Here is a 115343-nt window from a genome sequence, read left to right as displayed (position 1 = left end):
GGCTGTCGCTTCGGGCCGCGCTGCAGTCATTCGGCCAAACCCTGCGAATTACCCCAGAGCATCGAAAATGCCGGCGCCAGGGAAGTGCGCTGCAATCGCTGGGGACAACTCGAACTCGGGAGTGTCGGAGCATGATTGGAGGCATTTCTTCCGGACAGGCGGCACTCAAGGTCGACAACCTGCATGTCAGTTTCGGCAATGCGCGACGCGGCTCGCTGATCCGTGCCGTCGACGGCGTCAGTTTCAGCGTGCGCAAAGGCGAGATTTTCGGCGTGATCGGGGAGTCCGGCTCAGGCAAGTCGACGCTCGGACGCTGTCTCGTCGGACTGCTGAGCCCCAGCGACGGCGGCGTGCTGCACGGTGACATCGACCCGTTCAAGTTTTCCCGCCGTGAAATGAACCGCCATCGGCGCAAGTACCAGATCGTCTCGCAGGATCCGAATGCGGCCTTCGATCCGCGCATGACCATTCTTCAGAGCGTCTGCGAACCGCTCAACATCGCGGGCGAGGGGACGCGGGCGGAGCGGCGCGAAAAGGCTTTCGCGATGCTCGACCGGGTGTCGCTTTCGCCGGAAATGGCCAACCGCTATCCGCACGAGATTTCCGGTGGCCAGAAACAGCGCGCCAACATCGCCCGCGCGCTGATGCTCGATCCGACCGTGATCGTCTGCGACGAGGTGGTCGCGGCGCTCGACGTCTCGATCCAGGCGGATATGCTCAACCTGTTTTCGCGGCTGCAGGAACAGCTCGGCCTGACCTACGTCTTCATCAGCCACGACCTGAGGGTGGTCAGCCATATCAGCGACCGGGTGGCGGTGATGTATTTCGGCAAGATCGTTGAGGTCGGCCCGGCCCATGCCGTCATGGAAACGCCGCTGCATCCCTATACGGAGGCGCTGCGGTCCGCGGAACCGGAAATCACCCCGGCGGCGAACGATGCCAAGCAGAGGATTATCCTGCAGGGTGAGATACCCAGTGCGCTTTCGCCGCCGAGCGGCTGCCGTTTCCATACCCGCTGTCCGCGGGTGCGGGATATGTGCCGCACGGAAGAGCCGAAACAGCGCGAACTGCTGCCCGGGCGGCATGTCGCATGCCATTTCGCCGAAGAGATGCTCGCGCAGAGCGAAGGCAGGGGCGCCGGCCATGCAGGGCGCGGCACCGCCGATCGGGGCGCATCCGGCACGGAGGCGCTGACGTAAAGCAGTTCTTGCCGGAGCTTCAACTTGGGGAAGGGAATAGGGCGGTTCGGCAAGACGGGAAAAGCAGAGTTTGTAGCGGCCGGGCACGGCCGGTCATGATCATGGAGGAGAAGACATGGCCCGAAATCTATTTGGAAATACGCCGGACATCACCCGTCGTTCGCTGCTGGCCGGCACGGTCGCTGCAGGCGGCATGGCGCTTTTACCGGCGAAGGCGCGCGCTCAGGCCCCGCAGCCGAGATCGGGCGGCACGCTGAGGGCCGTGATGCCCTTCAATCCGGCTGCGCTCGACCCTCTGACGGGTCGCAACAATCCCGATTTCAACGTGCTTTTCATGCTGTTCGATGCGCTGATCGGCTTTGATCCGGCAACGCTCGAACTCCAGCCGATGCTGGCGACCTCCTGGAAATTCACCGATCCGAAGACGCTGGTTCTCGAACTGCGCCAGGGGGTCGAGTTCCACGACGGTACGCCGTTCAATGCCGAAGCGGTGGTCTTCCATCTGCAGCGCTCCATGACCTACGAGCGTTCGAACATCAAGTCGGACCTCGCAGTCATCGACAAGACCGAGGCGACCGGCCCGTACCAGGTCTCGATCAAGCTGAAATATCCGGACGCGACACTGCCGGCGGTCCTCAGCGACCGTGCCGGCTGCATCGTATCGCCCGCCTCGGTCAAGGCGGCCGCAGGCGGCAATGTCGATCGCGCACCGGTCGGGACCGGCCCATTCAAATTCGTCGAATGGCAGGACAATACCGTCATCAAGCTGGTGAAGAACGCCAACTACTGGGGCGACAAGCCTTATCTCGACGGCATCGAAATGCGCATCGTCAACGAGTTCAACACGGCCGTCCGCACGGTGACCGCCGGCGAAGCCGATATCGTCCTCAACATGAGCGCCCAGCAGATGGCGGTCGCCAGGCGCGATCCGAAGGTGGCGGCGGAAGCTTCACCGTCGATGATCTACTATACCTCGTTCCTGAACTACGGCGACGGTCCGCTGAAGGATGTTCGTGTTCGTCAGGCGATGAACTGGGCGCTCGACCGGCCGGTGCTCAACCAGGTTCTCTGGGGTGGTCTCGGCGGGGGGCATTGCAGCATGTTCCCCACCGGCTTCTGGGCCAACGATCCGACGACCGAAAATTTCTACACGAAAGATCTCGACAAGGCGAAGGCGCTGCTCAAGGAGGCCGGCCTGGCGAATGGTGTCGAAATCCAGACATTCACCTGGGCGGACCAGGCAGCGGTGCAGCGCCAGGAGGTGGTGAGCGCCCAGCTCGCCGAGGCCGGCATCCGGCTGAAGGTAACCCCGGCCCAGCCGGCACAGACGATGCAATACTTCCTGACCGAAAAGAAGGGCCATATGCTGCTGACGCCGACGGGCGGTCTGCCTGATCCGGCAACAACCTATGACCGGCAGTTCTCCGCGACGGCCTATCGCAACGCCGCCAAGATCGAGCTGCCGGGTTATCGCGAGTTGATGGACGCATCCATGAACGAGTTCGACAACGCCAAACGTAAGGCGGTGCTCTACAAGATGCAGCGTTTCGTGCTCGAAAACGCGCTGCACCTGCCGCAGTTCACATCCGCCGGCATCATCGTACGCTCGCCGAAGGTGCAGAGCTTCGCCTTCGGCCTGCTGCAGCGCCCGCGTTTCCACAAGGTGTGGATGCAGGCTTAAAGCCAAGACGATGCGGTGCCGCGGGGCGATGATCGCTCCGGGCGCGCCCGGAATTGATGCGGGGCGGGCTCGTCTGCCCTGCATCCACTGGCATCAATTGTGGATCGACGGAGTATTGATGATGTACGGCGTCCCCGGGATGGTTGCGCGAAGGCTCATGCAACTTTTGCCCGTGATGATCGTGGCCACGTTCGTAGTGTTTTCCCTTGTCTATCTGATGCCGGGCGACCCGGCGCTGATGATCGCGGGTGACTATGCGACGCCGGAACGCATTGCGGAAATCCGTCAGATCTATGGTTTCGACCGGCCGATGCTGGTGCAGTATTTCGCTTGGCTCGCCAATGTGCTGCGGGGCGATCTCGGCCGTTCGCTGTTTTCCAACGAGGCGGTTCTCACGCTGATCCTGGCGCGTTTGCCGCATACGATCTTGTTGGTGCTCTATTCGCTGTTGCTCGGCGCGATGATCGGCGTGCCGCTCGGCATTCTTGCCGCGACCCGCCAGGGCACCCGGCTCGACAAGTTCATCACCAGCGTCGCCTCGCTCGGCGTCGCCATTCCGAGTTTCTGGCTCGGCATCATCCTCGTGACGCTGTTCTCGCTCGGTTATCGCTGGTTCCCGGCCACCGGCGCGGTATCCATGTTCGAAAATCCCTTCGAGGCGGTCTATTACGCCACGCTTCCGGCAGTCGCACTCGCCACCAGCGTCGTTGCGGTGCTGGCAAGACAGGTGCGCAGCGCACTGCTCGAAGTGCTCGGCTCGCAATATATCCGCACGCTGCGCGCAAAGGGACTGAGCTCCCGCGCCATCCTCTGGAAGCACGGGCTCCGCAACGTCTCGGCGACGATGCTGACCATTGCCGGCCTGCAGATCAACCGTCTGTTCTCCAGCGCCGTCATCATCGAGGCGGTCTTCGCCGTGCCGGGCGTCGGCAACCTCATCAGCTATTCGGCGCTCAACAAGGATTTCCCGGTGGTGCAGGGCGTAGCGCTCGTCCTCGTGCTGGTGGTGATCTTCACCAACCTCCTGGTCGACGTGCTCAACGCGACCTTCGATCCCAGAGTGGCAGCTTCGACATGACCGATACGACGAACATGACCTCCGTGACCGAAAGCCCTGTCAAGCCAGCTCAGCGGCCGGCTCTGCCGGCGCCGGCGCGCTTCCGTTTCTGGGCATGGCTCTGGTCCGACAAGCGGGCGCTGATCAGCCTCGCCTATCTTGCCATCCTGGTTCTGGCGGCGGTTTTCGCACCGGTATTGGCGCCCTATCCGCCGAACCAGCAGAATCTGATGGATCTGCTGATGCCGCCGAGCGCGCAGCACTGGCTCGGGACGGACGATCTCGGCCGCGACACGCTGAGCCGGCTGATGTACGGTTCCTACAACGCGCTTTACGCAGCAAGCCTGGCCGTGGGCATCGGCATCGTGATCGGCGTGCCGCTCGGCGTGTTCATCGGTTTCGTCGGGGGCTGGATCGATGAAGTCGGCAGCCGTATCATCGACGGCGTGCTGGCCTTTCCGCCGATCGTGCTCGCCGTTGCGGTCACGGGCGCGCTCGGCATCGGTCTCACCAATGCGATGATCGCCGTCGGTTTTGCTTTCGCGCCGGTGCTCGCGCGAACGATGCGGGCGCAGACGCTGGTGGTAAAGAATGCGCTCTATGTGGAGGCGGCGACGGGTTTCGGCGCCTCCCGCCTGCATCTGATCCTGCGCCATATCCTGCCGAATGCGATCCAGCCGGTGATCGTCGAAGTGACGTTGATGCTGGCCGTAGCACTTCTCGCCGAAGCCGGGCTGAGCTTCCTGTCGCTCGGTGTCCAGCCGCCCGAGTCGAGCTGGGGCGGCATGCTGGCGCGCGCCTACCACTATGTCGAGGTGGCGCCGGAACAAATGTATGCGCCGGGCTTCGCCATCATGCTGACGGCGCTCGCGTTCAATACATTGGGCGAATCGATCCGCGTGCTCCTCGATCCGACGATCAAGCGCGGGTAAGAGGGCTTCCCCTATCCAGAAGAAAACAGCCCGACCAAGGCCGGGCTGTTCCGCTATCGTCTGTCCGCCTTGCTCAAGCCTTCTGGTCGAGCCAGACGCGGTGGAAACGCGGCGAGTGCAGGCGGTCGTAGTGCCAGTCCTTGACCTTCTTGTTGCGGATCGACATGGCGGCGGAGGTGACCAGCGGCAGATGGAGCGCCTGTTCCACGACGAAGCGCTGAAGGGCTGCGAAGGCCTTCTTGCGCTCTCCCGCGTCGGCGGAGGTGCCGGTCGCGTCGAGCAGTTTTCGGAATTGCGGATCTTCCACCTTGCCGGCATTAAACTGGCCGGTCGCGCCGAACAGCCGCTCGTAGGTCTGGCTCGGATCCAGCCAGCCGCCCTGCGGGTTGAGGATCATCGATCCCTTGCCTTCGATATAGAAGAACTGGTTGACCGTTTGCGGCGGGGAGGGCGTGACCTTCAATTTGATGCCGACCTTCGACAATTGGTCGGCGACCACTTCGAGGCGCTGGATCGAGGTCTGGTCCGGCCAGCTCCAGGTCTCGACCTCAAGGCCATTCGCGTATCCGGCCTCCTTCAGCAGCGCGCGCGCCTTATCCGGATTGTGCTGGTAGAACTGCGCCGTTCCGGCATCGACCGCCCAGAAATCCTTCGGGAACATGGTCGAGGTCGGCTCGCCGAGGCCCAGCATGATGATCTTGTTCAGTTCGTCGCGGTTGATGGCATAGTTCATCGCCTGCCGGACCCTGATGTCGTTCAGCGGCGGCTTGGCGAAATTCATCATCAGCGTGAAGAAGATCATCGAGGGATTGGCCTCGGCTGTCAGGTCCGCCATGCGACGCGCAGTGGCGATCTGCTGCGCAGCCATGTTGAGCGCGAGATCGGTCTCGCCGGCGGTTACCGTCCGGGCCGCGGTGTTCAGCTCGTTGATGATCCGGAAATCGATGCCGTCGAGATAGGGCAAGCCGGCCTGCCAGTAGTCCGGGTTCCGGGCGACCTTGATCAGCGCGTTGTCCTGCCATTCCACGAATTTGAAGGGGCCGGTACCGACCGGCTTGCGGTCGACATTGCCGTCGGCAGCCGCCTTGATCGAGGCTGGCGAAACGATGCAGCCGACGCGGCCGGTGAGGATGGTCGGCAGCGAATAGTTCGGCTGCTTCAACTTGATCGTCACTTGGCTCGGGCCGGTGACCGCCACGGATGCCACCGAAACCAGATCCGACTTCACGTTGGAGCGCGGGTCATTCATCGATCGGTCGAAATTGAACTTCACGGCCTCGGCGTTGAACGGCGTGCCGTCATGGAATTTCACGCCGCCGACGAGGTTCAGCACCAGTGTCGTGGGGTCGGAGTAGTTCCAATCCTTGGCCAGCATCGGCTTCAGTTCGAGCGTTGCCGGGTCGAAGGCGATCAATGCGTCGAACAGCGCATAAAGCGCATTGAAGTCCGGCACGTTACGCCCGGTTATCGGGTCGAGTGCAGCCGGATTGAATGGCATGGCAATGCGCAGTGTGCCGCCCGGCACGGGTTTGGTCGCCTGGGTAAGACCGTGCCGGGGAAACAGCATTGTTCCGCCGAGCATTGCCGCGGACGCGAGAAGCGTCCTCCGGTCGATCCTGCTGCTGATGATGGATAGTTTGCCGTTCTGCTTTTCGCTCATCCTCTGGGCTCCTCCCCGATGAAACAGATTGCTGAAACAAATTCATGTCAGACAGGCAGGAGTGCATACATGAGTGTCCGCAACACCGGTCCTCCTCCCGAGCCGCAGGCCTCCCGCCGAACCAAAACCTACAACAGGAGTGTTGCCGTGTATACTTTTACCTTCAAAAAGCCTTTCTTCGAAGCACCGCCTATGCCATGATCATCTGGGAGGCTGCGATCGTATGACCATCGCATCTTGCAGGTTTTCCGTGCTGGGTACGGCCCGGGAATCGCAAGATGCGCATGTGCCGGTTGCGGGAAGTGGAGGAGTGAAGCATGGGTGCGTTCGAGCGTTCCCGGACCTATGATTATATCATCGTGGGCGGCGGCACGGCAGGTTGCGTTCTCGCCAATCGGCTGTCGACCGATCCGGCGGTCGAGGTGCTGATGATCGAAGGCGGCGGGGAGGGCCGCGGCTTCTATGTCGACATGCCGCTCGGCCTCGCCTTCCTGATCGGCCGGCCGCAATATGACTGGCTCTACAAGAGCGATCCCGAACCCTATCTCAACGGCCGCCAGATGCCATTGCCGCGCGGAAAAATGCTCGGCGGCAGTTCGGCGATCAACGGGCTCATCTACGTGCGCGGCCATGCCTATGACTACGACCACTGGGCGCAGCTTGGGAACCGTGGTTGGTCCTGGGAAAGCGTGCTACCCTATTTCAAGCGTTCGGAGGCTTTCCAGGGCTTGCCTCTTGAGGCGCATGGCAGGGAAGGCGAATGGGCGGTTTGCGATCCCAACGTGCGCTGGGAGGCTCTGGTCGCCTATCGGCAGGCGGCAATCGAGCAGGGAATTCCCGCCGCGGAAGACTATAATTCGGGCGACAACGAAGGCGTGGCCTTCTTCGTCGCCACCATCAAGAACGGCGTGCGGCACTCCACCGCCAAGGCGTTTCTCGAACCGGTCCGCAACCGCAGCAACCTGACCGTCGTCACCGGCGCGCTGGTCGACCGGGTCACCTTCGATGGCAAGCGGGCGAGTGGCGTCCTCTTCAGTCTGGATGGCCAGGTCCAGGAGGCCAGGGCCGGGCGGGAGGTCATCCTGTCGGCGGGGGCATATAGTTCACCGGCCATCCTCGAACGGTCGGGTATCGGCGCGCCCGAGGTGCTTGCCAAGGCAGGGATCGAGGTGCGGCACGACTTGCCGGGGGTCGGCGAAAACCTGCACGACCATTGGCATATCCGGGTCCAGCATCGTCTCTCCAACACCCATACGCTGAATACGCGCGGCGGTACGCGGCTCGGTCGGATGCTGCTCGGCGCGCAGTACCTTGCGACGAAGAAAGGGCCGCTCGGCGGCTCCCCGACGCTGCTCGGCGCCTTCCTCAAGGCCAATCCGGATGCACCGGCTCCGGAAATCCAGATCCATGTCTCCGGCTCCACCTCGCCGAGCTTCGGCGGTGCGATGCATCCGTTCCCGGGCATCACCTCGTCGGCCTGCATCCTGAGGCCGGAGAGCCGCGGTTATTGCCATGTGGCGGGTAGGGACCCTTCGGTTCAGCCGCACATCGTCCATAACTTCCTCAAGGAGGATGCGGATCGGGAAATCCTGATCGGCTCGATCGAGGCCGTGAGGCGCATTGCGGCAAGTTCCGCCATGGCCCGCTTCCAGCCGGAGGAGATCGCCCCGACCTCGGCGGTTCGGACGCGTGACGAGATGCTCGATTATGCGCGCCAGACATTGAATACCACCTTCCATCCGGTCGGTACCTGCAAGATGGGCCGCGACCATATGGCGGTGGTGGATGACCGGCTGAAGGTCCATGGCCTTTCCGGCCTGCGGGTCGTCGATGCCTCGATCATGCCGGTCATCACCTCCGGCAATACCCAGGCCCCGACGGTGATGATCGCCGAAAAGGCAGCGGATTTCATTCGGGAAGAAAAAGCGGAGGCGCAGGCGGCGTGAGGCCGGCCACGCGAGTGCAGCATATGTCAACAGTGAGCGAGACGCATACGAAGATGCCTAGATACGAAATCGCCGGAGCGATCGATTGCGACGTCCACCCGCCGACACCTCGCCGGGCTGATCTGCTTCCTTATCTTGACGACTACTGGCAGGAGATCGTCACCTCGCGCGAAATCGACGTGCTGGAACTGATGGGGTATCCGGAGCGGAGCCGCCCCTATATGCGGCCCGGCTGGGAATGGGGCGGCGATCCTCTGGAGCAGATGCAGAAGAACCTGCTCGATCCGCTCAGCCTCGAATGCGCCATCCTCAACGTGGTTTCGGGCGTCCATGCGCTGTTCGATCCCTATCTGGCGGCAGCCGTTTGCCGCGCTACCAATGACTGGCTGGCCGACAAGTGGCTCGATCGCGACAGCCGGCTCAGGGCGTCCATGCTGGTGCCGTTCCAGAATGTCGACGCGGCGGTGGAAGAGATCGAGCGCCGGGCCGACGACAAGCGTTTCGTGCAGATCCTGACACTCGCCATGACCGAACTGCCGCTCGGCCGGCGCACCTACTGGCCGATCTACGAGGCGGCCGAAAAGCATGGCCTGCCGATCGGCATCCATGCGGGGTCGAACTTCCGCCACGCGCCGAGCCATAGCGGCTTCCATTCGTTCCTGATCGAGGACCATGTGGTGCAGCCGCAGGGCTTTTCGACCCAGGTGGCGAGCATGATCGCCGAGGGCGTTTTCGTCAAATATCCGAACCTCAAGGTGGTGCTGATCGAATCCGGAGTCACCTGGGTGCCCGCCCTGATGTGGCGGATGGGCAAGGACTGGCGCGGCACGCGCATCGAGGTGCCTTGGGTGAAGGACGCGCCGGGCGACATCATCCGCAGGCATGTGCGCATGACCTCCCAGCCGTTCGATGGGCCGGAGGATATCGCGGATGTCGCCAAGACGCTCGACCATCTGCTCAGCGATGATATGCTGCTCTTCTCCTCGGATTATCCGCACTGGCATTTCGAGGGACTGGACGTGCTGCCGGAAGGGCTGCCGGAGGCGAAGCTGAACAAGATCCTTCGCGACAACGTTCTTGCTACATATCCGAGACTTGGAGGCTGATTATGGAAACTCCCGTACTCGAACGCACCGAAGACAAGGCCCAGATGCAGGGCGTCGTGGATTGCGACGTACATCCGGCTTTTTCGAAGCCGGACCAACTCAGCGACTATCTGCCTGAACGCTGGAAGGCCCATGTGCGGGATTATGCCGTCCGTTCGGCGAACCCGCTGTTCGGCACGCTGCCTTACCCGCGCATGACGCCGGGCAACGGCATGCGGCGCGATTCCTGGCCGCCGAACGGCGGTCCGCCGGCATCCGATCTTGCCTTCCTGCAGAAGCAGTTGCTCGACGAATGCAATATCGACTATGGCATCCTGCAGCCGCTCGCGGCCGGCAGCATGGCGTTCAACCAAGAGCTTGGCGCGGCACTCTGCGCGGCCCTCAACGACTGGCAGATCGACAAATTCGCAGGGCCCGAGCCGCGCCTCAAGGCCTCGATCTGCATCGCCCAGGAAGATGCGAAGGAAGCTGTCGGCGAAATCGACCGCCGCGTCACCGACCGCCGTTTCGTGCAGGTCGCCATGCCGCCGCGCACATTGGAACCCTGCGGCCGCCGCCGCTACTGGCCGATCTATGAGGCGGCGGAACATTACGGCCTGCCGATCGGGCTACATACCAGTGCCTTCGGTTACCGGCCCAACACCCCGTCAGGCTGGACATCCTTCTATCTGGAGGAGCATTATGCGGCCTCCAACAGCCTTCAGACAGTGCTGACCAGCATGATCCTGGAAGGTGTGTTCGAGCAGTTCCCGAAGCTGAAGATCGTGCTCGTCGAAGGCGGATTCTCCTGGTTGCCGTCGCTTGTCTGGCGTCTCGACCGGGAATGGAGGCGCATGAAGAGCGAAGTTCCGCACGTGAAGCGCAAGCCGTCCGAATACGTGCGCGAGAACTTCTGGTACACGACGCAGCCGATCGAGGAGCCGGAGAACAACCGGCATCTCCTCGATATCCTGCGGTGGATCGGCGTCGACCGGCTGATGTTCTCGACCGACTATCCGCACTGGGACTTCGACGATCCGCGTTACGCGTTCAAGGTGCCGCTGACCCCGGCAGAACGATCCGCCATCTTCCGCGACAATGCGGTCCAGCTGTTCGGCCTGAAATAAACAGGACACTGACGCATGGGCAACGCACCGACGTGCGCCATACGGCGCGCGCTGAAAATATTGCTCTGACGCATCCAAACTCGTCTATGCCTAAGGCGACATCGCCTATACGCGCTTTGTCCGCGCCCGCATGATTTGACAGATCTCACCTAAATTCGTGGCTGCAACATGTGATACGCAATCTATGAGATCTCCGCGGCAAGCGACGAAGCCCTCAGTCTTTCGTCTTGTCAGCCAGATTTCGTGGCCCTCCCGATCAACATCAGATGTGCTGCCGACGGACGCCGTTATCGATTTATCTGTCTGGTGGAACCGGACGCGGATCGGCTGGTTCGGTTCGTCAGCACCAATTGATGAGAAAGCCACGATGATTAAGTTTGTAGCCGCAACCCTGATCGTTACTCTTGCCGCCGTAAGCAGCGCGGCAGCTCAATCAGTTCCGAGCCCCGGCAACGCCGCCGGCGGCGCAACGGGAGCAAGCGAAGGACCGGGAAATGTTGACGGCGCTGGAGGCCCAACCGCCGGTACCGGCGGCCGGCTCGACCGGAATACCACAGGCAGCACGAGTGGACAGACAAGCCAGCCGCCGAACAAATGCGACCCCGCGCAGGCGGCCAAAGACAATTCTTCGACAAATCAGAACAATGCGTCGGCGGGTTGCATGAAGTGACTGCAAAAGATTGATGCGGCATAGTCGAGAGCGGAGCGGGCTGGAGGGCCTAGCTGCTCTCACAAATGGAGAGCGAAAAGTTCGCGTGCCGCTGAAACCCGGGTGCTGCCTTAATCGTTAAGCTGCGACCAAACTCACAGCGAGGCACTTCGATGACCGGAAATCCAAAAAAAGCGCCGGATATCGGCTTCGAGAGTGGTCCCGCCGGGGGATGGGGATCGGCCAAATCCGTCGGCGAGATTCTCGTCCGTGAACACGTTCCCCTGTCCGGCCCGTCTCTCCTGAGGCAGCAGAACAAGCCGGAAGGCTATATGTGCGTCAGTTGCGCATGGGCGAAGCCCGCAAAGACCCATCCTCTGGAGTTTTGTGAGAACGGTGCCAAGGCTACGGCGTGGGAGACGACCAGCCGCCGGGCCGACAGATCTTTCTTCGACGCCCATACGTTGACAGAGCTTGAGAGCTGGCCTGATCACGATCTCGAAGAACAGGGGCGCCTGACGCATCCCATGCGCTGGGATCCGGTCGAAGACAAATACGTGCCGGTGGCCTGGGAGGCGGCGTTCGAGGAAATCGGCCGCGAATTGCGTTCCGCGCAGCCGGAGAAGGTGGAGTTCTACACCTCAGGTCGCGCCTCGCTCGAAACGTCCTACATGTACCAGCTTTTCGCGCGGATCTTCGGCAGCAACAATCTGCCGGATTCCTCCAACATGTGCCACGAGAGTTCGTCGGTCGCTCTGCCGGAAAGCATAGGCGCCTCGGTCGGCACGGCGATCCTCTCCGACTTCCAGAACTGCGATTGCATCTTCTATATCGCCCAGAATGTCGGGACATCGTCGCCGCGCCTGCTTCACGATCTGCAGGATGCAGTCGATCGCGGCGTCAGGATCGTGACGTTCAACCTTCTTCGCGAGCCGGGGCTCGAGCGGTTCGTCAATCCCCAGGCCATCGGCCAGATGCTGACAGGTAAGGAAACGCCGATCTCCTCGAATTATTATCAGGTCAGGAACGGTGGAGACATTGCCGCCTTGTTCGGGATCTGCAAGGCGCTCATTCAAGCCGACGATGCCCTTCACGACGCTCATGTCACCAAGGTTTCAGGCTCGGACGGAGAGCCTGCCGATCCCTCGGACGCCGCAACGGTTGCCTTTGCGGCATCGGTCGCCGCAGCGGACAAGAAACATATCCTCGACCACGATTTCATCGCCGCACACACATCCGGTTTCGAGGAATTCGCGGCGGCGGCCCGAAATTACCAATGGGAAGAGATCGAGCGTGTCTCGGGCCTGAGCCGCCAGCAGATGGTCGAGGCCGCCCGTATCTACGCAGCCTCCGACGCCGTGCTGACGGTATATGGCATGGGGCTGACGCAGCACATCATGGGTGTGCAGAACGTTCAGATGGTGGTCAACCTCGCTCTCCTGCGCGGCAATATCGGCAAGCCCGGCGGCAATATCTGTGCGGTGAGGGGGCATTCGAACGTGCAGGGCCAGCGAACCGTCGGTATCACCGAAAAGCCCGGCCTGGTACCATTGGACAAGCTCGCGGAACTCTATCACTTCGATCCTCCGCGTTGGCAGGGGCACACGACGGTCGAGTCCTGTCGATCCATCCTTGATGGAGAAACCCAGGCCTTCATCAGCCTCGGAGGCAATTTCCTGCGGGCGGCCCCGGAGACCGTCGCGATGGAGGCTGCCTGGCGCAAGCTGCGACTGACGGTGCAGATCGCCACCAAACTCAACCGAAGCCATGTCATTCATGGAGAAATCGCCTACCTGCTTCCCTGTCTCGGACGCATCGAAATCGACGAGCAGGCAAGTGGTCCGCAGGCTGTTTCGATGGAGAGTTCCGTGGCGCATTTCCACGGTTCCCGTGGCAAGGCGAAACCCGCAAGCTTGGAACTTCTTTCCGAACCGGCGATCATCGCCGGAATAGCCAAGGCAACGCTGACGAGGGGCGACGTGCCCTGGGACCGCTGGGTGGACGATTATGCGGAAATCCGCGACGCAATCGAACGGACCTACCCGGAAACGTTCAAGGACTTCAACAAACGCCTCTTCCAGCCCGGAGGCATTCCGCGCCCACTGCCGGCGAGGGAGCGAAAATGGGTCACCAGAAACGGCAAGGCGAATTTCATCACGCCCGATCGGCTCTTCCCCGAACTTCCGGCGGAAGCAATGGCCGAGGATGTTCTCCATCTCGCCACCCTGCGCTCAAACGACCAGTTCAATACGACGATCTATGGCTATAGCGATCGCTTTCGCGGCGTGAACGGGACCCGCCAGGTCTTGTTCATGAATACCGAGGACATCTCCCGGTTCGGCTTCAAAGACGGAGAGATGGTGGATCTTGTCACCGCAATCGATCCGCAAACGCGGCGAGCCGTTTCCGGTTTCAGGATCGTTGCCTACGATATCCCCAAGGGTTGCTGCGGGGCCTATTATCCTGAAACCAATCCATTGTTCCCATTGAGCTATCACAGCCGGCAATCGAAGACGCCGTCCTACAAGCTTCTGCCCGTGCGGATCCGTCGGTCGGACCAAATGCATGTCGTTTGAGGAGTGTCAGCTGGGAGGTGAGGATGTTGCCGGCTGTCTCAAACAAGAGCTTTGGCTTGTTTTTCAGTGCCGGGTTTTTGTTGGCAGCGCTCACGGGAGCGATCGGCCTGGGCTGGCTGCGGGAGCCGCGGCAATATCGGACCGATCCTCCGATATCAGCCGCGCTCGAGGGCTTCCGGTTGATGCCGAACGCGATCGGCGGCGCTCCCCCCGAAGTCTATTTCGCGCTCGGCAAACCCTATGAGGGCACGGCATACGACCTCAGCCAAGGCAAGCGCCTTTATTCCTGGTTCGGTTGCGCATCGTGCCACGGCGAAGGAGAGGGCGGGGCAGGACCAGCCTTCCTCGATGGATGGTGGCTCTACGGACCATCCATGGTCTCGATCGTCGCCTCCATCCGGGATGGCCGTCCGCATGACATGCCGGCATTTCGCGACAAGATGACGATCGATCAGATCTGGCAACTCGCCGGATACGTCAAAAGCATAGGTGCCTATTCTGCCAAGCTGACTGCTCCCAGCCGCAACGACGCTCCGCAAACCCGACCGGCGGAAAATCGTGCTCCGGCGGCGATCCTCTTCAACGAGGGGTCGGCCTCCGTCCACCCCGACCAGGGGCCATCGCCTTGAAAGCCGCCCGGGCCGCCCTTCCAATTTCCATGCTTCTTTCGGGATGTGGCGGCATTCAGTCGGCGCTCGATCCTCAAGGTCACTCGGCGATCCTTCTCAGGGACCTGATCCTTGTCATCGTCGCGATCTGTTCGCTGGTGTGGCTCGCGGTGATGATCGTATTGGTCTGGGCGCTTTTACGCCGCCGCGACCGGGAGCCCGGCGATGGCCAGGGCTCCGATCGTGGCATGAGGATCTGGGTATCGGGAGCCGTTGCGGCGACCGTGCTGATCATCAGCGGCCTGACGATCGGCAGCTTCTATACGACGCGTGGTCTCAATGGGGCGAAGAACCCCGACGTGACGATCCGTGTCCGCGCCCAGCAGTGGTGGTGGCAATTCATCTACGAAGATACCGACCCGGCGCGCAATTTCCAGACAGCCAACGAACTCCATATTCCTGTCGGAAAAGAGGTCCGCGTGCGGCTCGAAAGCGTCGATGTCATTCATTCCTTCTGGGTGCCCAGTCTGGCCGGCAAGTTGGATCTTATTCCCGGGCGGGAGAATGTCTTGACCTTTCGGGCCGAGCGCTCGGGTGTCTACCGCGGTCAATGCGCGGAGTTCTGCGGGTTGCAGCACAGCCACATGGCTTTCTTCATCATTGCGGAGAGCGAGGAAAGCTATCGGCAATGGGCCGGCGCCCAGCGGCAGAGCGGCGCGGAGCCGGTTGAAGCCGAAACGAGCGCCGGCAAGGCGGTATTCGCGGCAAGGCAATGTGCGGCCTGCCACACGATCCGGGGAACCGCCGCCGCCGGTACGACAGGTCCGGATCTCACCCATATCGGCAGCCGCCGCACCATTGCGGCAGGGTTGCTCGAGAATACGCGGGGCTCTCTCGCCGCATGGATTGCCGATCCGCAGACGCTCAAGCCCGGAAACAACATGCCGATCGTCCCGCTTTCCAGTGATGAGTTGCGGCAGCTTTCCGCCTATATGGAAAGCCTCAAATGACGATCGAACCGGGGAGATCAGCGGCGACGGACGCCGGTCCCAACGAGGCCGAACTCGAGAGGCGGCTTACACAGACATGGTCCTCGCAACGGGGCTTTTGGGGCGCCGTCGCGTCAGTGGACCATAAAGTCATCGCGCGACGCTACATTGTGACCGCACTCGTGTTTCTCGCTCTCGGCGGTCTGCTGGCTCTGGCGATGCGCATTCAACTGGCGCGGCCGGAAGCCCGCTTCATCGATGCGGACCGCTACAACCAGATCTTCACCATGCACGGCTCGAACATGATGTTCCTGTTCGCCGTGCCGGTGATGGAGGCCATGGCGGTCTACCTCGTGCCTTTGATGGTCGGCACGCGCAACATCGCTTTCCCGCGGCTCAACGCTTTTTCCTATTGGATATTCCTCGCCGGCGGGTTGCTGCTGTGGATCTCCTTTGCGCTTGACACCGCGCCGGATGTCGGATGGTTCGCCTATGCGCCACTCTCCGGCCCGGAATACGGGGCCGGCAAGCGCGCCGACATCTGGGCGCAGATGATCACGTTCACGGAGTTGTCGGCACTCGCTATCGCGGTCGAAATCGTCGTCACGGTGCTGAAGCAGCGCGCGCCAGGCATGTCGCTCGACCGAATACCCTTGCTGGTCTGGTCCATGCTCGTCATGGCATCCCTCGTCATCATGGCGATGCCAGCGATCATGTTTGCAAGCTCGACCCTTATCATGGATCGGCTCGTCGGAACGCAGTTCTACAACCCCGCGGAAGGGGGCGATGCGCTGCTCTGGCAGCATCTGTTCTGGTTTTTCGGCCATCCCGAGGTCTATATCATCTTCCTACCTGCCGTCGGCATGGTTTCCACCATCCTGCCGACTTTCGTCCGGCGCCCCATTTTCGGTTATCTCCCCTTGGTGATGGCGCTGATAGCAACCGGCGTCCTGGCGTTCGGGCTGTGGGTGCATCATATGTTCGTGGTCGGCTTGCCTCGGCTTGGCGAGAGCTTTTTCACGGCGTCGAGCATGGCCATCGCCATTCCGGCAGGCATCCAGATCTTCTGCTGGCTGGCCACCTTGTGGGCGGGGCGCCCGGTCTTCAAGGTGCCACTGCTCTTCCTGATCGGCTTCATCGTCACGTTCGTGATCGGTGGCCTGACGGGCGTAATGGTTGCATCGGTGCCGTTCGACAGCCAGGTCCACGACACGTATTTCGTCGTGGCGCATTTCCACTACGTGCTGATCGGCGGCGCCGTTTTTCCGTTGATCGCCGCGATCTACTACTGGTTTCCCAAGATGACCGGCCGAATGATGAGCGAAAGGCTGGGACGATGGGCGTTCTGGTTGATCTTCATCGGCTTCCACGTCACCTTTTTCCCGATGCATATTCTCGGCCTGCAGGGCATGCCGCGTCGCATTTATACCTATCAGCCGGACCTGCCGTGGGGGACGCTGAACCTGTTCGTCAGCCTCAGCTCCGTCGTCCTGTCTTTGGGCTTTCTCATCTTCTTCATCGATATCATCCGAAGCTGGTCGTCCGGCAGACCAGCGGGCGAAAATCCATGGAATGCATCGACGCTCGAATGGGCAACGGGATCGCCGCCACCGCCCTACAATTTTCGCGCAATTCCGGTCGTCGACACGCGCGACCCCCTCTGGTCGCAACCGGATGAACTGCCGGTGACATCCGGCCTCAGAAGCGATCGCCGCGAACTTTTGATCAGCAGCGTCGTTGAAGCCCTGCCGGAGGCACGCGAGTCGTCGCCGCAGGATTCGGTGTGGCCCTTTTGGGCGGCGATCGCCACATCGATCATGCTGATCTGGTCGATCTTCTCGCCCTGGGCCATTGTCTGGGGTTCGGTCCCGATCGCCGTCACGCTGATCGGATGGTTTTGGCCGAAGGGTGCCGCGGAGGACGAGTCATGAAGGAGCGGATGATCCTGGACGTTTCGAGATTGCCATTGCACGCTACGGGAACCGCAAGCCCGACATGGTGGGGCACCTGCGCTTTCATGCTCATCGAAGGCTCGGGTTTCGGTCTGGTGATCGCGATCTATCTTTACCTGATGAGCCTGGCACCACATTGGCCGATCGACGCTCCTCCGGCCGACCTGTGGGCGGGGACATCGCTAACGGCGATGCTCCTTGCCAGCGTCGTGCCGAACATATGGGTATCTCGCTGGGCGCAGCAACGAAACCTGAAGAAGGTTCGGCTCGGGCTCGTCCTGATGTCGTTCTGCGGGATGGCGCCCCTCGTATTTCGTGCGTTCGAGTTTCCGGCTCTGCATGTGCGCTGGGATGACAGCGCCTATGGCTCCATCACCTGGACGATACTTGGCCTTCATACCGTGCATATCCTCACCGACCTCGTCGATACGCTGGTGCTGGCCTGCCTGATGTTCTCCCGACATGGCGACAATGCCCGCCGGTACGGAGACGTCGAAGACAATGCACTCTATTGGCACTTCGTCGTCATTACCTGGCTTCCTCTTTATGCCTGCATCTATTGGGTGCCACGACTATGAACCTTGAAACAGTGAAATATGGCGGACGGGGCGCCGGCCGTCTGGGCGGTCAACATGCAGCTCGGCCAGATGCTTCCCTATGTGGATTGCAGACGCGAGACGTCCTGGACGCTCACTGCAACATTTGCAGCAGCTTTCCTGGCCGCCGCCGGCGCGCTGAGCTCCTCCTGCGGTCACGCCGTCACCGTATCGCGGATGATGCTGTTCATCAGCAGACTGAGCGCACTTGTCGGCTTTGCATTCGCCTTCCCGCTTCTTCTGCAGGGGGCAGCGACTTTGCTGCTGAGCGCATGCGAACGCTGATCGCGATCATGCTGTTTCCGGTGTTGACCAGCTTGGCAGAAGCTCACGACGGCGCACCCCACGGTTCGACACTCCCATGGACCTTCGACCCATGGATCGTCACTCCGATCGCTCTTGCCGGCGTTCTTTACGCCCTAGGCTCGGTCAGGCTGCTGCGGCGGTCGAACAGCCGGTGCTTTTCTGCCCGCTCCCGCATCGCCTATGGATGCGGATGGATGACGCTTGTGGCGGCACTGGTCTCCCCCTTGCATTTTCTCGGGGAACATCTCTTCACCTTCCATATGATCGAGCATGAACTCATCATTGCGGTTTCGGCGCCGCTTCTCGTTCTTGCCCGGCCGATCGGCCCGTTGCTCTGGGGGCTGCCGAGAGCGATCCGGCATGGAATACGGATGGTCATGAAGACGAGTTTCGTCGAAAGGGCCTGGCGTGCGACCAGTTCAGGAGCGGCCGCAACCATCCTGCACGGCCTCGCCATCTGGGTCTGGCATGCGCCGGTCCTTTTCGATGCAACCGTGACCAACATCCTGCTTCATCGGCTGCAGCACCTGAGCTTCTTTCTGGCGGCGGTGATTTTCTGGTGGTCCATGATCTGGCGAAGCGACCGGGGCATGGCGTCCTGGCACCTGTTCCTCACCATGCTGCATACCAGCGTTCTCGGTGCCTTGATCGCCCTTTCTCCCCGACTCGCCTACGTGTCGCAGACAAGGAGTGCCACTGATTGGGGCCTCACGCCGCTGGAGGATCAGCAGCTCGCGGGTGTTCTCATGTGGGTGCCGGGCGGTATCATCTATGCCGGCGCTGCGCTGGCGATGCTGGCGCTGTGGATTGCCGGCTCAAGCAGGGGAGGCCTTCATGCAAGCCGCTTCCACTCGTCCTGAGTTCCGCTTTGTCCAGCTGGGGGCGGTCGTCCTGGCTCTGCTGCTGGCGGGGATCGGGGCCAATCTTGTCAAGGACAGGGAGCAGCGTCGCGCCGTGGCAGTTGCGATGACAGGCGGCAATCCGTCGCTGGCTCCGGTTATTTTCCGCAGATACGGATGCGGCGGCTGCCATACTATTCCCGGAATTTCCGGCGCGGAGGGAAAGGTCGCCGGGCCGCTCGTCGATCTGCGGCAGAGGATCTATGTCGGCGGCGGCGTCAACAATACGCCTGAGAACCTTGTCCGGTGGATCGTTTCGCCGCAACGCTTTTCGCCCGGGACGGCGATGCCGAGAAGCGGCATTTCTGAAGCCGAGGCGAGGCATCTGGCTGCTTATCTTTACGCGCAATGATGGTTTCCGGCCAGCAGCGGGCATGTTGCCCAAAAACGTCCGGCCTCCTGATATGTCGCTCTTCGCTCCCAAATAAGCCGCTGCCGCAAGCACCAGACGACGGTTGCCGCGCCTGCGGCGGCCATCAGATCGGTCGGCGATCGAAACAAGATCATGTGAGACGGCAGCAAATCAGTGGGGGAACACCGCGGTCGCATCTGTGCTACCATTTATCACTGTTCGAAGCGGAAAGTTCCAATGCCCCTCCAGCGTGTCAGCTTCTATGTGCTCCTCATCCTCGTCACTGTCGGATTCGTTGCCGTCGTCCTGCCCTTCTATTCCGCGATTTTCTGGGCCGTCGTCCTCGCGATCATCTTCTTTCCCGTTCACGCTCGCATGGAGTTCTGGCTGGGCGACCGGCCGAATACCGCTGCGGCACTTTCCGTCCTGATCTGCCTTTGCGTCGTCATCATTCCCGGGCTGATTGTCCTCAGTTCGCTCGTTCAGCAGGGCAATCTTGTCTATGAACGCATCGATAACGGTGAAATCGACGTGCGGCGGTTTCTCCACCAATTGCAGGAGGCCCTGCCCACCTTCGTCCGGGACAGAATTCAGGCGCTCGAACTGAACGGCTTCGACACGTTGCGGGATCGCATTTCCTCGGCACTGATGCAGGGCGGCGGTTTCTTCGCCGGCCGGGCTCTGAGCCTGGGCCAGAATACCCTACAATTTTTCGTCACGTTCGGGGTAATGCTCTATCTTTTGTTCTTCATGTTCCGGGATGGGCGTCTCCTGGCCCGGAACATTCGCACGGCGCTGCCCCTGAGTGACGCCCATACCCTCCGCTTCACCACCAAATTCACTTCGGTCGTCCATGCGACGGTCAGAGGCAATATCATCATTGCGATCATCCAGGGCTCGATCGGAGGGGTCGCATTCTGGGCTCTCGGCGTGGAGCCGGCTTTGCTGTGGGGTGTGCTGATGAGCTTCCTGTCGCTATTGCCTGCGGTAGGAGCGGCTTTGATCTGGGTGCCGACGGCGGTTTACCTCATACTTGTCGGATCATGGGCGAAGGCGATTGTGCTGATTGCCGTCGGCGTGCTTGTCATCGGTCTTGTGGACAATCTGCTGCGGCCGCCCTTGGTGGGAAAGGAAACCAAACTTCCCGACTATGTCGTGTTGGTCTCGACCATCGGCGGCATTTCGCTTTTCGGGATAAACGGCTTCGTGATCGGTCCATTGATTGCTGCTCTCTTCATCTCCGCCTGGGGAATATTTGCGGAGGAGCAGGGCAGATCCAAGGCCGGAGAAGGATAGGCAAGGCGCCCCGATGCTATTCCTGCAAGCGTGCCGCCACCCGTCCGCCGGGGCTTCACGAGGGATTGCCGGTAAATGCAGGACGGCAGAGACGCCGTCATCGGGGCAGCCGCGCCTCCATCTCGCCCGTCTTCGCCGTGCCGCTTCTGTTTGGTTATAGGAGCGACAGGGAAGCAGGGATCACAGGCTGTGTCCCGTCCTATGGTCGTTTTCGATACGTGTGACGCAGCCGACAACCTTTGCCATCAGGAGATCGAAGTCGACCGGCTTGGTGAGATAAGCCTCGGCACCGCCCTGGAGACCCGACAGCATGTTTTCCCGGTCGGCAAGCGCTGTCAGCATTATGAATGGCGTCCGCGCAAACTCGGGATAGTTTACCTGGATTTCAGCCAGAAGCTCATGGCCGTTCATGACGGGCATGGAGATATCGCAGATGACGAGATCAGGCCATTTCGCGATGAGCATATCGAGACCTTCCCTCCCGTTCGAAGCCTGGAACGTCTTGAAGCCGGCGTCCTCCAGTTCTTCCACCAGGATCTGCCGAAGTTCCGTCTCGTCGTCGATGCAGAGGATACTGATCATTGCTTCACTAAGCCGATTGCTTCATTTCGTCGAGCGGCAACTCGACCGTGAACGTCGTACCCTTTCCCAGCACGCTTCGGACCGAAACGGACCCTCCATGCAATTCGACGATTTCCTTCACGATATTGAGACCGATCCCCGTTCCGGCGATTCCGGTGGCGCTACGCGCGCGAAAATAGGGCTCGAACAGCTTTGGCAGGTCGTCTCCATCCATGCCGATGCCGGAGTCGGCAACGCTGACCAGAACCCGTCTGCCCTCCTTCCATCCGCTGACATGGATGTTCGAACTGAAGGGCGAATACTTTACCGCATTGGACAACAGATTGGAGAAGACCCGTTCTATCGCGGTTCCATCAATCATCTGCAGTGCCGGAAGTGCGTCGAGATCGTGGCTGATCGTGTGGCTCTTGCTGATTTCCGCCCGGCTTTCGATGCATTGGCGAAGAATCGCACCTAGCGAAACGGCTTCCTTGTTGATCGCAATGGTTCCCGTTTCCAACCGTCCGGCGGCGAGGATACTTTCCATCAGCTCGACCATCCGGGCGACGGCGCCCTTGATCTGCAGAGCCTTGTCCTCCAGGAACTGCGGTGTGACGGCCGCCTTTGTCCGGGTGAGCCGCTGAGCCGCTCCATCGATCACGGCCAAAGGCGTCCTGAACTCGTGCGAGATCATCGCCACGAAGCGGCGCTGCAGCGCGTTGATTCCCCGTTCATGCTGGAGAAGGCGATCCAGCTCGACATTCTTTTCCTGAACTTCCGCTGTCCTGGCCTGCACGACCTTTTCCAGTTCGTCCCGATGCTGGCGCAGTCTACGTTCGCTGGACTGAAGCGCTTTGAGGGCAAGCTCGCGGTCGTGGACGTCCTCAAGGAGGCCATACCAGCGGACGACCTCGCCGTTCGCGTCGAGCCGAGGTGCCGCGCGGTTCCGATACCACCGGTAGCGTCCTTTCGTCGTCCCGATCCTGTAGATCATGTCGAACGAAGCGCCGGTCTTAACCGCGGACTCCCATTTCGCAACCACCTCAGGCAGGTCCATCGGATGCAAAGTCTTCTCCCATCCGCGCCCCAGCGCTTCGCCGATCCCTCGTCCGGAAGCGTTCTGCCAGCCCGGACCAACTTCGACGACGTTTCCTTTCGCGTCGGCGACCCACGGTGTTTGGGGATGCAGCTCGACGAGGGAGCGATAGTGTTCCTCACTTGCCCGCAGAACCTCCTCGGCGTGACGAAGTTCGGTGATGTCGGAAATGACGACAATGAGGACTGGCTTTTTTCCTTCAGGCACCGGTACGAAGGACCGTCGCTTGTGGGTGAGAAGCGTCCGGGTCGAACCATCCGGCCCGGTGACCTGCTCCTCGAATAGCCGTTCCTCGCCGGTCGTCAGCACTTCCGCGTCCACCTTCTGGATTCGTTCGGCTTCGCAGGCCGGCAGGAAGTCGTGATCGGTGCGGCCAAGCACGTCCTCAATATTGAGGTTGAACATCTCGCACGCCTTGCTGTTGAGGAACAGGAAACGCGATGTGGCGTCCTTGATGATCGTGGGTCTTGGCGCCCCCTCGAACAGGTCTCCCAAAAGTTCGCGGTGAGATGTCGGCAGAACAGGTCCGATGGCAGGGTCACGGTTCATTTCGCAGGCGTCCATTTGCACTCGCGCAATTTGATGGTTGCCTAATATACAATCCGAGCGTTACCGAATGCTGAACCGCCGTACCGGAGCAGCGTCTTCTCAGGGCAGGAGCGGCGCGGCAGGGCTCCGGCCTGGCGCCGCCGCACTCAAGATATGTGCCGTCCACGGATCATGTCGGACGCCTTCTCGGCGATCATGATGGTCGGCACGTTGGTATTTCCGCCTGGCTCCTCCGGCATCACCGATGCATCGACCACGCGCAGGCCTTCCATACCGTGCACCCGCAGTTCCGGATCGACGACACTGCCCGGATTCACGCCCATTGTGCAGGTGCCAAGCGCATGTTGTCGGACCAGCGCCGAGGAGCGGATAACCGTTTCCAGATCGGCATCGGTCTTTACACCCTTGCCAGGAAATATCTCATCTTCGATCAGGTCCTTTTGCCTGCCTGCATTATAAATCTCCCGCGTCAGCCGCATCGCCTTGATCATGTCGTCCATGTCGGAGCGTTCGGTGAAGAGGTTGAACTGGATGCGGGGCGGGGCGTCAGGGTCGGCGGAGCCCAGTTTTACCCAGCCGCGCGAGCGAGGGTAAAGCGTTCCCACGCGTGCGGTGAACGAGTGGACGGCCGGGGGCGTGAGCGCCGGAAACCAGAGCTTGGCGTCGTTTGCAACCGACGAGCAGACGAGCTGGACGTCCGGCCGGTCGAGATACTGTTCGGTCTTGGCGAAGATCACGGCCGCCGCACCGTTGTTGGTGAACGGCCCGTTGCGGAACAGATGCCAGCGTGCACCGGAGGCGACGGCGCGGTCGAGCCGCAATTGTTCAAGGAAAGTGCCTTTGTTCCTGGCCTTGAAGATCGCCAGCATGTTCGGATGCTCGGACAGGTTCTGTCCGACACCCGGCAGATCATGCGCCACATCGATGCCGAATTCCCGCAGATGGTCCGCAGGGCCTATGCCGGACAGCATAAGCATCTGCGGCGATTTGTAAGGTCCGGCAGACAGAATGACTTCGCTGTCCGCATGCGCTTTGTGAAGCTGGCCGTCCCTTCTGTATTCGACGCCGGTTGCCCGGCCGCTTTCAATCAGGATCCGGCGCAAGACGGCGCCGGTTTCGACGACAAGATTGGGGCGCGCAAGGGCCGGGCCGAGATAGGCTCGTGCGGTGCTTTGGCGCACGCCATCGCCGACGGCCAATTCGATCCTGCTCACGCCCTCGGTGTCGGCACCATTATAATCGTCCCGATCGGACAGGCCGCAAGCAAGCGCACCGTCCCGGAGCGCGTCGTAGAGCATCTGCGCATGGCGGGTCTGCGAGACCTTGACTGGACCCTCGCTGCCGTGAAATTCGCTCTCGCCGCGCCAGCTGTTTTCCAGGCGTTTGAAATAGGGCAGCACATCCCGATAGCTCCAGCCGTCCAGGCCGCGCTGGCGCCAGGTATCGTAGTCGCGCGGATTGCCTCGCGCGAAAATCATGCCGTTGATCATCGACGTGCCGCCCAACGCGCGGCCGCGGCGCAAGAGGATGCGCCGGCCGTTCAACCCGGGTTCCGGCTCCGTATGGAACTGCCATGTATAGCGCTTTCTGAAGGACATCATGTAGAAAGCGATCGGCATTTCGAGCCATGGATGACGAGCGCGATGTCCGGCTTCGAGAAGCAGCACCCGCGTCGTTCCGTCTTCCGTCAGCCGGTTGGCAAGCACGCAGCCTGCCGAGCCCGCACCGACGATGATGTAGTCATAGGTGGAGGTCATGCCGCCTCTCTGAAAAAATAGGCTCCCGCCCCGTGACGAGAGCCCAAATCGGGGAATGATCAGCCGGCCGGCGGGATGTTGGCGATCCGGATGAATTCACGCCAGTCGTCGATCGCCTTGATCAGCATCTGCTGCGTGGTTTCCGGCGTGTTCGCCCATGGATCCCCGCCGGAATCATTGAGGAACTTCACCGTGCTATCCTGCTTCAGCGCGATGTTGAACCAGCCATTGATCTTGTCGACGATCGGTTTCGGCGTGCCCGCCGGAACGGCGGCGGAGAACCAAGTGGTTACATCGATCGGGAGCCCAAGTTCCTTGAGCGTCGGGATGTCGGGGATGGACGCCAAGCGTTGCGCGCTGGCGACGGCAAGCACGCGCAGGCGTCCTTCACGCTGTTGGGCCAGTGAGAAAACCGGATCAAGCGTTCCGAAAAGCAGACGGCCGGACAGGAGATCATTCAAGGACGCCGGCGCGGATTCGTATTTCACCTGCACCGTATCGAGCTTGGCGGCCTGCTTGTAGAGCTCGCCGAGGACCATGCCTGAATTGGCCGCCGCGGCATAAGATGCCTTGTCGCCCTCGGCTTTCAGCTTCGCCGTCAGCTGATCGAGTGTCTTGATGTCGCTTTTGGCATCGACGACGATCATGAAGGCCTGCCGGTTGATGGTCGCCACCATCTGCAGGTCCTTGGCGACGTCGATCGGCGGCTGCTTGAAGCGCGACATGATCGAGGCGATCGTCGTGCCGGCATCCATCAAGATGGTATGGCCGTCCGCCGGCGAGCGGGCGACGTATTGCGTGCCGATGCTACCGGCCGCGCCGGGCTTGTTTTCGACGATGACGGTCGCACCGCCGGCCTGGGCCTTGATTTTCTCGGCCATGAAGCGGACCAGGATGTCCGCGCCGCTCCCCGCCGGGAAAGTGCAGATGATGCGGATGTCCTTGCTCGGGTAGTCTTGCGCCTGGACACCGAGCGGCAATGCCGCGGCAAGCGCCAGCGCCATGAAAGTTCTGCGAAACATCGTGTCCTCTCCTCCCTTGTTTGCCGGTCGGGAGACCGGCATGACACACTGGCTGCAGTCACCGGCGCGACCTCCTCCGTCGTGCCGATCCCTTTGGAGCGGGGGCGTCATGCCCCACCATCATCGCTCCGCTAACCCTCTGCCACTATGAGGCCGATCCGTCAGAGCGCCATCGCGACCGATTTCAGTTCCGTATAGGCTTCGATGCCTTCGCGGCCGAGTTCGCGCCCCCAGCCGGATTGCTTGAAACCGCCGAAGGGCAGGGCAGGGTCTAGCCCTCCGCCATTGACGCGCACGGTTCCAGCCTTGAGTTTTCTCGCCATCCTGTGGGCGGTCGAAAGGTCCCGCGTCCATAACACCGCGCCAAGACCGTAGCTCGTCGCATTCGCTTCCCGAGCGATGCGGTCGAGATCGGCCTCCTCGTAGGACATGGCGCAGAGCACCGGCCCGAAGATTTCCTGCTGTACCACGTCCATGTCGGGCCGCATGCCGGTCAGCACGGTCGGCTGCACAAAATAACCTTCTGTGCCGATACGCTCACCCCCGGTGCGGATCTCCGCGCCTTGGCTCCTGCCCGAGGCGATAAAACCGGCGATCCGGTCGAGTTGCTCCTGGGAAACCACCGGCCCCATCTGGGTGGAGGCATCGAGGCCGGGACCGACCCGGAATTCGCCCGCCCGGCGGGAGACGCCGTCCACCAGCCGGTCGAAGACGTCGCGATGGGCATAAAGCCTAGACCCGGCATTGCAGATCTGGCCGGCATTGGAAAAGATCGAACGGGCCGCGCCCTCGATCGCCCGGTCGATATCGGCATCCGGAAAGACGATGACCGGGGTCTTGCCGCCCAGTTCCAGCGTGATGCGCTTGAAGTCTTTGGCTGCCGCCTTGATAATGATGCGCCCGACATCCGTCGAGCCCGTGAAGGTGATCTTGTCGATGCCGGGATGGGCGGTGATCGCCGCGCCGGCCGTCTCACCGAAGCCGGTCAGGATATTGACCACGCCGTCGGGAAAACCGGCGTCCAGAACGAGCTGGCCGAGTCTTAGCGCGGTCAGCGGCGTCTGCTCGGCGGGTTTCAGGACGATCGTGCAGCCCGCCGCCAGTGCCGGTGCGATCTTCGAAACCGCCATCATCAGCGGTGCATTCCACGGCGTGATAGAGCCGACGACGCCAACCGGTTCCCGCATCGTATAGGCGTGCCACGTACCGGGATTGGAAATGGAGATGGACTCCCCGTTGAGCTTGGTACACCAGCCGGCGAAGTAGCGCAGAACCTCGATCGAATGAGGCAGATCGACCACCTTGGCATCGTTCAACGGCTTGCCGTTGTCGAGCGTCTCGATGAAGGCGAATTCCTCGGCTTTCGCCTCAAGCGCGTCGGCAAGTCGCCAGATGAGTTTCGCACGTGCGGCAGGCGTCATCCTCGACCACGGGCCATCGTCGAAGGCCCGGCGTGCGGCCGTCACGGCAAGATCGACATCGGCAGCATCCGCGGCGGCGACATCGGTGAGCGCGCTGCCATCCGCAGGATTATGGGTGGTAAAGGTCTTGCCGGAAGCAGCGCCGACCCACTTCCCGTCGATCAGCAGCTTGTGAGGCCCGCGGATGAAATCCGTCACGGCAGCAGGGATCGCCGCCATCGAAACGTTGACGCTCATGCTTCCTCCTCCTCGCCACTTCCGAAAAGTGCTCCTACGCGAGTATCAGGAAACCTTATTATTCATTATGGACAAAGGCAATCCATCATCGTAAAAAATCCAATCAATCTATGGGTGATCATCACGACGGGAGGAAAACGTGACGGATCGGATCATCGGTTTTATCGGGCTCGGCAACATGGGCTCGCATATGGCGGCGCATCTGGTGAAAGCCGGCTACGAAGTTCTCGCCTACGACATCGACGTCGAAAAGAAGGTCGCTTTTGCCAGCGAGCACGGGACGGCAATGCCCGAGACGCCGGCAGACCTTGCCCGCGCCTCCGTCATCCTGACCATGGTGCCGAACGGCGCCGTCGTGCGGGCGGTCCTCAACGAAGGGGGAGAAAAGAGCCTGCTCGCCGGCCTGAAACCGGGCAGCCTTGTCATCGACACGACGTCGTCGCCGCCGGAAAGCACGCGTGAGTTCGGCGGCGAGCTGGAACGACATGGGGTTTCGCTGATCGACGCGCCGGTCTCCGGCGGATGGATGGGCGCACGCGACGCCAACCTGGTGTTCATGATGGGTGGCGACAGCGAGGAGGCTATGGAGCGCGCAGTGGCGGTGCTCTCGCATCTCGGCAAGAAGATCTTCAGACTGGGAAAGCTCGGCTCCGGCCACGTGATGAAATCGATGAACAACTACGTTTCCGCCGCTGCCTATGTGGGCGCCTGCGAGGCGCTGATCATCGGCCGGGAATACGGGCTCGATCCTGCCATGATGGTCGAAGTGTTCAATGTTTCCACGGCACGCAGTTTTGCGACCGAAACCTCCATCAGGCGCATCATCTCCGGCAACGAGAGCCGCAATTTCGCGCTCGACCTCTTTACCAAGGACATCAAGATCGCCGCCGACCTCGCCGATGCCAGATCCGTCAAGGCCACGGTGACGCACGCCGTGTACGGTCGCATGGCCGAGGCGCGCGAGGCGGTCGGCGGTTATGGCGATCACACCAAAGCCTATGCCTTTTGGGCATCCGAGGTGGGAGAGGGCCATGGCCGATGATTCGAGCAGAGATGTGGGGCGGCGATCAGAGCGGCTTGCGTTCTTCCGTCGCCGGTTGCTCACGTTCGCTCATGAAGTCCTTGCTGACGGGAAGGCCGCCCAGGAACAGATCGTCCCGCCGCCTTGCCTTGCGGCAATCGCGCGGCTGCGGCCGAGGTTGAGAAAATCGACCTGATACGCGTCTTCGGGAAAGTCTACAGCCCTGGAGAGCCGTACCGCCTCTCCGCGATTGCTGATGAAAACCGTGGAACTGACAGGGTGTATCCCGCCTTCGGCAATGATCGCTGGCGCAAAGGGGGCGACCGCTTTTGGCTCAGGTCCGTAAGCGCAGGATGTTCGGGCCAGAGCTTCGTCTTCTTTGTAAGCCTCTTGCTTCCGGTGCCTTGAATAAACAGTACGTGCTGCATGAGAGACCGCGCGCATGGGATTGCCGATCACCGCTGGAATGTAAGGTGGACGGTGCCGCTCTCTGCCGTTTCCGCCTTTACCGTGTAGCCAGCTTCAAGGCCGCGCAGATCGTCCCAGAGGCGGATGCCGCGGCCGAGCAGGATCGGAACTATGGCGACATGGAGGCGATCGACGAGCCCCGCCTTGAGGAAGTCGCGCACAACGCCGGCGCCGCCGCCAATCCGGACATCTTTTCCATCCGCAACGGCAACAGCCTGCCGGAGTGCCTCGGCCGGTGTCGTGTCGAGGAAATGAAATATAGTGCCGCCTGCCATTTCGACGGAGGGCCGCGGCTTGTGGGTCAGGACGAAGACCGGGACGCGGAACGGGGGCTCTTCTCCCCACCAACCACGCCAGTTCGGATCATCGGGAAAGTTATGCAGCCCGAACATGCCGGCGCCCATGATTTCCGCGCCGACACCAGCGAAATACTCTTTCGCGTATTTGTCGTCGATGCCGGTCGTGCCTTTACCGCTGGTGTCCTTGAACACGCGCTCTTGGACTGTTCTTGTCGCGGCATAGGCATCGACGAGGCGCGGCCAGTCCTCGCCGAACGGGTTTTCGGGCGTCTGGTCCGTCGTTGTCGCGAAACCATCGAGTGAGATATTGAGATCGACACGAACCACCGATGAAGTCCTCCTGTATACTAAGGTGATCACCTTTGTATCGAGAGCTTGATACTAAGGCAAGTGCCTTTTTATCCCTTGACCGGCGCCCCCGACCATTTTACTGACAGACATGCCTTACCATTCGACTCCGCTCGACCTTGCCTTTCACGCTCTCAGCGACCCGACCCGCCGCGCGGTGGTGTCGCGGCTGGTCGAGGGTGAGTTGCCGGTCAGTGTCCTGGCCGAGCCTTTCGACATGGCGCTGCCCTCTTTCGCCCAGCATCTCAAGGTGCTGGAAGATTGCGGGCTGATCGCCAGCGAGAAGCGTGGGCGCAGTCGCTGGTGTCGACTGGTGCAGGCGCGCTTCGACGAGGCGGCGGACTGGATGGAAGCGGAGCGCCGGCGCTGGGCCGAGCGGCTGGATCGGCTGGAAGTCTACCTGGACAAGACCCAAGAGGATGATGGAGGACATGGCAAACCTGTTTGAGACCTGGTCGCTCGACCGCGAAATCGTGCTGGTGAAGCTGCTCAACCACCCACGCGACAAGGTCTTTGCCGCATGGATGGACCCCAAGGCGCTGGCCGAATGGTACGGCCCGGCCGGCCTCAGCATCGAGAACCACGAGGCCGATATCCGTGAGGGTGGGGTCTGGCGGTTCGACATGGTCGGCATATTCGAGGGCCGGGAGCAGCGCTTCCCCAACCTCATGCGCTTTCTGGAGATCGTGCCGAACGAGCGGATCGTGATGGACTATGGCACGCCCGACCCCAACGACCCCGACCGTTTCCGCGTCACGGTGACGTTCGACGAGCAGACCGACGGCAAGACGGTGCTGACCATGCGCCAGCTCCACCCGAGCGCCAAGCGGCGTCAGGCGGTCATCGGCTTCGGCGCGGTGGAATACGGGCTGCAGACGCTGGACGGCCTCGCCGCCTGGCTGGACAGTTAAGCCATTGGCCGCTGATAAATCCGCGTAGGTTTGCGCCTAAGAATTGAGTCTCGCACCTAAAAGCTGTTAAATATCAGTATATCGCGCCCTTTCTTTAGTTCGGGAAATCGAGGTTTTATCGGTTTTCCGCGGTAGGTATGCGCCTGAGAATCCGCGATAGGTATGAGCCTGTGAGTAGGACAAAAAAGGCCCGTCGAGACGGGCCTGACGCTGCGATGAAAAAGCTTACGTTCTGGGTTTTCGGAGTTGGGAAGTCTCTACTCGCGCGTCGACGATGTCCGCTTTCCGAAAAAAGCGACTGACGTTGTTGCAGTTGTCGTAGATCGGGCGGATGCCCGCACCCTGCATAGCATCCAAGATCGTGTTGGTACTGGTGGAATAGATGGCAGCCACCTCGGAGACCAAGATGCGGTCCTCCAAGAAGGCTTCAAGCGAAGCGACCGTCACCACGGTCTGCCGATGCTTGTTAGCTGGACTCTCAACCACGACCGGTTTGAGAAGGCCGAGGCTCAAGAGATATTGCGCCGTGCCGCGCTTGGCCCCCAGATGGCTGGATGCGTTCTTGAGATTGAGAACCTCCTCACCCGCCTGCTCGCTTGTCGGTTCGATACAAGATATTGGACTGACTTCGATGGATGGAACCTAAGCGTTTCGAGCCTGAAAACGTGGTCGGCACCTGCTCATATGAGTCTCGCGGAAAAGTCGCGGCGTCACGCCGAAACGTCTTTAAGACGGCGCGAGCATCGAGGATGCCGCCATGCAGATGAATTGCCTACGTCTCACCTCTTTCTCTATCTTAACTTGGCCACCCTGCCGCGAGGGCGCCTGCACCGATCGTTTACTCCGGCTTGTGAACCGACCTTTACGTTCTGATCTGACCCAGCATCTCGCGCGTAGTATGATAAGTTCCGAACGCTGGGAGAGGCCGATGAACCATCTCTGCATAATAGCGGCATCCGCCATTGTCGTTTCGAGCGCGCAGGTTCAGGAACGCCAGCCCACGTTGCGCAGTTTTCCGACAATCGGATCGTTAGCCTGACGATCACATCCTCGGCGGTTTCGGAAGACATCGAATTTGACGTCGATGTCAGCGTCGGGCTGACGAAGCACAAGCCTACCGGGGGAGGTCATCTTCATCGATCACGGCACCCACGCCGTTCGCGTCAGGTTTGAAGCGCCACGAACGGTCCAGGTGGGAGGCTCGGTCCACGCCCTATCGGGACCACCGCGGACAAACGACGGGAAAGAGAACCTCTGGAAGGCGCCGTGCCTGCAACCCGTCTCCTAGGTGGAAGGCCGCGCCCCGCGGAGCGCGGCCGTGTTGTCACTTCACCTGGGTGACGGTCAGCTTACCGTTGACGCGATCGGCAACGAATTCGACCTTCGCGCCTTCCTTCATCTTCGAGAGCATCGCCTCGTCGGCCACACTGAAGACCATGGTCATCGCGGGCATGTCGAGGCTCTTCAGTTCCTCATGGATCAGGGTGACCTTCTTAGCCTTTGCGTCGACCTTCTTGACGGTGCCCTTGGTGAATTCCTGGGCAAATGCACCAGCGGCGGAGGCCAGGGTGAGCGCCGCTACGACAGCAAGTCCGAGAACTGTTCTCATGGTTTGATTCCTTCTTCCTGATTACTTCTTGGCGACGGCCACGTCGCCGTGCATTCCGGCGTCATAGTGGCCGGGAACGAGGCATGCGATCTTGAACACGCCGTCGTTGGTGAACTTCCAGACGATCTCGCCGGACTTGCCGGGCTTCAGCCGGATGGCGTTGGGGTCGTCATGTTCCATTTCGGGGAACTTCTCCATGACGGCCTTGTGCTCCATGACCTTGTCTTCCTGATCGAGAACGAACTCGTGATCCAGCTCGCCTTCGTTCTTGATCGTGAAGCGGACGGTCTGACCCTTGCGGACTTTGAAGTTGTTCGGGGTGAAGACCATCTTGCCGTCCGAGGTCTCCTTCATGGTGACGCGGATGGTCTGGGTGACCTTGGACTTGTCGCCCGGTTCGCCGACAGCCATGGCCTCGCCGTGTCCTCCGGCATGGTTCCCGGATGCCAGGGCAGGGGCCGCGAGAGCGGTGGCCAGAAGCAGGCCGATCATTGCGTTTTTCATGTGCATTTCCTTCGTGGTTGTTCAGGGAACTTGTCGTCAGCGGTGGTTCGAATGCTTCGACGGCGGCTGCGTCTTTGCGTCTTTCGCCTTGGTCGCGTCGGGAAGGCTTCCCGTCCACTCCCAGGCCTGGGTGCCGGGCGGGTTTTCGTACCAGCCCGGATCGGCGTACTCGCCCGCAGAGATACCCTCGCGGACCTTCACCACGGAGAACATGCCACCCATCTCGATGGGGCCGTGCGGTCCCCATCCGGTCATCATCGGAACGGTGTTTTCCGGGATCTCCATCGACATTTCGCCCATATCCGCCATGCCGGCAGTGCCCATCGGCATATATTCGGGACGGAACTGCCTGATCTTCTTGGCGACGTCCTTCTTGTCGACGCCGATAAAGGTGGGAATGTCGTGACCCATGGCGTTCATCGTATGGTGCGACTTGTGGCAATGGATCGCCCAGTCGCCGACATGCTTTGCGTCGAACTCGTAGGCCCGCATCGCGCCGACGGGAATGTCGATGCTGACCTCCGGCCAGCGGGCTTCGGGTCGAACCCAGCCACCGTCGGTGCAGGTCACTTCGAAGTCGTATCCGTGCATGTGGATCGGGTGGTTGGTCATCGTCAGGTTTCCGACGCGGACACGAACCTTGTCGTTTTTCGAGACGACCAGTGGATCGATACCCGGGAAGACACGGCTGTTCCAGGTCCAGAGGTTGAAGTCGGTCATCTCCATGACGCGCGGCACGTAAGTGCCGGGGTCGATGTCATAGGCGCTCAGCAGGAAGACGAAGTCGCGGTCGACAGGCATGAATGTCGGATCCTTCGGGTGAACCACGAAGAAGCCCATCATGCCCATCGCCATCTGCACCATCTCATCCGAGTGCGGATGGTACATGAAGGTGCCCGATTTCACGAGGTCGAACTCGTAGACGAAGGTTTTGCCGACCGGGATGTGGGGTTGCGACAGCCCGCCGACACCGTCCATACCCGAGGGCAGGATCATGCCATGCCAGTGGATCGTCGTGTGTTCCGGGAGCTTGTTGGTGACGAAGATACGAACGCGATCTCCCTCAACTGCCTCGATGGTCGGGCCCGGCGACTGGCCGTTATAGCCCCAGAGGTAGGCGGTCATCCCTTCCGCCATCTCACGTTCCACAGGCTCGGCGATAAGATGGAACTCCTTGACGCCGTTGTTCATCCGGAATGGCAAGGTCCATCCGTTGAGCGTGACGACGGGGTTGTAGTCCAGACCCGTCGATGGCCGCACGGGCGTCTGGGTCGCCGCGGAGTCCATCACCGCGGCTTCCGGCAATCCCATGTTCGACGTCTGGCCCCAGGCTTGCGAGGAGACGAGGGCCGCACCTGCAGCACCCGCTCCGAGAAGTTGTCTTCTGCTAAACATTGTCATGTCCTTTCTCAGTGGCCGCCGGCCGGTGCTTCTTCGGCGGACGCGACCTCGGTCTCCGCGGCGGCGGGCCTTGTGCTGCCGCCGTAGACGACGGGGGCGAGGTTCGCTTCGGCAAGCCAGAAGTCGCGCTTGGCGTTGACGGCGAGGATGGTGGAATCGATCTTCTCGCGCGTGTCCGTGATCAGTTCGAATGTGCTGGTGATCATGCCGTTGTAGGTGAGGAGCGACTGCTCCTCGATCGTATTGCGCAACGGCAGCACGTTGTTCCGGTAGTGGCGCGCGATGTCGTAGTTCGATTTGTAGGCAAGGTAGGCTGAGCGGGCTTCGGAGCGAACGTTTACTGCAAGCTCCGCCAACTGGTTGGCGGCCCGCATGTAGGCGAGCTCGCCCTTTCGCAGTCGCGCCTGGCCGGAATCGAAGATGGGAATCGTGAACTCTAAACCAGCGCTCTTCGAGATGTCGGAAATAATCTTTCCGTCCTCGCGCTCGCGCTCCTTCTCCCAGGTGCCAACCAGCTCGATGTCAGTCACGATGCGGGTGACGTCCTCAAGCTTGTAGGACTGGGCAGTCGCCTGCATTTCCAGGCGCGCCACCTGCAGGTCCATCCGCTTGTGGATCGCTTCGGCCTCGATATCGTCCTTCTTGATGAGGGATTTCGGGAGCGAGGGCAGGCGGTTCGGGATCTCGAACTCGATATCGGAGCCCGAGAGACCCATCAGCCTGATCAGCTCTTCCTTGGCGAGCTTTGCTTCGAGGCGAGCCTTCGCGGTCTCTCCCGTCAACTCGGCGTAAAAGACATGTTCACGAGCCTGGTCGGCCTTAGTCATAGATCCGGCCTCCCCGATCTTCTTGGCGAGTTCGGATGCCGCGTCGGCAGCCACCTTCGCTTGGTTCAGGTATGCGACGTTCTCCCAGGCCGCGACGGCGTTGATCCAGGCCCTGCGTGTCTCCGCCGCCAGCGAGATCGTTGCGAGCGCCGCATTGAGCTGCGCCTGCCGGAAGCGGGTTTCAGCAAGCTTGATGTTGCGGTCATAACTAGCCAGCGCCAGGATGTTGGCGGCGATGGCACCTTCTAGGACACGGTATGCCTCAAGACCAGGCGTGCCGATCCCGGTGAGGCTGACGGAAAAGGTCGGGAATACTGACAGTTGTGTCTGCCATGCGTCCGCCGCGCTGTCGCCGAGATCAGCATAGGCGGCCTGCAGGCCCCGGTTGTTCAGCAGCGCTACCTGCACGGCGGCTTCGACGTCGATGGTCTTCTTTGCCATCAGCGTCTTCACGCGGGCGCGGACCTCGGACGCATGCTTCCGGTTCTGGATCCACACGGTGTGTTTTCCGGTCGCCTCGCCGCTCTTCAGCGACGCGTTCATAAACCCGGCGTCCTTCGCCGAGTAGTCGGTCGTAACGCATCCGCTGGCAAGGAGGGGCAGAAGGAAGGAGATGAGCTTCATCTTTGAGGACGCCATCACGTACCTTCCTTTTTCGGGGCTTGGGCGTCGTTGAGACCGCGCCACGGCTTGGGATCGACGGGGACGCGATGGTTGTAGCCGCCGATCGGGCTCTGGTAGGCGACAGGCGTCGCGTAGGCGGAATCAGGATGGCCGGCGAGGTCGGCGACTTCCGGCAGGGTGGAGGCGCAGCCGCTGACGAGCAACGGAAGCGCGGCCACCAGGAACGATGGTTTCATGGTGAATGTCCGAGTATGAGGTCGCGTTCGCGCTCACGCTCTTGGCGAGCGTAGAGGCGTGGTAAAACCCGCCGGAGCGGGCGCTCATGCTCAGATGTTGGGCGGCCTGTGGAGGCTCGGACGCGTGCCGTGGACGCGGTTGTCGTCGGCGAAAACGAGCACGGACGATAGCGTCACGACTCCTGCCGACTGCCAGGAGGAGGGCAGGGCGATGCTGAAGCAGAAGTCCTGGCAGCAGTCCTTCTTCACCTGCTTGGCAGGTCCGTCGCCGCTGTCGCCATGATGGTCAGCTTCCGCGTGAGCGGTGGAATGACCGGTATGATCTGGGTCTGCAGGCTGGATACGGCTGTCGACATGGTGATCGGCGGCGGATGTCACCTGGATGCCGGAATAGATGGCGCCGTGCATCGCGGCGTAGGCGTTCGGCATGGTGTAACCAGCCAGCGATACCATGACCGCCAGACGGAGGAGAACCACGATCCTGCTCACCAGGTTGCGAAGCACTGTGCCTATACTCCTAGGACCAATATCGGTCCCGTACGCCTTCAATTGCCGATTCGTGCGGCAGAAATAAGAATGGCGCAGCGATCTTGTCAGGAGCTTGCCACGCTTTGACCGCTAAAGGTTCCTCCTGTGGGAAGGTCAAGCGCCATGCTGGAAGAAAATGGCTCCCGGAACAACAAGACACAGGATTCACGATGCTGCGGAAGTGTGGACGGGAATAAAATTATCTGCGGCCTGTTGTCGGCAGGGAGCGGAACCGTGATGCACATGCGCCGACCACGCAGGATCATATGGACGATGATCGGGGTGATCGCGATCACGGATCGGCCGCCTTCTATCCGGCGACGGCGGCAGAGCCCGATTGCCCCGGCATTCGGGCGGAGCATACCGTCAAGGCTCACGTATCAAGTTTACGGTAGTCTCACAGACCGGATGCCGAATTTGCCGAGCTGTCCTGGGAATCAAGGATATCCGGGCCGGATTGCATCGATTACCACCCGCGTGGCTGCTGGCATATGCCGCTGACGCGAGTAACTGAGGAAAAATCCAGGGAAAGGTTTGCTCCACTCAAGGAGAAGAGGCACAATTTTGCCTGCTTCGATCAGGTCATTGACGGTATCCTCGATACAGAACGCGATCCCGAGACCTTCGACAGCCAATTGCAAGGCGGCGCGCCTGTCATTGACGACCAGGCCCGCCGGAGGGCTGATTGAAAACCAATGGCCATCCTCGAAAAACTCCCACGGAAACGGATGCTGCTGGCCGGGCCATCGCCAGCAGACGCAATCATGGGACAGAAGATCTCGCGGTTGTCCGGGAGCACCGTGCCGAGCGATGTAATCTGGAGATGCGACTGCAATCTGTCTGAGTTCGCCGCCGAGGGGCAGCGCAATCATGTCCTGGTTGATGACCTCGCCGATCCTCAGGGCGATATCGAAGCCGCCTGCAACCGGATCAGTCAGTTCATCGTCCAATGTAATGTCCAACCGGATCTCAGGGTAATCTCGACGCAGGTTGCGTAGAACGGGCAAGATGAACTTCTCGCCTGCTGAACGAAACGAGAGGATGCGCACGGTGCCTGCGGGTCGTCCGCTGGCATTCCTGCTCTGTGTAAGCGCCATCTCCATCTCGGCCAAGGCCGGACGCATCCGGTCTCGTAGCAAGGCGCCCGCCTCGGTCAACACGACCGTGCGGGTTGTACGTTGGAAAAGCTGCTGTCGGAGATCGGCTTCCAGCGCTCTGATCGTCTGGCTGGCAGCTGATGACGTTATACCGAGTTCTTCGGCGGCCTTTGAAAAGCTGAGCGTTTCGGCGACCACCAGAAATGTTCGGATGCGGGCGAAGTCTACGGGTCTCATGCCTATTACGAAGCACAGCTACGCAATCTTGTAAATATTCTCCGGATTATCACGCTTTCGGAACCGCCGTAGCCTTGCTTGCGAAAGGAAATCGAAATGATTCAGACATTCGAAAAGCAGGTTGCGCTGGTGACAGGCGCCGCCCGAGGCATCGGACGGGCAACAGCTTTGACGCTCCAGTCCAGAGGCGCATGTGTGGTTGCCGCGGACATCAGCGAGGCAGTCCATGAGCTGAGAGCGCAGGATATCCTGACACTGGCAGGTGACATCGCCGAAGAAGAGACGGCTATCCGCAGCGTCGGCCTTGCGACCGAACGCTTCGGCGCGATCGACATTCTTGTAAACAACGCGGGTCGCACCATGAATCGTGCCCTGACCGATATGAGCGTTGCCGACTGGGACAGCATTATGTCCGTCAATGCGCGGGGTACCTTCCTTCACTGCTGCGAAGCCGTCAGGGCCATGCTCGCAGGGCAGGGGGGCGTCATCGTCAACGTTGCCTCGATCGTGGCTCAGGTGGCGATGAAAGACACCTCAGTCTACGCGGCGAGCAAGGGAGCGATTGCGCAACTCACGAAGGTCATAGCCGTCGAATACGGCGCCCTCGGTATTCGCGCCAACGCCGTCGCCCCCGGGGTCATCGAAACGGACATTCTCGAGGGCATCGTTTCGGACAGCCGCGCCACGCTGGCAAGCTACGGCGCCGCCCATCCGATCGGGCGGGTCGGCCAGCCTCAGGACATTGCCGAAGTCATTGCTTTTCTCGCATCTCCCGCATCAGCTTTCATGACGGGGTCTCTCGTCATGGCGGATGGTGGGTTCACTGCATTGTAAAGGACAGGAACATGCCAAGCATTCTTATCATCGGAGCCGAACGCGGTCTCGGCCTCGGTCTTGCCGAGGCGCTTAACGCTAACGGCTGGGACGTCACCGGAACTGCACGCCACGGCGCTGACGTGACCGGGCTGAAGAAAGTCGCGCGTGTTGCATATGTCGACGTTACCCGCGCCGATCAGATCGATCCTTTAAGGGAAGAAGTCGATGGGCCCTTTGACGTGATCTTTCTGGTCGCTGGCATCTTCGGACCTGTTCACGGCTCAGTCGTCGAAGCAACGGACGCGGAATTTGCCAAAATCATGCTGACGAACTGCTTCGGGCCAATCCGGCTCGCGCATCGCTTGCTTGATCGATTAAAGCCACAGGGGACCATAGCCGTGATGTCTTCCCACCGCGGCAGCATCGAGCTCAACACCGAGCCCGGACTGAAGCTTGATCTTTATCGGGCAAGCAAGGCAGGCCTCAACATGCTCGCGCGGACACTCCATGCAGATCATCCCCATCTAACGGTTCTCTCGATCCATCCCGGATGGGCGGCCACCGCGATGGGGACCTTGGACGGCACCGTCGAAGCTGAGATCTCCGTCGAGGAAAGCGTCAAGGGAATGGTGGAGGTGCTGAATGCGTACATGGCAACAGGGCGAAGCCTGTATCTCGATTGGCAGGGACGTCCGCTGCCTTGGTGACAAGGGGCGTGGTGTGGCCGGCAGCCGAATAGAGCCGGACCTATGCTCTACGTCAGCCGCAACGTCGCCATGCCTGCCATCGCATCATGAAAAGCGATTAAACTTCTGCAAAGTGTACTACGGCCATGCCGATCAACGCGGTCGCGGTGTAATCGGATCGCAGAACGGCAAGGTGCTGGCGCGGCGCATCGCCTGCGCAAGCCGGTCGTTAATCTCCGCAAGAGGGGGAATCTGTCCGTATTTTACCGCTGCCCTGCTGATGGTCTCGTCGATGATCCGCATGGCTGCGACAACGGTGGCGGCGCATAATCGCACCTCGAAATCTGTCGGCGAAAGATCAAGCCGCGAAGCAATCACGCCCGCCATCGTGATTTCCGTCATTCGTGTCGCCATGAAAAAGGGTTCAAGCAGTGCGGGCTCTTCCTCCAGCCGAGCGATGAGGTGCACGACAAGTTTGCCGTCCTCGATTTCCTGGGCGTCGATCTTGCTGAAGTCATAGGCGAGTTCCAGGAACCGCTCGACGGAAATATCGAGGGGCCAGTTTTTCAGCTTTTCGGCAAGGCGCTGCGACGTCAGAGCGAACAACGGCTCGACGCAGCTCTCCTTGGTGCGGAAGTAGCGCCAGAGAGTCCGCTTTGAGATGCCGGCCGCCTCGGCGATTTCGTCGCCGCTGGTGCCTGCAACACCTTTTTCGAGAAAAAGACGCGCGGCGCTTCGCGCCACGTCGATATGTGCGCCTTCCCGAATCGTCCTGCTCATCGCGATCTCCGAGTGAAGCTTACCAAGCCCTTGTATATGTCAAGGAGTGCCATTTCGTGAAGCCAACTAGGCACCAATCTCGCGAGGAAACGAGGGTTTTCTTCGATCACAATAATGACACTAAGTGCCACTATTGCTCTCCTCGTGCCCGGCGCGAGTTCTGGCATCATCATTTGCGAGGAGACATTGATGAAGAGATCCACCGCCACCGCCACCGCCATCGCCATGTCGCTTGTTGTCCAGGTCAACAGTGTGTCGGCCCAACCCTTGGAGGATGGAATGTCAAAGATCACCTATCCGAATACAGAGTGCATCGACGTGATCGAGCAGCATTTTGGCCAGACCGTCGTGGACCCCTATAGATGGCTGGAAAACGAGGCACCCGGCGATCAGGCCGTGGCCGCCTGGATCGAGGCCCAGAACAAGGTGACGCGAGCCCATCTCGACACACTTCCCGGCCGCGACGTCTTCGAAAAGCGCATGAAGGCACTGTTCGAGTACGAACGCTATACGGTCCCTCGGAAGCGTGGTGATCGATATTTCTTCACGCTCAATAAGGGCCTCGAGAACCAGCCCTCTTTATATGTCCGCCATGGCGCCTTCGGCGAAGCTCGTCTGTTGATCGATCCAAATTCCTGGTCGGACGACAATGCCGACGCCGTCGGCGAATGGAGCGTTTCCGACGACGGTCGCCATGTGGCGTTCAGCGTGCAGAAGGGCGGTACCGACTGGCGGACCATCCGTGTGCTCGACGTCGAGAGCGGAAAGGAGCTTCAGGATGTCGTCGACTGGGCCCGGTTCACGCGTATCAACTGGGCTCCGGATAACTCGGGCTTCTTCTATTCGCGCATGCCGGAACCAGTTCAAGGTGCGGCAGGCGCGGCCATCGCCAATCACGCCGTCTATTTCCATGAGCTCGGCACGCCTCAGGCCGAGGATCGCCTGATCTATTCCACACCCGATCGACCGGGCCTGCTGCATGTGGCCGATCGTGCAGAAGGCGGTCGTTATCTTGCCATCTCCTCGACGCCGGGTATGAACGAAAATGCGCTCACCGTTGTCGATCTCGCCTCCAGGGAATGGAAAGCGCAGACGATCATGCCGCATATGGAGGCTGAATGGTCTGTCATCGGCAATGACGGCAGCAAGCTCATTCTTGTCACCACCGATGGCGCCGAACGCCGGCGCGTCGTGTCGCTCGACTTGGCCGAAGCCGATCCGCAACCGAGGGAAATCGTAGCCGAAGATGCCGACAATGCGGTTCTGAACGATGCCGCCCTGCTCGGGAGTAAGCTCTTCATTGGCTACTTGGTCGATGCCAAGACCGAAATCCGCCGCTTCAGCATGAGCGGCACCCCTGAGGGGACGGTGGCGCTGCCGGGTATCGGCACCGCGGGTGGGTTTCAGGGTCGTCCGGGCGACACCGAAGCGTTCTTCGGCTTCACCGGTTTCGACGCGCCGACAGCGATCTATCGTTACGACACGGACTCCAACACTCTGACGCCTTGGGCGGAGCCGAAAGCTCCCATCGACCCGAATGAGATCACCGTCGAGCAAAGATTCTACCGCTCCAAGGACGGCACCGAGGTGCCGCTGTTTCTGGTGCGTCGCAAGCATGTCACCGAGGCCGCTCCGACCTTGCTTTATGGCTATGGCGGTTTCGGCATCCCGCAGGTGCCTTACTATAACCCGATCCAGCTGGCCTGGGTGGAGCAAGGCGGAGTACTGGCGATCGCCAACATCCGCGGTGGCGGAGAATACGGCAGGGCGTGGCACCGCGCCGGACAGCTCGAAGAAAAGCAGAACGCGTTCGATGATTTTATTGCTGCCGGCGAGTTCCTGAAAAAGAGCGGCGTCACGTCACTGAAAGGTCTCGCCATCCAGGGCGAATCCAACGGAGGTCTTCTGGTCGGGGCGGTGACAAATCAGCGGCCCGAGCTGTTCGACGTCGCGCTGCCGGGCGTCGGTGTTCTGGACATGCTGCGTTTCGACAAGTTCACGGCCGGCGGATTCTGGATCAGCGAATTCGGCAGTCCGTCCGAAGAGCGGCATTTTCGCAATCTGATGACCTACTCGCCCTATCACACGATCAGGCAGGGCAAAGATTACCCGGCAATCCTGGCGACGACAGCCGATGCCGACGACCGCGTCGTTCCGGCTCACACGTTCAAATACATCGCCGCGCTGCAGGCCGCCGACCTCGGGCCGAAACCGCGGCTGGTCCGTATCGAGACAAGGGCTGGTCATGGCGCAGGCATGCCGCTCGACAAGGTCATTGCTCAGCACGCCGACATGTGGGCTTTCGCCGCTCACTGGACGGGCCTCAAAATCAACCCGGTTAAGCGAATGGATACAAGTGGAGAATGATGAACATGTTCAACCGAACGAAGACCTTTAAGTCAATCTGGGGCGGGACACTGGTTGTATTGACGCTGGCCGGTTGCACGACCGCCGGAGAAGATCGTTACAGCGATAGGCGCCGCTGCTCCGAGTACCGAGACTACAGCAACTGCATGTACATGCAGCAGCACCGTCGTGACCGCGAGCAGCTCATGAACCAGGAGAAAGCGCTCATTAATGCGGCGCAGGCCAGAGAAAACCTCCGAATGCTCCGAGAGATCAGAAGGAGGCGTGGGGACTATTGACGGTCCCCGCTCAGCTCCGGTGAGCCTCAGCCCAGTGCGGATATGTGACGTAGGCCGTCGTCGCGCCCTCTCCTTCGGTGGTGATTGTCACGGATTGACCTTTCGGCATATAGACAATGTCGCCGGGTCCCGCGGTGACGGTGCCGTCGCTTGTGGATACGGACAATCGTCCCGCGAGGACGATCATCGTGTCGTCCACCGCCATCGTTTCTGTGAGCGATTGTCCGGGGGCATAGCGGCCGTAGCCGATCGTGACCGGGCCGCCGTTCTTCTCGTCGACCAGATTGCCGACATAGATTTCGGCATCCTGTCCCGGCGACTTTACGAGCTTTGCGTCCGAAATGCTGAACTTCTGGACCTTCATTCGCTATCTCCTGCGTTTCCGGTAGACATAGTGCGGAAGCCAGGCCCGCCAACCATGACCGATGGAGAAGAGATGACCGAGACAACCTGCTCCGTTTCGACGCCTGAACAGCGGAAGTACCTTGAGATCCGGGAGGCGGCAGAGCGTTCCATGCTAGACAAGGTCTTCAAGGCGATCGATGACGCGGTTACGGAAGTCGCTGACGGATTCAGGGAGGCGGGGCTGGAATTCGAGCCGACCAGCAGGGAGTATTTCATGTTCACGGTTCAACAGGCGACATTCGTTCGCCTATGCGGCGGCGATCCTGATACGCTGCAAGGCGGCGATCCCCTAGTTGGTCGGCGTATTGTCAACAACGGCCAGCACATCATCGACAACTACTGGAGAGGCGGCGAGAACACCTAGGTGAACGACACGGGGTTCATCCAAGTGGTCTCGTCTGCCCACAGACCACTTGCAGACGTCGTAACGGTTTTATGCTCGCGACCAGTCTGATCTAGCCGGTAAGCTTGAAAACCGAGTTCTTTGAGCCGGGCATCTGGATCGACCAGTTCCAGCATACACGAGTCTTCGACGGTCACATCAGGAGGCATGCTCGTCACTTCTCTCATCCAGTTTTGCGACCATTCTGGCGGCAAGCAACACGGCTTCTTCGCTAGCCAATGGGTTGGCTATTCCTTGGCCGGCAATATCGTAAGCCGTGCCATGTGCCGGAGTGCAGACGGGGAAGGGAAGCCCTCCCAACATCGTGACACCTCGCTCGAACCCCATCAGCTTCATGGCGATCTGTCCCTGATCGTGGTACATCGTCAGCACCGCATGATATTTGCCTTTAAGGGCACTCAAGAAAACCGTATCGGCCGAATGCGGGCCGGAGACGTCGAAACCATTCGCGGCAGCGGCCTCGACGGCGGGGGCTATGATGTCGATTTCCTCCATGCCGAAGCTGCCGCCATCGCCCGCATGCGGGTTCAGGCCCGCGACAAGAATTCGCGGACGCTCTATTCCCGAACGCTTCAGGCAGTCCGCAGTCAGAGCGATCTCCTTATGTATCCCGTCGATAGACAGGTTGGCAGCCACATCCTTCAGTGGGATATGCGAAGTCACGCGGGCATTCCATACCGTGTCCAGTACGTTGAACTCCCGGACCCGCCCTTGAAGTGTCAGGTGTTCTGCTATGAAGCGGCTCTCGTCGTCGTAGCCGGAATAGGCCAGCCGCATGGCCTTCTTATTGAACGGCGCATAACATACGCCATCGACCTTGCCCTCTTTGGCAAGCGTCAGTGCCAGCATAAAGTTCTCGGCCGCGAAGCGGCCTCCGGCTAACGTCGCCTCGCCCGGCGAGACGTCCCGTGGATCGAGATTGCCGAGATCGATCAGCACCGGCGTCTCGGCAGGCCCGACCGCATCGGCGGTCACGGTCTCGATATCGAGCCGCAGACCGGCAGCCTTCGCCCCGTCTTCGAGTATCCTCCTGTCCCCGATGATCGCAAGGCGGGCTGCGGCGCGAGCCTTGTCGGACAACGCAAGCCGCGCGGCAAGCTCTTGACTGATGCCTGCGGGATCGCCCATGGCAAGGGCGAGGAGAGGGCGTCGGATCTTCATCTGTGCTTTAGAGGTCATGCACTTGCAACCTTTGCCGGGCTTTCGGCGCGCAGCCGGTCGCCGCCGGCTGAAAAAAGCCTCAGCCGCCCGGGATCGCAATGCAGCCAGATTTCCTCGCCTGACGAAAAATCCCGGCCGTCGCGTTGCTCGACAGTGACTATTTCTCCGCTCGGAAGGTAGCAATAGAGATAGCGGGTACTCCCGAGGTATTCGGCGAAATCGACCTTCGCTCTTAAGGCGGTGCCGCCCGGGTCCGCCACACGCAGATGCTCGGGACGAATGCCGAGCTTAACGCCGTCTCCGGCGGTGACGCCGTAAAGAACTTGGCCCAGCGGTATCACTGCATCGGCCACCTTGATCCGACTGTCCCCTGCATAAACCGCGTCGACGATGTTCATCCTCGGCGATCCGATGAAGCCGGCAACGAAAAGATTGCTCGGGTCCTCGTAGACCTCGCGCGGCGTGCCGATCTGTTCGATATGCCCGTCCCGCAATACCACAATCCGGTCCGCCAACGTCATCGCCTCGGTCTGGTCGTGCGTGACGTAGATCATGGTGTTGCCAAGCTGCCGGTGAAGCCGGGCAATCTCGATGCGCATGCTGACGCGCAGTTCGGCGTCGAGGTTGCTCAAAGGCTCGTCGAAGAGGAAGGCCAGCGGTTTGCGAACGATGGCCCGGCCGATCGCTACGCGCTGGCGCTGGCCACCGGAAAGCTGTCCGGGACGGCGCTCGAGTAGTGGTCCGATCTTCAGGATCTGGGCGGCCGCCTGCACCTGCCGCTCGATCTCATCGGCTGGCGTCCTGGCCATTTCAAGTCCGAATGCCAGGTTTTCCCGCACGCTCATATGCGGGTAGAGCGCATAGGACTGAAACACCATGGCAATACCGCGCTTGGCGGGATCGAGTTCGGTAACATCCCGGCCGGCAATGAAGATATCGCCGGACGTCACGTCCTCCAGCCCCGCAATCATGCGCAGCAGAGTGGATTTTCCGCATCCGGAAGGGCCAACGAAGACGACGAACTCGCCGCCTTCGATGGAAAGGTCGAGGCCGTGGATGATGTTCACCGCGCCGAAGCTCTTGCGGACGTCGCGCAGCTCGATCTTTGCCTTTTCGTATGAGGTGACAGTCATCTTTGTGTCCTGACCCAGACCAGCATCTCGCCCGGTGCGCGGTTGTCCCAAAGGTGATAGGGAATGAAACGGACGCTCGTTTCCTCCAGCGTCGGTTTTTCCGTATCATAAAGCTTGCCTGTCCAGTCGGCCCATTGTTCGCGGCGTGCCTTCAGATCGATGGCAACCGCGCCATCAAGTCCTTTCGCGGAGCCTGCAATGGCGCCTGCAGCATCCTCCTCCACGATCAGGCTGTTGAGGCCGGGGGCATTGTCGACTTCTTCTGCGCAATAGATCATCGGGCCGCGTGCGAGAGCGACGCGACCGAGATCTGCCTTCACGGCAGGGTTGGCGTGAATGAAGCGGGCCACCATGGGGAGATCGAGCACGATCGTCTCGCCGCCTTGCCAATGACGGTCGATCCGCAGGTAACCCTTCTCCACGATTGCCGTAACGTCCAGCGATTCACCGTCTACCGACAGCGATGCCGTCCTGCACCAGCCGGGAATGCGCAGCGCCAGCTTGAAGGAAGCCGGCGTGTCGAGCTCGACCTTGATTGCGATGTGGCCATCCCACGGATAGTTAGTACGTTGCGTCAGCGTGACTGGCGTCGTGCCAACCATCAATCTGGCGGTACTTTCTCCATAAAGATGAACGGCCGCTTCGTCGGCGGATACGCCGTACATGTAGCTGCCGATGGCTGCGACCGTCCGGGCGATGTTCGGCGGGCAACAAGGGCAGCGGTGCCACGTCCAGCGATGGTGCTTGCCGCGGCTTTCGAGAGGATTGTCGTAGAAGAATGTCGCACCATCGATAGCCAGGCCGGAAAGGGCGCCGTTGTAGAGGGCCTGTTCCATGATGTCCGCATAGACTCTGTCCGGTCCGCGGCCTAGCATCCTGCTCGCCACCATGATCAGGCCGACGGAGGCGCAGGTTTCGGCATAGGCGCTCTCGTTCGGCAGGTCGTAATAGTCGGTGAAGCCTTCATTGCTCGCCGCCGGGCCTATGCCGCCGGTCACATACATCTGTTTGGTGGTCAGGTCGTCCCAAAGGATTTTCAGCGCTTCTGTGAGGCTGTCATCACCGAACTCGGTCGCGACGTCGGCCATGCCGGAATAGAGGTACATAGCGCGTACCGCATGTCCGATGACCTTCGTCTGCTGCCGAACCGGCAGGTGAGATTGGTTATATTCATAGGTCTTGTGCCGGAACTGCCGAGGATCGGCGCCGCGTTCTGCGGCCTCCAGGTCAAAATAATGCGGTTGCTGTCCGCGCTGCTCGACGAAATAACGGGCAAGGTTGAAATATCGCTGTTCGCCGGTGGTTCGTCCAAGGCGGATGAGGGCGAGTTCGATTTCTTCATGACCACAATAGCCGGGCTTCTGGTCAGGTGCCGGACCGAATGTTCTGTCGATGTGATCCGCATAGCGGCACATGACGTCCAGGAAGCGGCGCTTCTTGGTCGCATGAAAATATGCGACTGCGGCTTCCATCAGATGGCCGGCGCAATACAGTTCATGGCAGTCGCGAAGGTTGGTCCAGCGCTTGCCTGGCTGCATGCGAATGAACCATGAGTTGAGATAGCCATCCGGCTGCTGCAAGTCGTGGAACATGTCGATGATGGCATCCATCCTTGCCTCCAGGTTCGGATTGGCCTTGCGATAAAGAACATAGGCAGCAGCTTCGATCACCTTGGCGACGTCGGAGTCCCAGAACATCTGGACATTGACCGTATCCGGCGAGCCGTCCGAACGGATATGAAACGGCATCCGGATATCGGGCACCGGTCTCTTCGGATCGATCTGGTCGAACATGCCCGCCGCAACACACCGTTCGTAGAGGATCATCACGGTCCGGTCGGCGACGGCGTCAATGCGGTCGCCCCAGAAACCTCGGACATCGACATCGGGGACGGCGGGCGGACGGAAGCCCGTAGCAATAGGTTTTTCCAGGGATGCCATGATCAGTCTCATCCAATCGGTTGGGTGTTTACTTGACGGCGCCCGCGGTCAGGCCGCGGATATAATAACGCTGCAGCAGGAGGAAGAGGATCAGGCATGGCGCCATCATCAGCGTCACGCCGGATTGCACGGCTCCCCAGTCGATCGTGCCGAACTGACCTGACCGGACTGCGGCCATCAGCACGGGGAGCGTGTATTTCTTTTGGTCGGTCAGAAGTATGAGTGCCGCCAGGAACTCGTTCCACGACGCCAGGAATGCGAAGATTGCGACAGTCACGACCCCCGGCAGGACAAGCGGCAGCATGATGCGGTAAAGCACCCGGAGGACCGAAGCCCCGTCCACTCGTGCGGCATCCTCGATCTCTTTTGGCACTGCGTCGAAGGCGTTGCGCATCATGAAGATCGAAAACGGCAGCTGCAGCGTGACGTATACCAGTACAATGCCGGTGAGGGTGTTCTGCAGTCCAAGCTTCGTCAGGATCAGGAACAGCGGTGTGAGGATCGATTGGAACGGGATCATCACTGTCGATATGATCAGCACGAACAGGGCATTCTTGAACGGGAACCGGAAGCGCGAGAAACCGTAGCCGGCGAACAGGCTGACGATGACGGAGGCCACCACCGTCGCCGCCGACACCATCAGGCTGTTGCCGGTATAGGTCCAGATGCCCGCGCCGTACTGCGCGAGGTTGTCATAGCTCTGTACGCTGAAGCCGTCGACCGGCCACGGCGGAAGCGGTGGTTGCCGGGCCTCGACCGAAGGTTTGAAGCTGACGAGCACGCTCCAGACGAGCGGTGCGAGGAAAAGCAGGCCGGCGATGATGCCGAAACCGTGGTAACGGACATCTGCAAATAGGCCGCGCACCGAGGATTTACGACTACCGGCCATCAAACCCCCTCCGGATTACGCAGCAGCCTCAGCTGCACGACGCTGATGACGACGAGGATAACAAGAAGCACCATGGATAGCGCCGCACCATAGCCAAGCCGGAACGACATGAAGGACTGACTGAATATCCAGTAGACAGCCGTTACGGTCCGGTTCTGCGGACCGCCATCCGCAATGATGTAGAACTGGTCGAAGGCCAGCATCGAGCCAGCGACAGACAGGATGAGCGCAAGCGCAATCGTCCGGCGCATGAGCGGCAGCGTAATCCTGCGGAAGCGTTGCCAGGATGAGGCCCCGTCCATGCGGGCGGCTTCCTGCACCTCCGTCGAGATGCCCTGAAGCCCGGTCAGCAGGATGATCATGTTGAAGCCTGCGGTCTTCCAGACGACCATGACGACGATCGACCAGAAGGTCGTGTCGAAGTCCGCAAGAAGGTTGATGCGCTTGTCCGTCAGGCCGAGATGGGCGAAGACGTAGGAAAACAGGCCGGAATCCACGTCGAGAAGCCAGGCCCAAAGCAGGCTTGCAGAACCGAACCCCACGACAACCGGAAGGAAAAAAGCTGTTCGGTAGAGCTTGGTGAGAGGCCGCGATCGCTCGGCGTAGAGCGCAAGTGGAAAAGCGACCGCAAAAATCGCGATCGTGACGATCACCGTATAATACACCGTAAAGCGCAAGGAGATCCAGAATTGGGTGTCCTGCAGAAGCCTGGAATAGTTGTCGAACCAGATGAAGCGGGGCTTGCCGAGCAGCGGCCAGTTGTGCAGCGACATCCAGAACGCCATCCCCAGTGGAATGACGAAGAAGATCAGTACCAGGGCGAGCGCCGGGGCGACGAAGAGCAGGCCGGCGAGCTGATTGCGGCGGCTGCGACTGTTGCGCCGGCGGACAGGCTGAGCACCTGTCGGTTGTTGTTGCGAAGTCATGATATCTCGTCCGTAGTGTCGGGCGGGCAGGCTCCCGGGCGGCATGTTTGCCGTCCGGGCGCTTCGAAGGGCAGGCATCGATGACCTTGATGATCAGTTGGCCGCATCGAGGATTGATTGCATACTGGCCTGCGCTTTGGCGACCGAACCCTTCACGTCGTTGCCGAAGAACACCTCGTTGAGCATCTGCTTCCAGGGGCCGGTGCTGCTGTTGATGATGTCGTTGTAGACGGGTGAGGAGGGCGTCCGTCCGATCTTCATGGCCTCGGTCGCGATCTGATAACGCTCATCGAGCGACTTCACGGCCTCCGCGGCAACATCGGCGCGAGTCGGCAAGCTGCCGCCCTTGGCAAGGAGGGTTTGGCCTTCCAGCGAATAGACGAAGTCAAGGAATTCCTTCGCCGCCTGGAGATTGTCGCGTCCTGCGGTCACGACGAAATTGTCGCCGCCACCGAACGAGGCCCTGCCGCCGTCTTTGCCGGGAATGAAAGTGACGCCGAAATCGACGGTCGGATAGTTCTTGACCAGGTTGCCGATCGCGAAGGCTCCGATCGGCGAGAGGCCGATCTTGTCCGTCGCAAAGCCGCCGAAGAAGTTCTTACCTGAATCCGTCTTGGCGCTTTCGGGGACATAACCCTTGGCAACCATGCCGCGGTAAAAATTGATCGCATCATGCATCTGCGGCGAGTCGATGTTGGCGCGCTTGCCGTTGTCGACCAGGATATCTCCCCCGGACGCCCATATCAGGGGCATGAAGGTGAAGGCATTGCAGCCCCCACAGGCTCCGGCAAAGTAGAAGCCGTTGATGCCGTTACCCAGTCCGTTCACCTTGCCCGCAGCGGCTTCGATCTCTGCCCAGGTGGTCGGTGCCTTGTTGGGGTCGAGCCCGGCCTGCTTGAAGAGTTTCTTGTTCCAAAGAAGCACCGAGGCATCTGCTGACATCGGCAGCGCATAGATACGGCCTTCATATGTACCCGTACCCAGGTGGGCCTTCGACAATTGATCGAAATATGGCAGGCTCTTGGCCATGTCGGTCAAGTCTTCCAGCACGCCGGATTTGGCGAAGGCCGGACCATAGACCAGATCGAGCGACACGAAATCCGGTGCCGAGCCGCCAGCGGCGGCGGTCGCATATTTCTGCACCATTTCCGCAGACGGAACGATCTGCAGTTCGATCTGCGTTTTGTGCTTTTCGTTAAACGCCTTGATCAGCGTCGGCATGAAAGCTTCGCTGGTTGATCGCGACCACATGGTCAGTTTCTGTTGCGCAAGCGCCGATGATGACAGGGCGCCGACTATGGTGGCGGTCAACGCCGCAATCTTGAGCAGTTTCATGTGAGGTCTCCTCCCTCTGGAACCGGTTATCGAACTGTGTTTGGCTTACGGTACCCCTGCGAAACCATCATGAGCCACGCACGACGAGCGTGCACGGCAACCTCCAAAGCCCTGTCTCGACGGCTTCGCCATTCACGAGCCGCACAAGCGTCTGTCCCGCCTGTCGCCCGAGTTCCTTCAAGTTCATGTCTATCGTAGTGAGTGGTGGCCGGGTCTGCTCGGCGACAATCTCCCAGTTATCGAAGCCGACAACCGATACGTCGAGGGGCACGTCGACCCCCCGTTCACGAAGCGCGTCGACGACGCCGCGGGCGATCTGGTCGTTGCCGCAGCAGATGCCGTCCGGCCGGTCGGTGCCCGACCAGAGGGCCTCGACCGCCTCATGTCCCCAGCGCTCAGACCAGGAACCCCGCATGATGGCGGATGTCTGCGCCGGCAGGCCGGCTGCGTGCAACGCCTCCACAAAGGCTGCGGCGCGCTCCTCCACGACCCGAAAGCTACCCGGGCCGGTGACATGTACGATCCGCCTGCGGCCTTGCCGGACGAGATGGCCGACGGCTTCGCTCGTGCCTTGCCGGTCATCCGGCACGAGTGTTACGGCATCGGCGGGTCCAGCAGTCAACGCATACACAACGGGAATGGGAAGATGACCGAGATCGACCGGCAGCGATCTGTCTACACGCTTGCCGGTCGCAATGATGCCATCGATCTGCTTGTCAAGCATCGCATCCACATGCGTCTTCGCGAGCTCGGGACTGTTCTCGATCGCGCAGAGGAAGACTGACACGCCGTGATCAATCAAACCTTCGGAAATCCCGGCCATAACCGGCAGGGTGAAGCGGCCGTAGGTGTCGTCCGTCAGAAGACCAACGGTAAAACTGCGCTTTCGGGTAAGGCTGCGGGCAAGCGCATTCGGGCGAAAACCGAGATCCGATGCCACCTGCTTGATACGAGCGCGCGTTTCACTCGAAACCCGCCCAGTTCCATTCAAAGCTTTGGATGCAGTCGCAGTGCTGACCCCCGCAGCCTCCGCCACATCGTAAATTGTTATACGAACATCGAGATTGGCGGCAACCACCATACATCTCCTTGAGAAACCGGTTTCTCAGCACGTGTAACATAAGCCTTTCGGCGAGAAAAGGGTTTCCCAAATTTAATTTAGAGGACGGGCTGAGGTGAGCCCAGACCTTCAGGGAGATCATCTGATCCGGATGGACCCGGCGCGCGTCAAAAACCTGCACATCACCCAGTCAGCCGGCTGCCAGCAACTCAAGCTTTTAGAGAAGCTGGTCGGCGAAAAACTTTTCGTGAGGGATCGCTGCGGCCTGATCCCCACCACGCGCGCCATCGAGATTTACCACCGGATCGACGGCATTTCGAGGCACTCGGTCATATGGAGCGGGAGATCGTCGGATCCTTCGCCGTCGCCCGTAATAGCCTTAGTATCGCCGCGCCGCATATCGTCTGCCTGTCCATGCTCCCGAAACTCGTGGCGGAGTCGAGCGGACCAATCCTGGCTGGAATTCTACATCCGGGCTCAGGGCCAAGATCAGATCGCCCAGCATGTGCTGACGGGAGAGGCGGACATTGGAATTTCCCGGTTGCCGCTCGACGAACGTTTTTTTCGAATGGAAGACGATTTCCAGGGGCAGCAGCGTCTGCCTGGTCCGGCCGGATCACCCTCTTGCGGGGAAGGAACGGTTCACCGCCGAGGACGTTTCATCGGAGCACATGATCACGCTGGATCGTGAGTTTTCTTCAAACCGACTGGTGCTGAACGCCTTCACCCACAAGGGAAGTAGCCCGAATGTCAGGGTGCGTACGGACGCCGTCGGCTTTGTCGCCGCGTTTGCCGCGTAGGGCTCTGCAATCACGGTGGTGAACGATTTCATTGCGCGGCAATGTGCGATGTTCGATCTGAAGTCGATCTCCTTTCATCCGGCCGTGACCTATGAATACGTTGTGTTCTGGCGTCGTGGCAGCGAGAAGATCGCCAGACGGGGCGCCGTGATCAATGCAGTTTTGAGTTTGCAAAAATGAGTGCATGATCAGTCGCTTGTGTAGATTCGACCGATACAATGAGCGGGTCGTCGGTTCGTATCCCTCAAGATCGCCACTTCTGTACAATTCTGGGTGCTGCCATACGGGGATTGCGACCGATTTTGCCCTTTTACTATCCCGCCTACCTCGATCCATCGGATCCTCAATCATGCAACGAGCCGACTAGTACGCTGAAACAGCGACATCAACCTGGAGTGCCAGAGCTCAACTCACGCCGAAGGTCCTCGCAGACGATCATGAAGGCTTCATTGGATCGTCGCGATATACCCGCATGCTGCATGAAGTTATGGATCAGGCCGTCGAAGCAAGTATGGTGGACGTTCACGCCGACCTTGGTCAGGCGGTTGGCAAACTGCCGGCCCTGATCGCGCAAAAGATCGATCTCGCCGCCATAGATCGCCACTGGTGGAAGTCCGTGGAGATCGTCGGCAATCAACGGCGATACACGCGGATCGAGCGTCAATGCGGCATCAGTCAGGTATGCGCGGCAGAAATACTCCATCGCCGGTCGCTCGAGAAAATAGCCGGTGGCGTAACTTTCGTCGGAGGCGGAGTAGGGGGCGAGACCCCGATAGGGTCGCAGATCCGTGACCGGATAGAGCAACACGGCGCGGCAGAAAGGGGCTTCCGGCTTGAAGTGCCGTAATGCCGCAATCGCCAGATTGCCGCCGGCGCTGTCGCCCATGATGACCAGACGCGCCGGATCGAAACCCAGGGCCGCGCCGTTTTCAGTCAGCCAGCGCGCCGCCGCGAGCGTATCGTTCAGCGCAGCGGGAAACGGGTGCTCCGGCGCCAGCCGGTAATCGAGAAAAGCGATGACCGCGCCACATGCAAGGGCGATGCGGGCCGACTGGTCGGCATAAGTGCGGTGGTCGCCCAGCACGAACCCGCCGCCGTGCAGATAGAGGACGACCGGTGCGTGTCCGGTCAAGCCGGGCGGCCGATACAACGTCAGGGTGGCTGTCGTCCTAGGCAGATCGACGGTTTCCGTTGCCACGTCCTGATCCGGTGCGCGACCCATGGACAGATACTGCTGGCGATAGATCTCGCGTGACTGGTCAAGTGTCATCTGCCGGGGTGCGGAATTCTTCTCTTCCGCCAGACGCTGCAACATCTGCGAAATTTCGGCGTCCACCACCATCGATTTTCCTCACTGTGGCCCATGAAAAATACTTGTAATCCCGCATACTTGCGCGATCTGCGATCGCAATTTAATTATGGTTATCGACAACGGCAATGTTTTTCCAGCAGTGAAGAGGAGGCCATGAATACTACATTGTTCCGACGGTCGGATATCAACCTCGCCAACTGGCGCGACCGGCCCTATTCGACCTGGGCCTTCTGCAACATGTCCGAACTGGTGCCTTCCGCCGTCATTCGCAGCACCCGCCGGGCGGAGCAGGCGCCGCTCGATCTTGGTCACTTCGCGGAACTGAATATCCGCAATTTCGACGATCGGCAGCTGCCTCTCGACAGGTTCCTCGACGAGAACGGTACGGATGCATTCGTCGTGATGAGGAAGGGTGAGATCGTCGCCGAATGGTATGCCAAGGAGTGTGGCCCATCGCAGCCGCATCTGGTCTTTTCGATTTCCAAGTCCTTCACTGGCCTGATCGCCGGCATTCTCGAAGCACAGGGCAATCTCGACTTTTCCGCCCTTGTCGGCACCTATGTCCCGGATGCCGTTGGTTCCGCCTATGGTGACGTCACGGTGCGCGACCTTTTCAACATGACGGTCAGCGTCGTGTTCGAGGAAAGCTATCTCGACGAGACCGGCGATTTCGACCGCTACCGTCGTGCCGTGCTCTGGCAGCCGGAGCATCCGGAAAAACCGGCACCGACGCTGCGCGAGTTCCTGGTCTCGCTTCGCAAGGCTGCCCACCCGCATGGAACGCAACATGCCTATCGCTCTCCGAATTCGGACATGGCGGGCATCGTCGTGGAGGCTGCGGGTGGCATGCGTTATGCGGACCTGCTCAGCATGCTGATCTGGCAGCCGATGGGTGCCCATACCGATGGCTTCATCACGGTCGACCGCGCCGGCAGCCCGCGGACCTCGGGTGGTATTTCCGTGACGGCACGGGATCTGGCACGGTTCGGCGATCTGGTCCGCAAGGGAGGCGATGGGCTCGTGCCCGATGCTTTCGTCGCGCGGCTTTGGCAGGGCGGCGACCGGGCGTTATGGGCGCAGGGCGACCAGAGCTACATCTATCCCGGCGGGAGCTACCGCACCTATTGGTACGAGACCGGAACCGGAGCGCTCGTGGCCATGGGTATTTTCGGGCAGTGGTTATGGGTTGACCGCGCTTCCGAAACCGTCATTGTTCGCTTGTCGGCGGAGCAGGTTCCCGTCAACGATGCGTTCGACCAATGTGTCATCGCGATGATGAAGGCAGTGTCGGCAGCCTGACACCCAGGACTGCCGCAAACGTCCCGGGAGCGGCAGGTTGAATCTGAGATTTATCGAGACGTTCCTGTGGGTGGCGCGGCTGGGCAGTTTCAGTGCCGCCGCCGACCGGCTGGGAGCGACGCAGGCATCGGTCTCCCACCGCATAGCGACGCTCGAGGAGGAACTCGGCGTGGCGCTGTTCGATCGGGATTCGCGCAGCGTCGTCCTGACCTCGATAGGGCAGCAGGCAATCCCCAGGGCCGAGGAAATCCTGCGCGCGGTTGCGAGCTTCCGGGTGGCAATCACCGAGCCGGGCCAGATCCAGGGCTCTGTCAGTCTGGGCACCAACGATGTCGTCGCACATTCGCTGTTGTCGCGCATCATTGCCCGGGTCAGGCAGCGATATCCGGGCATCGTCATCGACCTGCAGATCGAAACCAGTTCCGCCAACGCCCGCGCGCTGCTCGACCGTCGCATCGATATGGCGCTCGGCATGGGCGCCATTGAGGATGCCCGGATCATCAACCGCGAATATGGCGTCTTCGAATCCGTATGGGCCGCAAGCCCGGATTTCTCCTTGCCGGAAGGCCGGTTGAGTCTGGCCGATCTTGCGGGCCGGCCGCTTCTGACCTTCTCGCGTGACAGCGAGCCCTGCCGCGCGCTGATGAAACAGTTCTCAGACGCGGGGCTGCGCGCCTCCTCGATCTCCAACGTCAACGCCCTGATCACGATGATCGATCTTGCCGTCGAGGGCTTCGGCGCGACGGCGCTGCCGCATGCGGTCCTGCGCAAACACCTGGAGTCGGGCCTTCTCCGCATCCTCGACGTGGACCCGCCCTTCCCGATCTTCCGCCACTATCTTTCCTACCTCGATCTCAGTGAAAATCCGTTGGTGAAGGCGGTTGCCGGCATCGCCTTACAGGTGGCTGCCGAGGTGGATGAGGAGGACTTGTTCTTTCGTGCCGGAACTGAGGTTTCTCCATAGATTTTTCTTGTGGCAGTGAGGCAAGATTTCTCATTTGAACTCGGCCTGCCGCATCTGCACACTGTGTTTCAGGGGTGATCTGGCCGCGGACCGCACGGCTTGCCCGTCAAATACATAATGCGGCGGGAACAGTTGGAGAAGCTCATGAAGATCGGCCTGATTTCGGCCATGGCACTGGCTGCGCTGATGCTTTCCGGTGGCGTCCGGGCAAACGAACCCAAAAAAGGCGGCGTGATCAGGATCGTGCTGACCGCCGATATCCGCAGCCTCGATGGCAGCCGCACCGACAGCAACACCGATACGGTCCTCAACCACATCTACGAGCCATTAGTCGGCTTTCGCGCCGACATGACCGTCGGCCCGATGCTGGCTGAAAGCTGGAATGTTTCGGGTGATGGCAAGATCTATACATTCGCCTTCAAGAAAGGCACTACCTACCACAATGGTGACAAGGTGCTGGCCGCCGATTTCAAATGGCTATGGGAACGCCGCATGGCATCGCGCGGCACCGATGCCCCCTGGCTATGCGTGCCGACCTTCGACGGTTCGCGCGGATTGAAGGTCGAAGCGGTCGAGGCACCGGATGCCGACACGCTCGTCTTCAAACTCAATGCGCCGAATACGCTGTTCCTTGTCCGGCTTGCTGATCCGGTCTGTAACATCTGGGTCGCCAGCCCGAAGAACGTCGGCGCCGACGGCAAGTGGATCGATGGTTCGGCAATCGGCAGCGGGCCTTTCAGGCTCAGGGAGTGGAAAAAAGAGCAATATATCTCGCTCGCCCGTTACGACGGCTACCTTGCCACCGGGGGCGAGAAGAATGGCCAGGCCGGCGACCGCACCGTTTATGTCGACGAGGCGCGCTTCACCATCGTGCCGGACAAGACTGCGGCGGAGACCGCATTGTTTGCCGGCCAGGTGGATGTCGTTTCCACCATACAGCCGTCACGCGTGGAGGACCTGAAGTCGAAGGGAGCGAAGATCATATCATCCCCGGGTCTCTCCATGACCGCCATCCTGATGCAAAATCTCGATCCGCTGCTGTCGAACGTGAAGATGCGGCAGGCGATCGCCCATGCACTCGATTTCCAGCAGATCGCCGCGGCCCAGACGGCCGGCATGGCGGAGTTCAATCCCTCCGGTGTTCCGCAGAGCAGCGCCTATTTCAACGAAAGTTTTCTGCAATGGCCGAAATACGATCCCGCAAGGACGAAGGCATTGCTGGCGGAGGCCGGTTACAAGGGCCAGCCGATCAAGCTGCAGACCAACAAGCGTTATATCGGCATGTACGACAATGCCATCGTCATCCAGGCGATGCTGTCCGCCGCCGGCATCAATGTCGAACTCGAGGTGCTGGACTGGTCGGCGCAACTCGACAATTTCATGACCGGCAAATTCCAGATGCAGTCCTTCGGTTATTCCTCGCGGCCCGATCCACTGGTCATCTACGGCATGTTTACCGGCGACAAGTCGAAGACGCCGAATTATCAATGGGGCGATCCGAAGGCCCTGGAGCTTTACCTGAAGGCGATCGATACGGTCGGCCTGAAGGAGAAGCAGGCTGCGTTGCAGGATCTTCACAAGCTGATGGCACAACAGGTGCCGATCCTCGGCCTCTATTATTTCCCGGTCATCGAGGCGATTTCCGAGAAGCTCGTCGGTTACGACACCTGGGCGCTCGACAAACCCCGTGCCTGGGGCGTGTGGAAGAAGTCGTGACGGGTTGAGCGGATCATTCCATCCCGCAACGCTCCGCCCGGCCGGGGCGTTCCGGCCGATTTTTATTTGCCGCTCGGGCCTGCCGGCAGGGGCGGATTACGCCTTGTCGGCATCCATGGGCAGTTTGTAACGCGTAAAATTGCGATTGGCAGCCGGCAGGGGCGCCACTTCCATGATGCCTTTGTCCGGCTGGCAGACGATCATTGCCACCGTTGCGGAAAGATTGCCGACCTCGTTGCGGATTGCCGGTCGGCAGACGGCGTAGGGGGTGCCGAACGTATCGAACAGCGCGTCCTTGACATCCTCTACCCCGAGGGCGCCGATCCTGCCTTCCAGCTTTTCGCGTACGCGCAGGTCGCGATAAAGGCTGTCCGGCACGTTCGGCAATCCCGTTTCCCTAAGCTTCGACAGCGCCACCGGGCTCTGCCAGTGATTGGCATGCACGATCAGGTCGTTCTGCGGATAGAGAGGGAAGGTCTCGTCGGGCGCGCATTCGAAGTCGATGGCAACACCTTCGTGGCTGCTGAGGATGATGTTGTTGGACCCCGACTTGACCGTCGTCGCCACCGTCTTGATCGCCTGCGCAAAATGCTGCGAGGCCAACGCCTTGCGGCGGATGAATGGCAGTGGCACGCCGAGTTTCTTGTAGTCGCGATCCGATTCCAGGTAGTTGGCGGTAATCGTCACTCCCGCCGAGTTGAAGCCGCTGCGCATCAACCCGCCAGCTTCGGTGAACATCAGGATATCCGGTCCATCCTCCTGCAGAACGCGCACCACGACGGAAGTCTCTGCGCATTCTGCACGCCAGTCCCAGTTCTGCGCATGGATCAGCTTGCCGTCGCGCGCTGCCTTCGGCATCACCACCACACCGGTGCAGCCATCCTTTTCCTCATCCTTGAACGACAGGCCGCGCCGCGCGAGCTGCAGAAGCTCCGTGCGGGCGTTGATCAGAAACACGGAGGTGAAATCCAGTGCCGCCCCCTCCGCGATGCCGCGCATCTCTTCGACCAGTTCCGGCGCCCAATCGAGAATTTCCGGCGGGAAGTTTTCGACGAGGCCGACGACCTTCTCCCGGCCATAGCCCAGCCTGCCGAGCTGTTCGCGATAAAGCTCGCTGGACTTGTGGACGCGCTCGCGTGCCTGTTCTCCATACATGCGGCCACGTTCAATCGGCAACCCGTGGATCTCGATAAAGGGAAAGGCTGTCGCTTCGGTCATGATTTTCTTTCCGGGGTCAGGCGGCCGACACGGCGGCGAGCATCTTGATGATGGCGTGGTCGAGATCGTCGTTGACCGGCACGGGTTCGGAAGCGAGGCGGACGATCACGGTTTCGGTCTTCGGATCGATCCACAGCCATTGCCCATGGATACCGATCGCGGCGATGGCGCCTGTACCGGTCCAATACCAGTAGTAACGATAGCTGCCGCCGTTAAGGAGCCAGGCTTGTGAGCCGGTAGCCCAGGTTTCGCGATTGCCGCCTGCCCAGATGTCGGCGACCCATGTTTCCGGCACCATGCCGCCGCCGCCCTGTCGCATCATTTCGCCGATGCGGGCGAGGTCGCGGGCAGTCATCGACAAGCCGGCCGAGGCGCGGGGATTGCCGACCTTGTCGAGCGTGAGGTGGACATCGCCAAGAGCGCCAAGCGGCTGCCAAAGATGGGTCTCCAGCAGCTCGCCGAAACGGCGGCCGGAGACGATCTCCAACAGGATGCCGGCAACGTCGGTATTCGGCGAGTGATAGGCATGAAGGCTGCCATGCGGATAGGGTCCGCGGGGAATGGTGCACAGGAAGGTCTTGAGGTCGGGCGCCGGGTCCACTGGATTGTCCGGGTTCCACAGCATGGCGCGGCGATAGCGGTCGAACGCGCCGGTACGATCGAGATAATTCTCTTCGAAATCAAGGCTCACACTCATGTTGATCAGCTGTTCGAATGTGGCATCGCCATAGGCCGATCCCCTGGAGGCCGGCAGGATATCGGCGATGACATCGGCAAGCGCGATGCGCCCTTCGGCAACAAGATTTCCGGCGATCAGCGACGTGATCGATTTCGAGATCGAGAAGACCATGTGCGGCCTGGCGGGGTTGCAGTGGCCCGCATACCACTCCGCGACGATCTCGCCTTTCCGCATCACCAGGAAGGCATCGCTGTCGCTTTCCTCGAGAAAGGTTTCGAGCGCGCGGGGCTTCCCGTCCATCCCTTCCACCGGAAGCGACTGCAGGGCACCTAAATCGACCACCGCTTTTTCCAGGATCCGCCGCCCCGCGATGACCGCTGAAGGGACGAGTTCGGAGGCGTTCTGGAAACTCCAGGAGGAATACGGGCGGGTCCGCCAATTGGCGAGTATAATGTCGGAACGGCTGAACGGCTCCATGCTCTTCCTCTCTGTCTTTCCATCTTTGATATGCGCTACGGCAATTGATGTTGAGGCTATATTGCGATTTGCGATCGCACAATATGCCGACCAGGAAACTCGCTCCATATTTTTGGTTCGGTCGCCCCGAAATTTAGAAAATTCCATGTCGGTCTCATATAATTCCATGATTTAGCTTTGTTTTACGGAAATTTATAAATCCGATGGCAGCTATAAAATTCACATTGTGCGATCGCAGATCGCGATATATGGTTTGAAAAAATCTTAAATAGGGGTGTGCGGATGCGCAAAATTCTCGGTAACGGAAAGAAGCTGACATTTTATGATTTTGGCGCGACCATCGTTTATGCCTCGCGCTTCGACCAGCGATTTCCCTATTGTGCCTATGTGCCGGAAGACTATGATGAGGACTCCGACAAGACCTATCCGCTGCTGGTCGTCGTGCACGGCACCGAACGCCATATGGAAGGTTATCGCGACGCCTTCGCGGATTTTGCCGACGCCAATGGTGTGATCATTCTCAGTCCGCTGTTCCCGGCCAGCATCGCCCGCCCGGGCGACATCAACAGCTACAAGATGCTGCGCTACGGCGAGCTGCATTACGACGCGGTCATGATCGACATGATTGCCGAGATGAAAGAACGGTACCGCATTGCCGGCGACAAGGTGATGATGTACGGCTTTTCCGGCGGCGGACAATTTACCCAGCGCTTCCTGTACCTCCATCCGGAGCAGATCCTCGCCGCCTCGATCGGTGGGCCGGGCACTGTCACGCTCCTTGATTTCGAGCGGGATTTCTGGGTCGGCGTGCGCAATTTCGATGACGTGTTCGGCAAGCCGCTGAATGTGGAAGCGATGCGGCAGATCCCGGTTCACATGATCATCGGTGGTAAGGACCATAATACCTGGGAAATTACCGTGAAGCCGGGTGACCGGTGGTGGATGGAGGATGCCAATATCGCCGGCGTCACCCGCGTCGATCGTATCGTCTCGCTCAAGGAAAGCTTCGAGCGCAACGGTATCGACGTGACCTTCGATGTGGTGCCGGACGTTGCCCACAATGACGAGACCATGCTGCCGCTGGTCAAGCGGTTCTTCGCAAGGATCGTGGAAGACCTGCGCGCCTCGCAGGGGTGATCGCATTATCAGCAAGAATAATAGATGGGGTTCATGATGAAACGCAGTTTACGCATGGCTGCCGCAGCAGCTCTCCTTGTCATGCCGCAAGTCACATTTGCCCAGGCACCTGAAAAAGGTGGGGTTCTGACGATTGCGCTCAATTCGGATATCCGAAGCCTCGACGCCAGCCGGCGCGATGCAAATACCGACGCGATCCTCCACCATATCTACGAACAGGTGGTCGGCTACAGGGATGACCTGTCCGTCGGCCCGGCGCTTGCCGACAGTTGGGATATATCGCCGGACGGGATGACCTATACCTTTCACCTGCGGCCGGACGCGACCTATCACAATGGCGACCCTGTCCGTGCCGCCGATGTCAAATGGCTGTTCGAGCGGCGCATGGCGACCGCCAAAAGCGACAATCCCTGGTTCTGCGTTCCGAATTTCGACGGCACGCAAGGCTTCAAGGTCACTGCGGTCGAGGCGACTGACGAGAAGACGCTGGTCTTCAAGCTCGACCAACCCAACGGCATGTTCCTGATCCACCTTGCCAATGTCGCCTGCAATGTCTGGGCCGCAAGCCCGAAGAATGTCGGCGCCGATGGCAAATGGATCGCCAATTCGGCAATCGGCAGCGGCCCGTTCAAACTCGGCGAATGGAAAAAGGAACAACAGATTGTCTTGACGCGCTTTGATGGCTACAAGCCCTCGAAAGCACCCGGCAGCGGCTATAGCGGCGATCGTAGCGTCTATATCGACAGTGCAAGATATGTCGTCATCCCGGACAAATCCTCGGCGGAGGCGGCGCTGTTCGCCGGCCAGGTCGATATCATGCAGACGGTACCGGCGGCGCGCATGGATGATTTCAAGGCCAAGGGTGCCCGCATCATTTATGCGCCGGGCCTCTCGTTTACCGCCATCCTTGTTCAGACAAAGGATCCGCTGCTCTCGGACGTGCGCATCCGCAAGGCGATCGTCCAGGCGATCGACATGAAGCAGATCGCCGAGGTCAAGACGGCGGGGCTGACCGGTTACAATCCTTCAGCCGTCGCCCAGTCCAGCGTCTATTTCGACAATGCCTTCCTGGATTGGCCGACCTACGATCCGGAAGCAGCCAAGGCGCTGTTGAAGCAGGCAGGATACAAGGGGCAGCCAATCAAGCTGCAGACAAACAGCCGCTACCCCGGCATGTACGACAATGCGGTGCTGATCCAGGCTTCTCTTTCCGCCATTGGCATGAATGTGCAGCTGGAAACGCTGGATTGGGCCGCCCAGCTGGACAACTTCCTCGCAGGAAAATTCCAGCTGCAGTCATTCGGCTATTCGCCGCTTTCCGATCCGAGCCTGCGTTATGTCGGCCTGATCGGCGACAAGGCGACCGATCCTTCCAGCCAGTGGGAGAGCAAGGAGGCCGAAGCCCTGAACGTGGCGGCAATGCGGGAAACCGACATCGGCAAGCGCCGCGCTATCTTCAAGCAGATCCACGCGCTGATGGTAAAGGACCTGCCGATCTTCGGCCTTTACTACACGCCGATCATCGACGCTGTCGGACCGAAGGTGCATGACTACAAGGTCTGGCCGCTCGACCGTGTTCGTGCCTGGCACGTCTGGAAGTCGAAATAACCTCGGTCTTTCTACAGTGAGCCCGCCCTGTGGCATGGGCGGGCTCAGATTCTTTCCTGATTTCCGGGCCCGGCATGTCAGCTCGGCATTTGGCCGACCAATTCTGCCGCGAGAGACACCGCTTCCGCCTGATGCGGCTGCAGCGATTGTCCGGAATAGTTGACGAAGACCTCCAGGAAAGGGTCGGTGATGCCGGTGCGGATGCCGCTCAATTGCTCCAGCACCGCCAGCCCGCAATAGGGCACATAGGACGCGGAGTAACCACCCTCATGGCTCATGACGATGCGACCGCTGCAAAGCACATCCGCGACGTCCATGAGCTTTCGGGTCAATTTACGATAGCTGTCGCTATGCAGCATCATCCGACCGAAGGGGTCGATCGCCGAGGCGTCGAAGCCGGAGGGGACGATGATCAAATCCGGTTTGTAACGCATCAAAGCCGGAACGACGACGCGATCGAAAGCCGCCATATAGGCGCCATCGCCGCTGCCTGGCGGGAGCGGAATGTTGAGATTGAAGCCTTCGCCGGCCTCCGCCCCGCGTTCGGACCGGTCTCCGCGATCGCTGGGGAACAGCCGCTCCTGATGGATGGAGATCGTCAGCACGCCGGGATCGTTGTAGAACGCCGACTGCGTGCCATTGCCGTGATGGACATCCCAGTCGATGGTGGCGATGCGCTCGATACCATGTGTCTGGCGGGCCTTGAGGATTGCTATGGGCACGTTGCCAAACAGGCAGAAGCCGAGCCCCCGGTCGCGCTCGGCGTGATGGCCCGGCGGGCGGACCAGCGCATAGCCGTTGTGAATATGGCCGGAGAGAACCGCATCGACCATCGCATAAGTTCCGCCGGCCGAGAGGCAGGCAATCTCATAGCTACCGCCGCCGAACGGGGTGAGATAGCTGGCATCGCCACCGCCGGCTTCGCTTTGCGTCATGATATGCCGGATGTAGTCCGGCGTATGGAACAGCCGTAGATCGTCTTCGGTCACCGGCTCGGCCCTGATCTGCACGAGCTTGTCGGCGAGACCGGAGACTTCCATGAGGTTCCTGAAGCGCCGCTTGGTGGCTGGGTTTTCCGCATGCTCTCCCGGCTCGATGGAAAGGCCCGGCGGATACCAGCTCGCGGCATTGCCGGTATCGTGCCACAGATAGAGTTCGTGAAAATTCCAGCCGGTTCTGCGCGTCTCGATGCTCATGCGCGCTTCACGGCCAGATTGTCTTCGACGAGCCGGGTTGCACCGGTGATATCCGGCAGGAACTCGCCCTTGCGGAGGCGCTCCAGCAACAATTGTTCGTCCTCTTGGTCGGCGATCGCCTCACGGGCCGTCGCTTCGGCAATTCTTGGGTCGAGCACCACCACGCCGCTCTCGTCGGCAAGGATCGCGTCGCCCGGGCGGATGACTTGGCCACCGACGGTGACGGGTACGTTGATCTCGCCGTCCATGCCGAGCAGCTTCGTCGTGATGGAGGAGGGACCACGGCACCAGACGGGCAGGCCGATCTTCCGGATCTCGGCAAGATCGGTCGAGGGGCCATCGATGGCTGCGCCGGCAATGCCCGCAATCTTCATCGCGTGCGAGACGGCGCCGCCCCAGCAGGCATGGCGCGTATCGCCGCACCGTTCGATCACGACGAAATCGCCCGGCCGCACCAGCTTCGCCAGATAGTGGACGATGGTGGAATCCGCGTGCGGCGTGCGCACTGTGACCGCCGTGCCGGCAACGCGCCTGTCGCCGAGCACGGCAGCAATGCCCCGATCCACGAAGCCGGAATGGAAGAAATGACCGACCGTGCCGGTCTCGGCCTGTTCCAGCAGCTTCACCAGTTCCGGGTCGAGTTGCGGCGGCATATCATTGATCGTGAACATGGTTCCTCGCTGGAGTTTGATGCCCCGAAACTGCGTGAGGCCATCATCGAAATCAAACGAGAAATACTGGCGCTCGGCGACAAGAATTTCCGCTGCAAGCCCGGCTATGCCGCCGAAATTGCCTTCATCATGGCGATCACCTTTTGATCGAGCGCATCATTGACCGGCAGTGATTCCGATGCCATGCGCACGATGACGGTACCGGATGCCTTGTCGATCCAGATCTGCTGGCCGTGGATGCCCATGCCGGCCAGGGCGCCGGTTCCGGTCTCGTACCAGAAATAGCGATAGCTGCCGCCGGGATAAAGCAACCGCTGCTCACCTCTCGCCCAGACATCCCTGTCGCCACCGGCCCAAAGGCTTGCCACAAGGGCATCCGGCAGCGCGCCGTTACCACCGGTGCGCACCAGTTCGCCGAGCCGGGCAAGATCGCGAGCCGTCATCGAAAGGCCTCCCGATGCGCGCGGATTGCCGGCGCGATCGACCGTCAGGAAGGCGTCGGAATGGGCTCCCATCGGTTTCCATATCTCGGTTTCCAGCAATTCGGCGTAACGCTTGCCGCTTGCTGCCTCCACCACCAGTCCGGCCATGTCGGCATTGGGGGACTGGTAGGCGTGATGGCTACCGTGGTCGCGGGCCGCGCGCGGCAGCGAGCAGACAAGCTCGCGCAGAGTCGGCGTGGGCTCGCCGGGCCGCTCCGGGTTCCACAGCATCGCGCGGCGATAGCGGTCGTAGTCGCCGGTCTTGTCGAGATAGGTCTCGTTGAAATCAACCGCCACCGTCATGTTCAGCAGATCACGTACCGGAAGATCGCCATAGGCCGATGCAACCGCATCCGGAATATAGGTGGCGACCGTTTCATCCAGCGAAAGCGCCCCGCGTTCGACGAGAATCCCGGCAAGCAGGCCGGTGACGGATTTGGTGATCGAGAAGATGATATGGGGCTTTTCGGCGGCAAAATGGGGTGCATGCCATTCGGCGATGAACCTGCCATCGCGCATGATCGTCAGGGCGTTGGTCTCGCTCTCGACGAGAAATTGCTGGATTGGTACGTTCAAGCCTACCAAATTCGTGACCTGAAGACTGGCGAAATGGCCGAAATCCAGATCCGCTTCCTCAGTGCGGCGTGTACTTGCGACGACCGCAGAGGGCACAAATTCACCTACGTTCTGAAATGACCACGTGGAATAGGGCCGAACTCTCCAGTTGCTCAGATCGATGTCGGCGCGTTTGAATGCCGTTCCCGTCACGGTTCGTCTCCTTGCTATAATTCGATCAGCCGATCTTAGAATATTGCGATCGCAGATCGCAATATGTTACGTGAATTTATGCCGCTTTCAATTTTGAAGGCATTGTTAAATCTGCATCTTCCCTACTTGAGACCACTTTTCCGATAATAGGAACAAGAAGGGTCGATGGTAGGGAATACCTGCCAGAATGGGAAAATACAGTGTCCGATACCGCCTCCGAAAAGTCCGGTCCGCGCGATCCCTTGAAGCCCGGCGCGCCGATCATTCCGCGCGATGACTGGGATCTGCCGCCGCACCACCGCTGGACGTTCCAGCATATCCGGGAAATGACGCCCACAGCGCAGATCTGGCGCGGCGAGGGACCGAAGATGGCGCTGCCGGAAAAGCCGGTCGATCTTTCCGGCTTGCGCTACGAGTTCGCCGGCGCGGAACGAACGATCGGAGAGTTTATCGACGCCAGTTTCACCGACGGCTTCCTGGTCCTGCATGAGGGAGCGATCGTCGCCGAGTCCTATCGGAACGGCATGAAGCCACACGGCCAGCATCTGGCCATGTCCGTGACCAAGACCGTGATCGCCATGCTGGCGGGCATTCTGGCGGAAAAGGGATTGCTCGATACCGATGGGCGGTTGACCGATTACCTGCCGGAACTGGACGGGACGGCGTATCGTGGCGCGACGGTTCGGCATCTTCTCGACATGACCAGCGGTGTGGCCTTCGACGAATCCTACACCACGCCCGGTTCCCACATGCAGAAGGTCGATCTCGCCTGCGGCTGGAAGGAATATACCCGCCCGGACTGGCCGAACACGATGTGGGGGCTGATCCTGACGCTCGACGAGCGCGAGCGCCGGCATGGCGAGCTGTTCAAATACCGTTCCATCGAAACCGATGTACTGGGCTTCATCCTGGAGCGGGCAGCCGGAGAATCGCTGGCGGAACTCGTGAGCCGGGAGATCTGGGCGCCGATGGGCGCGGAGGAGGATGCCTATATCACCGTTGACCGGGCCGGCATGGCACTAGCCGATGGCGGGCTCTGCGCCTCATTGCGGGATCTTGGCCGTTTCGCCCAGCTGCTGCTGAACGGCGGAGCCCGTGACGGCAGGCAGATCATCCCCCGGTGGTGGATCGAGGACACGCGCCAGGCCTCGGGTGAACTTTATCAGGGCATCTATCGAACGGTATTTCCGAATGGCGCCTATCGCAATCAGACCTGGATCGAGGATACAGCACGCGGCACCTTGATGGCGCGCGGCGTCTTCGGCCAGATGATCTATTGCGATCCGGACAATGCGTTTGCGGTGGTGAAGTTTTCGACCTGGCCTGAACATGCCAGTATCGACCGGACGAAGGAACTGCTGGCGGCAATCCACGCGATCCGCGGATATCTGATCGGTCAGGTGGCGGAGCGGAACCGGCCGGCATAGCGCCGGACGGTCCGACCATCCTATCACTTGGCGGCGAGCGACGCTTCCGAAAGCTCCAGTGCCCGAGCCAGCCGGTCGCAGGCAAGGTCGATGGTCTCGCGGGTCCAGATCAGCGGCGGCGCCATGATGATGGTATCCTCCACGACGCGCACCATCAGGCCATTGGCGATCGCATTGTCACGGACCATGGTCGCCGCCGATCCTGTCGGCTTAAAGCGTTCGCGTGTGCCCTTTTCCCTGACGATTTCGATCGCCGCCATCAGGCCCACGGAGCGGGTTTCGCCGACCAGCGGATGATCGCCAAGCCGCGCGTTGAGTTGCTGTGCGAGATATGGTCCCGTCTCCGTGCGGACCCGTTCGACAAGCCCTTCGCTCTCGATGATCTCCAGATTCTTCAGCGCCACGGCGCAGCAGACCGGATGCCCGGTATAGGTATAGCCGTGATAGAACTCGCCGCCTTTTTCGACCAGCGTCTCGGCGATGCGATCACCGACGAACAGGGCCGAGAGGGGCTGATAACCGGATGTGAGTGCCTTGGCCGTGGTGATCGTGTCGGCCTTGATGCCGAACCTCGTCGCGGCGAACCACTCGCCTGTACGGCCGTAACCGGTGATCACTTCGTCCAGCATCAGCAGCACGTCGTATTTATCGCAGATCCGCTGGATTTCCGGCCAGTAGCTCGCCGGCGGAATCTTGACGCCGCCGGCTCCCATGATCGGCTCGCCGATGAAGGCGGCAACATTCTCCGCGCCGACAGCAAGGATCGCATCCTCGACCGCGCGGGCCGCGCGCAGGCCGAAATCATGGTCGCTTTCTCCGGGCAGCGCCAGGTCGAAGGCGTAAGGCGCCATCACATGGACGATGTTCGGCACGGCGCCGCCGAGCTGCTTATGCATGTCCGGCATGCCGCCAAGGGAGGCGCCGGCAATGGTGGAGCCGTGATAGCCGTAATTGCGTGAGATCACGATATTCTTCGACGGCTTGCCTTCCAGCGCCCAGAAGTGCCGCACAAGACGCAGCGCCGTGTCGTTGGCTTCCGAACCCGAGGAGCCGTAAAAGACCTGGTTCATGTTCGGCGGCGCGAGTTCGGCCAGTTTGGCGGAAAGCTGTACGGGCGCCGGCGTCGTGCATTTGAAGAAGGAATTGTAGAACGGTAGTTCGCGCATCTGCGCTGCAGCCGCATCTGCCAGTTCCGTACGGCCGTAACCGACATTCATACACCAGAGACCAGCCATGCCGTCGAGGACTTCGGCGCCTTCGCTGTCATAGATGTACGGGCCTTCGCCGCGTACGATCATCCGCGCGCCCTTTTCGCGCAGTTCCTTATGATCGGTAAACGGGTGGAGAAAATGAGTGGAGTCGATGCGCTGGAGATCTGCCAGCGAATATTTCTGGATATTCATTGTGATAATCCTTGTCCTGGATGATTTCCGAAGGTCCTTCAGAAGGACAGGGGTGGCGAATAACCGATGCGGGCGCACAGGCGCAGCAGATCGGCATAGAGCGTCCGCGCCGATGGCGTGGAAACGAAACCGTCCTTGATGTGTGTATTGCCCGGCACTAAAAGGATCCTAGTCGCGAACGCGGCCGTGCCGCCAGTAACCCATGAGATTGACGAGCGTGCGCTCGACGCCGCGCTCCTTGACGAGAAGATTGCGAATTCGCCGGACGGCATCTGATTCACCCGCCACCCAGCCGTAAAAGCTATCGCTTTTCGTATCGGCGCGATCCCAGGGCAGGACGGTATCGACATCGATCTCCGGCAGGTCCGGCGGAGCCTCGGTCGAGAATGCGCCTTGCGGCAGGTTGGCCCTGGCCGCCGCGTCGATCATAAGGGCACCATAGGCCCTGTGTTCTGCCGCCGCCTCCAACTGGACCATCCAGTGCAGGCTCAAGCCTTCCCAGACGGGGACAGGCAGGCGATCATCCGGCTCCGGTATTTCGAAGAAGGCCTGGGTCACCGGTGGAGCAGACAATCCGGCAAGCTCTTCCAGCACCCCGATTGCAGCTGGTACGGCGGTCAGATCGGCAATCAGCAGGACGTTGCGAACACCTGCCGGCGGTTTCCATTCGTAACCCTGGTTGCCGCCATGATGAGCGCGGTTGGGAGCGGAAATCTGCACCGGGTCTCCAGGATTGGCGGCGCCGGCCCAGCGGGATGCAGGTCCGTTGTCGCCATGCAGCACGAAATCGATATCGACCTCGCATTCGTCGGCCCGCAGATATCGGATCGTGTAGGTCCGCATTGGCGCGCGGTCCTTTACCGGTGTCGATTTATAAAGGTCATACCAATCGGCCCGATGCGGGATGGCCGGCGGCAAGCCGTTCGGCGACGGGAAGAAGATCTTGATGCGCTGATCCGGCGCCAAAGTCGCCATCTGCCTTACCTGCGGACCGACAAAGGTCAACCGGGCCATGTTGGGCGAAAGGATTGTTCGCCTTCCAAGCGTGACGTCGAAAATGCGGTAAGGTGTTTCAACGCGTGCATCCATGTTCACTCTCCCGGTGGCAGGCGATCCGCAATGGTGCGGATTGCCGCGACGCGCTCAGTATTCGAAACGGCGACACTGCCATCTGAATGCCACAGGCTGTTCTCAAAGCCAACGCGCACCTTGCCGCTCCGCCTCAGCGCCGCTTCGAGGCAGGCCGTCTCTCCGCGACCGAAAGCGCAGACCATCCAGTCCGGCACTTGCGCAAAGGCTTCCGCTGCCTCCATGAACGGAACAAGATCGTCCGGTGTACTTTCCTGGGTGACGGAATAACGGCCGAGAACATAGATTACCGACAGCTTTCCGGCCGGCAGCAGCTTTGCCTCCTGCAGGCTTGCGAGCCGCATGACGTCGGCGGCGTCATAAAGAATATGCTGGACCGAAATGTGCTCCTGCGCGCACCAGCGGTAAAAAGCGCCTGCCGTTCCGGCGCCGTCATCGCCTGGGATGAGTTCCCTGAGGGCGACCGATACGAAGGGCGGGCGGAGCGTGCGCACCAGCGCCATCTGCTCTGGAGGGCTGTAGCGACCGACAGCTTCCGTGGAAATCTGCACAGTCATGCCCGGCGCTTCCCTGTTCAACGCCTCGACCAGCTCGCCGTAGCGCCGAATATCGAGGCTGTGTTCGCCCCGATCGTCGCGGATATGCGCATGAATGGCGTCCGCGCCTGCGGCACGGCAGGCCCTCGCGCAATCGACGATTTCGCGCAGCGTCATCGGCAAGGCCGGATGATCGGCCTTGGTTCGCCTAGCGCCGGTCGGCGCCACCATGATGCGCGGCAACTCCATCGTCTTCACTCCGCTGCCTCGTCCCTTTGCCGGCGGTCTTCCGCTTCCAGTACCTTGAGCAGGGCGATCAGATTGCGGTCGCGCCGCGCGCCGAGCGCACCAATGCTGCGACCGGCCGCTTCCGCCTTCACACCATCTACAAGGAGTTGCCGAACATCGTCGGTCAGCGAGGGATTGCCGAGCGTGCGCCAGCGCGCTTCCTGCGCCGGGCCGAGATGCCTGAGATAATGTTCGATGCCGCCCTCACCACCGCCCAGGTGATAGAGCATGTGCGGCCCGTCGATCGCCCAGCGCAGGCCGGGCCCGAAGCGGATTGCCCTGTCGACATCCTCGACGCTGGCAATGCCCTCCGCCACGATATGGACCGCCTCGCGCCACAGCGCCGCCGTCATGCGGTTCGCGACATGACCCGAGGCCTCGCGAGTGATGCGGATCGGCGCCTTGCCGAGCCGTTCGAAGAAACGATAGGCGGCATCCTGCGCCGCCGGATCGCTGGCGGGGCTGGCGACAATTTCGACCAGCGGCAGGAGATGCGGCGGATTGAAGGGGTGAGCGACCACGATACGGGCTGCATCCCCGCCACCCGCCTGCAGCTCGCTCGGCCGGAAGGATGACGTGCTGGAGCCGATCACCACATCGGCAGGGGTCAGATCCGTGATTTCCTTCAGGAGCGCCTGCTTCAGCGATAGCTTTTCCAGTGCATTTTCCTGCACGTAATCGCAGTCTTTGAGCACGGCCACGAGATCGGTCGAAAAGGTCAGGCGATCAGTGCCGGCTACATTCACCGGCCCGAGCTGCTCGAGGTCAGCCAGCGCATGGGCGACTGTTTCGTGCAGCTTTTCATTGCCATGCGGATCGACATCGAACACCTTCACATCAAGACCGCGACTAAGGAAGAACGCTGCCCAGGCGCCGCCGATCAGCCCGGCGCCGACAACGGCGACGGAGCGGATCGTCTCCGATCTATAGGTTATACCGGTCATAACAACGCTTCCTGCCTCAATTCGGCGGTGATGCCTACGATAGCTGCGCGGGCGCGTTCGGCAATCATCTCCATGTCCTTATGCGACACGGTGAAGGGTGGCGACAGCGCCAGCACGTCGGAATTCGGCAGGGCGCGAAGCAACAGGCCGTGGCGGCGGGCGGCGAGCGATACACGGCCGGCGATCTTCGCCGCCGCTGGGAAGGCACGTTTCTCGCCCTTGTTTGCCACCAGTTCGATGCCCATCATCAGCCCGGCAGTCCTGATGTCGCCGACGATGTCGAGATCGAGCAGTTTTCCGGTAAAGATCGAGCGGAAATCCGGAGCGATTTCGGCGACCCGCTGCACCAAGTTCTCCCGTTCGATGATGTCGAGATTGGCCATGGCCGCGGCGGCACAGGCAGGATGGCCGGAATAGGTGAAACCATGGGCAAAAGCGCGACCGTCATCGGAGGCCGCCTCGAACACCCGCCAGATCTTCTCGCCGACAATGACGGCCGAAAGCGGCAGATAGCCGCTCGTCAGGCCCTTGGCCGCAAGAATCAGATCGGGTTCGATGCCGTAGCTATCACAGGCGAACCACTGGCCGAGACGCCCGAAACCGGTGATCACCTCGTCGGCGACCATGCGGATATCGTAGCGGTCCAGAACCCTTTTGATCTCCTGGAAATAGCCCCTCGGCGGCGGCAGCACGCCACCTGTGCCCATCACCGGCTCGGCCACGAAACCGGCAACGGTTTCCGGTCCCTCGGCAAGAATCATTTCCTCCAGTTCCCGGGCCAGGAATGAAGAATAGGCCTCTTGCGAGGAAAAGCCCCGTGCCGGCGCGTCGCGATAGAGATCCGGCCGCGAGACATGTCTGGCAAATTCGAGAGGCAGGCCGAAATACTGATGCACCATCGGTACACCGGTAAGGCTGCCGGATGCAACGGATACGCCGTGATAGGCATAGGCGCGGGAGATGATCTTCTTCTTCTCCGGCTTGCCGCGGCAGATATTGTAGGACCACAGCATCTTGACGGCGGTGTCGTTGGCGTCGGAGCCAGAAGAGCCGTAGAAGACCCGTTTCATGTTGGCCGGCGCAAGCCCCAGCAGCCTTTCCGACAGACGGACGACCGGATCGTTGGCCATGGTGTTGAACGTGTGGAAATAGGGCAGGGCCTTGGACTGCGCATGGATCGCATCGGCGATTTCCGTGCGGCCGTAACCGACATTGACGCACCAGAGGCCGGCTGCGCCATCGAGATATTCGCTGCCTGAGGCATCGCGGATACGGCAGCCTTCCGCCGCAGTCATCACGATGGCGCCGTTGGTCTTCTGGTCCTTGATCGATGTGAAGGGATGGAAAAACGCCTCCCGATCCCTGTCTACCAGACTCATGTTGCCGCTCTCAGCCGGTATGCCGCTCAGGCCGTCCATCGTTTTCCAATCCTTGCGTCGCTCCGCCTTTGACAAGGCGATTACTTGTTTTTACTAACGCTATATCGCGATCGCAGATCGCACAATAGGATTCCAGGAAAAAACCCGGTTAATGCATTTTCGGCGCACGTATTTTTCTTATTAGACTGATTTATAAAGATAAAATAATGACCCTAAAAAATTGAGGGCGACGTAGATTTTGCCTACATGGCGAAAAAACTGCACACCGATTTCATCAGAGGTCAATGGTGATCCGGCCGATAGGCTGCGTGCTGCAGGCTAGAACCCAGCCGGCATCCTTCTCGGCCGGAGTGAGAGCCAGGCGCTCGGGATCGGCGCAATTGGGCGCAATGCGCCATTGCCCTGAAACAACGCGACACCGGCATGTCCCACAGATGCCGGCCTCGCAATCCGCCGGCAGGTCGATGCCGGATTGACGGGCAAGCTGCAGGATGGTGTCGGTGCCCTCTCCCTGCCTGGAGACACCGCTCATTGCAAAAATCGTCTCATAGGGCGCGGGAACGGCTTCCGGCGACGCTTCGCCGTCGGCGCCAAAGCTCTCCTCGATATAGAGGCCTCCGGGCGCCACGTCGTGGTGGATCGCCTTCACGGCCTGCCGGAAGCCGGATGGCCCGCAGCACATCGTCACCCGTTCGGCAATATCGGGGCAAACAGCCTTGGCCATCCCCAGATCGAAGCGACCGGCATGGGTTTTTTCCGCGGCCGAGACATCCGCCTCTCCGGTGAGGTTGAAGGAAAGGTGTAGGCGCCCGTCCATTTGGCGTCCTATGGCAGCCAGTTCGTCCATGAAGGGCAGATCGTCGCGTTGTCTCGCGCTGTGATGAAAAGTCACGTCATGCGGAAGATCCATGTCGGCGATGTAGCGCAGCATCGAGATCATTGGCGTGATGCCGCTTCCCGCCGAAACCATGAACAGTTTTCGCGCGTCGCCTGCCGCATCGATGTGAAACCGGCCATGCGGTCCGGCGGCCATGATCCTGCCTCCCGGCTTCAGCGTGTCGTGTAACCATCGGGAGACGAGGCCCTCCGTGGCCCGCTTGACGGTGATCGAAAGGATGCCGACGCGCGACGGCGTGGACGACACCGTATAGCTGCGGCAAACGGATGCTCCGTCGATATCGAGATGCAGGGTGACGAACTGGCCCGCACGATAGACGATTGGCAAACCGTCCTCCGCCCTGAAACGGAATGTCGTCATGTCGGGTGTCTCGCGGGTCGTTCCGGTACAGATCAGCGAGATTTGCGCCTGCCGCCGCGCCGGCGCCGAGGCGTCCTGCCGGGAAATACGCCGCATCGGCTGCGGCTCCGCCAGCTCCACCGACCGCTTGCGCGACAGTATCTCGATCGTATCGCCGACGAAAATGCGCCCTTGCGAGCGCGGAATGAGGAACTGCCCGAAATAGAGCTTGCCGTCCATGCCGCGGCGGCGCCTCGCCAGTGTCGCCAGCGGCTCCCGGTCTTCGCGGCCGGCGCCGCTCAACGGATCGAGCGTCGTTACTACACAGCGATCACAGGCGCCGGCGACCTCGAACTCTACCTCGCCGATACGGATGCGTCCCCAGCTATCCTCAGCGAAAGGGCTGGTTGAGGAGACCGTGAGATTGGGACGGAAGCGGGCTATTTCGGCCGGTGTCTCGATATAGGCGTTGAGATCGGCCAGCGACGCTTCGCCGATCAGAAGCAGCGGCGCCGTATCCGCGAAGCTGACGATCCCGCCGTCCCCCAGACCCAGCGGTCGGACGGTATCCGGCCCCTTGAGAACCAGCCTGAGCGGAGATCCGAGAAAGTCGCAAAGCCATTCCGCCACCCGGTCTCCTGCGTCGAGCACCATGACCTCCTGACCCCAGATGCGGGTGGCGACATGAACGACCGGCAGCAGGCCCCGACGCGAAAACACGCAAGGGGGTTGGCCGGGCGCGAGAAGGATCACCTCGTCTCCCTCCAGAACACAGCGCAGGGTCAGCAACGCGGAAAAGCGGCGGGAGGTGATGCACTCGCCGGCCTGATCCACGACCATCAGCGAACGGTCGCCGGCCAGACCTTCCGGCTCTACCTGCGCCGTCGCGATATCGATCGCGGCGCCGGATTTCAGCGGATAAAGGCGAAGCCCGCTTAGTCGGGCAATTTTTGCGCTCATCGAGGGCTCACGCGGTGTAGGCGGTCTTGACGTTGGTGTAGAACTCGCGCGCATAGGCGCCCTGTTCGCGCGGGCCATAACTCGAACCGCGAATGCCGCCGAACGGCACATGATAATCGACCCCTGCCGTCGGCACGTTGACCATCACCATGCCGGCCCGCGCATGGCGCTTGAAATGCTCCGCATGTTTTAGCGATGTCGTCGCGATGCCGGAGGAAAGCCCGAAATCCGTATCGACGGCAACGGCCAGCGCTTCCTCGTAATCCTTCACCCGGATAACGGAGGCAATGGGGCCGAACACCTCCTCGCGATTGATGCGCATGGAATTGTCGGTGCCGGAAAACAGCGCCGGCTGCAGGAAGAACCCGTCCGTATCGCGCTCGATGACCTCGCCGCCCGTCTCCAGAATGCCGCCCTCGGCGCGGGCGAGTTCGATATAGCGCAGATCCTGCTCGAACTGCCGCCTGTCGACGACCGGCCCGATATCCGTATCGGCATTCAGCGCATGACCGACCCTGACATGGGCGAGCCTTGCCTTTGCGGCAGCGACGAAGCGGTCGTGAATATTTTCGGTGACGATGATGCGGCTCGATGCCGTGCAGCGCTGGCCGGTCGAATAAAACGAGCCATTCACCACGGCCTCGACCGCCACCTCGAGATCGGCATCGTCCAGCACGACAAACGGGTTCTTGCCACCCATTTCCGCTTGCATCTTGGCGCCACGACCGGCGACGGTGGCAATTGCCGAGCGGCCGACTGCGACCGAGCCGGTGAAGGATACGGCATCGACGTCGCGATGATCGAGGATCGCCTGGCCGACGATACGCCCCGCACCCATGACGAGGTTTAGCACGCCGCCCGGCAGTCCGGCACGGTGGAGAATGTCGACGAGTTCCCATGCTGAAGCCGGCACAAGCTCGGCCGGCTTGAACACCACCGTATTGCCGTAGGCGAGCGCCGGGGCGATCTTCCAGGCGGGAATGGCAATCGGGAAATTCCAAGGCGTCACGATGCCGATGACACCGACAGGCTCGCGCGTCACCTCCACCTTAATTCCCGGCCGGACAGAGGGCAGTACATCGCCCGGATTGCGCAGCGCCTCGCCGGCCATGTATTTGAAGATCATGCCCGCACGCGCCACCTCGCCACGTCCTTCGGGAAGAGTTTTACCCTCTTCGCGGCTGAGCAGGCGGCCGAGTTCCTCCTCCCGCGCCAGGATTTCATTGCCCGCTTTGTCCAGAATGTTGAAGCGTTGCTGCGGGGTGGATAGCGACCATGTCGGGAAGGCGGCGCGGGCCGCGGTGACGGCAGCCTCGACCTGCGCCGCATCGCCTTCGGCATAGGTGCCAATCACATCCGAGAGATCCGAGGGGCTGATATTTCGGGTTCCTCCGGTCGCGGCCACCCGCACGCCGCCGATAAAATTGGGTCTTATGCTAAGGCTTCCGGTCATGGGGATCCCCCTGAGAAAATGATTTTCGCGGAATTGACGCGATGCCGCTTGGCTTTTATCTGTGCCATCCATATAGTGCGATCGCAGATCACGCAATATCACATCTTGTATCTACATGTTCATGTTGAAAAGAATAGTGATTTGTCTTCTTATTTCGTCGATGTGTGTCTGGAAAACTCAAGAAGGAGAGCTCTGAATGACCACCCGGAACTGGCATGAAACCGCCCGCTCGCTGACTCTTCCTACCCAGGCGGTCATCGGCGGACGCAGGGTCGAAGCCCGTTCGGGAAAGTCGTTCACCTCGATCAATCCTGCGACCGGTGAGGCGCTTGCCGAGGTGACTGAAGGTGGTGCCGTTGATATCGACCTGGCTGTCGCTTCGGCCCGAGCCTCTTTCGAGAGCGGCAGCTGGAGCCGCCGGCCGCCGGCACAGCGCAAGACGGTCATGCTGCGTCTCGCCGAACTGATGCGCGCCGAAATGGCCGCGCTTTCGGCGATGGAAAGCCTCGATATGGGCAAGCTGGTTCGCGATGCCTCCGGCAATGATGTCCCGGCCGCCATCAACATCCTGCAATGGCATGCGGAGGAGGCTGACAAGGTTTATGACGAGATGGCTCCGCTGCCGGAAGGCAATATCGGCATGATCCGCCGTGTGCCGCTCGGCGTCGTCGGTGCCGTGGTACCGTGGAATTTCCCGTTGAACATGGCCGTGTGGAAATGCGCGCCGGCGCTTGCCGCAGGCAATAGCGTGGTGTTGAAGCCGGCCGAACAATCGCCCTTCACCGCAATCCGCCTTGCCGAGCTGGCGCTGGAAGCCGGGTTGCCGGAAGGCGTGCTGAACGTCGTGCCCGGCTTCGGCGAGACGGCGGGCCAGGCGCTCGGCCGTCATATGGATGTCGATTGCCTCGCTTTTACCGGCTCGACTGCGGTCGGCAAGCTGTTCCTGCGGTATGCCGGCGAAACCAACATGAAGCAGGTCTGGCTCGAATGCGGCGGCAAGTCACCGGTTATCGTTTTCCCCGACTGCCAGGATCTGGAGGCGGCAGCCGATCAGGTCGCCAGCGGCATTTTCTACAACCAAGGCCAGGTCTGCTCGGCTTCGTCGCGGCTGTTCGTGCATGAAAGCATCGAGAAAGCCTTCCTCGACTTGCTGCTGAAACGCATTCCGGGTTACCTGCCCGGAGATCCGCTCGACACCAGATCGGGGCTCGGTGCGATGGTCGATGCAAACCATGCGCGCAACGTCATGCGTTTTATCGAGGAGGGCGGCAAGGGCGCGACACTGGTGACCGGCGGCAAGACAACGTCCGTCAACGGCAAAGGCAGCTTCATCGAACCGACGATCTTTGCAGACGTGCGGCCCGATGCGACGATTGCCCGGGACGAGATTTTCGGCCCGGTGCTCTCCGTCATTCGGTTCCGCGAGGAAGACGAGGCGATCCGCATGGCCAACGACAGCATCTATGGTCTGGCTGCATCGATCTTCACCGACGACCTTTCGCGGGCACATCGCGTATCTTCGCGCCTCAATGCCGGCGTCGTGGCCGTCAATGTTGTCGATCCGGTCAGTCCCGCGGTGCCGTTCGGCGGCTTCAAGCAATCCGGCTCGGGACGGGACCTCTCGCGGCATGCTATCGAGAAATACACCGCCCTGAAGACCACCTGGGTCCGTTACCGGACCTGATACTACTTCCATTTTTCAAAAAGGCAGGTTCGCAAGAATGGACATAGCTGGTGCATTGCAATGGCTCGACGCAAATCCCGAGATCTCCAGCATCAGGGCCGCCATCTGCGACCTGAACGGCATCATGCGCGGCAAGCGCATTCCCCGGGAACAAGCGAGAAAGGTGCTCGAAGGCGGTTTGCGCATGCCGCTTTCCGTGCCCGGCCTCGATATCTGGGGCAAGGACATCGAGGGCAATCCGATGGTGTTCGAGACGGGTGATGCCGACGGCCGCTGCGACTGGATCGGCCGCATGCCGATGGCCATGCGCTGGACCGCCGAGCCGACGGCGATGCTGCCGGTCTGGCTGAGGGACGAGCACGGAACTCCCTTCCTCGGCGATCCGCGCCGCGTCCTTGCATCGGTGCTTGATGGATTTAAGGAGCTTGGCCTGACGCCGGTCACCGCGACGGAACTCGAATTCTATCTGATGGATCCGAAATCGGACATGCCACTCGGGCCGATCTCCCCCTTCACCGGACGCCGGCTCGAAACCGCCGCCGCGATGGATATGGACGAGGTCGATCATTTCGAAGCCTTCATCCACGACGTCTATGTCGCCTGCCATGAGCAGGGCATTCCGGCGGATGCGGCGATTGCCGAAAACGGCATCGGCCAGTTCGAGATCAATCTCAACCACCGTGCCGATGCCCTGATGGCGGCGGACGACGCGCTTTTCTTCAAGCGTACCGTCAAGGGTATCGCCCGCAGGCACGGGCTGGCCGCCTGCTTCATGGCCAAGCCTTACGCCCATTGCTCGGGCAGCGGTTTTCATATCCATTTCAGCCTGATCGACAGGGACGGCAAGAACGTTTTTGACAATGGTGGCCCCGAAGGGACCGAAATGATGCGCCATGCCGTCGGCGGCATGCTGGCCGCCATGGCAGAGAGCACCCTGATATTCGCGCCGCATTTCAATTCTTACCGGCGGCTCCGTCCGAATTCCTACGCACCGACAGCCGTTGCTTGGGGCTATGAGAACCGCATGGTGGCGATCCGCATACCCGGCGGCGATGGCAAGGCAAGGCGCATCGAACATCGCGTCGCAGGCGCCGATGCCAATCCCTACCTTGTGATGGCCGCCGTGCTGGGAGCCGCGCTGAACGGCATCCGCAAGAAACTCGCTCCCGGCGAACCGCGCAGCAAGGATGCCTATGCCGACGATCTGCCTCGGCTGCCGCTGGACTGGCAGTCGTCGATAGATGCCTTCGAAGCCGGTCCAAATGTCGCAGAGATCTTTCCGCCGGTCCTGCGCACCGGTCTCGTGGCCTGCAAGCGGCAGGAACTCGAAGCCTTCGCCACCCGGCTGACGCCCTTCGAATACGGTACCTATCTCGAAACGGTCTGACACCGACGCCGAGAATAGTACGATCGCAGATCGCATTATTTTGCGCCAATGCATCGCGCTGGGCAGTGACTTCTTTTCCACTAATGGCTAGAAAGTCTCGGAAACAAGACTTTTTTGCATCGGATGCGCAGGCGATCCGGGAATTTCAGGGAAAGACATGGCAAGGAAACCGCAGTTCGGCCTCTCTGTTGTTGAAGCAGAGCCTCTTCACGAAAAGGTCTATCGTGAAATCGTCCGCGCGCTCGTATCCGGCCGGTTCGAGCCGGGGCAGAAGCTGACGTCCCGCAAGCTCGCCCAGGAACTCGGCACCAGCGACATGCCGGTGCGTGCCGCATTGATGCGCCTTCAGGCACAGCAGGCCCTTCGCCCCCTGCCGAACGGCAGTCTGGAAGTGCCGCAGATCAAGGCAAGCGAATTTGCGCAGCTCATGGATGCCCGTACCGTCGTCGAAGGCGGCGCGACCGAACGCGCTGCGGGGCTTGTCAATGGCAATAACCTGCGCACGATCCGCAAGCTCAGTGACGAATTGACAAGCGCCGCCAAGGGCGGTGACATCAACCGCTATCTCGTCGCCAATTACGACTTCAAGTTCGCCATCTATCGTCACTGTGGCAACGCGCCGCTGCTGTTCCTGATCGAGACGCTGTGGATGCAGGTTGGCCCCTTCCTGCGGCGTTATGCTGGCAGTTTCGACGGCGCGCTGAGCGGTATCCTTGATATCGACTATCACGAGGAGGCACTGGCGGCGCTGGAAAAGGGCGACGGAGCCAAGGCGCGCGAAGCGATCGTTCGCGACATCAGCGAGGGCGCGGTCTATCTGCTGAAAAATGCCGAGTTCACCTCGGAGTGAAACTGCTTGAAAACTATGCAAATTTTCACTCTGAAACGACATCGAGCTCCAAAAAATAATGCAGTAGAAACAGGAATATAAATAGAATTTTCTCGGCTGATATTCATTTCAATTGCGCGATCTCAGATCGCATCGTATGTAGTGGATAACGAAGATCTGCAGAATGTCAGACGCGGGAACAATTTGATGATATGCACTCGACATTGCCGGCGTTTCGTAACTTGTCGCCGGGTCAGCGCCCTGTATGGCGTGGCGGGGGGCTGCCCTCGATGATGCGTTTTGTTCTCGACCGCATCGTGTCGGCGATCCCGACCCTCCTCATCGCATCGATCGCGGTCTTTGCCATGATTCGGCTCATTCCCGGCGACCCGGCATCGATCATGCTCGGCGATCTCGCCACACCGGACCAGGTGGCGGCAATCCGCAAGGAAATGGGCCTGGACGGCTCGATCGCCACCCAGTACCTGCTCTGGCTGACGAATATACTGAGCGGCGATTTCGGCCAGTCGATTGGCTCCGGAGACCCGGTATTGCCGCTCATCCTCGAGCGTTTCACCGTGTCGGCGACAATCGTCGTGGCCGCCGTCTTCCTCGCTGCGTTGATCGCCGTGCCGGCCGGCATGTTTGCCGCCTGGCGCCAGCACAGCCTCGGCGATGTCGGCGTGGTCGCCATCTCGACGCTGCTTCTTTCCATCCCCAGCTTCTGGCTTGGCCTGATGATCCTGCTGCTGTTCGGCCTTTGGCTGAAATGGTTCCCGATCATCGGCTACGTCTCCTTCAACGAAGATTTCTGGACGGCGCTGTCCTATATCTTCATGCCGGTCCTGACCCTGGTGCTGGTGGAGCTGGGCGCCATCGTCCGTATGGCGCGAGCCGCGACGATCGAGGTGGCGCGGCTGGAATACATTACCCATGCGCGGGCCAAGGGGCTGAGCGAAAACGCCGTCATCTGGCGCCACGCTTTCAAGAATGCCTTCGCTCCGACATGGACGCTGATCGGCCTGATCCTCGGCGGGCTGCTCGGGGGCATCGCGGTGACGGAAACGGTCTTCACCATACCGGGCCTGGGCCGTCTGCTCGTCGATGCGATCTATGCTCGTGATTATCCCGTTGTGCAGGGCTGTATTCTGTTCATCAGCGTCATCTATGTGATGGTCAACCTTCTGGTGGACCTGCTGTATCCGATCTTTGACCCAAGGGTTGCAGAATGATCGCGCGCGCGTTGAAACTTCCCCGCCGCGGTGTTAGCGCCATCCTTGGCGTCACGATCGTCGGCCTTCTTGTGCTGGCCGCCGTCTTCGGCCCATCGATAGCGCCTTACGATCCTCTGAAGCTGGACTTCATGGCACGGCTCAAGGGGCCTGGCACGCCAGGCCATCTGCTCGGCACTGACGAATTTGGCCGCGACATTCTGAGCCGCCTGACCTACGGCGCCCGCACCAGCGCCTGGATCGCCTTCGCCACCGTAACCTTCGCCATCATCCTCGGCATGATCGTCGGCATCCTTGCCGGCTTTTATCGGGGCTGGGTCGACCGCTTGCTGATGATGATCAACGACGCGCTCCTGGCTTTTCCCGGCCTTTTACTGGCGCTTGGCATCATGGCGGTCACTGGGGCCAGCCGCGATGCGATCGTGGTCGCCCTCGGCCTCGCCTATGCGCCGGCCGTGGTGCGCGTGGTGCGCGCAAGCGTTATGTCGATCCGCCAACGTGAATATATCGAAGCCTCCTTCGTCATGGGCAATACCGAATTGGTGACTATGATGCGGCATGTCCTGCCCAATTGCGTCGCACCGGTCACAGTGCTTGCGACGACCATGTTCGGTTGGGTGATCCTGTCGGAAAGCGCACTTTCCTTCCTGGGACTGGGAGTGCCGCCGCCGGCGCCGAGCTGGGGCAATATGCTGGCCAGCGCCCGCCCGTTCATCACGCAGGCACCCTATCTCATCGTTCTACCCGGCCTTTTCATTGCTTTCACGCTGCTCGGCATCAACATGCTAGGTGATGCGGTGCGCGACTGGCTGGATCCGAAAATGCAGGCTTGAGGATCTTTCATGGATAACAGCGCTGACTCTGCCGTTGTCGCAGCCAGAAATCTGTCGGTTTATGTCCCTGGCCTCAACCGCGTCGTCGATGGGCTGGACTTTTCGATCGAGCCGGGCGGCATGCTGGCATTGGTCGGAGAATCCGGCTCGGGCAAGACCATGGCGGCCCGCGCCGTGCTCGGCCTCCTGCCGCCCCCGCTGAAAGTCACCGAGGATAGCAGCATCCGGTTCCACGGCCACGAATTGGTCGGAGCGACCGCCGATATCCTTCGCAAGGTGCGCGGTCGCCGCATTGGCATGGTATTCCAGGAGCCTATGGTCTCGCTCAACCCGTCGATGACGATCGGCGGGCAGATGGCGGAGGGTCTGAAGCTGCATCTCAAGCTTTCCAGGGGAGAGATCCGCGATCGGTGTCAGGCCATGCTGGAGCGCATCAAGATCAGAGATCCGGCGCGATGCCTGACGGCCTTTCCGCACGAGTTCTCCGGTGGCATGCGGCAGCGCATCATGCTGGCGTCCGTCATGCTCCTGAAGCCGGAGCTGCTGATCGCCGACGAGCCGACCACCGCGCTCGACACGCTTGTCCAGCGCGATGTGCTCGATCTGATGAGAGAGCTGACTCGCGAGAACGGGACCGCCGTGCTCCTGATCAGCCATGACCTCGGCATGGTTTCGCATTACGTCCGCGACGTGGTGGTGATGCACAAGGGAAGGGCGGTCGAACGGGGCCGAGCGACCGAAGTGCTGTCTGCGCCAAAACATGATTATACCCGCCAGCTCGTCGATGCCCTGCCTCGTCGCAGTGCAGGCGGCGCCCGCTCCACCACAGCGCGCGAGCCGCTGGTAACGATCAGAGATCTGGTCATCGAATATCCCGGGCGTCGCACGATGTTCGGCAAGAGTGAACCCAAGCGTGCCGTCGATCAGGTCGCACTGTCCGTCAGACAGGGAGAAACGCTGGCGCTGGTGGGCGGCTCCGGTTCCGGCAAGACAACGCTCGGCCGGTCGATCGTCGGCCTCGTCGGCATCACGTCCGGCAGCATCGATTTTCGCGGCAAGCCCATCGAGGTTGGCACCGGCTTGCTCGCCCGCTTGCAGCGCCGCGACATCCAGATCATCTTCCAGGATCCCTATTCCTCGCTCGACCCGCGTCAGCGCATCGGCGATATTGTCGGTGAACCGTTGAAGCTGGAACCGGACATGACGGCGGCGGCCCGGCGCGAGCGCGTGCTCGAAGTCTTCGGTGAAGTCGGGCTTGACCGGGATTTCCTGACGCGCCTGCCTCACCAATTGTCCGGTGGGCAAAGGCAGCGCGTGGCGATTGCCCGCGCCATCGTGCGCAGGCCGGCTTTCCTCGTGGCCGACGAGCCCGTCTCCGCCCTCGACATGACTGTGCAGAAGCAGATCCTGAAACTGATCCGCGACCTGCAGGAGCGTTATGGCTTCGCCTGCCTGTTTGTCTCGCACGATCTCGGCGCGGTAGAACAGGTGGCCGATCGCGTCGCGGTGATGCAGGACGGCAAGATCGTGGAGGTCGGAGAACGGGACGACATTTTCGACCGGCCGAAACACGATTACACCCGCCGCCTGCTGGATGCGGCGATGCTGCTCGACCGGAAATTTGATGGTGCGAAAGGCGCAGCCTGAAGCACCCGTTCCGGTTATTCGTGAAAGCCTTTCTCCCCGTACGAGTTATGGGCGGGCAGCCGCTGCTGGATGAGTCGGTTTTCGGTCTTCGCAAGAGCCGTCGAGCACGCTGCGAAGATGCGTGACACACCCACAAATATCGGAACATGCAGCGCGAGCATGACGCACCGATAGCGTCACCTTGCTCGCAGACCGAATTCCGGCCGCGTATAGCCGATGCATCTGCGCACGAAACACTCCCGACATCGTTAGGGTCTCCGACCATCAAGCCAACTGCGCGCCGCGAATCCGCCGTTGTTCATTGACCGCCCTTTATCTATATTCCTATAGTAGGAATATAGATAAAAATATAATCTAAAAACCGGAATTATATTGACGGCACGGCGATTTTGCGGTTGCTTTGCATCGTGGCCAAAAGGGCCTCGCTTCACGAAAATCAGGGCATGCGCATGGGCTGGCGGGTTGGTGTGGATTCCGGTGGGACGTTCACCGATATTTGTCTCTTCGAAGAGGAGACGGGACGGGTCGAGATCTGGAAAGTGCCTTCGACACCGCATGATCCGTCCGTAGCAATCAGCACGGGCGTTGCGGAAGCTCTGGACCGGCTTGGCGCAACGCCGGAGGCGGTCGCCTATTTCGGTCATGGCACGACCGTCGCCACCAATGCACTGATCCAGGGAAGGGGTGTCTCGACGGGCCTGATCGCAACACGCGGATTTCGCGACCTCTTGGAAATCGGCCGGCAGAAGCGTCCCCATCTTTACGATATCCATGCAGAAAAGCCGAAGACGCTGGTCTCCCGCGAGCTTCGCATCGGAGTGGCCGAACGGGTCCGGAACGATGGTTCCGTCGAGCAGCCGTTGGACGAGGATGCATTGCGGACCGCGGCGAAGGAGCTCAAGGCTGCGGGCGTGAAATCCGTCGCCATCACCTTCCTCTACAGCTTCGCGCATACGGCCCATGAGGAGGCCGCGTTGCGTATCTTGTCGGAAGAGTTTCCCGAAGCTTTCGTTTCCGCCTCGCACCGGATCGCACCGGAATTCCGCGAATTCGAGCGGATGTCGACAACCGTGGTCAACGCCTATCTCGGGCCGGTGATGAAAGGTTATCTTCATAACCTCGAAAACAGCCTGAAGGAGATGGGTCTGGATGCGGTCCCGCATCTCACCCAGTCGAATGGCGGCGTGATCGGCTTCGACACTGCGGCCGAGATGCCGGTCCGCACCGTGCTGTCGGGGCCGAGCACCGGTGTGGTTGCCGCCCTCGCATTGAGCGAGATGACCGGCGGCCAGGATCTCATCACCTTCGACATGGGCGGCACCAGCACGGATGTTGCGCTATTGAAGGGCGGTGAGTGCCGGATGGTGGGCGAAGCCGTGGTTCACGGTTATCCTATCAAGGCGCCGATGCTTGACATCCACACCGTTGGTGCCGGTGGCGGGTCGCTGGTTCACGTGGACAGCGGCGGTCTGATCAAGGTCGGGCCGCGCAGCGCGGGCGCCTTTCCTGGTCCGGCCTGCTACGGACATGGCACGACAGAGCCGACGGTCACCGACGCCAACGTTTTTCTGCAGAACCTGGACCCGCGTTACCTGCTGCGCGGCCGCATGCCTGTCCATCGCGATTTGGCGGAAGCCGCGCTCAAGACCATTGCCGACCAGGTCGGAATGAGCGTTGCCGAAGCCGCGGACGGCATACTCGACATCGTCGCCGCCAACATGACGAAGGCCATCCGGGTGATCAGCGTGCAGCGAGGTCACGACCCGCGTGATTACACGCTCGTCGCTTTTGGTGGTGCCGGCCCGCTTCATGCGGCACGGCTGGCGGCAGAGCTCGAAATGCGCCGCATTCTGGTGCCGCTGACGCCGGGCATCCTGTGCGCCATGGGCCTGCTGATGACCGACCTGCGCACCGATTTCGCCTCCACCCGGCTTGCTTCTCTGGACACGCTCGATCCCAGCTGGCTGGAGGAGGTATTCGCAAATCTCGAACGGCGGGCGGATGCCTGGTTCGCAAGCGAAAACATCCCGCTCGATGCGCGTATGACCAGGCGGACGGTTGATGTGCGCTATGCGGGGCAGAACTACGAGATTTCGGTAGCGGTCCCGGGCGGCACGACGGACCGGAGCACATTTGAGGCCATTCGGCGGGAGTTCCTGGCAGGTCATGACCAACTCTACGGCTTTACCTCCGACGGCGAAGAGATCGAACTCGTGACATACCGGCTGGAGGCGCGTGCCGGAATCCGTAAGGCGCGTTTCAAGCCTCGGCCGATGGGCGCCAGCGACCCGGCCGGTGCACTGATCGGCGAACGGCTGGTCTGGTGCAGGCAAGCCGGGAGCTTCCGCACCCACAAGATCTACGATCGGCTTCTGCTGGTTCCGGGAAATATCGTCGAAGGCCCCGCCATCATCGACCAGATGGACACCACCACCGTCGTTCCGGCGGGAATGGAAGCCCATGTCGACGTCTACCTTAATCTGGTCATGGAGGCGTACTGAAATGGCGCAGGTCAAGCAGAATCCAGTCACGGCCGAAAGTCGTTCGCTCAACCCGATCACGATCGAAGTCATCGGCAGCGCCTTCGCGTCGATCGTCGAGGAAATGGGCGAGACGCTGGTGAGGTCGAGCTATTCTACCAATATCAAGGAGCGGCGTGATTGCTCCACCGCGCTTTTCGATGCTTCCGGCCATACCTTGTGCCAGGCCGAGCACGTGCCTATGCATCTGGGAAGCTTCATCGGGTTCGTCCCGCTGATCCTCAAAAAACACGGGCTCGTCGGTCTCAGACCAGGCGACGTTTTCATCGGCAACGATGCTTACGAAGGTGGCGGTACACATCTTCCCGACATCGTGCTCGCCGAGCCGATCTTTCATGGCGGGAGATTGACCGCCTGGGCCATCAATACGGCTCATCACTCCGACTTCGTCGATCGCGGCCATGCGCATATCTATCAGGAAGGCCTGCGCATGCCCCCGGTCCGGCTTTACCGGGCGGGCGACCTTCAGGAGGACATTCAGGATCTCTTCCTCCTGAACTGCCAGGTACCGCGCGAGCGCCTTTCCGACCTGCGCGCCCAGATGGCCGCAAACCGTCTCGGCGTGCGGCGGATGATCGATCTTTGCGACAAATACGGTGCCGATACCGTCGAGGCAGCCGGACAAGAACTGCAAGACTATGCGGAGCGCCGCATGCGCGCGGGCATCCGGACCATTCCGGATGGCATCTACACGTTCAGCGATCGTTTCGATTGCGAGGTTTTCGAGGCATTGTGGGATTTCAGCGTGCGGATCATCGTGCGGGGCGATGAGATGGAACTTCGCTTCGACAGCCCCCCGCAATCGCGAAGCCCGATGAACGTCGTCCGCACCGCCCTGCTGGCAACCGTCTATTACGCGGTGAAATCCATCGTCGACCCGAGCATGCCGCCGAACGCGGGGCTGGCGCGCCCGATCACCGTTATCGCCGAAGAAGGAAGCGTGCTCAATTGCGTGCATCCGGCCGCCGTCGATGGTCGCCTGACCTCCTGCCAGCGTGTGGTGGACCTTATCCATGGCGCGCTTGCGCCCGTCCTGCCGGAGCGGGTAACGGCTGCCGGCAACGGCTCCTGCTTCGACATCACCTTTTCCGGACAGCGGCCGGACGGTTCGCTTTGGGTGTATCTGGAAACGATCGGCGGTGGAAATGGCGCCCGTTTCGACAAGGATGGCCTGGATGGTGTGCATGTGCATATGACCAACACGTCGAATCTGCCGGTCGAGGCGCTGGAAGTCGAATATCCGATCACCTTGCTGGCCTATGAATTGATCGATTCATCCGGCGGTGCCGGAGAGTTTCGCGGCGGCATGGGCATTCGCCGTGTTTACCGCGCCGAGCAGGCATGCCGGGTGCATTATGGCGGATCGCGCATGCGCTCGCAGCCTTGGGGCCTTGACGGCGGCCTGCCGGGAGCGAGCGGCGGCTTCCGGTTCTCGGATGGCGTCACGCCTTTTCTCAAGGGCGTCGGTACCGTCAATGCGGGAGACATCATCGAGGTTTTCACACCCGGCGGAGGTGGTTACGGCGATCCGACGCGGCGTCCACCGAATGTCGTGCAACAGGATCTGCGCGAAGGCAGCTTTACCCTTGCCGACGCTACCGTGTTTCAATCGAAGGAGGTTTAGGATGAATGCCTTGATCGCCCCCGGCGGCATATCCTCTGCGACTTGTGCGGCACCGGGTCTCGTATATAGACAGGCCATGGACCGCAAATCATCGAGCAATGTGGAACGCGCCGCGGAAATCCTGCTTGCCATTGGCAATGCAGGACTGGAAGGCATGTCTCTCGCGGATATCGCAGAAGCGCTCGACGACACGAAATCGGCCATACATCGCGCATTGCAGGGCCTCGCCAAGCACGGCTTCGTGGAACAGTCATCACGCCGCGGCCGTTATCGGCTCGGCTCGGCGATCTATGCCCTGTCGAAGCGGTCCTTCACGATGGCCGACCTCGTGGAGGCAGTCCGGCCCGCCCTGGTGCGGATCGGATCGGCTACGCGGATGTCGACTTATCTGATGGCGCATTCCGGGCTCGACTGTGTCTGCCTGGATTTCCAGGAAGGCATCTATCCGATCCGTGCTCTCCTGAACGGCGTCGGCGGCCGCATCCCGCTTGGCGTTTCGGTTGCCGGCGTCTGCATCCTCTCGACCTTCGACCCGGCTACGCGCAATGCGATGCTTGCCGAAAACGAAGCAGCGCTGACGGCGGCCGGTTTTGAGCCGGACGGCGTGCTGGCGGAAGCGCAGCTTGCAGCGGAAAAAGGATTTGCCGTCCGCCCGGGTGCTGATGAAACCGATGTCATGTCTCTCGCGGTCGTCTTGCCGAGGGACAAGGTGCATGCGGCAGCCGCGATCGCGGTCGTTCCTCCATGGCGGGACATCGATCCGGCCAAGGTCGCGGACATCGTGACGCTCATCCGCACAGAGGCCGCAAGAGGCATCTGAGCCGTTCCTGCTGGCGTAAGTAGCGCATTGCCGGCATCCGGGGCATCAAAGATTTCAAAAACTCAAGTAACGTGCCTGCTTTTGGCGACTGAAGCAGGGGCGGACAAGCGTTGAAATTTGGAAATATAAAGTAAATTCAATATGTTATGTGAATTTGGCATTGACAGTCTGCCGCAGCCGTAGTTCATTTATTTGTGCGATCGCAGATCACGGAAAATCCCGGACGCTTTCGATCGATGCCGAGCCGAAAGCCATTGTGAAATCGACAACAAGCAGGGGAATGGTTTGGAGATGGACATGAAGAGACCGATAGTGTTTGCGCTTTTCAGCGCATGTGTGCTGACATGCGGCGGCGCGCGGGCCGAAGAGCCGCAAAGAGGCGGCACGCTGAATATCGTTCTTACGGCGGATATTCGCAGCCTTGACGCCAGCCGCACCGATGCGATCACCGAAACCGTGCTTAACCACATTTATGAGCCGCTGGTTTCGTACAGGAACGATATGACGATCGGCCCGGTCCTCGCCCAGAGCTGGAGTGCCTCGGAAGACGGCAAGCAATACAGTTTCAAGATCCGCCCCGGCGCAGTCTTTCACAACGGCGACAGGGTTCTTGCCTCGGATGTGAAGTGGTCCTGGGACCGCCGCATGGCGACTGCCGGTACGCAGACACCTTGGCCCTGTATCGGCAATTTCAACGGAACCCGCGGGCTGAAAGTGGTCTCGGTGGAGGCTGCGGACGAGAACACCGTCGTCTATACCATAGATGCTCCCAATACCCAGTTTCTCATCCGTATCGCCGATCCGGTCTGCAACACCTGGGTCGCCAGTCCGAAGAATGTCGGAGCGGACGGAAAGTGGATAGAGGGCTCGGCGATCGGCAGCGGTTCCTTTACGCTGAAGGAGTGGAAGAAGGAGCAATATGTCACGCTCTCCCGCTTTGCCGGATACGTGCCGCTCAGGGAAAAACGTGACGGCTATACCGGCGACCGCAGCGTCTACGTGGACGAGGCCCGTTTCGTGGTGATCCCGGACAAGACAGCGGCGGAAACGGCTCTGTTTGCTGCTCAGGTTGATGTCGTCTCGACAATCCAGGCTTCCCGAATGGACGACCTGAAGGGCAGGGGCGCGGTTATCCAATTGGCTCCGGGCCTGTCGTTTTCGGCGATCCTGATCCAGACCAGCGACCCGCTGCTCTCCGACGTTCGCATCCGCCGCGCCATGGCGCATGCCATGGATCTGAAACAGATCACGCAGGTAAAAACCGCCGGAATGACCGAGTTCAATCCGTCGGGCGTGCCGCAGGCAAGCGCGCTGTTCGACAGGTCTTTTCAGGATTGGCCGGCCTATGATCCGGACGCCGCGAGGAAGCTGTTGAAGGAGGCGGGATACAAGGGGCAGCCAATCAAGATCCAGGCCAATCAGCGCTATATCGGCATGTACGAGAATGCCGTGCTCGCACAGGCGATGCTGACCGCGATCGGCATGAATGTCGAGATCGAAACGCTCGACTGGGGCGCACAGCTCGACAACTACCTGTCTGGCAAATTCCAGATGCAGGCCTTCGGCTACGGCTCCCGGCCGGATCCTACGGTAATATACGGAATGTTTACCGGCTCGAAAAAGGCCGTGGCAAGTTACCAGTGGGATGATCCAAAAGCCCAGGAGCTTTTCCTCAAGGCAATCGCCACGGTTGACCTCGATCAGCGCAAGGCGGTTTTCAAGCAGATGCATGCGCTGATGGGAGAACAGGTGCCGATGATCGGCCTCTACTACAATCCTGTCATCGAGGCCGTATCACCGAAGTTGCGGAATTACGAATCCTGGGCGCTCGACAAGCCGCGCGCCTGGGGTGTCTGGAAGGTAAAGTGATCTTGGGTAACCCCGGGTCTAAAGCCGACTGAGGCTCGACCCTGACTGGGGCCATCCGAGGATGGCCCCTTTTTTCTCAGGCACATTCCCGTCGCTCTGGTGAACGGACGCGGCTTGCCGATGAAGCTTCTTTTGAGGACAGTATGAGGAATTGTGTGGCAGTGCCTGATCTGGCCTGAATGGGCTATGGGGGGTGACGAATTTCGCGGAGACCCATGGTTTTGAAATCAACAACCAAGAAACCTCGGTAAGGGGCGTTGGCGAAGAGTCCATCGACGCCAGACGGGTCTCCCATGATCCTGCAATTCCGGATCTTTTTGAAAGACGTAAGCCGCATGGTCTGGCGGCGGGTTCAGGTGCCCTCGGGCGAGGTGCGGCGGATGATTGATGGCGCGTTCATGTGCTTTATCCGGACGTCGAGCGTGTTGTCTCTCCGGGATGACGTCGCAATAGATCTGCGACCTTTGAGCCATCGATCGCCTCGATGCGGTGACGGTCGTGGGGCGTCCCGCCGGTGGTTTCTGCGGCGATCATGGCGTTAACGACAGCTTCCTCGACGCTCTGGACGGCGGCCTCATAGACCGGGTCGAGGATCTCGTCATTGACCATGGCGATAGTCAGCACGGCGTCCGCCTTGTGGCGCATCGGATGGGGATTGGCGGTCGAGAAGGCCAGGAAGATGTCGCCGGAATTGTTGCCGCCGATCGTACCGTTGCGGCCGATGCCGATTGCGGCGCGGCGGGCAAGCTTCTGCAACTGATGCGGCGCGAGCGGCAGGTCTGTCGCGATCACGACGATGATCGAGCCGCGCTCGGAAAGACCAAGATCACCTTCCTTCAGCAGCTTGCCAACCGGAACGCCACCGATCGTCAGCCAGTCCCGCCGGCCGTGATTGGCCTGTACCACCGCCGCGACAGTGGATTCCTGGCCGCTGATCGCGATCCGCCGCGAGGCGGTGCCGGTACCACCCTTGAAACCATAGGCGATCATGCCGGTGCCGCCGCCGACATTGCCCTCGGCGACCGGGCCGGCTCTCGCCCCGTTCAGTGCCTCGAAGACATGGTCGACGGTGACGTGTTGGCCGTTGATATCGTTGAGCAGGCCGTCATAGGTTTCCGCCACCACCGGCATGAGCCACAGGTGATCGTCGCCTTCATAGGTGGCGGCGTACCGGTCGATCATCCAGCGCACCGCGCCGTGATGGGTGATGCCGACGCTGTGGGTGTTGGTGATCAGGACAGGCCCGACAAAATAGCCGCCGTCCTTGATCCAGTGCGAGCCAGTCATCTCGCCATTGCCGTTGAAGCGATGGATTCCGGCGAAGACTGGAACCGGTTCATCGGCCGTCGCGTGCGGCAGGATCGCGGTCACGCCGGTGCGAACAGGCAGCTTGCGGCCGGGGCGGGGTGTTTCCTCGCGGACGGTGGAGAACCCGACATGCACGCCGCCGACATCGGTAATCGCATTCAGCGGCCCCGGTGTGCCGTCAAAGGGGATGCCGAAATCACGGGCGCGTTTTCGCTTCTCGGCGGATGTGTCGGTGGCCATGCTTCCTGCCTTGTCTTCACGCCTTCCGGTCAGCAGACCGTGAGTTTCACACCATTGTCGTCCAGGTTGTTCTTCAGATCATCGCCCGGCATCTTGTCTGTCACCACGTGATTGATATCGCGCCAGGACGCGTAACGGGCCGGGAACAGCCGGTCTTGCTTGGAGTGGTCGGCAACGACGACGGTGCCTGCGGCGCGTGTCACCATGGCGCTATAGACCGCCCCGCATTCGAGAAGCGCATCGGAAGGCCCATCGGGACCGAGGCCGCTCGCGCCGAGAATGGCGAAATCGGCGTAGAAGGAATTGAGGAACGAAACCGTATGCGCGCCGACAGTCGCGCCCTCGGTGGCGTGATAATCCCCTGGCAACATGAGGACCTTGATGGTCGGATTGATCGCGAGCACGGTCGCAACGCCGAAGGAATGGGTGAGCACGGTGATGTTCTTCATCTCCACCGCAATGCGCCTGGCGGTGTGCACCGTGGTCGAACCGGAGCCTATCATCAGCACCTGAGCACCCTTCAGGATCTGCGCCGCCGCCTTGGCGATCCGCTCGCGCTCGGCGACGAAAAGAGTGTGGCGCTCGGTCACCGACGGTTCGGTGGAGAGAGAGCGCACGGCTCCGCCGTAGGTACGGTTGAGCAGGCCCTGTTCGGTCATCTCGTCGAGATCGCGGCGGATGGTCTCGGTCGAAACGTCGAGCCGTCGGGCAAGTTCCGCCACGCGCAGGCTCGGTGCCTGGTTGAGCTCGGTCAGGATGCGTTCTTGACGTACGCTCTTCGGTTTCTTCATCGCCGCTTGCTCCTCAGCATTCCACAGGTCTTTTCGGCCACCCATTCCAGTCCGCCGGCCAGAACCGCATCTTAGACCGCACCACCAGTACCCTGCCGACATCTGCATGAGGGCGGGCATAGGCCTGGCCTTCGTCGGAGACCGGGCGATGATCGAATGGATTTCGGGTGCGTTCATCGCGAGAGTTGTGTCAGGAACGACGAGGCCGAACAAGTATCATGCGTGTTCTATCCCCGCTCGTCTCAAGCCTCCGCCTGCGGCAGGTACGCGATCAACTCGTCCGTAGTCATCACGTTGGCATAGATCATATGGAGCCGCTCAAGTTCACTCACATGCAGTTTGATCGTGCCGGCAGCGCAGGCGTCGTCGACGACGATGACGTCGAAGCTCTCGTCGGCGAGACTGCGGACCGTCGAGGAGACGCACTGGTCGGTGAAGATGCCACAGCACACGACATGGGTGATGCCCATGTTGGCCAGCACAAGCCTGAGATTAGTGCCGGTCAACGCGCTGTCGGTGGTCTTGGTGACGACGATCTCGCCGTCGTGGGGGGCGATCTGCGGCAGGATCTGCGAGGCTTCCTCCTCCTTAGGCAGGAGAAGATTGTTCCAGCCCGGTTTCTTCTGGCTGAGCGAGCGGTCGCGGCCGTCTTTGCGCAGGCATGCGATGCGCGCGAAGAACACATCGAGACCGAGCGCGCGGAAGCGCTCCAGGAGGCGCTGGTTGTTGGGGATGACGGTGCCGTGCATCCGATCATGGAAAGGCGTCCAGGCGTGATAGCGGGCAAGGTCGTCCCCCGTGAGGGTCGCGGGATCCGGGCGATCGAGATAGGTGTTCTGCATGTCTATGACCAACAGCGCCACCTTGCCCCTTTCGAGCACCGGATCCTCGGGCTCCGGTGCGCCTTGATAGTAGAAGGACCGACGTTCGGTTTTCCAGCTCATGTGCCCGCCCTCATGCATCCGCCCGGCGACGGCGCACCAGCGTGATCGCAAGGCCCCCGGCAAGAAGCAGGACGGCGGCCGAAAGCGTACTCATCGTCCCGAGCGCCGGCACCATCGGCGAATAGCCGGCGACCATCTTCGAATAGAGCCATTTCGGGATCGTCGAGTCGACGCCGGCGGTATAGAGCGACAGTGGGAAATTGCCCCAGGAAAGCAGAAAGGCGAAGAGCGCGCCCGACCAGATGCCCGGCCAGAGGATCGGCAAGGTCACTTCGCGCAGGATGAACCAGCGGCTCGCGCCAAGGTCGCGGGCGGCCTCTTCGAGCGTCGGGTCGAAGGAATAGACCTGGATCGCGATCACCAGCGTCACGACCGGAACGATCCAGACGAGATGGGCGACGACGGCCGTCTGCCAACTCGGATTGATGCCGAGCGCGTTGAACCACAAGAGAAGGGCAAGCCCCAGCACCGGCTGCGGAAAGAAGACCGGCAAGAGGATCGCCTTCTGGAACAGCTTGCGTCCCCTCCAGTCGTAGCGGGCAAAGGCAAGCGCGCCAAAGAAGGCGAAGACCACCGAGACCAGAGTGACGATGAAGGCGATCAGCAGGGAGTTCTGCACCAGTGACTGGATTTCAAGCGACGCGAAGGTCTTGCCCCACCATTCGGTTGAGAAGATGCGGATCGGAAAGCCGAAATAACGTCCCTTCGACAGGCCGGCCAGCGCACCGCAGATGATCGGCAGGTAGATGACGAGAATGACAAACGCGGTCCAGACCTTCACGAAGGCGCGGGCGCGGATTTGCGAACGGGTTTCCATGTCTCACCTTTTGCCGAGAATGCGGTCGAGATCGAGCTTCGACAGGACGTAGAGCGCCAGCCCGCTGACGATGGCGACGAGCAGGAGAGCAAGTGCTGAGCCGAGCGGCCAGTTCTGCGCATAGGTGAAGGCAACCTCGATGTCCTGCGCGATGGTGATGACCGACTGGCCGCCAAGAATCTTGGATTCGGCGATGGCGCCGGCGCCGAGCACGAAGGTGAGCAACATGCCGACCAGGATACCGGGCATGGCGAGCGGCAACTCGATTTCACGCCAGATCATGAGCCGGCTTGCTCCGAGGTCGCGAGCCGCGTCGACCAGATCCTTGGGGATCATCGCAATACCCAGCGACATCGGGAATAACATGAAGGGAAGATAGACGTAGAGCATCCCGAACAGAATGGCGCCCGGGGTATAGAGCACTTCCGGACCGCCGGAAAAACCGAGCCATTTGAGCCCGCCGTCGAGTACGCCGTTTTTGATGAAGAATAACACCCAACCATAGAGCCGGACGTTTTCCGAGACGAACAGCGGAAAGACGAAGAGCACGCCGACGAGACCCGACCATTTGCCGAACATTCGGTTGAGGCCGTAGGCGATCGGATAAGCGATCACCGCCAGCAGCGCCACGGTTGCGGACGCATAGGCAAGCGACCAAGCAAACGACATCCACACCGTATTGGACGGATCGAATACGGCGGAGAAGTTGGCAAGCGTGAAAGAACGGAAAACCTCGAAGCTCTTCGGTGTGGCAAACGCATAGGCGGCCACCGTCAGCAGCGGTGCGAGAAATCCGAGGACCAAGAGGACGGCGACGGGCGCGGCGGCGCGAAGTCCGGCAGGGATGGCAGGCAGCAAGTTTCGTTCGCCGGCGGTTCCGGCGTGTGTCACGGCCGCCATGTCAACCTCCCACCACGATGGCGTCGGGGGCGTCCCAGCCGATGGTGACGCTGCCGCCTGACGACAGGCCGAGGACCGCTGCCCGTGCGGCTTCGACGAGATAGATCCGGCCACCGGAATGGACCTGATATTGCATGCGCGAACCGAGCGAGTATTCGTTGTAGATCTTGCCCGTGATCAGGTTGTCGGCGGTCGATGGGCCGGTGACGAAACGCATGGTCTCCGGTCGAACGATGACGGTTGCCGTGTCGCCGATCGCCTCGTCCGTCGGAGCGACGATAATTGATCGTCCATCGCCGAGGATCCAGCCGTCCCGACCGTCGCGCCTTACTTCGAAACTGTTCACTTCGCCGAAGAATTCCGCGACGAAGCGTGTCGCCGGCTTCGTGTAGATTTCCTCCGGCGTGCCGATCTGCACGAGGCGGCCGCGGCTCATCACCCCGACGCGATCGGACATGACCATGGCTTCCTCGAGCGAATGGGTGATGTAGACGAAGGTCTTTCCGCTCTCGCGGTGTAGGTCCTTCAGTTCTTTTTCCAGCGCCTTCTTCAGCTTGTAGTCGAGGGCTGACAGTGGTTCGTCGAAGAACAGCACATCGGGATCATAGGCAAAGGCGCGGGCGAGCGCGACGCGTTGTTTTTCACCGCCCGAGCAGCGCATCACGTTCTTGGCGTAATAATGTTCGGGCAGGCGCACCATGCGCATGAGTTCGAGCGCGCGCGCTTTGCGTTCGGCGGCGCCCATCTTACGGACCTTCAGCGGAAACTCGATGTTCTCGCCGACGGTCTTGTGGGGAAACAGGGCCAGCGACTGGAAGACAAGGCATGTCGGCCGCTTGTTGGCCGGTACGTCATTGATCAGTTCGCCGCGGAGCGTGATATAGCCTTCGGACGGCGATTCCATGCCGGCCAGCATGCGCAGGAGGGTCGTCTTGCCGGACCCGGAGGGTCCGACAATGGTGACGAATTCACCCTCCTTGATGTCGACATTGATGCCGTCGACGGCGGCGAAATCGCCGAAGATCTTGCGAACACCGACCAGTTGCAAAACCGGCGCCGTTGCCGGAAAGACTGCGTCGTCGGTTTTTGTGGTGGTGTCGGGCGGGGCGGGCGAGATCATCGCAAGGCTCATGTCGTTTGCTCCGTCAGAACAGGGCCGGCTCAGCCGCGCAGGCGCTTGGCCGCCGTCATCAGTTCCAGTGCCTTGTCGTAGTCGGGCACGATGTCATACTCGGCCGAACGGGACATGTCCTCCTCAAGGCTGTCCCACTGGATGGCTTCCAGTTCTTCCTTGGTGAAGCGTTCGAAGCATTTGGGGTTGCCCATCTGGCTGACCGGATTGAACGTGCCTTCAGCAAAGGCCACGGTATGGGCGACCTGCGGGTCCTGGACATATTTCAGGAATTCCACGGCAAGCGGCGAGAGCTCGGGATTGTTGACGGTCGAGGTGATCTCGATCCACGAAATGCCGCCCTTCCCATCGATCGGTCCCTTGAGCGGCGTGATTGCGCGGAGGTTCGGATAGCCGTCCGCCCGCGCCGGGGACACTGAATAGGTACCGCCGGTCATGTAGAGATCGATCTCGCCCGAGACGAGCGCCTGGTTGAGCGAAGCCATGTCGCCGACCATCTTGGCGCCCTTGAAGACCTTTTCGGCGGTTTTGGCAAAAGCCTTGAATTCCTCTTCCGTATGCTGCTTGAAAGGATTGATGCCGGCGACCAGGAAAATGTTGAAGACGTTCCAGTCGTCAGATTCTTGGATGCCATACTTGCCGGCGAGCGAGGCATCATTGAACAGGTTCCAGCCCTGTTCTTCGGCCGTCGCCTTGCTGATCTCGTCGGTGTTGATGACGAAGCTGTAGGGCCCGAAGCGCTGGGCCATGCCGAGGAGATCCTTGCCGTCGTCGCTCATCGCCCAGCGATAGGGCGCCTTGAACTCGGGCAGCATCGTGTCGAAGTAGGGCTCGAATTCGGCGCGTGGCAGCGGCTTGATCAGGCCGGCTGGCGCCATGATCTTGCGGGCCCAGGGATTGTTGACGTTGATGAGGTCCCAGATCTTGGTCTCGCCGGCCCGGAGCCGGTTGATCATGGTCGGATCGTTGGTCAGGCTCTCGGCCTTTACGGCGGCCGACTGGCTGGAACGGAAGGGATCCAGCACCTGCGCGGAATTGTAGCCTTCCCAGCAGAGGATGTTGAGCTCCTTCCCACGGGCCGCGAAGGCGCGGGTCGCGCTCGCGAGCGGTCCGGCGACGGCGGCCGCCCCCGCCATTTGCATCATGTTGCGCCTGGAGATTTTCATCATTGTCGTTCCCCTTGTCTGGCCGGCTTTATCGGCTCATGGATGTTTGATGTTGGAAGTGTGTCGCAAAAATGTGTAGTTTACAACATTTATTTCGTCGTTCATTGTGCGTTGCGCAATGACGCTTAGGGGATCTTCGGTGTCGTTTCCAATTTTGTCTTACCGGATGAAATCAGCACATTTGTACGCATTTGCCTTGCATTCCTTTTGTGCAGTCGGCGTGGCGATGTTTTGATCCGATGCTTGAAATTGGTGCAGGTGCGATCTCTTATTTGTGGAAACCACAACAATAAAGCGAGCAGGAAATGTTGAAGTCACTAAAGGGGAAAACAGTCATCGTGACCGGTGCAAGCCGGGGTATCGGCAAGGGCATCGCCTTGCGCTTCGGGGAGGCGGGACTGAATGTCGTGGTCGTGTCGCGCAGCCAGGGCGATGCCGATAAGGTGGCGGCCGGAATCGGTCCGAACGCATCAGGATTTGCCGCGGATGTCAGCACCGAAGAAGGCTGTGAGGCAATGGTCGAGGCAGCTGTCGCCCGCTATGGCGGAGTAGACGTGCTGTGCGTCAATGCCGGCATTTTTCCGGCTGCGAAGCTGGGCGAAATGACAGCCGGTGATTTCGACCACGTGATCTCCACCAATCTCAAGAGCACCTTTCTCAGCATCTCCGCCGTGCTGCCGGCGATGACCAGGGCCGGCTCGGGCCGCATCATCATCACCTCGTCGATCACGGGGCCCATCACCGGCTATCCGGGGTGGGCACATTATGGGGCGAGCAAGGCCGGCCAGCTCGGTTTCATGCGCACGGCCGCGATCGAACTGGCGCCGAAGAACATCACGGTCAATGCCGTGATGCCGGGCAACATCATGACGGAGGGCCTCGAGGGCAACGGCCCGGAATACATCGCCGCCATGGAGGCCTCCGTGCCGCTGCGCCGCCTGGGCACGCCGGCGGACATCGCCAACGCGGCGCTGTTCTTCGCGTCGGAGGAGGCCGCCTACATCACCGGCCAGTCGATCGTCGTCGATGGCGGCCAGATCCTGCCGGAATCGCTTGGTGCCCTGGAAGCGATGGGCTGAAGACGGAAGAAACCGGGCGAGAAGGTCGTCCGGTTTTTCTACCTGACTTCAGGCGCCTCGGCGCATCTTGAGAATGCTTTCCAGCGTGCCGGTAAAGAAGTCGGCATCTTCGTTGGAGAAACACAGCGGCGGACGGATCTTCAGCGTCGCGCCATACTCGCCGGCAGCCCCGATGAGGATGCCGTTCTGCTTCAGCTGGTTGATAGCAAGGGTCGCGAGCACTGTATCCGGCGTGCCGTCTTCCGGATCGACGAAATCGAGGCCGATGAACAGGCCTGCGCCACGGACCTCGCCGATTTCCGGATGGGACGCCCGCAAATCCGTGAGCGACCGCTTGAAATAGGCACCGACCGTACTCGCCCGCGCGACGAGTTCTTCCTCTTCGATCACTTGCAGGACGGCATGACCGGCTGCCGCCGCCACCGGGTTTCCGCCGAAGGTGTTGAAATAGCCCGTCTCTTCGCAGAACCTCTTGAGGAATTCCGGTCGGGTGACGACGCCGCCCATCGGAAAGCCGTTGCCCATCGGCTTGCCCATGGTGACGACGTCAGGCGTCAAGCCATGCCGCTCGAAGCCCCAGAGACCGCCGCCCGTGCGACCGAAGCCCGGCTGGACCTCATCGGCGATCAGCAGGCCGCCAGCGCGGTGCACGACATCGGTGGCAGCCTTCAGGAAGCCGGCGGGATCGGCATAGATACCGTCGCTCGAGAAGATCGTGTCGATGATCAGCGCGGCAAGGCCGATGCCGCGTGACTTCAGCTCTGCGATCGCTCCTTCGACCGATGCCGCGAAACTCTCCCCGACGCTCATGCCGTCGTGGGCCGACGGCGCCGGAACGACCGCCACGAAGGGCGCCGGCTTGCGCTTGCGCAACGAAGACGGCGAAATCTCGGTCACCAGCGTCGTGTTGCCATGATAGGCGGCCCTGGTAACGATGAAACCTTCCGCACCGGTCACGATGCGGGCAATCCGCATGGCCAGGTCGTTGCTCTCGCTGCCCGTGCAGGTCATCACGACATTGCTCAGGCTATCGGGAAACCGGGAGAGCAGTGTTTCGCTGTAGGCCTCGACGACGCGATTGAGGTAGCGCGTGTGGATGTTGAGCTCACCAACCTGGCGTGCAACGGCCTCGATCACCCGAGGGTGGCAGTGGCCGACAGACGGCACGTTATTGTAAACGTCGAGATACTTGCGGCCGTTGACGTCATACATGTAGGCGCCCTTGGCGCGCACCATCTCGATTGGCTGCTCGTAAAAGAGAACGGAGGAGGCGCCGAAGGTTGCCTGGCGCCTGGCGACCCGCTCGGCGAGATCCGGCGGAAAACCTTCCGTCCGTGTTGCATCGAAGCGGTTGAGGTCGAGGATTTCTTTGGTGGCGGTGCTCATCAGGACTTCCTCAACCGTGTTTTGCCAGATAGCGCTCGGCGAGCGCCACGGTGCCGTCGGTATAGGCCGTGCCCATGGATTGCGCCGTCGGCGTTTCCGCATGCGAGGCGATCCAGGCGGTGAGTTGCATGCGCCGGAGCATGATGAACATCGGCAGGGCCGCTTCATGTTCGGGATCGAGCGGTGCGACGCGCCGGTAGCCCTCCAGCCATGCCGCCATCAATTGCGGAATGAACGGCTCATGCTCCATGAAGCTGATCGCGGCGGCGAAGTCATAGGTAAACCAGGAGAGGCCGCAATCATCGAAATCGATGACGCCCAGCCGGTCGCCCTCGACCAGCAGGTTGGCGGCACGCATGTCGCAATGAACGAGGCCGAACCGATCGGCGCCATAGCCATACGCCCGGGTCTGCTTTTCCAGCAGCGCGTGGGTCCGCTCCAGAACCTTCTTGCCGTCCGGTGTCAGGCCTAGGGCGGCGCGCCAGTCGCCCCAATAGGCGCCATCGCCGAGGATCCGGTCGAAGTTCCAGGTCTTCCGGATGAAACGGTCCGGGTGAGTCCACTGGCGGCTATGCTGGTGCAGGCGAGCATTGATTTCGCCAAGTGCTCCGTACCACTTCGCCAGGTCGAGATCCGCATCCGGTTCCTTGCCGCTCATGAATTCGAAGGCGACTGCATGGCGAACCGTTTCGCCATCGGAGAACCTCTGAAGGAGGCTGCCATCTCCGGTTGGGATCGGCCGGGGCGTGGGGACCACCCCATCCCGCCGGAGCGCTTCGATCCAGGCAAGCTCCGATAGGATTTCCGCCTCCGAATGATAATCGGGTCGGTGGACTCGAATGATCAGCTTTCGGTCAGGGGTTTCTTCATGAACGAGGAACGTCGCGTTTTCCGAAATTGTCAGAAGCCTGACGTTTGCATGGGCCGATACGCCCCAGACCGGGCAGAGCGCGCTGACGGCTGTGGAAAGCCGGGTTAGGAAATCTGCGTCGTACAACACTTTGACATTCCGATCGGTGGGTAGTTTTGCAATTCCAACAATAAAAATGTTGGAATTGCAACATAAATCGTGTGCGCCTCGGTCATCCTTGCGGTTGTCCAAGCGGAAAGCAGGGCGGAGTTGGATACGTTCGTTACGACCGGATGCGAGCGCTTGTGGTCGCGACCAGCATCATCATTGACCCTTTTTCCATATGACGACCGAAAACAGCCGGGTCATCGAAGGCAGGTGACGATCTTGCTCTTGCCTTCGGAAAGACCCCCGCCTTGGCCTCGGTAATGCCAAGCTCCCGGGCAACGGCCTGGGCTGCCGTCTCGTTGTCGCCGGTCAGCATCACCACCCGGATGCCTTCGGCGACGAGCTGCCACACGGCTTCCGGCGTGGTTGCCTTGATGGGGTCGGCGATGGCGAAGAGCCTGGCCAAAACGCCATCGGCAGCCATGGAGATCACGGTCACCCCTTCATTGCGCAGTTCCTGAGCTTTCGATGCCATGCCGGACACATCGAAATGGGCTTCGCCCAAGGTCAAATGCCATTCTGGCGTTCGTGTGCGTGCCGACGAACTCCCACCTCGCAATTGCTCAGCCGCTGAGGATCCGTAATAGTGACCTCATCCGTTATATCCGGCGGCCACGAGGTTCTGGGGCAGGCAGATCCTTTACTAATGGCGGTAACCGATCCGCCATACTGGCTATCGTGAACGACTGGAAGCCGGCTTCTTGGACGACGATTATATCAATAAGAACCATGACGATCAGCCGCGCTGATAAAGCCGCCGCCAGCGTACTGCGCGGGTTCCTGAAAAGAGCAGGCGTTTGCAAAGCCTATTACGCAAGGTGTACCCTGCTTTCGTGCACGGTTGCGATAGGTCTGGACCGCCAGCACGGCAGTTGTTATCTGCAAGACTTGTTGAGATGGCGAATACATCGCTGAAACACCGCAGACACCAAGGCTTCTTACAGTGAAAAAAGTCCAACGTAGTTTTGCCGTCGAGTACAGGTCTGGCCGGCGAAAATCCGACTCCAAGCCAAACTCCATCTGGGGAGACATCGATCTCAAGTCCATTGCGCAAGATGTACAGAACGAGGCAATGCTGTTTCTGCAGGGAAGGGCTCAAGAAAGCGAAACCGTCGAGGAAGTCGTATTACCGGGGGAAGAACAGGCGCAGCCATTGTTGACACTACCAATCGGGCAGCAGACAACTGCATCGGATTTACAGGAGAGCAACATGGCCGACGAAAATGACATGATGACTGATGCTGGCGCTGAAATCGCAGCAGTACCGGTAGCAAAAAAACAGCGTAAACCTCGCGCGAAAAAGGCGGCCGCTGAAGCGCAGCCGGCCGAAGTTACGGCGGAACCAGTGGCGGCTTCAAACGTCCCAGCTGTGAAGCAGAGGAGGAGACGTAAGGCCAAGTCTGATGTGGGTGTGACGAATGCGAAGCGTGTGCCTGTCAAACGTGCTTCGAAGACTGCACCGACGGCGACTGCTCCCTCGACGGCGGCGATGGATGAGATGGCGGATCTGCTGCAGCTGGAAGAGGAAAACCGGAGACTGCGCAAGCTTCTGGCCGAGAAGCTCCGGGCTGAAAATGCCGATCTGCGGAAGCGACTGAACCTCGACTGACCTGCGGTCAAGCGCTGGCCGCTTTCTTATGTTTTCTGGCGATGTGCATTTTGGCGGCGGCCACTTCTGCCGCCAATGCTTGAACCTGCAGCCTGCATGCGGGGTGGAATAAGAGGTCGAAGCAATGGCGTCTCCCTGGAAGTTCCTGGCCCGGTTGGTGTCGCCGCGACGGCAGCAGAGGCAAGAAAACGGTTCTACCGACGACGTGACGCCGGAACTGTTGGCTGCCGTCAAGCCGTCTGAAACGGCTGGCGAGGAAAGCGAGAACGCCGCAGATCGTCTGGCAGGCGAAGAGCTGCAAGCGCAAGATCAAGCCGATGCGAGGTTAGCAGATCCTCAGCATTTCGAGGCCACAAGCAGCGTTCAGAGCACAACAGATATTGAAAACACCGGCTTCGTGGAGGCCGATGATCTGGCTCACTCTCACGCCACAAATGCTGCTCTTCTCGCTCCGAAGCTGTCGCCGACTGGCGAAGAGGCGACCCCGAAATCGAGCAGACGAGGCAAGAGCATCAAGTCGCTTGAAGCCGTTCCGCAACCCTTTCCAAGCATTCTCGCTGTTTCTGACGATGCGCTGAGCCTTGATGAAGAGATCAGGTCGCTCCGGAATGAGTTGGTAAGCAAGCTTCAACTGCAAAACGCACAACTGAAGAGGATGCTGGAGCGTTTCGAACGCTGAACATGCGATGTTCTATGTCCATCCGCTGGCGTGGCTCAGGCCATCACAGCCATTGCAAGAATTGCCATGGAAACCTTGAAATCAAAAAATTCGACATGGAGTGGCCGACTTCGGGCGATACCGCGCGCACGCTTTCTTTTGACGACCTCGAGGAACAACCAACGGTATCTTCTTCTTTAGAAAACGCATGAACCATAGACTGGCGGGAGGCGCCTATTCGGCCCCATCGCCTGATCAGGCAGGGTTCGCCGAGCAGCGTTTCCAAGATCGCTACGGTATAAAACCGTGCTATGCTGTTGAGGGAATCGGTTCGTTCGTGATGTTTTGCCACGAGGCACAAGGGTTCCCACACAACCAACACTGGGAATGCTACGATGCCTGTCTTTCCAGCTTTTCCCTGCAGATCTGCTCGACGAGACCCTGGAGCACCTGGATACGTTCTATCAGCCAGCGCAGCTCTTCCTCGGTGATCTCGTAATGCGGAGAGTAGCGGGCATCGACATAAGCCCGATCGAGCCGCTCGAAGCATCGCCGGGCGAACTTGGTATCCCGCGGCCATGCCTCGATCAGCCGTGGCTCAAGTCTTTCCGCAGATGAGCGCAGTGATTTCAAGCGGTGCGATTTCGGGCTGTAGAGGGTGAGGACGAGGAGAATGCAGTGGTAGGCTTCTTCGGTCGCCTGATGAAGCATAAAAGAACCATGCCGCCAAATGTCCCTCTCGAGAGCAAGTTTGGCTACTTCAAGTGCCTGCTGCGATAGCCGAAACCACTCTCCGAAATATTCTTTTGCCTCTTCCCGCGCCTCCTCTTCGCTGAGCGGCTTCGGCGCCACAAACGGATGCCCTTCCTTCTCATAGAGGATGATGCCATCACGGATGATGTCGATGAAGAAAGGCCGTCCGCGGGCCAATTGGTCGTTCACGTCCTGCAGCGTGTGAACGATGACGTTGACCGGCGTCTCAATCGTCTTTGTTACCAATAGCTCGCGCAGAAAATGATCGGAGACGTCGTGCCAGAGCTCGTTTTCTTCCCCGACACTATGCATGTTGACGACGACGAGAATATCGTAATCGGAGCGATAACCGCTCTTATGATCCTCCACCCAGCCGCCGCGGCTATACGAACCGAACAGGATGACCTTGAGGATCCGCCCCGCCTTCTGTTTTTCCGAAAGCTTTGACTGCTGCGCGGCATCGAACTCCTCAAAAATGATCTTCAAGGCGCGCGAAAGCTCCCGACGCTTGCGGTCGGGAAGATGGTTCAAGGCTTCATTGTCAGTCACGCCACCGCTCGTGTCCATTCGTCGTGCCGTATCCTTCCAAAAAGCACTGCTCGCAAACCAGTGCCTGACATGCCCGTCAATCATCATCCTCGGTTTGGTCCGTCAAGGATATACAACCGGACGACCAAGCCCGCCAGCTGGTTGAAGATCCGGCGGCCGCGTTGGAATACTGCGCGGCCCGTTGCGCCAGATCGGTCGAATCGGATTTCAGCGTGTGATTTCTGGCCGTTTATCTGACATCGGGCAACTTTGCTCCGGTACCGTCGACAAAGTCGCGTCGAGATAGTGTCTCAGGATCTGGAATTTTGGTTAACGTGCCGAGGGCAACCCTTTCCCCCGGCTTCGCAATTCGCAAGATCAGCCTTGCGAGTTTCAGGTCGTTTTCGGCGTGCGGCTGCGATCGCATCCTTCATGTTCTGGGCGGTACCGCGGGCATATGGTTCGAACCTTATCAAGAGCCGGCTATGACAGCTTTGTACCCCCATGCACGGTCAGCCGCGCCCAGCCGACGCAAGCAAGCAGCGGACAGTCGGCTTCGCGGTCATGAACGAGGCATCGGCGTGGCAGTTAAGGAATATCTTCTGCGCGCCCTGTCTCACGTCGCCCGCTCAGGGTCCGGCTCTTGCATCGTATCGTCGCTGGGCTTCCTCGATGTCGTCGAGGTGATGGATTGCCCAGTCGTAGACCGCGCCAAAGGGAGCTTGCAGCGTGCGCCCCAGGTTGGTGATCGAATACTCGACGGCGACTGGCGACGTGTCGATCACCCGGCGCGCGATCAATCCGTTGCGTTCGAGTCGTCGCAGGGCCTGGGTCAGCGCCTTATGAGTGATCCCTTCCAATCGGCGCATCAACGCGTTGAAGCGCGTCGGTCGCTCGGAGAGGATGGTTAGGATCATAACTGACCATTTGTTGGCAACCTGGTCAAAGAAAGATCGCGCCGCGCAATCGGCGAAATAGACGATATCCACGTCCTCAGGTCGGGTCCTTGGCATTCCCATATCCTCGCGTATATCTACGCACCTCGAAGTGCATAGTTGATCGTAGATATCCATAATATATCTATACACCTCCAGGCTATCAATTCCAATCGGCGCTTCCCTGGCGCGTCCGGTGGAATGCAAAGGAGGCGCTCATGCAAAACGAAGGTCTTGAATTTTCCCGGCGCAAGCTGCTGGGGCTGATGGGGGCAACAACGGCCACCGCCGCAATCGATGCCGGCACTGCGATTGCGGCGGCGGCAGTCGCGCAAGATCGCCGAACCGCAAAGCTATTCTTCACTGACGTGGGTAATGGCCCCGACGTCATGCTGCTCCACGGGTGGACCTGTGATTCGCATGACTGGAGCTGGCAGCTGCCGGTGTTTGAGAGCAAGTACCGCGTGGTGGCCCCCGACCTGCGGGGGCACGGCAGGTCCGAAGTCATGCCCTCGGGGGCATATAGCCCCGCCGATTATGTTGCGGATATCGAGGCGTTGACGCTCGCTGGTTACCGGGGACGCAAGTTCGTCCTCGTCGGGCATTCGATGGGTGCTCAGATTGCGGCGCGGCTCGCGGCAAAGAGGCCGGACCTTATCCGCGCCGTCGTATCGATCGACGGTGCGCTCGGCTTCGATACCGCGGCAGCGCAGCTCTTCCGCAAGGTCGCTCAGGACCTTGACCTCGGCGATCCCGACACGGTGGTTCCCGCACTGTTCGCCGGGGCCTACGACTCCGCCACGGCCCCCGCCTTCAAGCGCTGGCACGCACGACGAGTCGAGGGCATGCCCAGACATGTCCTGCGCGAGTCCTTTGGTCCACTCTTCACGGGACCCGATCAGGTCGGCGTGGAGGAGGCGAGCGCTGGATTTTGCCAGCGACTGACAATCCCGTTCTACCATCTGTGCCGGGACCCGGCCCAGGCCAACCGCATGCGGCCATGGTTCTCGCACCCCAAGTCGAAGGTAGACGCTTGGACCGGAGCGGGGCACTGGATCATGCTCGACCGCAAAGACGATGTGAACGCTGCGGTGACAGCATGGATAGACGCGTTATAGATTCAAGGCTTTGATCTGGCCGCGACTCTCGCCACGATGTCGGGAGATTGGTACGCTGTTCTCAGTTGGCAACTTCCGCAACCGTTAGGCAGGCTCAGATGGAAAGCCGTCCCTTCACGATCCAGGTATCCGATGAAGCCAGAGAAGACCTGCACCGTCGCTTGCGGAATGGTCATTGGCCCGGTTCGATCCAGCGCGCGTCGTGCGCCACGGCGTTGGGGCTGCGCTGCCCGCCTGGTTGGTTCTAGGATCGAACGCGGGTGATCTCCTCGAAAATTGCACTTGTCAATGAATGCAGTTTAGAGAAATCTCCGCTGGTTTCCGGGAGGACGACCATGGCCGAGACTATTCACACGCCTAAGCAGGCAGGTCGCCGCGAGTGGGTTGGCCTGTGCGTTCTGTCGATCGCGTGCCTGGTTTACTCGATGGACCTGTCGGTGCTATTCCTCGCCGTGCCCGCGATCGTTGCGGACCTCGATCCGTCCGCATCGCAACTGCTCTGGATAAACGACATCTACGGCTTCATGGTCGCGGGATTTCTCGTGACCATGGGGACGCTGGGAGATCGGATCGGGCGCCGGCGGGTATTGCTGATGGGCGCCTTTGCGTTCGGCTTGGCCTCCGCCCTCGCGGCATTCTCCGCGACCGCTGGGCAGCTCATTATGGCAAGGGCTGTGCTTGGCATTGCCGGTGCGACGATCGCGCCATCCACGCTGTCGCTCATCGTTAATCTTTTCAAGAACGAGGCGGAGCGAAACAGGGCGATTGGCATCTGGGGCACGGCCTTTGCGTTGGGTGGTCTCGTCGGCCCGCTCATCGGCGGAATTCTGTTACAGTACTTCCACTGGGGATCGGTGTTCCTGATCAACGTACCTGTGATGCTCTTGCTTCTGGCCGTCGCCCCGTTTCTGCTGCCGGAATACAGGAATAACGATGCTGGCCGACTGGACCTGCCGAGTGTGGTGCTTTCGCTTGCAACAGTCCTGCCGATCATTTACGGCGTCAAACATATGGCTGCCGACGGCTTCCAGCTTGCCCAACTCATCCCTATCGGCTTTGGGCTTTTGATCGGCGTTCTGTTTGTTCGGCGCCAGCGGCGCCTCACCGACCCGTTGGTCGACCTCGCGCTCTTTCGGGTGCCGGCCTTCACGGCATCGCTGATGGTAAACCTCGCCGGTGTCTTCTTCGTCTTTGGCGTCTTTCTGTTTCAGAACCTCTTCCTTCAGCTTGTGCTTGGTCTGTCGCCACTGGAAGCTGCGCTTTGGTCTGTGCCATCGGCCTTCGTCTTCGCAGTGATGTCCTTCCAGGCCTATCGGTTCACCAATCGCTTCGGACCGGTTAGAACCGTGCTCGGCGGACTTTTGGTCAATGCAGCGGGAGCCGCCGCCATGGCTGTCGCCGCTTACGCAGAAAGCCTTTTCGGAATCCTTGGCTCCAGCATGATCATCGGCTTCGGCTTCGTCCCTGTTGTTCTCACCACGACCGGCTTGATCGTGGGGACCGCACCGCCCGAACGCGCAGGCTCGGCTTCGGCGATATCCGAGACGAGTGCAGAATTTGGGGGTGCATTGGGCATCGCGGTGCTGGGCAGTCTGGCGACCTTGATCTATCGAATAGCGATGAACCGCGCCGACCTTAGCAGCCTCAATCCCGTACAAGCCGAGGCTGTTTCTGCAACTCTTGCCGGCGCGGTCGAAACAGCTCAAACAATACCGGGTTCGGCTTCAGCTGTCTGGCTGGACACGGCGAAAAGCGGCTTCTCGCTGGGCTTTGCCGTATGCTGCGTCATTGCGACGGTGACGCTCTTCCTTCTCGCGATCATCGTAAGGCGGGTATATGCCACAGCCGACATCGATGAGGGCCCTTTGTCCCCTCATTGAGGCTGGTCTCCTCAACTGATCTGTACATGCTCTGTCGAATGCGACGAGGCGGCGTCTGTTGAGCGCCAGCGCATCTCTAATCTCTAGAATATGTTCGCGCGTGAGAGCCCCCAGCGGCGCCATTACGTTGCTGATGCGCCAACACCAGACGTAACGAGCAGTCAGTCGGAGAGCGATCGGCGCTAAAGGTTTGCCTTTAGGAAATCCCTCATTGTCTGGGGTGCGCGTCCCAATATCCTGGCAAGTACCGGATCGGTGGCTGCGAATTCTCCCGCACGGGCCGCGCGGTAATATCCCAGCATTACGGCGACTGTCCCCTGATGCGCGCCTGCTGCATATGCTCTGGCTTTCACAGTCTCCTCGCTCACAATCGTTCTTGAGACGGGCCTGCCCAGAAGCTCTCCGGCTACTTCCGCAAGACCGGCAAGGTCCAGGGTCTCGCTTCCCGTCAGGGGCGGCGTCTGCCCGTCGATATCCGCCCTCCCGGCCAGCAGCGCGGCGTCCGCAGCAGCGAGGTCATCGTGGGTCACCCATGCAACCGGGCCATCTTCCGGTCCTTCCAGAGAACCGGCCTCGAAGCCGCGCTTGTTCATCATCAGCGCACTTTCGGCATAAAAGCCGTGCCGTATAGCAGTCCAGGCCAATCCTGACCGTGCCAGCATCTCTTCGGTCGCTGCGTGGCATCTGCCGGGTGGAAATTGAGAACTCGCCGCGCTCGATACCTGGCTGGTGTAGAAGATGCGCTCGACGCCGATTTCTCGCGCTACACGGATGGCAGTCGCGTGCTGCTCCAACGGGTCGCCACCTGTTGCGGCGGTATTGGAGGAAACAAGGAGAAGTCGCCTGGCACCTGCCCAGGCGTGGCGCAGGCCCTCGGCATCGCTAAAATCGCCTTGCCGCACACGCACGCCCCGAGCCTCGATATCTGCCACCTTCGACGGGTCACGGACGCTGGCCCCAATGCTTGTGGCAGGCACGTGAAGCAAAAGGTTTTCGATGATCTTGCGGCCGAGTTTGCCGGAAGCGCCCGTGACGATGAACATTGCATATTTCCCTTTGTCGACGCACCCGCCGGATAGCGAGTACGGGAGGAACTTAATTGGTACTCCTTTCGTTGATAATCCGCTCGATTTCGAATAGCCTGTTCTGCATGAAGAACAATGTGTCGCCGAACGATCTCCAGGTATTTCTCACCGTGTTGAACGAGGGCGGCTTCCGCGCAGCGGCGAAGCGGCTGGGCATTGCGCCTTCGAAAGTCAGCACCACGGTTTCGCGGATCGAGAAGCAACTCGGCGTGCCGCTTCTCTTGCGTACCACCCGAAGTCTCCGGGCCACGGATCAAGGTCACACGCTGGCGGAACGCATTCAGCCCCTGATGACCGAAATCGAAGTAGCTTGTTTCGAGGCGGCGAATTCGGCGGACCAGATAAAGGGCTACTTGAGACTCAATGTTCCGGGTGCGGTTGTTCCGGACATCCTCCCGCCGCTGATCGTTGAATTGCAGCGAAGGCACCCGAAGGTACAGGTGGAGATAGTGGTGGAGAACAACCTCGTCGACATCATCGCGGCGGGATGCGATGCAGGCATCCGTTATGGCGATTCCATCCAAAAGGATATGATTTCCCTCCCGATCGGTCCTCGCCTGCAGCAGATTGCACTTGCCGCGTCGCCCTCCTATGTGAAGCAGCACGGACTGCCTAGAGACCCGCTGGAGCTGACCGAGCATCGTGCGATCAGATATCGACTGCCCGACGGGATGCTCATTCCCTGGTCGTTGCGGCGTGGGGACGAAACGGCAAACATAGTAGAGCTTACGACCTCCCTTGTTCTAAGCGTCAACGCGTTGAACACGGGATTGAGCTATGTGCGAGCAGGACTGGGCATCGTCGGCACTTTCCGCAACTGGCTTGAAAGCGACTTCAGGGCCGGGACGCTTATTCCTGTACTGCCCGATTGGTGGGCTGAGCTGGAGGGCCCCCGGCTGTATTATCCGAGCCGTTTCACTTCCTCGGCGCTACGCGCGTTTATCGACGTCTGCCGCAGCGAAGCCACGACGGTTTGAATCGCGACGCCGCGTCCGCTTCGGGCAAACAGCGGAATCGCATTCCGCTTGGCTCCTGCGGAGCGTTTATTCGGGCTCACATGGAGAATGACCGGATTGGGGCCGATGGCTGGCCTGGCCCGTCCTCCCCTAACATTGTCCAATACCTATCTCATTTTACCGCTGCACCGGAAGCTCACCAAGTTGTTGGACGACTGAAGGGTCCATGACCACAAGGAACATCAACGCGCCCGCGGGGGCAAAGGCATTGGCAAGGCTAATTCCGAACAACGCCCTTGGTCCGCCACCATCGACAATCCAGTAGCGAAAGCTCGGAGTTGTCGATGACTTCATCTCGCCAACGAACTGTTTTGTCTCGAACTTTGCGAGAAGGGTTTCTTCCTGAAAACTGCCACCGCCCATTCCCAAAACCATACAACCCTTCGCAGGTTTTTCCAGCAGCGTGCCCTCACTCACTTCTAGCAGAAAATCGTTCGGTGATTTCTTGCCCGGCGTTCCGACTTCCCAAAAAGTCTTGCTGATTGGTTCCATCATCGGCACGCTCGCCGGGCTGAGCGAATCGGTGCTGGTCGAAGTCCGGAAGGGATGATACGGCGACATATCGATATTCTTGAAATCGGGAAACTGCGCGAGGCAGGTTTTCATAAACACCTCGGCGACCCTACCTTGCGCCGCTGCCGGCGATGCCAAAAGAGCCAGAACAAGACATGCCGCAAGATGACCCTCCACCGGAACCTCCTTCGCTTCTATCCGTGTAGTGCTGGCACTATTCCCGAAAGTCGGCGCAGACACCAACTGCCGCGGGGCCCCTGGATCGAACCTCTCTCACACAAACGCCCCATTCTATTTCTCGGGGACAAAGTCGGTATCTGTTAGCGTCATGGCTGAGAGATCCACGTTCATCCCCCGCGCGTCTGGGGGAAAAGGCTGCAGCCGTCTTACGTTTAAGCTCGGCATTACCTCTGCTCTGTTCCATTGCCGCGGCAATTAAGGTTGCTTGAATCAGCAAGCTTCCGGCCATCTCCTGTTTTGCAGTATTTCTGCGCCACGTGGGTTAGCTACTGTTCGGGAAATCTGCTGCGGCCTCATCGAATAGCCAGTCGCGGAATGCCTTGACGTTCCTGTACCGTAAAGCGCGCTCCGGATAAACGTCATGGTAGCTCCATCTCGACTTTAGAGCAAGGTCGAACGGACGAACCAGACGACCTGCAGCCAGATCGGCAGAGATAGCACGCGCCTGCCTAGAAGGATGCCTTCGCCGTGGACGGCCGCTTCTACGGCGTACGCTGCGGACTCGAACCTTACGCCGCCTGTGTGGTCAATTTCATCGAGCCCAGAGGCCTGAAGCCATGTCGCCCATCCCATGCGAAAATTGTCGTGGATCAGCCTGTGGTGCCTTAGATCTCCAGGCGTACTCAGAGGGGGTATCCCTCGCAACAGTTCCGGATTGCAAACGGGAGAGACGTCTTCTTCCATGAGGAGCTCTGAGACCGCCTTATCATAGCGGCCCCCACCATAACGGATCGCAACATCTACTCCAACTCAGATGAAGTCTGTGAGTGTGCCCGATGTGGAGAGGCGAACATCTATGTCGGCGTGAGCGCGGTGAAAACTTGGAGCCGGGTACCAGCCATCGGTCCGCGAAACCATCCAACGTGCCGACATTGAGGAAACCCGAGAGTTTTGCCGCCGACGCAGTCGCTCATCGACGGAAGAGCAACAAAGATAACGCAACTGTAGTATTAGGCTGATCGTCCGCCATTCATGCCTGTATCTCGACACCCGCTATGAGGAACATCTGGGATAAATCTCGACAGCTGCCACTTGGCAATAGGTGAAACGATGCCTCATCTTGACATTCAGCCTTCTTGCAGACGGGGTAGGACAAACAGCCACGGCGATCTCATTTCATTGGGGAGGGTGGTCATTGTTGGGAACCGCATGCGGAGACTTGCGCTTGGGATCTACTCTTGGGAGGAGGGGGAACATTGAAGATCATGTACCGACTTCGACCGGTGATTGGCGTCGTCACGCTGACCGTCGCAACGGTGATTTCAGCATTCTGGATCAGGACGAGCCTCGGGACGTGCGAGACGCTGGATCGATGGCTTGGCAGGAGCGCCTGCGTTGCGAAATATACGATCCGGGACCTTCGCCCTCTTGGATTTGCAACCATGGTGCAGGCTCCCGACTATACGCTACGTGTCTTCGGCTATAGTGGCGAGAAGAGCCCACTGGTACCTACCCAGATTGCTTTCGATCTCACAACCGGGGTGGAGAAAGACCGGAAACCGCTTCCGTTCGCCCAGATGGCCTATCGTGCCATCCCGGCTCTTGCCGGCGATCGAGTGGCTGTGATCTGCCTGAGCAGTGACGCCTGTGATCAGCGGCAGCCTCAAGGCTACATCCTTTCATCGGATAACGGTGCCGTTCTGGAGGAGCTTCCTCTCGCCAACGCCTTGAGCTGGACCTTTCCGGACGAAGATCGGACAGTTGTCCGTCTCGATGCCGCCGTACTGGCGAACCGCAACATCGCGGCCTATCCCGACCCTGGAACGGGCGGGATCATTTTGCGGAAGTTTCCAGAGGCTGTGGAGACTGAGCGGCTTGCACCGGAAGATGCGGGGCAGGTTCCCGCCATCGCTACGGCTTTCGCTGTCCGGGCTTCCCTCAGCGGCCGTTACATTGCAGTCATCAACAGCGCGACCGGAGATCGCGATATCGGCACTAGGCTGGATATCTGGGATGTGGACGCTAAGAAAATGATCAACCGGATCATCACAGATTCTGACCACCGGTTGGACACGAACGCGATTTGGTCAAGGGACGAGCGGGATCTGATAGCGTTTCGCAGTTTTACCGACAGCGATCCCAATGAAGGGGCCGATCTGTATGTTCTGAAGCTGCGGGATTGAAGGCGTGTGGTTCAAACGTCGTCGGCGCGATGGCGATGGTAAGAAGCTGAAGACGGCCGTTTTTACCAACATGGCAAGCGGCCTATTCTGCCTCGATTGTCGCGATCGCTCAGGCGAGCCACCAGTCGTGTTCATCGACCTCGATTATGACATCAATGAAAAAGGCGCGGTCACGCTCGTCGCCGCAAGCTACACCGTGGCCCTCGATAAGCTGCAATAGGTCCGCGGGCAGTATCGTAATTTAGCGGGAGCCGCTTTTCCCGAGGAACGCCTAAGCGCTCGCATCCTGTAGTTCGAGCGTGCCTCGCGATTGGGCCGTCGGAGACACTCTCTCAATCACTGCCTTATCCGGATGGATGCGTATTCCGATGAAGCCGGCCATCGATTCCGATTTGAAGCCGGCCAGTCATTCCGATTTCATTCCGGCCGGCGTTCCGATTTGAAGGCGGCCATTTCTCGGACTGATCCTGGGTCTGTTTGATGTTTGGATCGGGTTTTGTTTCCGGTCAAGCGTGCGGTGTTTCAGGCACTATGGGCGAGCGCTGTTTTCGCATGCTTTCACCGGCGAGATCGATGCGATAGGCGTTGTGCACGAGGCGGTCCAATATGGCATCGGCGAGCGTGGGGTTTGCGATAATTTCCCACCAGCGATCCAGCGGTACCTGACTGGTGACGATCGTCGATCGCCGCTCATAGCGATCTTCGATAATCTCGAGGAGATCGCGTCGCTGGTCATCGTTGAGTTTTTCCGGTC

General features: G+C 60.5%; 107 protein-coding genes and 1 pseudogene (1 of these 108 running past the window's edge). 53 read left to right on the top strand and 55 right to left on the bottom strand.

All coding sequences use genetic code 11. The features are described from left to right. The 5 genes from DMO26_RS08485 to DMO26_RS08465 form a co-directional block, all read left to right on the top strand. Nucleotides 1–135: the 3' end of an ABC transporter ATP-binding protein gene (locus DMO26_RS08485; RefSeq protein WP_117191612.1), read on the top strand. Its footprint begins 882 nt before the window's first position; only the last 135 of its 1017 coding nucleotides appear in the window; the start codon falls outside the window, past its left edge; it ends in the stop codon at nt 133–135. Beyond that, nucleotides 132–1199 (top strand): ABC transporter ATP-binding protein, encoded by a 1068-nt coding sequence (locus DMO26_RS08480; RefSeq protein ID WP_117191610.1) that lies wholly within the window; start codon nt 132–134, stop codon nt 1197–1199. The genes DMO26_RS08485 and DMO26_RS08480 overlap by 4 nt, the downstream gene beginning before the upstream one ends. A 115-nt stretch (nt 1200–1314) precedes the next feature. Beyond that, entirely contained in the window at nt 1315–2880 is a 1566-nt protein-coding gene (locus DMO26_RS08475) for an ABC transporter substrate-binding protein (protein WP_117191609.1), read from the top strand. 118 nt (nt 2881–2998) lie between these two features. Next, nucleotides 2999–3958, top strand: a complete 960-nt coding sequence (locus DMO26_RS08470; protein WP_117191607.1) for an ABC transporter permease — start codon at nt 2999–3001, stop codon at nt 3956–3958. Beyond that, nucleotides 3955–4869, top strand: coding sequence for an ABC transporter permease (locus DMO26_RS08465; RefSeq protein ID WP_117191606.1), 915 nt, complete (start codon nt 3955–3957; stop codon nt 4867–4869). The genes DMO26_RS08470 and DMO26_RS08465 overlap by 4 nt, the downstream gene beginning before the upstream one ends. A 73-nt stretch (nt 4870–4942) precedes the next feature. Here the strand turns inward: DMO26_RS08465 and DMO26_RS08460 are convergent, their stop codons facing one another. After that, complete coding sequence (locus tag DMO26_RS08460; protein WP_117191604.1) at nt 4943–6529, bottom strand: ABC transporter substrate-binding protein; 1587 nt, start codon at nt 6527–6529, stop codon at nt 4943–4945. 317 nt (nt 6530–6846) lie between these two features. Between DMO26_RS08460 and DMO26_RS08455 the strand changes: the two genes are divergently transcribed. The 12 genes from DMO26_RS08455 to DMO26_RS08400 all read left to right on the top strand — a co-directional run bounded on the left by DMO26_RS08455 (nt 6847) and on the right by DMO26_RS08400 (nt 20910). Continuing rightward, a complete protein-coding gene (locus DMO26_RS08455; protein ID WP_117191603.1) occupies nt 6847–8475 on the top strand; it encodes a GMC family oxidoreductase in 1629 nt (542 codons plus the stop codon). Nucleotides 8476–8528: 53 nt separating this feature from the next. Further along, a complete protein-coding gene (locus DMO26_RS08450; protein WP_117191602.1) occupies nt 8529–9581 on the top strand; it encodes an amidohydrolase family protein in 1053 nt (350 codons plus the stop codon). Between the two features lie 2 nt (nt 9582–9583). Further along, on the top strand, nt 9584–10687 hold the full coding sequence (locus tag DMO26_RS08445) for an amidohydrolase family protein (RefSeq protein WP_117191600.1): 1104 nt from the start codon (nt 9584–9586) through the stop codon (nt 10685–10687). An 822-nt stretch (nt 10688–11509) separates the two neighbouring features. After that, nucleotides 11510–13912, top strand: a complete 2403-nt coding sequence (locus DMO26_RS08440; protein WP_117191599.1) for an FdhF/YdeP family oxidoreductase — start codon at nt 11510–11512, stop codon at nt 13910–13912. Nucleotides 13913–13935: 23 nt separating this feature from the next. After that, complete coding sequence (locus tag DMO26_RS08435; RefSeq protein ID WP_117191598.1) at nt 13936–14541, top strand: c-type cytochrome; 606 nt, start codon at nt 13936–13938, stop codon at nt 14539–14541. 29 nt (nt 14542–14570) lie between these two features. Then, nucleotides 14571–15530 carry a cytochrome c oxidase subunit II gene (gene coxB, locus DMO26_RS08430; protein ID WP_117191597.1) on the top strand — a complete coding sequence of 320 codons (960 nt, stop codon included), beginning with the start codon at nt 14571–14573 and terminating at the stop codon, nt 15528–15530. Next, complete coding sequence (gene ctaD, locus DMO26_RS08425) at nt 15527–17440, top strand: cytochrome c oxidase subunit I (RefSeq protein WP_117191596.1); 1914 nt, start codon at nt 15527–15529, stop codon at nt 17438–17440. The genes coxB and ctaD overlap by 4 nt, the downstream gene beginning before the upstream one ends. Next, nucleotides 17437–18039: a cytochrome c oxidase subunit 3 gene (locus DMO26_RS08420; protein ID WP_117191595.1), complete on the top strand. Its 603-nt coding sequence runs from the start codon at nt 17437–17439 to the stop codon at nt 18037–18039. Before ctaD ends, DMO26_RS08420 begins: the two co-directional genes overlap by 4 nt. A gap of 18 nt (nt 18040–18057) precedes the next feature. Next, nucleotides 18058–18342, top strand: a complete 285-nt coding sequence (locus DMO26_RS08415; RefSeq protein WP_117191594.1) for a hypothetical protein — start codon at nt 18058–18060, stop codon at nt 18340–18342. Next, nucleotides 18330–19223 carry a cytochrome c oxidase assembly protein gene (locus tag DMO26_RS08410; RefSeq protein ID WP_117191593.1) on the top strand — a complete coding sequence of 298 codons (894 nt, stop codon included), beginning with the start codon at nt 18330–18332 and terminating at the stop codon, nt 19221–19223. Before DMO26_RS08415 ends, DMO26_RS08410 begins: the two co-directional genes overlap by 13 nt. Continuing rightward, on the top strand, nt 19198–19614 hold the full coding sequence (locus tag DMO26_RS08405) for a c-type cytochrome (RefSeq protein WP_117191592.1): 417 nt from the start codon (nt 19198–19200) through the stop codon (nt 19612–19614). Before DMO26_RS08410 ends, DMO26_RS08405 begins: the two co-directional genes overlap by 26 nt. Before the next feature lie 237 nt (nt 19615–19851). Continuing rightward, nucleotides 19852–20910 (top strand): AI-2E family transporter, encoded by a 1059-nt coding sequence (locus DMO26_RS08400; RefSeq protein ID WP_117191591.1) that lies wholly within the window; start codon nt 19852–19854, stop codon nt 20908–20910. 180 nt (nt 20911–21090) lie between these two features. Here the strand turns inward: DMO26_RS08400 and DMO26_RS08395 are convergent, their stop codons facing one another. From DMO26_RS08395 to DMO26_RS08375, 5 genes are all read right to left on the bottom strand, one after another. Further along, nucleotides 21091–21492 (bottom strand): response regulator, encoded by a 402-nt coding sequence (locus DMO26_RS08395; RefSeq protein WP_117191590.1) that lies wholly within the window; start codon nt 21490–21492, stop codon nt 21091–21093. Nucleotides 21493–21499: 7 nt separating this feature from the next. Continuing rightward, nucleotides 21500–23116 (bottom strand): sensor histidine kinase, encoded by a 1617-nt coding sequence (locus tag DMO26_RS08390; RefSeq protein ID WP_162894774.1) that lies wholly within the window; start codon nt 23114–23116, stop codon nt 21500–21502. A gap of 146 nt (nt 23117–23262) precedes the next feature. Next, complete coding sequence (locus DMO26_RS08385; RefSeq protein ID WP_117191588.1) at nt 23263–24873, bottom strand: GMC family oxidoreductase; 1611 nt, start codon at nt 24871–24873, stop codon at nt 23263–23265. Nucleotides 24874–24932: 59 nt separating this feature from the next. Then, nucleotides 24933–25895 carry a Bug family tripartite tricarboxylate transporter substrate binding protein gene (locus DMO26_RS08380; protein ID WP_117191587.1) on the bottom strand — a complete coding sequence of 321 codons (963 nt, stop codon included), beginning with the start codon at nt 25893–25895 and terminating at the stop codon, nt 24933–24935. Between the two features lie 161 nt (nt 25896–26056). Further along, nucleotides 26057–27553, bottom strand: a complete 1497-nt coding sequence (locus DMO26_RS08375) for an aldehyde dehydrogenase family protein (RefSeq protein WP_117191586.1) — start codon at nt 27551–27553, stop codon at nt 26057–26059. A gap of 139 nt (nt 27554–27692) precedes the next feature. On the opposite strand from DMO26_RS08375, the gene DMO26_RS08370 reads away from it, so the two are divergent. Continuing rightward, nucleotides 27693–28595, top strand: a complete 903-nt coding sequence (locus DMO26_RS08370; protein WP_117191585.1) for an NAD(P)-dependent oxidoreductase — start codon at nt 27693–27695, stop codon at nt 28593–28595. Then, the gene (locus DMO26_RS34915; RefSeq protein ID WP_162894773.1) at nt 28585–28770 is read left to right on the top strand and encodes a hypothetical protein; all 186 of its coding nucleotides are present in this window, start codon (nt 28585–28587) and stop codon (nt 28768–28770) included. Before DMO26_RS08370 ends, DMO26_RS34915 begins: the two co-directional genes overlap by 11 nt. Nucleotides 28771–29029: 259 nt before the next feature. Here the strand turns inward: DMO26_RS34915 and DMO26_RS08360 are convergent, their stop codons facing one another. Further along, nucleotides 29030–29668: a dihydrofolate reductase family protein gene (locus DMO26_RS08360; RefSeq protein ID WP_117191584.1), complete on the bottom strand. Its 639-nt coding sequence runs from the start codon at nt 29666–29668 to the stop codon at nt 29030–29032. A 112-nt stretch (nt 29669–29780) separates the two neighbouring features. Between DMO26_RS08360 and DMO26_RS08355 the strand changes: the two genes are divergently transcribed. Both DMO26_RS08355 and DMO26_RS08350 read left to right on the top strand, forming a co-directional pair. Beyond that, nucleotides 29781–30137 (top strand): ArsR/SmtB family transcription factor, encoded by a 357-nt coding sequence (locus DMO26_RS08355; protein WP_117191583.1) that lies wholly within the window; start codon nt 29781–29783, stop codon nt 30135–30137. Next, a complete protein-coding gene (locus DMO26_RS08350) occupies nt 30112–30600 on the top strand; it encodes an SRPBCC family protein (RefSeq protein ID WP_205421195.1) in 489 nt (162 codons plus the stop codon). The genes DMO26_RS08355 and DMO26_RS08350 overlap by 26 nt, the downstream gene beginning before the upstream one ends. Before the next feature lie 225 nt (nt 30601–30825). Here DMO26_RS08350 and DMO26_RS08345 read toward each other — a convergent pair whose 3' ends face one another. From DMO26_RS08345 to DMO26_RS08310, 8 genes are all read right to left on the bottom strand, one after another. Further along, nucleotides 30826–31113: a hypothetical protein gene (locus DMO26_RS08345; RefSeq protein WP_117191581.1), complete on the bottom strand. Its 288-nt coding sequence runs from the start codon at nt 31111–31113 to the stop codon at nt 30826–30828. A gap of 811 nt (nt 31114–31924) precedes the next feature. Beyond that, nucleotides 31925–32209, bottom strand: a complete 285-nt coding sequence (locus DMO26_RS08340; RefSeq protein ID WP_117191580.1) for a copper-binding protein — start codon at nt 32207–32209, stop codon at nt 31925–31927. A gap of 21 nt (nt 32210–32230) precedes the next feature. Continuing rightward, nucleotides 32231–32713: a cupredoxin domain-containing protein gene (locus DMO26_RS08335; RefSeq protein WP_117191579.1), complete on the bottom strand. Its 483-nt coding sequence runs from the start codon at nt 32711–32713 to the stop codon at nt 32231–32233. A gap of 36 nt (nt 32714–32749) precedes the next feature. Continuing rightward, nucleotides 32750–34108: a multicopper oxidase family protein gene (locus DMO26_RS08330; RefSeq protein WP_117191921.1), complete on the bottom strand. Its 1359-nt coding sequence runs from the start codon at nt 34106–34108 to the stop codon at nt 32750–32752. A 14-nt stretch (nt 34109–34122) separates the two neighbouring features. Beyond that, nucleotides 34123–35580, bottom strand: a complete 1458-nt coding sequence (locus tag DMO26_RS08325) for a TolC family protein (protein WP_117191578.1) — start codon at nt 35578–35580, stop codon at nt 34123–34125. After that, nucleotides 35580–35801 (bottom strand): hypothetical protein, encoded by a 222-nt coding sequence (locus DMO26_RS08320; protein ID WP_117191577.1) that lies wholly within the window; start codon nt 35799–35801, stop codon nt 35580–35582. Before DMO26_RS08320 ends, DMO26_RS08325 begins: the two co-directional genes overlap by 1 nt. A 90-nt stretch (nt 35802–35891) precedes the next feature. Continuing rightward, entirely contained in the window at nt 35892–36305 is a 414-nt protein-coding gene (locus DMO26_RS08315) for a hypothetical protein (protein WP_117191576.1), read from the bottom strand. Between the two features lie 461 nt (nt 36306–36766). Continuing rightward, nucleotides 36767–37663: a LysR family transcriptional regulator gene (locus tag DMO26_RS08310; RefSeq protein ID WP_117191575.1), complete on the bottom strand. Its 897-nt coding sequence runs from the start codon at nt 37661–37663 to the stop codon at nt 36767–36769. 96 nt (nt 37664–37759) lie between these two features. On the opposite strand from DMO26_RS08310, the gene DMO26_RS08305 reads away from it, so the two are divergent. Both DMO26_RS08305 and DMO26_RS08300 read left to right on the top strand, forming a co-directional pair. Further along, nucleotides 37760–38497 (top strand): SDR family NAD(P)-dependent oxidoreductase, encoded by a 738-nt coding sequence (locus DMO26_RS08305; protein WP_117191574.1) that lies wholly within the window; start codon nt 37760–37762, stop codon nt 38495–38497. 11 nt (nt 38498–38508) lie between these two features. Next, entirely contained in the window at nt 38509–39186 is a 678-nt protein-coding gene (locus DMO26_RS08300) for an SDR family NAD(P)-dependent oxidoreductase (RefSeq protein WP_117191573.1), read from the top strand. A 132-nt stretch (nt 39187–39318) separates the two neighbouring features. Here DMO26_RS08300 and DMO26_RS08295 read toward each other — a convergent pair whose 3' ends face one another. After that, nucleotides 39319–39945 (bottom strand): TetR/AcrR family transcriptional regulator, encoded by a 627-nt coding sequence (locus DMO26_RS08295; RefSeq protein ID WP_117191572.1) that lies wholly within the window; start codon nt 39943–39945, stop codon nt 39319–39321. Between the two features lie 189 nt (nt 39946–40134). Between DMO26_RS08295 and DMO26_RS08285 the strand changes: the two genes are divergently transcribed. Next, complete coding sequence (locus DMO26_RS08285) at nt 40135–42312, top strand: prolyl oligopeptidase family serine peptidase (RefSeq protein WP_226951235.1); 2178 nt, start codon at nt 40135–40137, stop codon at nt 42310–42312. Nucleotides 42313–42600: 288 nt separating this feature from the next. On the opposite strand, the gene DMO26_RS08275 is transcribed toward DMO26_RS08285, so the two are convergent. Next, nucleotides 42601–42954: an AraC family ligand binding domain-containing protein gene (locus DMO26_RS08275; protein ID WP_117191568.1), complete on the bottom strand. Its 354-nt coding sequence runs from the start codon at nt 42952–42954 to the stop codon at nt 42601–42603. Nucleotides 42955–43026: 72 nt separating this feature from the next. On the opposite strand from DMO26_RS08275, the gene DMO26_RS08270 reads away from it, so the two are divergent. After that, nucleotides 43027–43359, top strand: coding sequence for a hypothetical protein (locus DMO26_RS08270; RefSeq protein WP_117191567.1), 333 nt, complete (start codon nt 43027–43029; stop codon nt 43357–43359). Nucleotides 43360–43536: 177 nt separating this feature from the next. Here the strand turns inward: DMO26_RS08270 and DMO26_RS08265 are convergent, their stop codons facing one another. The 7 genes from DMO26_RS08265 to DMO26_RS08235 form a co-directional block, all read right to left on the bottom strand. Beyond that, nucleotides 43537–44577, bottom strand: coding sequence for a 4-hydroxythreonine-4-phosphate dehydrogenase PdxA (locus DMO26_RS08265; RefSeq protein ID WP_117191566.1), 1041 nt, complete (start codon nt 44575–44577; stop codon nt 43537–43539). Continuing rightward, entirely contained in the window at nt 44574–45692 is a 1119-nt protein-coding gene (locus DMO26_RS08260; RefSeq protein ID WP_117191565.1) for an ABC transporter ATP-binding protein, read from the bottom strand. The genes DMO26_RS08265 and DMO26_RS08260 overlap by 4 nt, the downstream gene beginning before the upstream one ends. Continuing rightward, nucleotides 45689–47632, bottom strand: coding sequence for a glycoside hydrolase family 127 protein (locus DMO26_RS08255; protein WP_117191564.1), 1944 nt, complete (start codon nt 47630–47632; stop codon nt 45689–45691). Before DMO26_RS08255 ends, DMO26_RS08260 begins: the two co-directional genes overlap by 4 nt. Nucleotides 47633–47660: 28 nt before the next feature. Continuing rightward, the gene (locus DMO26_RS08250) at nt 47661–48521 is read right to left on the bottom strand and encodes a carbohydrate ABC transporter permease (protein WP_117191563.1); all 861 of its coding nucleotides are present in this window, start codon (nt 48519–48521) and stop codon (nt 47661–47663) included. After that, nucleotides 48521–49447 carry a carbohydrate ABC transporter permease gene (locus DMO26_RS08245; RefSeq protein WP_117191562.1) on the bottom strand — a complete coding sequence of 309 codons (927 nt, stop codon included), beginning with the start codon at nt 49445–49447 and terminating at the stop codon, nt 48521–48523. The genes DMO26_RS08250 and DMO26_RS08245 overlap by 1 nt, the downstream gene beginning before the upstream one ends. A gap of 93 nt (nt 49448–49540) precedes the next feature. After that, a complete protein-coding gene (locus DMO26_RS08240) occupies nt 49541–50782 on the bottom strand; it encodes an ABC transporter substrate-binding protein (RefSeq protein WP_117191561.1) in 1242 nt (413 codons plus the stop codon). 67 nt (nt 50783–50849) lie between these two features. Continuing rightward, nucleotides 50850–51863, bottom strand: a complete 1014-nt coding sequence (locus DMO26_RS08235; protein ID WP_117191560.1) for a LacI family DNA-binding transcriptional regulator — start codon at nt 51861–51863, stop codon at nt 50850–50852. 130 nt (nt 51864–51993) lie between these two features. Between DMO26_RS08235 and DMO26_RS35045 the strand changes: the two are divergent. From DMO26_RS35045 to DMO26_RS34780, 3 genes and pseudogenes are all read left to right on the top strand, one after another. Then, nucleotides 51994–52113, top strand: a pseudogene (locus DMO26_RS35045) (helix-turn-helix domain-containing protein); the annotation flags it as partial. A gap of 256 nt (nt 52114–52369) precedes the next feature. Beyond that, nucleotides 52370–52642 carry a LysR family transcriptional regulator substrate-binding protein gene (locus DMO26_RS34350; RefSeq protein WP_117191558.1) on the top strand — a complete coding sequence of 91 codons (273 nt, stop codon included), beginning with the start codon at nt 52370–52372 and terminating at the stop codon, nt 52640–52642. A 48-nt stretch (nt 52643–52690) separates the two neighbouring features. Next, nucleotides 52691–52822 (top strand): hypothetical protein, encoded by a 132-nt coding sequence (locus DMO26_RS34780; protein WP_264319351.1) that lies wholly within the window; start codon nt 52691–52693, stop codon nt 52820–52822. A gap of 205 nt (nt 52823–53027) precedes the next feature. On the opposite strand, the gene DMO26_RS08220 is transcribed toward DMO26_RS34780, so the two are convergent. Then, nucleotides 53028–53984 (bottom strand): alpha/beta hydrolase, encoded by a 957-nt coding sequence (locus tag DMO26_RS08220; protein WP_117191557.1) that lies wholly within the window; start codon nt 53982–53984, stop codon nt 53028–53030. Between the two features lie 123 nt (nt 53985–54107). Between DMO26_RS08220 and DMO26_RS08215 the strand changes: the two genes are divergently transcribed. From DMO26_RS08215 to DMO26_RS08205, 3 genes are all read left to right on the top strand, one after another. Next, nucleotides 54108–55253 carry a serine hydrolase domain-containing protein gene (locus DMO26_RS08215; protein WP_117191556.1) on the top strand — a complete coding sequence of 382 codons (1146 nt, stop codon included), beginning with the start codon at nt 54108–54110 and terminating at the stop codon, nt 55251–55253. 37 nt (nt 55254–55290) lie between these two features. Next, nucleotides 55291–56217 carry a LysR family transcriptional regulator gene (locus DMO26_RS08210; protein ID WP_117191555.1) on the top strand — a complete coding sequence of 309 codons (927 nt, stop codon included), beginning with the start codon at nt 55291–55293 and terminating at the stop codon, nt 56215–56217. 144 nt (nt 56218–56361) lie between these two features. Continuing rightward, nucleotides 56362–57933, top strand: a complete 1572-nt coding sequence (locus tag DMO26_RS08205; RefSeq protein WP_117191554.1) for an ABC transporter substrate-binding protein — start codon at nt 56362–56364, stop codon at nt 57931–57933. A gap of 96 nt (nt 57934–58029) precedes the next feature. Here DMO26_RS08205 and DMO26_RS08200 read toward each other — a convergent pair whose 3' ends face one another. Together DMO26_RS08200 and DMO26_RS08195 are read right to left on the bottom strand one after the other, a co-directional pair. Next, nucleotides 58030–59151, bottom strand: a complete 1122-nt coding sequence (locus DMO26_RS08200) for a C45 family autoproteolytic acyltransferase/hydolase (protein ID WP_117191553.1) — start codon at nt 59149–59151, stop codon at nt 58030–58032. Nucleotides 59152–59167: 16 nt separating this feature from the next. Further along, complete coding sequence (locus tag DMO26_RS08195) at nt 59168–60307, bottom strand: serine hydrolase domain-containing protein (RefSeq protein ID WP_117191552.1); 1140 nt, start codon at nt 60305–60307, stop codon at nt 59168–59170. Between the two features lie 282 nt (nt 60308–60589). On the opposite strand from DMO26_RS08195, the gene DMO26_RS08190 reads away from it, so the two are divergent. Both DMO26_RS08190 and DMO26_RS08185 read left to right on the top strand, forming a co-directional pair. Then, nucleotides 60590–61444: an alpha/beta hydrolase gene (locus tag DMO26_RS08190; RefSeq protein WP_117191551.1), complete on the top strand. Its 855-nt coding sequence runs from the start codon at nt 60590–60592 to the stop codon at nt 61442–61444. 33 nt (nt 61445–61477) lie between these two features. Continuing rightward, on the top strand, nt 61478–63052 hold the full coding sequence (locus tag DMO26_RS08185) for an ABC transporter substrate-binding protein (protein ID WP_226951234.1): 1575 nt from the start codon (nt 61478–61480) through the stop codon (nt 63050–63052). 77 nt (nt 63053–63129) lie between these two features. On the opposite strand, the gene DMO26_RS08180 is transcribed toward DMO26_RS08185, so the two are convergent. From DMO26_RS08180 to DMO26_RS08170, 3 genes are all read right to left on the bottom strand, one after another. Continuing rightward, nucleotides 63130–64248: a class II histone deacetylase gene (locus DMO26_RS08180; protein ID WP_117191550.1), complete on the bottom strand. Its 1119-nt coding sequence runs from the start codon at nt 64246–64248 to the stop codon at nt 63130–63132. After that, the gene (locus DMO26_RS08175; protein ID WP_117191549.1) at nt 64245–64919 is read right to left on the bottom strand and encodes an RraA family protein; all 675 of its coding nucleotides are present in this window, start codon (nt 64917–64919) and stop codon (nt 64245–64247) included. The genes DMO26_RS08180 and DMO26_RS08175 overlap by 4 nt, the downstream gene beginning before the upstream one ends. Nucleotides 64920–65023: 104 nt before the next feature. After that, nucleotides 65024–65977, bottom strand: a complete 954-nt coding sequence (locus DMO26_RS08170) for a serine hydrolase domain-containing protein (RefSeq protein WP_226951233.1) — start codon at nt 65975–65977, stop codon at nt 65024–65026. 392 nt (nt 65978–66369) lie between these two features. On the opposite strand from DMO26_RS08170, the gene DMO26_RS08165 reads away from it, so the two are divergent. Then, a complete protein-coding gene (locus tag DMO26_RS08165; RefSeq protein ID WP_117191547.1) occupies nt 66370–67596 on the top strand; it encodes a serine hydrolase domain-containing protein in 1227 nt (408 codons plus the stop codon). Between the two features lie 23 nt (nt 67597–67619). Here the strand turns inward: DMO26_RS08165 and DMO26_RS08160 are convergent, their stop codons facing one another. The 8 genes from DMO26_RS08160 to DMO26_RS08125 all read right to left on the bottom strand — a co-directional run bounded on the left by DMO26_RS08160 (nt 67620) and on the right by DMO26_RS08125 (nt 76885). Continuing rightward, nucleotides 67620–68999 (bottom strand): aspartate aminotransferase family protein, encoded by a 1380-nt coding sequence (locus tag DMO26_RS08160; RefSeq protein WP_117191546.1) that lies wholly within the window; start codon nt 68997–68999, stop codon nt 67620–67622. Nucleotides 69000–69037: 38 nt separating this feature from the next. Continuing rightward, nucleotides 69038–69157, bottom strand: a complete 120-nt coding sequence (locus tag DMO26_RS33605; protein ID WP_162894771.1) for a capsid protein — start codon at nt 69155–69157, stop codon at nt 69038–69040. Between the two features lie 10 nt (nt 69158–69167). Beyond that, complete coding sequence (locus DMO26_RS08150; RefSeq protein ID WP_117191544.1) at nt 69168–70088, bottom strand: siderophore-interacting protein; 921 nt, start codon at nt 70086–70088, stop codon at nt 69168–69170. A gap of 2 nt (nt 70089–70090) precedes the next feature. After that, a complete protein-coding gene (locus tag DMO26_RS08145; RefSeq protein WP_117191919.1) occupies nt 70091–70873 on the bottom strand; it encodes a BKACE family enzyme in 783 nt (260 codons plus the stop codon). Nucleotides 70874–70878: 5 nt separating this feature from the next. After that, complete coding sequence (locus tag DMO26_RS08140) at nt 70879–71856, bottom strand: 3-hydroxyacyl-CoA dehydrogenase NAD-binding domain-containing protein (protein WP_205421188.1); 978 nt, start codon at nt 71854–71856, stop codon at nt 70879–70881. Further along, entirely contained in the window at nt 71853–73274 is a 1422-nt protein-coding gene (locus DMO26_RS08135; protein ID WP_117191543.1) for an aminotransferase family protein, read from the bottom strand. Before DMO26_RS08135 ends, DMO26_RS08140 begins: the two co-directional genes overlap by 4 nt. 235 nt (nt 73275–73509) lie before the next feature. After that, a complete protein-coding gene (locus tag DMO26_RS08130) occupies nt 73510–75432 on the bottom strand; it encodes an MOSC domain-containing protein (RefSeq protein WP_162894770.1) in 1923 nt (640 codons plus the stop codon). A gap of 7 nt (nt 75433–75439) precedes the next feature. Next, nucleotides 75440–76885, bottom strand: a complete 1446-nt coding sequence (locus DMO26_RS08125) for an aldehyde dehydrogenase family protein (protein WP_117191541.1) — start codon at nt 76883–76885, stop codon at nt 75440–75442. A gap of 196 nt (nt 76886–77081) precedes the next feature. Here DMO26_RS08125 and DMO26_RS08120 point away from each other — a divergent pair, with 196 nt between their 5' ends. From DMO26_RS08120 to DMO26_RS33600, 11 genes are all read left to right on the top strand, one after another. Beyond that, nucleotides 77082–78569: an aldehyde dehydrogenase gene (locus DMO26_RS08120; RefSeq protein WP_117191540.1), complete on the top strand. Its 1488-nt coding sequence runs from the start codon at nt 77082–77084 to the stop codon at nt 78567–78569. Between the two features lie 37 nt (nt 78570–78606). Then, the gene (locus tag DMO26_RS08115) at nt 78607–79956 is read left to right on the top strand and encodes a glutamine synthetase family protein (RefSeq protein WP_117191539.1); all 1350 of its coding nucleotides are present in this window, start codon (nt 78607–78609) and stop codon (nt 79954–79956) included. 157 nt (nt 79957–80113) lie between these two features. Then, nucleotides 80114–80806 carry a GntR family transcriptional regulator gene (locus DMO26_RS08110; protein WP_117191538.1) on the top strand — a complete coding sequence of 231 codons (693 nt, stop codon included), beginning with the start codon at nt 80114–80116 and terminating at the stop codon, nt 80804–80806. Between the two features lie 269 nt (nt 80807–81075). Then, a complete protein-coding gene (locus DMO26_RS08105) occupies nt 81076–82017 on the top strand; it encodes an ABC transporter permease (protein WP_117191537.1) in 942 nt (313 codons plus the stop codon). Then, nucleotides 82014–82850 carry an ABC transporter permease gene (locus DMO26_RS08100; protein WP_117191536.1) on the top strand — a complete coding sequence of 279 codons (837 nt, stop codon included), beginning with the start codon at nt 82014–82016 and terminating at the stop codon, nt 82848–82850. Before DMO26_RS08105 ends, DMO26_RS08100 begins: the two co-directional genes overlap by 4 nt. Before the next feature lie 9 nt (nt 82851–82859). Then, the gene (locus DMO26_RS08095; protein WP_117191535.1) at nt 82860–84497 is read left to right on the top strand and encodes a dipeptide ABC transporter ATP-binding protein; all 1638 of its coding nucleotides are present in this window, start codon (nt 82860–82862) and stop codon (nt 84495–84497) included. A 449-nt stretch (nt 84498–84946) separates the two neighbouring features. Continuing rightward, nucleotides 84947–86998 (top strand): hydantoinase/oxoprolinase family protein, encoded by a 2052-nt coding sequence (locus DMO26_RS08090; protein ID WP_117191917.1) that lies wholly within the window; start codon nt 84947–84949, stop codon nt 86996–86998. A gap of 1 nt (nt 86999) precedes the next feature. Further along, nucleotides 87000–88661 carry a hydantoinase B/oxoprolinase family protein gene (locus tag DMO26_RS08085; protein WP_117191534.1) on the top strand — a complete coding sequence of 554 codons (1662 nt, stop codon included), beginning with the start codon at nt 87000–87002 and terminating at the stop codon, nt 88659–88661. Nucleotides 88662–88737: 76 nt separating this feature from the next. Further along, the gene (locus DMO26_RS08080) at nt 88738–89481 is read left to right on the top strand and encodes an IclR family transcriptional regulator (protein WP_162894769.1); all 744 of its coding nucleotides are present in this window, start codon (nt 88738–88740) and stop codon (nt 89479–89481) included. Between the two features lie 297 nt (nt 89482–89778). Continuing rightward, nucleotides 89779–91350, top strand: a complete 1572-nt coding sequence (locus DMO26_RS08075; protein ID WP_117191532.1) for an ABC transporter substrate-binding protein — start codon at nt 89779–89781, stop codon at nt 91348–91350. Between the two features lie 193 nt (nt 91351–91543). Then, complete coding sequence (locus tag DMO26_RS33600; protein WP_162894768.1) at nt 91544–91738, top strand: hypothetical protein; 195 nt, start codon at nt 91544–91546, stop codon at nt 91736–91738. A gap of 17 nt (nt 91739–91755) precedes the next feature. On the opposite strand, the gene DMO26_RS08065 is transcribed toward DMO26_RS33600, so the two are convergent. The 7 genes from DMO26_RS08065 to DMO26_RS08035 form a co-directional block, all read right to left on the bottom strand. Then, the gene (locus DMO26_RS08065) at nt 91756–92898 is read right to left on the bottom strand and encodes a DmpA family aminopeptidase (protein ID WP_117191531.1); all 1143 of its coding nucleotides are present in this window, start codon (nt 92896–92898) and stop codon (nt 91756–91758) included. Between the two features lie 29 nt (nt 92899–92927). Beyond that, entirely contained in the window at nt 92928–93689 is a 762-nt protein-coding gene (locus tag DMO26_RS08060) for a DeoR/GlpR family DNA-binding transcription regulator (protein ID WP_117191530.1), read from the bottom strand. A gap of 242 nt (nt 93690–93931) precedes the next feature. Further along, a complete protein-coding gene (locus DMO26_RS08055) occupies nt 93932–94633 on the bottom strand; it encodes a cysteine hydrolase family protein (RefSeq protein ID WP_117191529.1) in 702 nt (233 codons plus the stop codon). A 10-nt stretch (nt 94634–94643) separates the two neighbouring features. Beyond that, nucleotides 94644–95450 carry an ABC transporter permease gene (locus tag DMO26_RS08050; RefSeq protein ID WP_117191528.1) on the bottom strand — a complete coding sequence of 269 codons (807 nt, stop codon included), beginning with the start codon at nt 95448–95450 and terminating at the stop codon, nt 94644–94646. 3 nt (nt 95451–95453) lie between these two features. Then, nucleotides 95454–96350, bottom strand: a complete 897-nt coding sequence (locus DMO26_RS08045) for an ABC transporter permease (RefSeq protein WP_117191527.1) — start codon at nt 96348–96350, stop codon at nt 95454–95456. A 1-nt stretch (nt 96351) separates the two neighbouring features. Further along, nucleotides 96352–97482, bottom strand: a complete 1131-nt coding sequence (locus DMO26_RS08040; RefSeq protein WP_117191526.1) for an ABC transporter ATP-binding protein — start codon at nt 97480–97482, stop codon at nt 96352–96354. A gap of 29 nt (nt 97483–97511) precedes the next feature. Further along, entirely contained in the window at nt 97512–98651 is a 1140-nt protein-coding gene (locus DMO26_RS08035; RefSeq protein WP_117191525.1) for an ABC transporter substrate-binding protein, read from the bottom strand. Nucleotides 98652–98953: 302 nt separating this feature from the next. On the opposite strand from DMO26_RS08035, the gene fabG reads away from it, so the two are divergent. Beyond that, entirely contained in the window at nt 98954–99727 is a 774-nt protein-coding gene (gene fabG / locus DMO26_RS08030) for a 3-oxoacyl-ACP reductase FabG (protein ID WP_117191524.1), read from the top strand. Between the two features lie 48 nt (nt 99728–99775). Here the strand turns inward: fabG and DMO26_RS08025 are convergent, their stop codons facing one another. The 3 genes from DMO26_RS08025 to DMO26_RS08015 form a co-directional block, all read right to left on the bottom strand. Continuing rightward, nucleotides 99776–101113, bottom strand: coding sequence for an aspartate aminotransferase family protein (locus DMO26_RS08025; protein WP_117191523.1), 1338 nt, complete (start codon nt 101111–101113; stop codon nt 99776–99778). A 10-nt stretch (nt 101114–101123) separates the two neighbouring features. Further along, the gene (locus DMO26_RS08020) at nt 101124–102113 is read right to left on the bottom strand and encodes a phosphotransferase enzyme family protein (RefSeq protein ID WP_117191522.1); all 990 of its coding nucleotides are present in this window, start codon (nt 102111–102113) and stop codon (nt 101124–101126) included. A gap of 133 nt (nt 102114–102246) precedes the next feature. Continuing rightward, the gene (locus tag DMO26_RS08015; RefSeq protein WP_319025395.1) at nt 102247–102606 is read right to left on the bottom strand and encodes an HAD family hydrolase; all 360 of its coding nucleotides are present in this window, start codon (nt 102604–102606) and stop codon (nt 102247–102249) included. Between the two features lie 468 nt (nt 102607–103074). Here DMO26_RS08015 and DMO26_RS08010 point away from each other — a divergent pair, with 468 nt between their 5' ends. Continuing rightward, nucleotides 103075–103740, top strand: coding sequence for a transcriptional regulator (locus tag DMO26_RS08010; protein WP_117191521.1), 666 nt, complete (start codon nt 103075–103077; stop codon nt 103738–103740). 124 nt (nt 103741–103864) lie between these two features. Next, nucleotides 103865–104419 (top strand): hypothetical protein, encoded by a 555-nt coding sequence (locus DMO26_RS08005; RefSeq protein ID WP_117191520.1) that lies wholly within the window; start codon nt 103865–103867, stop codon nt 104417–104419. Nucleotides 104420–104462: 43 nt separating this feature from the next. On the opposite strand, the gene DMO26_RS08000 is transcribed toward DMO26_RS08005, so the two are convergent. The 3 genes from DMO26_RS08000 to DMO26_RS07990 form a co-directional block, all read right to left on the bottom strand. Beyond that, complete coding sequence (locus DMO26_RS08000) at nt 104463–104750, bottom strand: WGR domain-containing protein (protein ID WP_226951232.1); 288 nt, start codon at nt 104748–104750, stop codon at nt 104463–104465. Between the two features lie 38 nt (nt 104751–104788). Continuing rightward, on the bottom strand, nt 104789–105718 hold the full coding sequence (locus tag DMO26_RS07995; protein ID WP_117191519.1) for a HEPN domain-containing protein: 930 nt from the start codon (nt 105716–105718) through the stop codon (nt 104789–104791). A 590-nt stretch (nt 105719–106308) separates the two neighbouring features. Next, the gene (locus DMO26_RS07990; RefSeq protein WP_162894766.1) at nt 106309–106692 is read right to left on the bottom strand and encodes a winged helix-turn-helix transcriptional regulator; all 384 of its coding nucleotides are present in this window, start codon (nt 106690–106692) and stop codon (nt 106309–106311) included. A gap of 140 nt (nt 106693–106832) precedes the next feature. Between DMO26_RS07990 and DMO26_RS07985 the strand changes: the two genes are divergently transcribed. Both DMO26_RS07985 and DMO26_RS07980 read left to right on the top strand, forming a co-directional pair. Continuing rightward, entirely contained in the window at nt 106833–107732 is a 900-nt protein-coding gene (locus tag DMO26_RS07985) for an alpha/beta fold hydrolase (RefSeq protein WP_117191518.1), read from the top strand. A 335-nt stretch (nt 107733–108067) separates the two neighbouring features. After that, nucleotides 108068–109612, top strand: a complete 1545-nt coding sequence (locus DMO26_RS07980) for an MFS transporter (protein WP_117191517.1) — start codon at nt 108068–108070, stop codon at nt 109610–109612. 182 nt (nt 109613–109794) lie between these two features. Here DMO26_RS07980 and DMO26_RS07975 read toward each other — a convergent pair whose 3' ends face one another. Next, entirely contained in the window at nt 109795–110655 is an 861-nt protein-coding gene (locus DMO26_RS07975) for an NAD(P)H-binding protein (RefSeq protein ID WP_117191516.1), read from the bottom strand. Nucleotides 110656–110711: 56 nt separating this feature from the next. Here DMO26_RS07975 and DMO26_RS07970 point away from each other — a divergent pair, with 56 nt between their 5' ends. Further along, complete coding sequence (locus DMO26_RS07970; RefSeq protein ID WP_226951231.1) at nt 110712–111674, top strand: LysR family transcriptional regulator; 963 nt, start codon at nt 110712–110714, stop codon at nt 111672–111674. Nucleotides 111675–111830: 156 nt separating this feature from the next. On the opposite strand, the gene DMO26_RS07965 is transcribed toward DMO26_RS07970, so the two are convergent. After that, nucleotides 111831–112403, bottom strand: coding sequence for a hypothetical protein (locus DMO26_RS07965; RefSeq protein ID WP_205421187.1), 573 nt, complete (start codon nt 112401–112403; stop codon nt 111831–111833). 444 nt (nt 112404–112847) lie between these two features. Next, nucleotides 112848–113150 carry a LysR family transcriptional regulator gene (locus DMO26_RS34345; protein ID WP_264319350.1) on the bottom strand — a complete coding sequence of 101 codons (303 nt, stop codon included), beginning with the start codon at nt 113148–113150 and terminating at the stop codon, nt 112848–112850. 512 nt (nt 113151–113662) lie between these two features. Here DMO26_RS34345 and DMO26_RS07955 point away from each other — a divergent pair. Both DMO26_RS07955 and DMO26_RS07950 read left to right on the top strand, forming a co-directional pair. Further along, the gene (locus DMO26_RS07955) at nt 113663–114589 is read left to right on the top strand and encodes a hypothetical protein (RefSeq protein ID WP_117191515.1); all 927 of its coding nucleotides are present in this window, start codon (nt 113663–113665) and stop codon (nt 114587–114589) included. 4 nt (nt 114590–114593) lie between these two features. Further along, complete coding sequence (locus DMO26_RS07950) at nt 114594–114809, top strand: SMI1/KNR4 family protein (protein ID WP_117191514.1); 216 nt, start codon at nt 114594–114596, stop codon at nt 114807–114809. 286 nt (nt 114810–115095) lie between these two features. On the opposite strand, the gene DMO26_RS07945 is transcribed toward DMO26_RS07950, so the two are convergent. Further along, on the bottom strand, nt 115096–115343 hold a 248-nt coding region (locus DMO26_RS07945; protein ID WP_162894765.1), incomplete at its 5' end, for an ATP-binding protein.

It is taken from the genome of Rhizobium terrae, assembly GCF_003425685.1.
Taxonomy (GTDB): domain Bacteria; phylum Pseudomonadota; class Alphaproteobacteria; order Rhizobiales; family Rhizobiaceae; genus Neorhizobium; species Neorhizobium terrae.
This window is presented reverse-complemented; position numbering and strand designations above follow the sequence as displayed.

Excerpts from the sequence above, each read along its gene's own strand:
- DMO26_RS08480 (WP_117191610.1), top strand. The coding sequence starts at position 132 with ATGATTGGAGGCATTTCTTCCGGACAGGCGGCACTCAAGGTCGACAAC.
- DMO26_RS08475 (WP_117191609.1), top strand. The coding sequence starts at position 1,315 with ATGGCCCGAAATCTATTTGGAAATACGCCGGACATCACCCGTCGTTCG.
- DMO26_RS08470 (WP_117191607.1), top strand. The coding sequence starts at position 2,999 with ATGATGTACGGCGTCCCCGGGATGGTTGCGCGAAGGCTCATGCAACTT.
- DMO26_RS08465 (WP_117191606.1), top strand. The coding sequence starts at position 3,955 with ATGACCGATACGACGAACATGACCTCCGTGACCGAAAGCCCTGTCAAG.
- DMO26_RS08460 (WP_117191604.1), bottom strand. The coding sequence starts at position 6,529 with ATGAGCGAAAAGCAGAACGGCAAACTATCCATCATCAGCAGCAGGATC.
- DMO26_RS08455 (WP_117191603.1), top strand. The coding sequence starts at position 6,847 with ATGGGTGCGTTCGAGCGTTCCCGGACCTATGATTATATCATCGTGGGC.
- DMO26_RS08450 (WP_117191602.1), top strand. The coding sequence starts at position 8,529 with ATGCCTAGATACGAAATCGCCGGAGCGATCGATTGCGACGTCCACCCG.
- DMO26_RS08445 (WP_117191600.1), top strand. The coding sequence starts at position 9,584 with ATGGAAACTCCCGTACTCGAACGCACCGAAGACAAGGCCCAGATGCAG.
- DMO26_RS08440 (WP_117191599.1), top strand. The coding sequence starts at position 11,510 with ATGACCGGAAATCCAAAAAAAGCGCCGGATATCGGCTTCGAGAGTGGT.
- DMO26_RS08435 (WP_117191598.1), top strand. The coding sequence starts at position 13,936 with ATGTTGCCGGCTGTCTCAAACAAGAGCTTTGGCTTGTTTTTCAGTGCC.
- coxB (WP_117191597.1), top strand. The coding sequence starts at position 14,571 with ATGCTTCTTTCGGGATGTGGCGGCATTCAGTCGGCGCTCGATCCTCAA.
- ctaD (WP_117191596.1), top strand. The coding sequence starts at position 15,527 with ATGACGATCGAACCGGGGAGATCAGCGGCGACGGACGCCGGTCCCAAC.
- DMO26_RS08420 (WP_117191595.1), top strand. The coding sequence starts at position 17,437 with ATGAAGGAGCGGATGATCCTGGACGTTTCGAGATTGCCATTGCACGCT.
- DMO26_RS08415 (WP_117191594.1), top strand. The coding sequence starts at position 18,058 with ATGGCGGACGGGGCGCCGGCCGTCTGGGCGGTCAACATGCAGCTCGGC.
- DMO26_RS08410 (WP_117191593.1), top strand. The coding sequence starts at position 18,330 with ATGCGAACGCTGATCGCGATCATGCTGTTTCCGGTGTTGACCAGCTTG.
- DMO26_RS08405 (WP_117191592.1), top strand. The coding sequence starts at position 19,198 with ATGCAAGCCGCTTCCACTCGTCCTGAGTTCCGCTTTGTCCAGCTGGGG.
- DMO26_RS08400 (WP_117191591.1), top strand. The coding sequence starts at position 19,852 with ATGCCCCTCCAGCGTGTCAGCTTCTATGTGCTCCTCATCCTCGTCACT.
- DMO26_RS08395 (WP_117191590.1), bottom strand. The coding sequence starts at position 21,492 with ATGATCAGTATCCTCTGCATCGACGACGAGACGGAACTTCGGCAGATC.
- DMO26_RS08390 (WP_162894774.1), bottom strand. The coding sequence starts at position 23,116 with ATGAACCGTGACCCTGCCATCGGACCTGTTCTGCCGACATCTCACCGC.
- DMO26_RS08385 (WP_117191588.1), bottom strand. The coding sequence starts at position 24,873 with ATGACCTCCACCTATGACTACATCATCGTCGGTGCGGGCTCGGCAGGC.
- DMO26_RS08380 (WP_117191587.1), bottom strand. The coding sequence starts at position 25,895 with ATGTTTCGCAGAACTTTCATGGCGCTGGCGCTTGCCGCGGCATTGCCG.
- DMO26_RS08375 (WP_117191586.1), bottom strand. The coding sequence starts at position 27,553 with ATGAGCGTCAACGTTTCGATGGCGGCGATCCCTGCTGCCGTGACGGAT.
- DMO26_RS34915 (WP_162894773.1), top strand. The coding sequence starts at position 28,585 with ATGGCCGATGATTCGAGCAGAGATGTGGGGCGGCGATCAGAGCGGCTT.
- DMO26_RS08355 (WP_117191583.1), top strand. The coding sequence starts at position 29,781 with ATGCCTTACCATTCGACTCCGCTCGACCTTGCCTTTCACGCTCTCAGC.
- DMO26_RS08350 (WP_205421195.1), top strand. The coding sequence starts at position 30,112 with ATGGAGGACATGGCAAACCTGTTTGAGACCTGGTCGCTCGACCGCGAA.
- DMO26_RS08340 (WP_117191580.1), bottom strand. The coding sequence starts at position 32,209 with ATGAGAACAGTTCTCGGACTTGCTGTCGTAGCGGCGCTCACCCTGGCC.
- DMO26_RS08335 (WP_117191579.1), bottom strand. The coding sequence starts at position 32,713 with ATGAAAAACGCAATGATCGGCCTGCTTCTGGCCACCGCTCTCGCGGCC.
- DMO26_RS08330 (WP_117191921.1), bottom strand. The coding sequence starts at position 34,108 with ATGTTTAGCAGAAGACAACTTCTCGGAGCGGGTGCTGCAGGTGCGGCC.
- DMO26_RS08325 (WP_117191578.1), bottom strand. The coding sequence starts at position 35,580 with ATGGCGTCCTCAAAGATGAAGCTCATCTCCTTCCTTCTGCCCCTCCTT.
- DMO26_RS08320 (WP_117191577.1), bottom strand. The coding sequence starts at position 35,801 with ATGAAACCATCGTTCCTGGTGGCCGCGCTTCCGTTGCTCGTCAGCGGC.
- DMO26_RS08310 (WP_117191575.1), bottom strand. The coding sequence starts at position 37,663 with ATGAGACCCGTAGACTTCGCCCGCATCCGAACATTTCTGGTGGTCGCC.
- DMO26_RS08305 (WP_117191574.1), top strand. The coding sequence starts at position 37,760 with ATGATTCAGACATTCGAAAAGCAGGTTGCGCTGGTGACAGGCGCCGCC.
- DMO26_RS08300 (WP_117191573.1), top strand. The coding sequence starts at position 38,509 with ATGCCAAGCATTCTTATCATCGGAGCCGAACGCGGTCTCGGCCTCGGT.
- DMO26_RS08295 (WP_117191572.1), bottom strand. The coding sequence starts at position 39,945 with ATGAGCAGGACGATTCGGGAAGGCGCACATATCGACGTGGCGCGAAGC.
- DMO26_RS08285 (WP_226951235.1), top strand. The coding sequence starts at position 40,135 with ATGAAGAGATCCACCGCCACCGCCACCGCCATCGCCATGTCGCTTGTT.
- DMO26_RS08275 (WP_117191568.1), bottom strand. The coding sequence starts at position 42,954 with ATGAAGGTCCAGAAGTTCAGCATTTCGGACGCAAAGCTCGTAAAGTCG.
- DMO26_RS08270 (WP_117191567.1), top strand. The coding sequence starts at position 43,027 with ATGACCGAGACAACCTGCTCCGTTTCGACGCCTGAACAGCGGAAGTAC.
- DMO26_RS08265 (WP_117191566.1), bottom strand. The coding sequence starts at position 44,577 with ATGACCTCTAAAGCACAGATGAAGATCCGACGCCCTCTCCTCGCCCTT.
- DMO26_RS08260 (WP_117191565.1), bottom strand. The coding sequence starts at position 45,692 with ATGACTGTCACCTCATACGAAAAGGCAAAGATCGAGCTGCGCGACGTC.
- DMO26_RS08255 (WP_117191564.1), bottom strand. The coding sequence starts at position 47,632 with ATGGCATCCCTGGAAAAACCTATTGCTACGGGCTTCCGTCCGCCCGCC.
- DMO26_RS08250 (WP_117191563.1), bottom strand. The coding sequence starts at position 48,521 with ATGGCCGGTAGTCGTAAATCCTCGGTGCGCGGCCTATTTGCAGATGTC.
- DMO26_RS08245 (WP_117191562.1), bottom strand. The coding sequence starts at position 49,447 with ATGACTTCGCAACAACAACCGACAGGTGCTCAGCCTGTCCGCCGGCGC.
- DMO26_RS08240 (WP_117191561.1), bottom strand. The coding sequence starts at position 50,782 with ATGAAACTGCTCAAGATTGCGGCGTTGACCGCCACCATAGTCGGCGCC.
- DMO26_RS08235 (WP_117191560.1), bottom strand. The coding sequence starts at position 51,863 with ATGGTGGTTGCCGCCAATCTCGATGTTCGTATAACAATTTACGATGTG.
- DMO26_RS34780 (WP_264319351.1), top strand. The coding sequence starts at position 52,691 with ATGTTCGATCTGAAGTCGATCTCCTTTCATCCGGCCGTGACCTATGAA.
- DMO26_RS08220 (WP_117191557.1), bottom strand. The coding sequence starts at position 53,984 with ATGGTGGTGGACGCCGAAATTTCGCAGATGTTGCAGCGTCTGGCGGAA.
- DMO26_RS08215 (WP_117191556.1), top strand. The coding sequence starts at position 54,108 with ATGAATACTACATTGTTCCGACGGTCGGATATCAACCTCGCCAACTGG.
- DMO26_RS08205 (WP_117191554.1), top strand. The coding sequence starts at position 56,362 with ATGAAGATCGGCCTGATTTCGGCCATGGCACTGGCTGCGCTGATGCTT.
- DMO26_RS08200 (WP_117191553.1), bottom strand. The coding sequence starts at position 59,151 with ATGACCGAAGCGACAGCCTTTCCCTTTATCGAGATCCACGGGTTGCCG.
- DMO26_RS08195 (WP_117191552.1), bottom strand. The coding sequence starts at position 60,307 with ATGGAGCCGTTCAGCCGTTCCGACATTATACTCGCCAATTGGCGGACC.
- DMO26_RS08190 (WP_117191551.1), top strand. The coding sequence starts at position 60,590 with ATGCGCAAAATTCTCGGTAACGGAAAGAAGCTGACATTTTATGATTTT.
- DMO26_RS08185 (WP_226951234.1), top strand. The coding sequence starts at position 61,478 with ATGATGAAACGCAGTTTACGCATGGCTGCCGCAGCAGCTCTCCTTGTC.
- DMO26_RS08180 (WP_117191550.1), bottom strand. The coding sequence starts at position 64,248 with ATGAGCATCGAGACGCGCAGAACCGGCTGGAATTTTCACGAACTCTAT.
- DMO26_RS08175 (WP_117191549.1), bottom strand. The coding sequence starts at position 64,919 with ATGTTCACGATCAATGATATGCCGCCGCAACTCGACCCGGAACTGGTG.
- DMO26_RS08160 (WP_117191546.1), bottom strand. The coding sequence starts at position 68,999 with ATGAATATCCAGAAATATTCGCTGGCAGATCTCCAGCGCATCGACTCC.
- DMO26_RS08150 (WP_117191544.1), bottom strand. The coding sequence starts at position 70,088 with ATGGATGCACGCGTTGAAACACCTTACCGCATTTTCGACGTCACGCTT.
- DMO26_RS08145 (WP_117191919.1), bottom strand. The coding sequence starts at position 70,873 with ATGGAGTTGCCGCGCATCATGGTGGCGCCGACCGGCGCTAGGCGAACC.
- DMO26_RS08140 (WP_205421188.1), bottom strand. The coding sequence starts at position 71,856 with ATGACCGGTATAACCTATAGATCGGAGACGATCCGCTCCGTCGCCGTT.
- DMO26_RS08135 (WP_117191543.1), bottom strand. The coding sequence starts at position 73,274 with ATGGACGGCCTGAGCGGCATACCGGCTGAGAGCGGCAACATGAGTCTG.
- DMO26_RS08130 (WP_162894770.1), bottom strand. The coding sequence starts at position 75,432 with ATGAGCGCAAAAATTGCCCGACTAAGCGGGCTTCGCCTTTATCCGCTG.
- DMO26_RS08125 (WP_117191541.1), bottom strand. The coding sequence starts at position 76,885 with ATGACCGGAAGCCTTAGCATAAGACCCAATTTTATCGGCGGCGTGCGG.
- DMO26_RS08120 (WP_117191540.1), top strand. The coding sequence starts at position 77,082 with ATGACCACCCGGAACTGGCATGAAACCGCCCGCTCGCTGACTCTTCCT.
- DMO26_RS08115 (WP_117191539.1), top strand. The coding sequence starts at position 78,607 with ATGGACATAGCTGGTGCATTGCAATGGCTCGACGCAAATCCCGAGATC.
- DMO26_RS08110 (WP_117191538.1), top strand. The coding sequence starts at position 80,114 with ATGGCAAGGAAACCGCAGTTCGGCCTCTCTGTTGTTGAAGCAGAGCCT.
- DMO26_RS08105 (WP_117191537.1), top strand. The coding sequence starts at position 81,076 with ATGATGCGTTTTGTTCTCGACCGCATCGTGTCGGCGATCCCGACCCTC.
- DMO26_RS08100 (WP_117191536.1), top strand. The coding sequence starts at position 82,014 with ATGATCGCGCGCGCGTTGAAACTTCCCCGCCGCGGTGTTAGCGCCATC.
- DMO26_RS08095 (WP_117191535.1), top strand. The coding sequence starts at position 82,860 with ATGGATAACAGCGCTGACTCTGCCGTTGTCGCAGCCAGAAATCTGTCG.
- DMO26_RS08090 (WP_117191917.1), top strand. The coding sequence starts at position 84,947 with ATGGGCTGGCGGGTTGGTGTGGATTCCGGTGGGACGTTCACCGATATT.
- DMO26_RS08085 (WP_117191534.1), top strand. The coding sequence starts at position 87,000 with ATGGCGCAGGTCAAGCAGAATCCAGTCACGGCCGAAAGTCGTTCGCTC.
- DMO26_RS08080 (WP_162894769.1), top strand. The coding sequence starts at position 88,738 with ATGGACCGCAAATCATCGAGCAATGTGGAACGCGCCGCGGAAATCCTG.
- DMO26_RS08075 (WP_117191532.1), top strand. The coding sequence starts at position 89,779 with ATGAAGAGACCGATAGTGTTTGCGCTTTTCAGCGCATGTGTGCTGACA.
- DMO26_RS08065 (WP_117191531.1), bottom strand. The coding sequence starts at position 92,898 with ATGGCCACCGACACATCCGCCGAGAAGCGAAAACGCGCCCGTGATTTC.
- DMO26_RS08060 (WP_117191530.1), bottom strand. The coding sequence starts at position 93,689 with ATGAAGAAACCGAAGAGCGTACGTCAAGAACGCATCCTGACCGAGCTC.
- DMO26_RS08055 (WP_117191529.1), bottom strand. The coding sequence starts at position 94,633 with ATGAGCTGGAAAACCGAACGTCGGTCCTTCTACTATCAAGGCGCACCG.
- DMO26_RS08050 (WP_117191528.1), bottom strand. The coding sequence starts at position 95,450 with ATGGAAACCCGTTCGCAAATCCGCGCCCGCGCCTTCGTGAAGGTCTGG.
- DMO26_RS08045 (WP_117191527.1), bottom strand. The coding sequence starts at position 96,350 with ATGGCGGCCGTGACACACGCCGGAACCGCCGGCGAACGAAACTTGCTG.
- DMO26_RS08040 (WP_117191526.1), bottom strand. The coding sequence starts at position 97,482 with ATGAGCCTTGCGATGATCTCGCCCGCCCCGCCCGACACCACCACAAAA.
- DMO26_RS08035 (WP_117191525.1), bottom strand. The coding sequence starts at position 98,651 with ATGATGAAAATCTCCAGGCGCAACATGATGCAAATGGCGGGGGCGGCC.
- fabG (WP_117191524.1), top strand. The coding sequence starts at position 98,954 with ATGTTGAAGTCACTAAAGGGGAAAACAGTCATCGTGACCGGTGCAAGC.
- DMO26_RS08025 (WP_117191523.1), bottom strand. The coding sequence starts at position 101,113 with ATGAGCACCGCCACCAAAGAAATCCTCGACCTCAACCGCTTCGATGCA.
- DMO26_RS08015 (WP_319025395.1), bottom strand. The coding sequence starts at position 102,606 with ATGGCATCGAAAGCTCAGGAACTGCGCAATGAAGGGGTGACCGTGATC.
- DMO26_RS08005 (WP_117191520.1), top strand. The coding sequence starts at position 103,865 with ATGGCGTCTCCCTGGAAGTTCCTGGCCCGGTTGGTGTCGCCGCGACGG.
- DMO26_RS07995 (WP_117191519.1), bottom strand. The coding sequence starts at position 105,718 with ATGGACACGAGCGGTGGCGTGACTGACAATGAAGCCTTGAACCATCTT.
- DMO26_RS07990 (WP_162894766.1), bottom strand. The coding sequence starts at position 106,692 with ATGCCAAGGACCCGACCTGAGGACGTGGATATCGTCTATTTCGCCGAT.
- DMO26_RS07985 (WP_117191518.1), top strand. The coding sequence starts at position 106,833 with ATGCAAAACGAAGGTCTTGAATTTTCCCGGCGCAAGCTGCTGGGGCTG.
- DMO26_RS07980 (WP_117191517.1), top strand. The coding sequence starts at position 108,068 with ATGGCCGAGACTATTCACACGCCTAAGCAGGCAGGTCGCCGCGAGTGG.
- DMO26_RS07975 (WP_117191516.1), bottom strand. The coding sequence starts at position 110,655 with ATGTTCATCGTCACGGGCGCTTCCGGCAAACTCGGCCGCAAGATCATC.
- DMO26_RS34345 (WP_264319350.1), bottom strand. The coding sequence starts at position 113,150 with ATGGAAGAAGACGTCTCTCCCGTTTGCAATCCGGAACTGTTGCGAGGG.